Here is a 115343-nt window from a genome sequence, read left to right on the forward strand (position 1 = left end):
ATCCGTTAGAAAGTAATATGATTGAATTTGGAGGAAAATCATCATGGTTCAAAGAAAAACTTTTTGTAACGGTTGCCCTTTTCAAAATTCAGCAGAAAAACACGCTTTATCCAGCAAACGATACTGCAAACCCAGACTTAATGCGCGCAATTGGAGAAGAAGAATCGAAAGGTATTGAAATTGATTTGAATGGAAATATCACACGAAACTGGAGTATTTCTGCTGCTTATTCGTATAATGAGGCTGCAATTACTGAAAGTCCGATTGAATCTGAAATTGGAAGACAAAAACCAAACACGCCACGCCAGCAAGGTAATTTATGGACACGTTACAATTTTACAGACGGAGATTTGAAAGATTTTGGTCTTGCATTTGGAACTAATTTTGCCACTACACGTACATTAAGCCAGACCGACACTCAAACCTTGCCAGGCTATACTTTATTTAATGCGGCATTATATTATAACATTAATAAATTTAAGATTCAGGTAAATGCCAATAATATACTGAACAAAACGTATTGGGTTGGTGGTTACGATTTTATCCGTTTGTTCCCTGGTGCGCCGTCGAACTGGCTTTTAACATTGGGGTACTCTTTTTAAAAGCTTTAATTATATTTGGAAAATATTTCCTTCCTCCTACATGAATAAAACATTTAAAAAAAATATTGGATTTTTACATTTATGGCTCGGACTTGCGTCCGGGCTTATTGTATTTATAGTCGCACTTACAGGAAGCATTTTAGTTTTTGAAAAAGAGATTGATACTTTTGTCAATCCCGAATTTTATGAAGTTTCTAGTATTGGAACAAAGAAATTGCCCGTTGACCTTTATGTCAATGCCATCAGGAAAAAATATGCGCTCACAGAATTAGAGCGTATTCAGACTTATCAAGATCCCAAAAGAACTGTAATTATTTCTGGAACCGATGCCGATAAAAATGAACAGATTTTCTCTGTAGATCCATACACTGGAAAAGTTTTGGGCCAAACTACGGAAAAAAGCAGGTTTTTTTCTGTGGTATTGGACTTACATCGTCATTTAATTTTAGGTGAAGCCGGAAAATTTATTACAGGCTGCAGTTGTCTTATTTTTGTTTTTCTACTCATTTCGGGTCTTATTTTATGGTGGCCGAAAAAAATGAAAAATCTAAAGCAAAGACTGACTGTAAAATGGAGCTCTTCTTTTAAAAGAGTCAATTGGGATTTTCATTCCACATTTGGATTCTACAGCTTTTTGTTTCTTCTTACAATATCGCTTACTGGATTAACATGGTCTTTTAAATGGTTTGAAAGCGGTATTTATTTATTCGCAGATGGAACCACAAAAAAACCTTCTGCTAAAGTTGAAAACCCAACAAAAGTTGATCCTAAATTGGATAAAACCTATTTCTATCAAAATATATTCTCAAAAACTGACAGTATTTATAAATATACTGGAGATACTCAAATCAGAATTCCTTCTGACACGATAAATAGTATCATGGTCATTAAACTAAATATTGAAAAATCGATACCGAATATTTCGAGTATGGCTTATTTTGATAAATATACAGGCGAACTTTTAAAAATCAAACCTTATGAATCGTTTAGTAATGGCGATAAAGTAAGGCGTCTTATTTATCCCATACATACAGGAAGTATCTATGGTTATCCAACCAAAATTCTAGCTTTTTTGGTTTGTCTTTTTGCGGCGACACTGCCTATTACAGGTTTACTGATATGGCTGGGAAAGAAGAAGAAAAAGTAACCCTTTTTTTAACTGCTCACTTTTTTAACGCAAAGAACGCTAAGGTTTTTTTTTAAATAAGGTATGATTAAAAAGTTCGCAAAGGTTTGTATTGAACAATGCTTTGCGAACTTTTTAATTATATAAAACCTTGCGAACTTTACGAAAAACCTTTGCGCTCTTTGCGGTAAAAAACCACGCATTTTAATAGTAACTTATTTTTTCTGAAAGTACAGATAATCAGTTGTAGTGCCTACATCTCTTAATCGGATCTGAGAATTATTAAACTCAAATAATTTCCAGTTAAAATTCAATTTTCCAAGTAATTCGCTCGTAAATTGAAGCTTCAGTTCTCGTACTCCATATTGAACAGTACTTTCCCATTGACCAGTTTCGTAAACTCCTCCTTTAGCTGCTACTACAGATTTATCACTTTTAAAAACAAAGGAGTAGCCAGTGTAGTTTAAGGTTTTTACGGTATCATCAAAATAATACGGGATTTCCCAGTAACCGTTTGTTAGGGTTTGTTCAAAATCTAATGTTACAATATTATTTTCCGGACAATAATCGATGGCATATTTAATAGCATTTTCGAACTCTAAGTTATTGGTAATCGATTTTGTCTGTCCGTTATAATCTGCTATCGTAATAGGATATTTTAAAGAAATATACTGACTCTCGTTTAAATTTTTAATAAAATTAAAAAATGCCTGATCGCTTATAATTGATTGTGAACTTGCTATTTGACTAGCGCTGTTATAAATATTAATTGTTATAGGATAATTGATTTTTAATCCATTAATTTTAGATAAAAGATCTGGATAAAGATTCCAGTAATCAATCAAAGAATCAAAATCAGCCTGATTGGGAATCAATTTTTCAATGTAATTATAGTATACCATAGTTACAGGAAAATCAATTTTCACAATATCATCATCATAATTACTGGCATTGATATTATCTACAACCTTCTGATAATCGGAAGTAGTATTAACTGCAATCTGCTGGTTGTTTACAGTAACCGTATAAGGGAGTTTTATAGTACAGTAGCTAGATCCGTCGATAACATTATCCTGAACGGTCTGTACCATTGCAACTCTCTGCAGATATGTAGTCAGCGGGGAAACATTTGTAATTGTTCCCTGTGCATTATTATTTTCTTCATCTGTTTCACTTTGACAGGAAAACAGCAGGAAAAGGAAAACTGCGATTGATAAATATTTTTTCAAAAGGAACATATTTATGTTTTTACAAAGGTAACAAATTTTAAGAAACTGTTTTTTTAACAAAGTAACAACAAGAATTTCAGTATGTGCTACTATACTAAATTATCAAAAGCCGATACCATTTTATTCTTCTATTAAACAATCGGCTTTGCTTTTACCCTACTTCAATTAAAAACAAATACTTTTGCGTCGTACAAACTGAGAACCTACATGCCAGATAAAAACCAATCCAATACTTGTGATGAAATAATTTTTTCGTCTTTCTTCAAAAGTCATATCAAAGCGCTTCGGAATTTTCTTTTATACAAATTTGGCAATGCAGAGCAAGCAGAAGATGCAGCTCAGGAAGCATTCGTAAAACTTTGGCAGAACTGTGCTTCGGTACCGTTAGAAAAAGCCAAATCATACATTTACACGATTGCAAACAACACTACTCTAAACCAAATTGCACACCAGAAAGTTGTTTTGAAATATGAAAAAAACTTTACGGGTTTAGACAAAACAAATCAAAGTCCGGAATATCTTCTGGAAGAAAAACAGTTTCAAGCCAAACTTTTAAAAGCCATAGAAAACCTAAACGAAAAACAGCGTACTGCTTTTTTGATGCATCGAATAGACGGCAAAAAATACAGTGAAATTGCCATAGAACTCAATATCAGTGTAAAGGCAGTAGAAAAACGCATTCATTTGGCCCTTTTAAGTTTACGTAAAGAAATTGATATCTAAAAAAGTAGGGTAAATTTAGTTCTAATTGTTTTAATTAAATAGTACGATAAAATGAAAAAAGATCGCTTATTAGCAAAATGGCTCAACGATGATTTATCTCCAGATGAATTGGCAGAATTTGAGGCGAGCCCTGATTTTGAAAAATACCAGAAGATAAAGAAATATACAGCTCATCTAGAGACAGATGACTTTGATGAAAATGCTATGCTGTCTAACATTTTAAGCCAGAAAAAACCAGCTCCAAAAGTTGTTCCGTTATACAGAAAATGGATGTTTCGCGCAGCGGCCATATTTGTCCTCGCACTTGGAGTTACATTTGCGATGAAAGTTTTTATGTCTGAAACGGAAACCGCAGACTTTGGAAAAAAGACCACTTTTTCACTACCGGATAATTCTGAAGTAGTGTTAAACTCCGGTTCTGAAATAAACTATAAAAAATGGAACTGGGACAATAATAGACATCTTGAGTTAAAAGGAGAAGCGTATTTCAGGGTTGCAAAAGGAAGACGTTTTGAAGTGCAAACAAGCCTTGGAAAAGTAACCGTTTTAGGAACACAGTTTAATGTTAAAACCAGAAAAAACAGGTTTGATGTAGTATGTTATGAAGGACGTGTAAAAGTAAATTATGCTTCGACCGAAATTCTACTAACCCACGGTCAAAGCGTGAGTTTTGAAAACGGAAAGCAGGTCAAACTGACTGTAAATTCGTCGAAACCAGAATGGATGAACAATCAAATATGCTTTTATCAGGAAAACATACAAAGCCTTTTAGAAGAGGTTGAAAGACAATACAATATTAAGATCGAGTTAAACGCCAAAGACACGATCTCATTATTTACAGGAAAGTTACCTGCTAAAGACTTAAATACAGCTTTGCAGATTATCAGCACAACGTATCATCTAAAAGCCAAAAAAGTTTCAGAAAACAAAATAATTTTTGACGAAAAATAAATGCTCCGCCCCAGACAATTTCATTTTTTGTTTGTTCTAATGCTTCTTGCCCTGAATCTTTCTGCTCAGGACAAGGGCAAGTTAATGCCTTTCAAAAAAATAATACTTGATATTGAAAAACAACACGATGTCAATTTTAATTACACGGAGGATAACATTGCTGGACTGGAAATCAATCCTCCAAAAAGATCCCTTTCTTTAGAACAAAAACTGGAATATCTGGGTAAAAAAACGCATTTATCTTTTGAAAATATTGGAAATAAATTCATTAATATCTACAAAAAAGATAATGCCACAGAAATGATCTGCGGCTATGTCATTTCAGCAGCAGATAAAAAACCTATTGAAAACGCAAATATCAGTTTGCCTAACAAAACTCAGTTTGCAACCGACTCAGAAGGTTATTTTGAATTTATAAAAGAAGACAAAACTACTTTTACAATTAGTCACGTAGGATTTATATCCAAAAGAATTTCAGCTGGAAATTTAGTTTCTAAAAATTGTCCCCAGATATTGCTGGAACCTGAAATTACAGAACTGCACGAAATAAAAGCCAATGCAATTTTAGCATCAGGAATTTCGAAAAACAATGACGGTTCGTTTGAAATTAAACCTAAAAAATTTGGTATACTTCCTGGACTTATCGAACCTGATGCCTTACAGACTATGCAGCAGATTCCTGGTGTAAATAGTCTTGACGAAAGTGTTTCCAGTATTAATGTTAGAGGAGGTACACACGACCAGAATTTATTTTTATGGAATGGAATCCGAATGTTTCAAACGGGACATTTTTTTGGTTTAATATCTGTTTTCAATCCAAATTTAGCCCATACAATTTCTATCTATAAAAACGGAAGTTCTGCGTTTTATGGCGAAAGTGTATCAAGTGTTGTGGCTATTTCATCTACTGCTGAGACAGCAGAAAAAAACTCGTTTAGTGCAGGAATTAACATGATTAATGCCGATGTTTATGCAAAATACAATCTTTCTAAAAAAAGTTATATTGAAATTTCTGCCCGTAAATCGATTACTGATTTTGTTGAAACTCCTACTTACAAAGAATATTTCAATAAGGTTTTTCAAAACACTACCATCACAGATTTCTCTCAGAATCAAAACGTAAATTATCAAAGCGACAAAAAATTTGGTTTCTACGATGCCACACTCAAATATGCCCAAAAAATAGGAACTAAAGATCAAATAATACTCGATTTAATTACTATAAAAGATAATCTGGAGGTTTTTCAAAGTGCCACCGTTTATAACACCAATAAATCAGAAGAGAATGTGCTGCGCCAGCAGAATTATGGTGGAAATTTGTCATGGAGAAGAAACTGGAACAGCTTCAATACTACAAAAATTAATTTCTACAATTCTTCTTATGAACTTCTAGCCAATCAGAAAACGACTTTAGGAGATCAAGTTGTCATTCAGGAAAATACAGTTAACAATAACGGAATTAACTTAGAAAACAATCATATCATTAATTCTAATTTTAGTCTTAATGAGGGGTATCAGTTTAATGAAATGGGTATCACTAATTTGGAACAGGTAACAAATCCAGACTTTTACCGTAAGGTAAAAGACGTGCTTCGAACTCATGCTTTAATTGCAGAAGGAAAATATAACGATACAATTTCCAAAATCTATTTTAAAGCTGGAATGCGGCTTAATTATATTGAAAAATTTAAAAAGTATATTGCAGAACCTAGAATACAATTTGCGTACGGCATCAATAAAAATGTAAATCTGGAACTTTTGGGCGAGATCAAAAGTCAAAACTCCCAGCAGATTATTGATTTACAAAAAGATTATTTTGGGATTGAAAAAAGACGCTGGATCATTTCAAATAATACTACAATTCCCATTCAAAAAAGCAGACAGTTATCTTTAAATTTATTCTATAAAAAGAATGACTGGCTTCTTGACATTGAAAATTTTTATAAAAAAGTAATAGGAATCACCACTTCCAGTCAGGGTTTTCAGAACCAGTTAGAATTTGTTCGAACTACTGGAGACTATGAAGTTTGGGGAACAGAAATGCTTATTCAAAAAAAAATAAATCAATTTCTAACTTGGTTTAGTTATACGTACAATGAAAACAATTATCATTTTCCCAATTACGAATATCCAGCTTTTCCAAATAACTTTGAGCTGACCCATACTTTATCATGGGCGGGGATTTATGAGAAAAACAATTTCAAAATTGCTTTGGGGACAAAATGGTCTTCTGGCCGGCCAAAAACCTCTCCCGATTTTGCCCAAATAGATCCTTCAGATCCTGTTTTGTTTTATAACAAACCTAATAATACCAATCTGCATATTTTCTCGCAGGTTAATATTTCTTCAACTTACAAATGGGAAACATCAAATGGAATTCAGTACAAAATAGGAATTTCAATATTAAATATTCTCAACCGTAAAAACGAAATCAGCGAATATTATAGAATAAGTTCCCTAACAAATTCTATAGAAGAAGTTGATACTTTTTCGCTGCAACGAACTCCAAACGTGAGTTTTAGAGTTTCTTTTTAATTCTATCTCTACAAGGGTTTTAAAAAACTCTTTTTCTTCTTTTTTATTTTTTTTCAAAAAACACAATTCTTTGGTAGGGTAATCTTTATCAAGGCTGTTTTACTATTAAATCTTATCAAAATAATAAAAAATGAAAAGAAGAAAAACAGCAATAGTAACTGCTATATTACTGATTATCATCTCAGCCGGTATTTACTTTTACTACGGATTCCTATTTAAAGAAGCACGGAATATCGAATCAGAAACGCCTGATTTCAGTATAACTGCCACAAAACTACTGGAAGATTATAACACGAATCCTAAGACAGCAGATTCTTTATATCTCAATAAGACTATTGAAATTACAGGAATGGTAACCAAAGAAACAGATTCTGTGATCACTCTAGAAAATACTGTTTTCTGTCTCTTCACTCAAAAATTAAAAAATAAATCTGCTAATACTATAACAAGAGTTAAAGGTAAATGCATTGGATATGATGAACTTTTTCAAGAAGTCAAATTAGATCAATGCACATTATTAAACAAACAAATCAATTAATCAATTTATGAAGAAATTTTTAGTTCCAATCTGCTTCTTTCTGACGGCCGTGGCATATTCACAAGATGACTTGCTGCAGGGTCTTGATTCTACTCAGGTAGAAGAAAATTACTCAACCGCAACTTTTAAAGCTTTACAGCTGGTAACACTGCAGACCACAAAAATGCCAGCAAAAAAAGAGTTTTATTTTGTAGTATCACATCGATTTGGCAGCGTTAAAGATGGTTTCGACAGTTTTTTTGGTCTTGATAATGCCACTACAAAACTAGGCGGTATTTATGGCGTAACCGACTGGTTATCGGTAAGTCTTTCCAGACATACCTTAAACAAAATGTATGAAACAGGATTAAAATACAGAGTTGCCAGACAAAACGATAATTTTCCTTTGGACATTGTTGGTTACAGCGTTGCAGATATTAACACTTTCTTAGAGAAAGATCAATATCCTGGTTTAGAATTTAAGCATCGTCTTACGTATGTACAGCAGGTTTTAATATCGAGAAAGATCAGCGAAAAACTGTCACTGGAATTAGTACCGTCATTTATCCACAAAAACCTTTACAATCCTGATATCGAAAGAGATAATCAGTTTTCTTTTGGCGGCGGCGGACGCTATAAAATCACTAAAAGACTATCTGTTAATTTAGAATACATGCACAATTTTGATAAGCCCGACTTTTATAAAAATCCATTATCTGTAGGACTTGACGTAGAAACAGGCGGGCATGTATTTCAGTTAATCTTTACCAATTCACAATCTATGAGCGAGAGCGGATACCTTACGAATGCATCTGGTGACTGGGGTAAAGGTGATTTCTTCTTCGGCTTTAACTTATACAGAGTATTTTAATAACTATAAATCAATAAATCATGAAAAAAACAATCTTACTTACAATTTTATTAGCTGCATTGGCAAGCTGTAGTGACTCAGATACAGTTCAGGATATCGAAACACCAACAACGCCGACGAATCCAACAACTTCAATTACTTATAGTAAAAATGTAAAATCTATTATTGATGCCAACTGTATCAGCTGTCATTCAAGCGGAAGATCTGCAGCGTTTAGACCTCTAACTACTTTTGCAGAAGTTAAAGCGGCTGTTGAAAATTCTGGTTTATTAAACCGAATTCAATTGCAAAACGGCCAGCAGGGGCTTATGCCTCAAGGCGGAAGAATGTCGCAGGCTAATATTGACTTAATCGTAAAATGGAATACGGACGGATTAAAAGAAAATTAATCATTATGAAAAAATCATTGCTAAATTTCTTCTTTTTGCTGTTAATTATTACTGTAGGTACAAATGCTTCTGCACAAAAATTAATTACAAAAACAGGAAATATAAAATTTCAGGCTTCGATGCCTTCTTATGAGGAAGTTGCAGCCGAAAACAAATCTGTATCTGCAGTTCTTGATCAGTTAACTGGTGATTTTGCTTCTTTGGTTTTAATAAAAGGATTCCGATTCAAAGTTGCATTAATGGAAGAGCATTTTAATGAAAATTACATGGAATCTGAAAAATTCTCGAAAGCAACTTTAAAAGGCAAAATAGAAGATTTTGATATTTCTAAGATTATCAATACTCCTAAAAATTTTACCTTAAAAGGCGATCTTACCATTCACGGCAAAACAAAACCTTTAACAGTAATCATAAAAATTTCTAAAGCTGCGAACGGAGTTAATGCAATTGGTTCTTTTGAAGTAAAACCAGAAGATTTTGATATTGAAATACCAAGTCTTGTTAGAAAGAAAGTTGCTGATAAAATAAAAATCAATTACAATTTTTTATTAGTTAAGTAATCTTTTAAAAGGTGCTTTTTAGCAAAGAAACCACTCTTCAAAGATCTGGATCGAATTATTGATTTAGAACCTCATTAAACATGACTAATGTTCTGGGGTCAGTTTTTATATAAGCTGGCCTCTTTTTTTTAACCTCAATCAAAATTAGATGATCTGCAAAAACTACGTAGTTACTGGAGAAGATGTGAATGATTTTATGGTTATGGAAAGTGCCGCATACATTTCATACTCAGTCAGATTATTGTATCACTTTTTATTTTATAATGGTTTTTCAAAAGAGAAACTGAACACTCTGAATCTCGATCTGCATGAAGGAAATCATGAACTGATTTGTTATAAAGATTTAATGTTTACCCAGCATTTTTTTGTTGAGCTTAAACATTTTTATATCGATGACAAAATCAGGATTAAAAGCTCTTTTTTCAATTCAAAAAATAATGCTGTGCAGAGGTAACGAAAGAAGTCGAATGGTTTGACCCAATTCGCAGACAAGTTGTAGAAACTCCAAAACAAATCCTTTTACATTTTTATCCCAATTTGTAACTTAAAACAAAACGGAAATAATCTAGTTTTTGAAATGGAAACCTTTTTTACCACAAAAGTTAAGACGGTATCTTTTACATTAAGTAAAAAATAAATGTTTCTTGCATTTCATTTTTACAATTTAATAACGAGAAATTCGATTATAGTATCGGCCTAGCTCCATTTGACTATCTGTTTACATCATTTTTATTATATTGCAAAGAATAAGAGTAAAACGAATATATAAGATGATAAAAAACTTGCTGTTTACGTTTGCATTGGGTCTTCTGGTCCATGCACAGACCAAAGCTCAAAATATTACACTTAGTCCTTATAAGGTAATTTGCTCACAGGTTACTGTAGAGCAGGTTGATTACAAAGGTAAAAAAGCATTACAGGTTCAGGGACTATCCAATGATGAAAAAACACTTGCGATCCTGAAGGATATTGATTTTCACAACGGAACAATTGAAGCGTCTATTTCTGGACAAACGCTTGCCAGTGCTGGAGAAACCGCACGCGGATTTGTTGGTATTGCTTTTCGCGTGAGTAATGATGCCTCTAAAATGGAAGTATTTTATTTGCGTCCTACAAACGGCCGGGCAAATGATCAGGTTCGTAGAAACCACTCCACACAATATATCTCAGTTCCTGGATATCCATGGGAAAAACTAAGGAAAGAAACTCCTGAAAAATATGAAGCTTATGCTGACATGCAGCCTGAAGAGTGGATCAAAATAAAGATTGAGATAAAGGACGAAACCGCAAAACTTTACGTCAACGGAGCTTCACAGCCAACACTCATTGTCAGCGATCTGAAACAGGGTAAAAATCTGCGGGGAAGTATTGGCCTTTGGGTTGGTCCTGGAACATTGGCCCATTTCACCGATCTTAAAATTACTAAAGAAAACGGATAAAATTAATCTAAGAACTCTAGTACTTTTAATACAAAGAGTTTTGAGCGGTTATTATTTATTCGTATTGCCACAATTTCTGTAGGCGACTGACAAATTATTTTTTGAAAGCAAATGAGAAATACGACAAGTTTCAAAACTAGTTTCTTAGAAAACATCAATAGGTTTTGTTGTTTTCCTGTCAGCCAGTGATTGGCAAGCCCCGGCAACTAAGTGTAAATTTTTTAAAACAAGAAGTATCTGTTTAAGAAAAAACTAATTGAGGGCAATTTTAAATTAGACCGCTGATAATGATTTTAGATTTCTCTATCATTTCATTAGACTTGAACATCTGACTCTCTATTAGAGAGCTCTCAAAAAGCATATATATATGATCCGATAAAACTTCATCCTTAATAAAATTTGAAAAAAATTTCCTTAGATCTTTCTTATGATCCTGAATTACGTTCAGTATTTTACGATTATCACTAGGGATTTCAGATAAAATATTTAAGAAGCTACACCCTCTGAAATTTTCCTTAGAGTTCATGTAAATTAAATAATCAAACGATGACAAAATCTTTGATTTAGTATCTTTTTTGTCGGTTATAAAATTATTGAGTTCATTGAACCAATATGTATGTCTTGCGTTTAAGAATGCTACGCATAGATCTTCTTTGGACTTAAAATGTTGGTAAAAGCTAGCCTTGGCAACTTTTGCTTCAGAAATAATCTGATTAATACCGGTCGAATTGTAACCCTGGTTAGCAAAGAGGCCAAAGGTTACATCCATAATTCTTTCTTTTGGAGATATCATGAGCTGATTTATTTTGGAACAAATATACAACTAAAAAAAAAAANTCAAATCTAGCTAAAAAATGTCTTTTGGACTTTGATTTATAAAAAAAACAGAACTAGCTGCAGTAAAATTTTGCTAATCCTGTTTCTAATACATTTTTCCGCTATTAAAACTTTCGTTGTTCTTCTGTGATTGGCAAATCATTGATACTGGCATATCTCTTGGCCATCAACCCATTCTCATCAAATTCCCAATTTTCATTACCATACGCCCTAAACCAATCACCTTTTTCATCCATATACTCATATTCAAACCTTACAGCAATGCGGTTATCGGTATGCGACCAGTACTCCTTCTTCAGTTTATAATTTTGCTCTTTTTTCCATTTATCGGCAAGAAACTTGACAATTTCTTCCCTGCCGTTTACGAATTTATCTCTATTTCTCCACTCGCTGTCAATAGTGTATGCTTTAGAAATTTTTTCAGGGTCTTGGGAATTCCATGCATCTTCAGCAAATTGAATTTTCTGTAGTGCTGATTCAAATGTAAACGGTGGTAGTGGATGTTTCTGTTCCATTTTTTAATAAATTAAATTGTTAATACTTTCTTAGTCCTTTATTTCGATTATACATCTAGTAATAATTAGACAGGACAAATTTAAAACAAAAAAACAAAACAGACAAACTTGTCTGTCTATTTTTTGTTTATTTTTTTACTTTTAATTTTTTAATCAAAAAACAGAGACTATTGTCCTTTTGTAATCCTTTAGATTTTTCTGGTTTGAAAAACAAAAGCCTGATGCCAAAAGGCATCAGGCTTACTTTCGTAGATAAATATTAATACTTCGCTTAAGCTTAAAATCAAATTTTAACTTTTCCCAGCAGATTTTCAATTCTTGAAGGTGAAATTTCTGGATTTGCTCCTGGAGCTTCGGCTACTAGAGCTCCTACCGCACAGGCAAAATCAATGGCATTCTGAGGTGCTTTATCGGTAAGCAGTGATGTGATTAAAGCCGCTAAAAAGGAATCCCCTGCTCCAACTGTATCAGATACCTTAATAGGATATCCTCCATTTTGATAAAGCTCTCCTTCCCACATTAATAAGGCTCCGTGTTTTCCCTTAGTGACACACATAGCCCTTACTTTTGTTTTCTCTGCAATAAAATGCATATTGTCTTCCAGACTTGTAAAAGGAGATTCAATAGCTGTTGCTATCTCTAGCAATTCCTCATCATTGAACTTAATAAAATCAGCTGAGTTCATTAATTCCTGCAAAATTTCATAGGAATAATGCGGTTTTCTTAAATTGACATCAAAGACCTTGTAAGCCACTGAATTCAACAGTTCTTTTAAAGTTTTTCTTGAAACAGCATCTCGACAGACTAAGCTGCCATAAATAAGTACATCTGCTTGCTTCACTATTTTTTCAGCCTGCTCATTCAATACAATTTTATCCCATGCTGACGGGTAGCTGATTTCATAACTTGCCGAACCTCGTTCGTTTAAAGTGACATTTACCAGACCAGTTGGAAAATCTTCTGAGGTAACTATTGTATCGGTTTTAAGTCCCAGACTCTTTATCTCTTCCTTAATCACTCTGCCATCTTGATCGTTTCCTACACAGCTAATCATAGCCACCTCGCAGCCAAAAGTTTTCATGCGCAGGGCGACATTAAGCGGTGCCCCTCCAATCTTTTTCTCATTGGCAAAAACATCCCAAAGTACCTCTCCGTACGCCACCGCCTTAAGGTTTTTTCCGTTATTCATTCTAAAATATTTTATTATTAATTTCTATTCTGGCTGAGTTATCTGAAGATTTGAGATTGTGCTTGTCTGTCCTTCAGCGATTAATCCCCATTTGTTTTTGTCTCTTCCGTAAATGCGGTTGGTGAGCGCTGCTTTTCCATTAATATAGAGCACAACAACACTTCCCTCGGTAATTATTTCAATATCATATTTTACATTTGTCTGAAAGGCAAAAGGCAAACGAGTAACTTCCTGCGAAGCCGAATTATAACCGCTTATTTTTCCATTAGCAATATCAAAAACAATTTTATAGTAACTTCCTGTATCATTGGTATGAAAAACAAATCCAGCTGTTCCTGAAGATTTCGTTAAAGTGACTTCTGCTTTTATTTTAACTTTCTTTCCAATACTTTTAAAAGTAACCGTTGCTTTTTCTGTTTCTCCCGATAAAGAATAGGTTCCATTATTGGCTGTTACATTTGCTGAAATGGCATCTACTTCAGCAGTAGCGTTCTTTTTAGAAAATAAATCCTTTACTGACTTCGGAGATTGAGTCCCTAAAGTTCCATCTGAATTCTGAATCAATTCATGAATAACCATATTCCCCGCCCAATCTTTATTTCCTAAATCATTTTCAGGTGTTTTTCTGGCATTCCATCCAAAAACATATCTTTTATTTCCGTCAGAAGCCGTTTTTCCTGCATAGAAATATTCTCCGTCAATTCTGTCATTCTGAGGTTTTGTCCAGGGACCATTGATAGATGATGCAATTCTGTAATGTGTACCTTTGCTTCCGCTCCAATTCTCAGAAAACATTAAATACCAGTTACTTCCCATCTTGAAAATATCCGCACATTCCATCATTAGATAATTATCCTCGAGAGTTGTAGTATAAAGCGGAGCTTCAACATCCCATTTTCCTGATGCAGGATCAGCACTTGTAAAATGCAGCAGAACTGCTTTCCTTCCCGGTTCTGTCTGTGTGCTTACCAGCATTGAATATTTTTTCAGTTCATCATTGTAAAATACATGAGGATCTCTAAAATCATAGTTATAATATCCTGTCGGTGCAGTTATTTTAAAAGACGGAACTTTTGTCCAGTTTTTCAAGTCGCTGCTAATTGCGCATAATACGCTTTCTCTTGCATTGGATTGAACAAAAGCTGGAGTTTCGTTATGTCCAGTATAATAGAAATAATAAAGACTGCCCGCTTTGATAACTGACCCAGTGCCAATCGCAAAATCAGGTTCAAGGTTTGAACCATACGGAATGGTTTGGCCTTCATAAGTAAAATGCGCCAGATCTATGCTCTGATATTCATGAATATCATGAAATCCTTTTCCAGCTGGTTTATTCTGTGCATCATGCAAGAAGTAGATATGAAATTTTCCGTTATCAAAAAAAGGCATTATATCTCCAGTATAACCCGCGCTATAGTACGGATCGTCTGCGCCCATCCATTGCGCTGGCGGAACAGGAAAAACACTTGTTATTTCAGAATTGCCTCCTGAAATCGAACCTCCAATATAAGTTTCATCTTGACTGCACGAAGCAAACCAAAAGAAAGCGAGAGCAATTGTAATTATATTTCTGTATTTCATTGTATTAAATTCAAGTGATTTATTTTCCCGCTAGGTAATTGATACTGTTTTGTGTCAGCAGTCTGATGTTTGCAATAAACTCATTAGACTGGCTTGGCACGCCGCTGCTGTTGGTTTCATTGTACCAGTCGTAAGCCCCCATTGAAATAACAATTACATTTTTATTTGTACTTGTATTTGGAAATTCTGCAATGGTAACCCTTCCGTTCAGTTCATTATCCCAAGCTTCACTTGCCAGATTAGTTCCTCCCGTTTGGTTTCTCCAACCTTCTCCATTATTGTATCCGCCCCATTCCGGTAAAAACCACCATGCGGTATGATTTAATCTGAAAGTGCCGCTTTGCAGCAAATTAGCTTTTCCAGCTTCAAAAGTGGTTAAACCCTGAAATATTGGATGGGCTTCATGACCAACAAATGACATTCCCCATGAATTTCCGTCTACAAATCCATTTGGAGGAAAATCACCAAAAACATTATTTGGTCCTTTTCCTGATGGAACAATTCCTAAAGCATCAACGTATTGTGAAGCGAAAGAAGTCAAAAGCAGGTTTCCGCCATTTGCCCTAAAATTTTTAAGTGCAGTGGTAACGGCAGGATTATAAGCAATAGAAGGTAAATTTGCAGCCGAATCAAAATGCCACCAAATCACATCGACATCACTTAAATCTGCGCCGTTCTGAAGACTTTCAAAGGAAATATATTTAGCTCCCGGGAAATTATCAAATAACCAGTTTGAAGCTGTAACTTCATCCATGTTTGTGATTCCTGATCTTGTAGCTGCAGTTCCTAAAAATGCAACTGTTAATCCTGTAACTGGAACTCCGACATTTGCAGTATAATTAACGCTTTTGCCATTTGATGTTATTACAAAAATGACTGCATTTGTAAAATCAACTGTTGCTCCTGAAACTGGTGAAATTGTAACGCCTGTTGTAACTTCGATCACTGGTTTAAGCGCTGTTAAGTCAGTATTTTCAGGTAAGGTCAAATTAATTGTTCTGCTGATGTCGTTTACAATTGCTGCTGCACCATTGATCGTGAAACTTTTAATTGGACTTAAAACGGTTGTTGTTACTGTGTAATCTTTGTATAAATTACCGTTAACCACTCTGAATTTTACTGGATTTGTAAAATTAATAGCTGAATTTAATTCCAGATTTGACGTTGCTCCTTCTTCAAAAACAACTTCTGGTTTTATGGCTGTTATATCTGATCCGTAAGGCATTACAACAGTAATTTTCCCTGTTGTCTGATTAATGCTTCCTGAAACTCCGTTTAATTTAAATGAAAGTACATTTGAAGGCGAATTCACATCAAATCCGCCAGTTTCAAAACTGTTTTCGCAGGCAGTAACCATAAAAATCATTGCCAAAACTATAGACATTTTAGTCCAATATTTATTTAAAGCTTTTTTCATTTTGCTGATTCTTTAAGGATTAATAACCTGGATTCTGTTTATACAATCCCTGACTGAAATTAATTTGCTTCAACGGAATTGGGCAGTATTCTTCTTTGTGTGCATCAAAAAAAGCATCCTGATAATAGGTACGTTTTGTTTTTTCTTTTGCATAAAAGTCATTCATAACCTGATCTGTAATTCCCCAGCGAACAAGATCGAAGAATCGGCTTCCTTCCATAGCCAATTCTAAACGACGTTCCCAGCGCAAAGCTTTACGGGCAAAATCCTGTGTCCAGTTGCAATTGCTTCCGTCCACATATGTATTGATTTTAAAATTGTTTACGTAAGGCAGTCTTCCTGTACTCTGTGCAGCTCTTTCTCTTATTTCATTAATTAAAGGCAAAGCTTCAGATTGTCTTCCTAATTCAATCAAAGCTTCGGCACGCATCAGAACCACATCAGCATAGCGAATCTGGATTCTGTTTTTTGAATTTCCATAAAACGGATCAATATTTACCACACAGCTGCAGCTTGGTGCAACATTTTCCTTTAGAGAAGCAAAATAACCATACGTTCCTGGAGATCTAACCCAGGCTTCAACATATAGAAATTCAGGATCATATTTATAAGGCAGACCTGGCATTGCAACGGTATGATATAATCTCGGATCAACTGTATTAGCATCTATGTTTTTATAATCAAAATCCTGATCATTATAAGTATCAAATTCCGGCAGACCATTTACGCCTGTTTTAAAGGCATTCACTAGATTCTGGCTTGGCTTATGAAAATCGCAGCATCCTAAACCTTGGGGAGTAGAAAGCACATCTGAAAAATTCAGCCTTCCATAAAGTGTTCCGTCATTATCAGAAAACTGGATTGAGAAAATAGATTCTGGTCCGTTCTCGTAAGTTCCGGGAAGAAAGTTGTTTGCAAAATCAGGTTCTAAAGAAGCTTTTCCAATTACGTTATCTGTTGCCGCAATTACTTCCTGCAGATGCTGCTGATTTATGCCTGTAACTTTAAATGTTTCATCCTGCGTATAGGCCTGATACAATCTTGTTTTTGCCAGATAAGCATAAGCCGCTTTTTTAGTGGCGCGACCTACCTGTGGCTGTGTCTCGGGTAGATTATCTGCAGCAGCTTGAAAATCTTCTGCAATTTTATTCCAAAGTTCTTCGTTTGAAAGCGCTTTGTTTGAAATTGTTTTATAATCTTCTACTGGAATATCTTCTGTTATGTAAGGAACATCTCTAAACATAATTTTCAGCATAAAATAAAAATGTCCTCTTAAAAAACGCATTTCAGCCATTCGTGTTTTTTTCAGTGGATAATCCGCTTCTGAGAGCTGCTCTAATGCTTTTAAGGCTTTATTGGCTCTTGAAACTCCTACATAGCTGATATACCAGAAAGAATCCAACTCTCCAAAATCAGGTCTGATATTATTGGATACTTCAAAAAAGTGAAAATCCTGAATATCATTTGTACCGCTTCCTCCTTTGTAAGCATCATCTGAGCGGACATTTCCGAATGGCCACAGACTATACGGAGAATCATAATGATCGTTTCCTAACTGTGCATAAGCTGCATTCATAAATCCTTCAACGGACTGAGGTGTAACAATATCTTCTTCTGACAACACCCCACGCGGATCATTTTCTAAAAAATCGGAACAGGAAGCCAAAAAACCCATCACTGCAAATCCTGCTATATATAGTATTTTTTTCATTTTTTCAATCTTTTATTATAAAGTAAAATTAAGACCGGCAGTAAAGGTTGTCGGCTGAGGATATCCAAAACCTGCATTTTCCGGATCAACTCCTGTGAAGCTTTTGGCATCAATAATCAATAAATTCTGTCCGCTTATGTAAAGTCTAAAACTCTCCATATTTAGTTTCTTCAGTAATTCTTTAGGAAAACTATATCCAAACTGCAAAACTCTAAGTTTAAGATAATTTCCATTTTCTACATAATAAGTTGAAAATCTCGACTCTGCATTTCTGTCAACAGTTGTCAATGCTGGGATTGTAGAATTTGGATTGTCTAAAGACCATGCATTAAGCAGGCGGGTTCCTTTGTTTGATCCCACATCATCAACACTCCAGAAATCAGTCTGATATTTGGTATTATTGATAACATCTACATCGCTTGCTCCTTCCCAAAAGGTTGTAAAATCAAAGTTTTTATAAGACAAGTTTAAATTAATGCCGTATAGCAGTCCAGGATTTGGATTTCCAATCCACGTGCGGTCTTTATCTGTAATTGCCCCGTCTCCATTTAAATCTCTGTAACGGATTCTTCCAAGACCCTTCCCTTCCTGAATTGCCGAATTATCCACCTGATCCTGACTTGTAAACAATCCGTCAGTAACATATCCGTACATCGAATTGATTGGTCGCCCTAAAATATTATCATCCAGTCCGTCGCCGCCGTAGTTATTTTTTACTTCATCTGGCAATTGTGTAATTTTATTTTTGTTTGACGAAATATTTCCGGAAATATCATATTTCAGTCCAAATGAAGTTTCATCGTGATAGCCTAAAGAAAACTCCCAACCTCTATTTTCCATAGAAGCTCCATTAACCCAACGGTTTCCGCCTTCTCCAATAACTCCTAAATAAGGTGGCAATACTAGAATATCATCTGTTTTTTTGATATAATAATCTACAGATCCGCTTAATTTTTGTTTGAATAAACCAAAGTCCAAACCAATGTTCGTTTGTGTAGTTGTCTCCCATTTCAAATCATCATTTCCAGACTGAGTCGCAATAAAACCAGACGGAAGTAATCCGTTTCCGTTTCCTGCAATATCGTAAGCTGTTCCAAAAGAAGTTGCCCATGTTGGACTTCCACCCGCATAACTTGCCAGATAAAGCGAATAAACCGCTGTATTGCTGATTTCCTGATTACCAGTCTGTCCCCAGCCTGCTCTTAATTTTAAATCTGAAAAAACAGAAGCATTGTTTTTTATAAAATTTTCGTTGCTGATTCTCCATCCTGCTGAAACTGCTGGAAAAGTTCCAAACTGATTGTTTTTTCCAAAACGGGAAGAACCATCACGACGAATTGTAGCCGAAACCAGATATCGATTATCAAACTCATAATCTGCTTTTCCGAAATAAGAAAGTAAAGAATATACAGTAGAAGTTCCGCTGGTAAAAGATTCTCCTGTTCCTGCATCGGGATACATATAATCTGGAGTTTCAATCAAAAAGTCGTTCTTACGCAGCGTATTTGTATCATAAGTATCTTTGTACATCTCTGTTCCTGCCATCAGATTCAGATTGCTTTTTCCAAAATTCAGGCTATAAATTGCAGTATTTGTCCATGTCCATTTGTCACTGATAGACTGATCGATGGTAACAGAAGTCTGATCGTTTTGCAGATAACCAGATTTGTAGCTTCTCTGCAGTGTACGTTTTTTGTAAAAGCCGTAATCCATTCCGAAACTGGTCTTGATGTGCAGGTTTTTAATGATTTCTAAATCCGCGTAAGCGTTACCAAAAAGACGCAGATAATCGTATTTATTATCTTTATTGTATTCTAAAAGACGAACTGGATTCTGTCTGTCATTCATCCCTCCGACTGGTCCTCCCCAGCCAATTCCGTCTACAGTGTGCACCGGAATAATTGGTAAAGCTCTAAGTGCGGGGTCTAGAACACCAGGATCTGTCACTTCATTAGTTCTGTTTAAACTGAAATTCTCGCCAATAACCAGCTTTCCGTCAAAATATTTATACGACCCATTCATGCGGGCAGAGATTCTTTCAAAATCTGTTGTTTTAACCACGCCTTCGTTCCCGTAATATCCTAATGAAAAAACGTAGCTCCCTTTATCTGAAGCATTCGAAACAGACAAATCATAAGAATTGGCAACTCCAGTTTGAGAAATCGCATCGTACCAGTCAGTATTTGAAGCTTTTATGGTTTGCTCGGCATCTAAATATTCTGGAACCAGAACTTTATTCAATTGCGGTTTATTATTATTTACCGACCAGTCAAACTGATAACGAAGGTTATTATTATTTGGATTTAAACCATCGTTTATATTGGCCTGCCAAAGTGCCTGACCAAACTGGTTCGCATTGAGAACATCTAACTTTCTTGAATAATCAGAAAAGGAAGCATATGTGCTGAAATTGATTCTCATTTTACCTTCTTTTCCTTTTTTGGTTGTAATGATAATCACACCATTTGAAGCTCGGGAGCCATAAATACTGGCTGAAGAAGCATCTTTCAGCACCTGAATGGTTTCAATATCGTTAGGATTTAATTCATGCATTCCAGATTTTGTCGGCATTCCGTCAATTACGTAGAGCGGATCTGTATTGTTCAGCGTCCCGACACCGCGGATCACTACTTTTGTATTTCCTCCGCTTGGCGAACCATCTGAAGACACTTTTACTCCGGCAACTCTTCCCTGCAAAGCTTTGATCGGGTTTGGCTCTGGCTGTTTCATGACTTCTTTCATGTTCACAACTGCGACTGCTCCTGTAATATCCGTTTTCTTTTGTTTGGAATAACCGGTTACTACAACTTCATTCAATTGATTGTTGTCAACTTTCAGCGTTACATTGATCGTTTTCTGCCCGTTAACAGAAATAGATTGCGGCGCATATCCGATAAACGAAATTACAAGTACGGCATCTGAAGCAACATTTTGAAAGGAAAAATTTCCATCAAAATCTGTTGCTGTACTGGTATTTGTACCCGAAATAATTACGGTTGCTCCTGGAAGCGGCATTCCGTCATCTGCCGAAATTACCGTTCCCTTTACTCCGTTTTCCTGAGCTGTCATCATCAGCATGGGAAAGAAGAAAAATAGAAAATAAATAATTTTACTTTTCATGAGGTTAGTGGTTTTTAGTTAGTTTTTATTTAATTGGTTAATTACGAGGTTGTTTAATTCTATTGTCTGTTTTGAAGACACCGAAAGAGATGTAAATGGCTGCTGCGGGAAAAAGATTTCGGTTATAACTTTTTCGCCATTATTGTAAAATATTTCAATAGATGTTTTATCCAGAATAATTTTAAAAGCACCCTCTTTTTGACTACCGCCTAAAGATGCTTTGGTAATCGTTGCAGCAAATTTTTCTGAGAAATCATTTTTTCCAGACTTTGAACGGTCCACAAATAAATAATGAGCTGCATTATTGATTCCGAATGTCAAAGACTCGCCTTTATCATTTGAAAGCATAAAAGTGTAGGTGTCCTGTTTTATGTTTTTTAGCTTAAAATCAATAATTGCCTTAGTTAAATCAACTTTTGCAGCTTCTGGAATAGAAAGATTACCTTTACCTTTTAAGCTTTTGCCTTTGATTGTTTTAGAAATATATTTATTGATTTCTTTTACAGGAATGCTAACCAGACTGAACTCATTTCCTTTTTTTATTAGCTGAATTTCTCTAGCGATCGTAGTGCTGCTTCTCCAGACATTTGTCGGTACATCTTGGGCATAATCCCAATTGGACATCCAGCCGATAAATAATCTTCGCCCGTCCGAGTTTGGAATATTATTCCAGGTTACACCGGCATAATTATCTTTTCCGTAATCTATCCAGACGGCTTTTTCCTGTTCTATTCTTTTGGCAAAATTTGGGTCTAATGTAAAAGCAGTTCCATCAAAATCTCCAATAAAATATTGCGTTCCAGAACCTCCATTTGCACCTCCTGGATTTAAGCTCTGAATTAAAACCCATTTGGTTTCATTTGTACCCTGCACTTTTATTTCAAAAAAATCTGGACATTCCCAAACACCTCCATGTGCCCCAATATTTTTCCCGAAATCAGATAAATATTGCCAGCTTTTTAAGTCTTTGGATTTATAAAATTGGGAACGGTCCTGCGCTGCTAAAACCATTATCCATTGTTTATGGGTTTCATCCCAAGTCACTTTTGGGTCACGAAAATCACGAATTCCCGGGTTTTTCACGACAGGATTTCCTTCCTCAAATTTCTGCCATGTAAAACCATTGTCATTCGAGAAAGCAATATCCTGCTGCTCAACATCAATTTTATTTTCTTTTTCCTTTGTCATATCATGCAGCGTATAAACCGCTACAATTGGCGCCGTATTTCCGATACCTAAACCTGATGTATTATTTATATCTACAACAGCACTTCCTGAGAAAATATATTTATCCTTATCCGGGTAAATTGCGATAGGCAATTCTTCCCATTGAATCAGATCTTTACTGACCGCATGCCCCCAATGCATTGGTCCCCATTTATTTCCATCAGGAAAATGCTGGTAGAATAAATGATATTTCCCATCTGCATAGAACATTCCGTTAGGATCATTCATCCAGCCTTTTTTGGGTGTAAAATGAAAATTAGGGCGGTACATTTGTTCCTCAGCCGAGGCTGATACTGAAACAGCAGTTGTTTGTGCAACAGCCGAGTACGGTATAAATCCCCCTGCTGAAAGGAGTATCGCACTATAGAATGCCAGCGGCAGATGTTTCTTTGATTTCATTTTTTTTGATATTTTTTTTGGTTAGATTTTCGCTTAATACTTCTAAAGAGATTCCTTTAGTTTCCGGCATCATAAAAATTACGAACAGGAGCTGTAATACCATCATTAGTGTAAAAATTAAGAATACGGCATCTGGTCCTATTTCTGAAAATAACATTGGAATTAAAGACGGAATAATCGCTGCCAGAACCCAATGCACTGAACTTCCAAATGCCTGTCCCGATGCACGGATATGATTTGGAAAAATTTCTGAGATGAAAACCCAGATAACTGCTCCCTGACCGATGGCGTGTGAAGCGATAAACAGGAAAAGAAAAATGGGTACTGATAATCCTCCCCAATTGTAATAAAATGAAGCAGAAACTAATCCTAAAGAAATGATATATCCAATAGAACCAATATACATTAACAACTTCCTTCCTAATCTGTCAATTAATGCTACTCCAATTAAAGTAAATATAAGATTGGTGATCCCAATGCCGATACTGCTTAATAAAGCCGTGTTCTGTCCTAAACCTGCTTCTTCAAAAATTCTGGGTGCATAATATAAAAAAGCATTGATTCCTGAAAACTGATTGAAAAAAGCAATTAAAAAAGCTAGGATTAAAGGGAAACGGTATTTCTTCATGAATATATTTTCATGTTTCGTCACTCCATTTTCTCTGGAATCATCCATAATGGAAGAAAGAGAGGCCGAGGGATCGATTTTAAGGAGTACTTTACGCGCTTCTTCATCACGGTTTCTGGACAGGAGCCATCTTGGACTTTCTGGAATTGTTATGATAAAAAGAATATAAACAACAGACGGAATAGCCTGAACCCCAACCATCCAGCGCCAAGCATTTTCTCCAATGTCTTTTAAAAAATAATTAGATATAAACGCGATTAAAATACCCAGAACAATATTAAACTGATACAAAGCAACCAATCTCCCTCGTTTTTCAGCTGGAGCAATTTCTGAAACGTACGCCGGAGCAGCAATGGTTGAAGCGCCAACACCCAAACCTCCAATAAACCTAAAAGCAGCAAAAACATAAGGATCATTGGCAAAAGCAGCACCAACTGCAGAAATGAAATATAAAATTCCGATCCAAAACAGTGTTTTTTTACGTCCTATTTTATTGGTTGGGATTCCTCCAAAAATAGCACCTACGACTGTTCCCCACAGTGCCATTGCCATAACAACAGATCCATGAAAAGCATCAGATGAATGCCAGAGAAGCTGTAGTTGTTTATCAGCTCCAGAAATAACTACGGTATCAAAACCGAATAGAAAACCTGCCAGTGCAGCAGTAACAGACCAAATCAATATCTTGTTCATTGTAGATGTATTAAAAACTTGTTGCTAAGATATCCGCAATAAAAACAACTTATTTTTAATGATGTTACAATTTTATTCTATAATTATTGATAGTTTGATATTTTTAAACTAAAAGCTTTATTTGCAAGGCTTTACATAATTTAAAACTTATTTACGAAAACCGTGTAGTTTCGATTTTGTTACATTAGGTTTAAAATTGATACCTGATTTGTATCAATTTTAAACCAATATTAATTTGAGGATTTGTATTCCTTTGGTGAAATTCCAAATTTATTCTTAAAAGCTGTAGAAAAATAATTGGGAGAAGAGAATCCCAGCGAGTAAGCAATTTCAGAAATATTCATATTATTTAACTTTAAAAGCTCTGCCGCCTTCTCTAATTTTACATTATTAATATGGTCGCTGATATTAATTCCGATAATTGCTTTTACTTTTCGATACAGCTGAACTCTGGAAACTCCAAGTTTATCGGCTAAATCTTCAACAGAGAATTTAGGATTTTCGACATTCTTTTTAATAATATCATTCATTTTGGTAATAAAGGATTGTTCCTGATTGCCAAATTTCGATTCAGGCTCAACACGATAAATATTATTAGTATAATAATAACGAAGTTTCTCTCTATTAAAAAGCAAACTTGATATAGATTGTTTCAAAATAGATAGGCTGAAAGGCTTCGTAAGATACTGGTCTACTCCGCTTTGCAATCCTTTCAAAACAGATTCTTTATTACTCTGCGCAGTTAAAATAATAATTGGAATATGAGAAGAACGAAGATCTTTCTTCAATTCTTTACTAATCTCGTAACCATCTTTATCTACTAAATTAATATCACAGATTATAATATCCGGAATAATTTCTAATGCTTTTTGAATCGCATCGCTTCCATCAGAATTATACACTACATATTCATTGGACAGTTTTGCTTTTAAAAAGTTAACCAAATCTACATTGTCTTCTATAATAAGTAGAGTGTGTTTCTCAGCATCAGAAATGGTGTTTGATTCTTTTAAATCGGGTTCTATATTTAAATTATCAGTAATTAAGTTTGGAATACTGGTTAGGTTCTCGGCTTTTTGAATAATTTCACCAGGCTGTAAATGACTGCTTCCTTTTAATAATGTAATGACAAATTCACTGCCCTGCTTGGATTTCAGTTCGATAATTCCTTGATGCAAAAGCACAAACTCTTTTGACAAATGCAATCCAATGCCTGAACTGTTTTTATTATTATTTGAGGCCCTGAAAAATGGATCAAAAACATTTGAAAGTTCATCATCAGGGATTCCAATTCCGGAATCTTTAAAATGGATCTGTACTGTATTATCCTGATTTTCGACAATTGAAATACTAATTTTACCATTATCGGGCGTAAATTTAAAAGCATTTGACAGCAAATTGAAATATACTTTGTCCATTAAACCGCGATCAATAAAGAGTTCCAGATTTTTGTTTTTACAGCTTAATTGAAAATCAATATTTCTTCTGGCAGCTTCGCCTTTAAAATTAGCCATCACCTCATTTGTGAAATCGTAAATTTTTGTACTGGAAGCCCTAAGGGTAAATTTTTGCTCTTCAATTTTCCTGAAATCCAATAACTGATTGATCAAACGCAATAATCTGTTTGAGTTTTTATGAATTAGTTTTACTTCATCGATAAGGGCAGTTCCCTTAATTTTTTCATTTTCAATCAGCGACTCTACATAACTCATAATCAAAGTTATCGGAGTTTTAAATTCATGTGAAAGTCCTGTGAAGAAATTGAGTTTTGCTTCATTGCTTTTAGCCGCAAGCTGAGCCATTTCCTGAATTTCATTATTCTGGTCAATAACAGTCTGATTAATTTTTTCAAGCTGTTTTTTCTTCTTTGAAATAGAAATAGTTGAATAAATGCTGTAAATAGTCAGACTCAAAATAATCACTAAGAAAAAACTCAGTAATCGAACCAGATTGTTTTGCGAAGCATATTCTCTTTCCTGAACTTTTATTGCTCCCTGCTGAGACTCAATAACTGTCTGCTGCTGATCGACTTTATCCATTTGATTTTCGATAATTTCAGCATTATTCTTATCTATTACGATCGTATTGAGAATGTTATTTTTTGCAACTGCTTCTTTATAATACATTTTTAAAGCCAGTTTCAATGCTTCATTTCCTCCTGTCGGATACAGCACTGTTCCGTCTAAAACTCCGTTTTTAACCAATTCTATTCCCCCATTCACTGTGTTGAGTCCGTCAACACCAATAAATTTAATTTTCTTTTCCAGTCCGGCAGTTTTGGCAGTTTCCCAGGCACTTAAAGCCATACGGTCATTATGGGCAAAAATATATTCGATATCAGGATTTTGCAAAAGAATCGCTTTTAGGGGCGCTTTAACTGACTCTTTTTCCCAATCACCAAATATGATTTTTTCAATTTTGAAACGTTTATTTTCTTTAATAATCTGATCAAACCCTAAACTACGCTCATACGCTGGTGAAGAACCGTTTGCTCCTGTTATTTCTATAATCTTACCTGAACCTTTACCGTGCGAAATAATATATCGCGCTGCAATTCTGCCAATTTCAATATTATCAGCTCCAAGATAAGCAGTATAGTTTTCTCCTTCAATTTTCCGGTCTACAATAAGAACAGGAATTCCGGCTTTTATTGATTTTTCTACAACTGCCGTCAAAGGTTTAGACTGGATTGGGGATACAATAATGACATCTACTTTATTAGATATGAATCCTTCAATATCTTCTATTTGCTTCTCGATGCTGTTATTAGCATCTTTTATAGTCAGATCGACTTCAGGCCGCAATGAGGCTTCAATTTTCATTGAGCTGTTCATCTGCTTACGCCAGTCATCAGTAGTCATGGCCTGAGAAAATCCAACTTTTATTTTATCACTCAGTTTTTGTTTACAGGAGATTAGACCTAATGACACTATAAAAAGTATCAAAGTATATTTTAAAAATTTATACATCGAAATTATGGGTTTATGTAAATAAAAAAATAAGTTCTTACAATACTTTATTGAGCCAGCTGCTTGTGAAAAAAATTAGGAAGGAATATTTTTACTATAACAAGCGGTAAGAAAATCTAATAATTAAAAAAGTAAAATTAAACTTTTATTTCATGTACACAAATGAGCGAATAATATATCTGATGTAAAATAATAATCATGCTTATATTTTACTCTATAAGATTTAAAAGTATAATAGTAAAAAGTCTAAATAAGGAGGGACATCCCGGTAAGTTTAGGATACTTACAAGTATAATTCGAGAATGTCATTTAGAAAAGGAGCGCCTGTTCGCATATAGTTAGGAATTATATTGATTGCAACTCCCAAATTAGTTTCACGTACTAACCAATCAAGTTCTTCCGGATTTTTAGGTTCTAATCTTTATAATTATTAATCTGGCACTTTCGATTCAAAAAAGCATTTTTTATACTGCAAATCAGTTAAACAGTATTTTCCAATTTAAACAATATTTGATTATCGTTTATAAATTACCTGCTAGGGCCACAATGAATAATGAAAAAGAAAAATATTCATAACTATCAGGTGAAATAAATGCTAATTTGAAACTGAAAAGTGCCGATTAAAATCTTAGAAAAAGTTTTTACATCACAAATATGAATGCATAAAAACCTTTGCTTTCGGGTAAAAATGTTATTTTATTTTAATGACAACTTTTCCTTTAGCCCTTCCGCTTTCTACATAAGACAACGCATCGTTTGTTTTTTCGAAAGGAAAAATTTTATCAACAATAGGTTTGATTACGCCAGACTCGATAAGTTTAGTAATTTCACTTAACTGCTCCCCATCTGCTTTCATAAACAAAAAAGAATAGTCTACGTTTTTATGTTTTGCTTTTTTACGGATACTAGAACTTAGTAATGACAGGAGAATTTTTACAAACCAAGGAGCTTTGATTTCTTTTGCAAAAACAGGTGTCGGCGGTCCGGAAATAGAAATTAGTTTGCCACCTGGTTTTAATATTCGCAGTGATTTTTCGAGTGTTTTCTGATCCTGACTATTTAAGACTGCATCATAATCACTCAAGATTTTTTCGAAATCACTGTTTTTGTAATCAATAACAATATCAGCTCCAAGTTTTTTTAATAAGCCGGTACTTTGAGCACCTGCCGTAGTAGCAACTACAGCACCCAAATGTTTGGCCAGCTGAATAGCAAAAGTTCCAACTCCACCAGATCCCGCCTGTATAAACACTTTTTGACCTGATTTTACTCCAGCTCTTTCAACCAAAACCTGCCACGATGTAAGCCCTACCAGCGGAATAGATGCAGCTTCTTCCATCGAAAGATTTGTAGGTTTCAGGGCGGCATCTTTTTCGTCAATGGCAATAAACTGGGCAAACGTACCTATTCGGTAATCTGAGACTCTCGCATAGATCTGGTCCCCAGTTTTAAACTTTTTTACATTCTTTCCTGTTTTTACAACTATTCCTGCCACATCATGACCTAAAATGAGCGGCAGTTTATAGGGTAGAATGAGTTTAAATTCTCCTGTTTTTATTTTAGAGTCTAAAAGATTGACACCTGCCGCATGGATTTCGACCAATATATCATTTTCTTTTACATCTGGTAAAGAAAGTTCTACACGCTGCAGACTTTGCTTTTTACTGTATTTATTAATTACAAATGCTTTCATTTTAGATGTTTTAAAGTTTAATTACTGCTTAAGGCAGCGTAGTTTTTTTAGAATTTACCAGATTGAAAGCCAGTTTTGGAAAAAACCTGCTAACAATAATAATTTAGAATTACCAACACGAATAGTAAATTGCTCTTTTTGATTCCAGAAATAAGAGCTTTTACTAACTGCTTTGGGTTTAGTTTTTTGTTTGCAATTGCGAATCTTATTCGGTCACTTCCGCCGCTTATAAATATTGTATTTGCTGTTTTTTTATTTCATAATTATTTAAAGTAATTTTATGTTTTTGGTTCTCTGATCAACAGATTGTTTTGTTTAAAATAAACTAAAAAGTCTATTTTAAATTATACTTTTTAGTTTATTTCATACTAAAAAAAATTAGATGACGTATTGTTCTAATTCAGACTTTAGACTTTTTACCAAACCCTGCATTGGTTTTGCAGTCTGCATAACTCTGCACATTACGATTCCCCCTTCAACAGAAGCTACCAATTTAAAAGCAAAAACAACGGGATCTAGTTTAGCAGAAAATTCTCCGTTATTAATTCCTTCTTGAAGCAGAGCGGTTAATTCCTGTTGACCTTTTTTAAATACTTTAGCCACTTTTTCTCTTATAAAGGGATAATTATCATCTGCCTCTACTGCAGTATTAAATATCGGGCATCCGCCTGAAATATAGGTATCAATAGGGTTTTTATAAAAATCTAAAAAGGCATGTATTTTGCCCTTCATTGTCTTTGAGCCGTAAACAGCAGCTCTTATTCTATCAGAAACCATCTTAAGAGATAAGTCAATTACTTGGTCCGACAAATCTTCTTTATTTTCAAAATGACCATATAAACATCCTTTGGTAAGCTTGGTCGCCTCAAGAACATCATCAATGTTAACTCCCGAAATGCCCTTTTCATTATAAAGAGGAACCGCGGTTTCTAATATGAATTGTTTTGTTTTTTCGGCCTTAGTCATCATTTTGAAATTAATTAGACAGCAAATATACTAAAAAGTATATTTCATACACGAAATTATAATAATTTATTCTTTTGAATTTTAGCCTAACTATGAATCACCTCTATGAAAAAATACCATATAACTAATCTATATTTTTATGACACATTATTAAAGTGAATTCATAACACTGTTTGGCAAAAAGCTAAGACTGTCTGTTTTTACCTTAAATAAATTATCCAAGACGATTTAAGAAAAAAGCTTCGATGGCAAATATGATATGATAAAACAATACCGGACAGTTATTCCATTTCAACAATCATTTCTGCTTCAATTACCATGTTTTGCGGAAGTGTATATACACCCACAGAAGTACGCGCATGCCTGCCCTTCTCGCCAAACACTTCAATTAATAAATCAGAAAAACCATTCATTACTTTTGATTGGTCAGTAAAAGACTCCGCGGTATTTACATAACCATTTACTTTTACTATGCGTTTTATTTTGTTCAGACTTCCAAAAGCACGTTTAAGTACCGCCAGCTGATTTATGGCTGTCAGCCTGGCGGCCTGATAACCTTCTTCGGTGGTGAGACTGCTCCCGACTTTTCCAGCAATGTATTTCCCGTCTGCTTTAAGCGGTCCTCTTCCCGACAGGAAAACCACGTTTCCAACTTTTACCATATCCACATAACTTCCTAATGATTCTGGTATTTGCGGCAATTGAATTCCTAATTGACTTATCTTTTGCTCTGGAGTTTGTGCTAACAAATTAAAACTCAATAGTACTAATGCAAGTGTTACTATATTTTTCATTATTTCCTTCTTATAATTATCTAAAAAAGAAAGTCATCTTTAAAAGACGACTTTCCTAATTTTTGTTTTTATTTATCTTATTATTTTATGAATTTGATCAATTCAGCATTAAATTTTGGAAGCTCTTCGATAAACAAGGCATGACCGCTTTTCTCGAATGGAACCAAAGTTGAATTGGCAATTGATTTGTGCATTTGTTCAGCTAATTCGTAAGAACAAATTTTGTCCTGTGTTCCGTGAAGTATAAGAGTTGGTATTTTTATTTTTTTCAAATCTTCTCTTAAATCTGTATCACGAAGTGCTTTCATAGATTCTCCCATTGCATATGGAGATGCCTGTGCCTGAATAGTTCCTAACCATGCACCTTGTCCTGCAGATACGCTTGTTTCATTGGCTGGGAATATTTTTCCGAAATTCTCAAACAATTGTGGTCTGTTAGTATTATTAAGGGCAATAAGACCGTTTACATCTTCTTTTGTCCAGAAACCGTAGTTAAAATCTGCTCTTTTTGTCCATAATGGAGCCGCTGCACCAAACAAAGCCAGTTTTGAAACGTGGGCTGCATTGTATTTGGCTACATAATGAATCACTGTTGCGCCTCCCATAGAGAATCCGCCGATTGTTGCTCCTTCAATTTTAAGTTTGTCTAGGATTACTTTGATATCATCTGCATAAACATCATAGTTGTACGCACCCCCCGGTTTGTCTGATAATCCAAAACCTCTTAAAGTAATTCCGATAACGCGATATCCTTTCTGGATAAGTTCTGCATATTGGTATTCATACATAGCATCACTTAATGGCCATCCGTGAATCAGTACTACTGGTTTTCCTTCTCCTAAATCCGTTACATGCAGTTTTACATTTTTCTCTACTTCAATATATTCTTCTCTTCCTAAACTTGCCGGTTTTCTTTGACTTTGAGCAAATACTGTTGATACAGCTAATAAAAAAATGGCGAAGCTTGTTGTTACGATTGTTTTTAAATTGGTTTTCATTTCTTTTAGGTTTTAATTTATTTAAAATTTTTATTTATCTCTGTCATTTCTTATTGACAGGACAAAATTGATAATTCTATGATTATAAAACAAATTAATAATTTTTAGTATGTATAAATTTTATTTATAATCTTGTTTAATCAGAACTTCAATTCATTTAGAGTTTCCATATGATTCAATCTTTTTTAAGCAGGAATGAATCACTAATTTATCTTATAATAGATTTTCAGTATAGTTTACTTTTTCAATACCAAGACAGGTTTTCCTTTTTCCACTATATATGTTGCCAGTTCCGAAGCTTTTGCATGACTGTTATTTCTTGCAGAGTGAACTACGCCAGCAGGGATAAAAAGTACTTCTCCGGCCTTTAAAGTAACAGGAGACTGACCTTCGACTTCATATTCCAATACGCCATCAAGAACATAAATAACTTCCTCTCCGGGGTGAGAATGCTTTCCAAAAGCAGTATGAGCATCAAAATCGATGCGTGCCTGAACTGTTTCATATCCTGGTACACTAAGATCGTAACGCTGCAAATCAGTACGTTTTATTCCTGATTGCTGGGCAGAAACAGTATTGGCAATAATCAATGCTAAAAGGCTAAGGGCAGAAACTGTAGTTGATGCAAAATTTAAAGTTTTCATGTTTAATCGTTTTAATTAATTTGTTGTTTTTGTTAATATTCTTGTCAAAAGTACCAAGGCTTTACTGGCATTGAAATGATAATATACCCCAAATGGACAAAGTGAGAAATGAAGTGGACAAAAGTGGAGTTATAATTATTATGGATTATAAAATTTTGTCGATTTAGCTGTGATAAGACTCACCTTCCTTCCATATTCCCACTATAGATAGAGAATCAGAAATATTAATAGTAGGATCACCTTTAACTAAAAGCAAATCTGCTCTCAATCCCTCAGCAATTGATCCTCTGTCTAATAAATTAAATCTTTTAGATGGTACTGATGTGGCTGCTCTTAATGCCTCAATGGGGCTTAATCCCGCTTCTACTAACAGCTGCATTTCATGATGAACACTCACACCATGTGCAAGTCCGCCCAAATGGGGCATCGGTACAGATACATCTGTTCCAACAAGTATATCTACTCCTGCGTCTCGTAAATCCCTCACGTTGTCAAAGTTATCTTTCATATTGCCTTCGGGAAAAGTATTGAAACAAGAACACATGGTCATTTTCCAGTCTTCATTTAATTTTTTCTCAACTCTTTCATCATGCGCAACATGACAGGCAGAATTACCTATAATCGATGAATTTAATACCAGACAAGGTGTTACGAAAATTCCCTTGGCCGCAATAGCTTCAATGAGTTCTTTGGTCCAATCTGGTCTGTCAATAAATAGATGTGCCAAGCCGTCGACACCAATTTCGACCGCTGTTTTGGCCGCTTCTGCCGTTAAAACGTGGGCTATTGCAATCTTATCTAATTTATGAGCTTCATCAACTGCTGCTTTTAATACCGGAGTTTCAATGACAGGTAAACCCGGTGCATTCATTACAGTTCCTTCCTCAATCATTATTTTAAAATAATCTGCACCATTATTTACCTGACGATGAACAAAATCTATTGCTCCGCTAATTGAGGTAACATCGGCACCTATTTCTTCTTCTTCCTTTTGAGCTTGGTGAGCAGCTAAAAAAATGGCCTTTTCTTCTTCACTCATTTTCTCCATTTCTTTTAACACGAATTCCGGAATACCATCACCTTTAGGAATAAGCTCGTCTGGATGACCGCCGGGAGCTGTTAGACCCATACCGGCAGAACGCACATCGGCAGCACCTGTAACTCCTTTTAGTTGGGTTTCACGTCCTTTACTGGTAAATCCTCCCATCATTTCTAATTCGGTAGTGATACCGAATTTTAATGCATCTTTTAAGAATTCTACGGAGGTATGCACATGGGCATCTATTAAACCAGGCAGCAGAGTACAGCCTGATCCGTCAATAACCTCACTTATGTCTTCTGGTAAGTCATTTAGAATGGAAGTAATTACACCGTCACTAAAGACAACTGTTTTTATACCAATTACATTTTTGCCATCAAACACATTTACATTGCTGATGGCTTTAGTTTTAATATTAGTCATTTTGAATTATTTAAATTAATTTTTAGGCAAAGTTATCTAGTCAATAAGGATTAAAATAACTACATTTGACACAATAATAGCTCTAAAAGGTCATTCTAATGAAATTACACTTAAAGGAAGAATTCGGTTTTTTAGCGGGTTTTGCGGATTTATTAGGTACAGAGGTAAAAAATGGAATATTAGTAATACCCGAAAATAAAGGGAAAGGCTATCTAAGAGGATTTAGATTAGACAATTCCATAAATATGCTTGTAACTTTTTATGAGTTTAATGACAATGTGGTTGCGAAAAGACTAGGAGGTCAAAATACACTGAATAGAATACTATTTTCTTTTAATAATATTTTTCCAGATACCGATTCAAAAAACAAATATTCAGGAAATCTTCCTTCAATTCAGATTTTTAAGGGAAAACTTAATATTGAAACATTCTATCCGGGTAGAACTAAATTCAACTCTATTTTTATTGGAATTGATTCCGATAAATTAGCCAAAACTCTAGGAGTGAATATTGACAATGAAATTTTCAGAAATATTATTACCAGCGAACAGTCGATCTTATTTGAAGAGCTGCTTTCGCCAAAAATTGAGCAGGTGGCTATGGAAATTATTCAGGCTGACATTCCAGCTTCCCTCAATGATTTCTTTTTTAAAATTAAAGCCGAGGAATTAATCTGTCTGACTTTAAAAGAACTTTTTAAAAGAGAAAATCCAACTACACATGCACTAAATCAAATAGATGTTCAAAAAATTTATAAAGTGCGAGATACAATCTTGAACAACATTGCTGCGCCTCCCGTTATAAAACAACTGGCATCAGAAGTAGGAATGAGCGAATCAAAGTTTAAAAGACTATTTAAACAAATTTTTGGGGACAGTTTGTTTAGCTATTACCAAAAATTCCGAATGAAAGAAGCAGCACGATTGCTAAAAGAAAATAAAATGACTGTGTCAGAGGTTGGCTTTAAGATGGGGTTTTCTAATTTAAGTCACTTTGCCAAGGTTTTTGAGGACCATATTGGAACCAAGCCAAAATCGTTCCAAAAAATCAAACAAAATTAAAGAGCAATGATGACTATTTCGATCAAATTGTAAAGCTTTAAATAAAATTAGCCTCTAAATTGTCTATTTAAACATCGAAATTGTCCACTTCAATTACTTATGATTATCTAATGAGAGCGTTCTGATGCAAATTTGCCCTGTTTAACAGCTTAAAATTTTAAAATCATGAATGCAAAAACAACAAAAATTATTTACTGGACAGGTGTTATCTTAACTTCTTTATGGTTTGGAGCCAGCGGTTTTTTCGAACTTACTACAAATCCTATTGTTTGGGGAATTACACAGCAATTGGGATATCCAGAACATTTCATCTACCTGCTTGGTGTGTTTAAAGCCGCAGGAGTTATCGTATTATTAATTCCAAATAAGTTACTGCGGTTGAAAGAATGGGTCTTTGCGGGTATTTTCTTTGATATAACTTTTGCGTTTTTTTCAAAACTCGCAGTACTAGGCTTTTCTGCAGTAACTGACGCTGTTATTGCTTTTATAATGGTAAGCATAACTTATTTAATGTTTAGAAAATTATACACTGTTCACTACATTACCCATAAAACTGAATAGATTTAGTATTTATTGGAATAGTAAAGCCTGAGATTATCTCAGGCTTTTTCGTTATAGAATTATGAGCTTTCTAACAAATAAATTTGAGCTTTTTAACAAAATACTCATCCCTGCTTCTGCCGTAATTTTGTACTGAACATTTAAATACAATTACAATGAATAAAACATGGTTTATTACAGGAAGCTCAAGAGGATTAGGACGTAATCTTACAGAAGCAGTTTTAAAAAGCGGTGATAAAGTTGTGGCAACGGCCCGCGATATCGATCAGTTAAATGATTTGAAAGCTCTTTACAAAGATCAAATCTTTCCGGTAGCCTTAGATGTTACTAACTATGAACAAGTGTATAGTGCGGTTAAAACGGCTGCAGAACATTTTGGAAGAATTGACGTCTTGGTAAACAATGCAGGATTCGGAATTATCGGGGCTGCCGAAGCTTATACCAGTGAGCAGGTCCGCAGTCAGTTAGAAACTATTTATATGCCCCAATTGAGATTACGCGTGCCGTCCTTCCTTATATGCGCAAACAGGGTTCAGGAAGGATTTTACAAATCAGTTCTATTGGCGGACGCGTTGGTAATCCAGGCCTAACGATGTATCAGGCGGCAAAATTTGGTCTAAGCGGCTTTACCGAAGCTTTGGCCAAAGAAGTTTCTTCGTTAGGAATATTGTTAACTAGTGTCGAACCAGGCGGTTTCCGTACTGATTGGGCTGGCGCTTCTATGTCTTACGCAACTGAAATAGAAGGCTACGAAATGGTAAAACAACGTACTGATTTTTTCAAAGGAGGACAATTTGTTGCTGTTGGTGATCCCGAAAAAGCAGCCAAAGTGATGGTGGATTTAGCGTCTCATCCAAACCCTCCTGTACACTTGGTACTAGGTAGTGAAGCAATTGGTATATTAAAAAATGCTGACCAAAAGCGAACAGAAGAAATGGAAAATTGGATGAATGTTAGTATATCAACAGATCATGATGAAGCAGGAAGCTTTTTTGATACCGCACAAGGAAAATGGTATACCAATAATACTAAAAAAGAATAATTTAAATACATTCTGTAATGGTCAGTACTAAATATTGCTGACCATTTTTTATAAATTTGTAATATGAACGATTCAAAAATAAATCAGAAAACACCAGCAATTGCTTATTCGTGCTATTATACCCAAAATCGCGAAGGTGAACAATTTGCTGCAGAACATGTTTTAAGTTTTCAGATTTCAGGAATACTTACTTTAAACAACGGCATCAGAGAATATATTTTCAAACCGGGTGATTTTCGATTTATCAAAAGGAATCAGCTTATAAAATTCAATAAACAGCCTGATCCTAATGCTGCATTTCAATCCATTTCAATTTATTTGAATCAGGAAGCATTGCGTGATTTCTCAATAAAACACAATCAAAAGACCAGTTTAATTAAAAGTCCTGAAACAGAAACTGTTTTTCAATTAGAAGAAACTCCACTGCTTAAAAGTTTAATGGGATCTTTGATTCCCTATATCAACGAAGATCAATTAATTACAGAAGAACTTCAAACTTTAAAAGTAAATGAAGCTATTACCATTTTATTGCAATGTAAACCCGAACTCAAAGATATTTTATTTGATTTTAATGAGCCAGGAAAAATTGATTTGGAAGCTTTCATGAAAAAGAATTTTCATTTTAATGTACAGTTAGACCGTTTTGCCTACCTAACTGGTAGAAGCTTGGCCACTTTTAAACGTGACTTTCAGCGTATTTTTGAAGTTTCTCCAAGCCGTTGGTTATTACAAAAAAGATTACAGCAGGCTTATTATCTGATAAAAGAAAAAGGAAAAACCCCAACTGAAGTCTATCTTGAAGTAGGTTTTGAAGACCTGTCCCATTTTTCATTTGCCTTTAAGAAACAATATGGATTATCTCCTTCGAAGGTCTTTTAATTTTTTTTGTTTTGGGTTTCAGGTTTCACGTTTTATGTCTAAAGTTCTGGTTTACAAGACATGTCGTCCGGATATCTATATAATCTTTCTTTTTGCCCGTTTGGCAACCTGAGCCAGAGGTTTCGGGACTGAAACTTGAAACTTAATCCGGAGTTTCAAAACATGAAACATGAAACAAAAAAACTAATCTTTACCTATTTTCCAGCCAGTTCAAAAAGGCGGTTGCTTTCTCTTTTCCTACCAACAATTTTTCTTCTGTTGGAATGGTTAATTTGATAATTAACTTACGAGAGAAATAATGTTCTGCCTCTCTAATTGCTGCAAAATTCACCAAATACTGCCTGTTGATCCTGAAGAATTGTATGGGCGATAACAGCTTATGAACCTCATCTAATGATTGTGTAATTTGATATTCAGTTTTATCAAAACACATGATGGTTGGAGTTTCATTTTTAATATAAAACAAAGCAATATTCTCGGTTAAAACTGTTTGGTATTTATTATTTTTAAAAACCAAAAAACTGCTTTTCCCTTTATTCTCGCCAGTTCGTGTCAATAAATACTCGAAATCTGGTATCATCTTTTTATTTCTTTGGAAGAAATTCTTCAGTTCTGCTGCTTTCTTAATAGCCTGTGCAATACTTTCTCTTGAAAATGGTTTCAATACGTAGTCAATTCCGTTTGACTTAAATGCCTCAATTGCATAGTCATCAAATGCGGTGCAGAATATTACTGGTGATACAACCTCTACATTTTTGAAAATTTCAAAACACAGACCATCTGCCAGCTGAATATCCATGAAAATAAGATCTGGCTGATCATTTTCTGACAGATAGCTCACGGCACCGTCTATGCTCTGTATATACGACAAAATTTGAGTATCAGGTCTGATGCTCAGAATAAGCTGCCCAAGCGCTTTGGCTGTTTTTACCTCATCTTCAATTATTATGATAGTCATAGATCATTGGTATTTTTACTTTAAATATAGTTTCGGTTTTATCAATTTGAATTTCCTTATGAATTAAATGCATAAGTCGATTATTGATGTTATCCAGACCAACACCTGTTGACAAAACACCTCTTTTGAGCTGTATTGGATTTTCAATAACTAAAAAATCGTTCTCTGAGTATAACCTGATTCGCAATGGTTTTTCAAGGGAAACCACGTTATGTTTGATGCAGTTTTCTATTAATAACTGAACAGTAAAAGGGGGAACTACAGACTCGTATTGTTTTTGATCCACTTCATTTATCAGAACAAATCCATCTTCAAAACGCGCTTTGAGCAGAAACACATAAGAATCTAAAATTTGAAGTTCTTCTTTTAAGGGTATTAAATCTAACTTTCGGCTTTCGAGTGTAAAACGGTAAAAATCAGATAATTTTAAAATAAAGTCAGCACTCTGCGGATCCTGAATTTCTACCATAGATTTCAGCGTATTGAGGCTATTAAATAAAAAATGGGGATTTACCTGCTGTTTCAGTAATTCGTACTGCGCTCCTAGATTAACAGCATGCGTGCGTTCTAATTCCAGTCCCATCTTCTGGGTCTGATAGTTTTGAAAAAGCAGATGCAGAAACATATAAACAATCAGATTAATTAATACGCCCCGCAATTCAAACATGATTGGAGCATCCATTTTAGAAATCTGAAAAAGTTCCTGATGCCCAATTACCAGGATGACCATAATTAGAATCCCCAATATCACACTTAGTAAAAGTTTCCAGTTAAACAAACTTTTATTGGTACGCTGCGACGAGAATTTTGGAAGGCTGTAAATATTATAATACCAAATAAATATAGAGAACATTAAGGTAATCGAAGAATTGATGACAATATCTCCAGGAGTTGATCCAGCGTCAAATAACTTTGGTATCGAAGCAAGAACCGCCAATGCTATAGAACTTCCCCAAATCACCTTTCGGGAAACGTGAAAGTTTTTTACTTTTTCCATATATTTTTTATGTGTTTTTAGATCTCGCTTTGTCAAAGATAGGATATTTTGAAAGTATTTTTTAATCCCTAAAAAAATCGGAACAAAATATTTCTGTTCCGATTTTATCTTTAGTAAGTTCAAATTTCAAAGCCAAAGTGCCTTATTCTCCTGCATTAACAACATGATATTTTCTTTTATAATAAGATCACTTTTATTACGCTTAAAACTTTTGGTACGTTTTTCTTCCGGCATTTTACTGCAACAGGATAAGCTTAAAAAAACTGTTTTCATAAAATCGGAGATTGTTGTAACACAGCTCGTGATGCTCCCATAACACTTCCTGTATTATTGTCCTGAATAAAACCAATCACTTCAAAATCTTTTGTATTAATTTTTTTTGGCAGATGAATCCATACTATTCCTTCTTTATCTTTTAAAGCTGACGACTGTAAATGACGAACAATTTGATAATGCGATAGAATGCGGTTAGCATTCTCCCCTCTTTTTACATTGCTTTTAGCTGTTTTCTGAACAATTGCAAGTAATAAGCTGCTATTTTTAAAAACGCCTTCTATATTGTAATTTACTTTAAGATTATTATTGGCCTGGGTACCTTCGAGAAATAATTTGACAGCAGCAGGTTTTGAAAGTGCAGACTTGATTCCGTTTCTAACAATAGTTTCCTGCGAAGCAATATAATCAGTTTTTCCGTTTACAACCAGCTGTGGTGTATAAATTGGTTCTTTTCCCAGAAATTTTGCATAATCGTACTGCCTTTTGGTATAAGCTGAATTGCTAAAGACATCTTTCCATCCTTGCCTGTCCCAATAATCGACATGATAAGCCAAAATATAAACCTCATGGTTTCTATATTCACTTTGGATTCTTCCCATCAGTTCATCTGCGGGCGGACAGCTTGAGCAGCCTTCAGAAGTGTATAATTCTAATAAAGCAAAACCTTTCTCTGCTCTTTTATCTGGATTTTGCCCTAACACAGCCATTCCTATTAAAAGCATCAATGTGATGAAAACTGGTAATAATTGTATCTTTTTCATGATGTAAATTGACTATAATAAGCCTCATTCGAAGAGACTTTGATTTTAAATGTTTAAAGGATATTAATTTCAACATTAATATTTCCTCTTACTGCTTTAGAGTAAGGACAGGTCTGATGTGCTTCATCCGCTACTTTTCTTGCTGTGTGAGGATCTAGACCTGGCAGACTAATATTCAATCTTGCCTGAAGAGAATACGCGCCTTCTGCCACGCACAAGTCTACTTCAGCATCTACCGAAGTATCCGACGGAAGTTTAATATTTAACTTTGAGGCGGCAATTCCCATTGCACCAATAAAACATGCTGACCAGCCTGCCGCCAAAAGTTGTTCCGGATTTGTCCCAGAACGTGAAGAACCTGGAGAACTAAGTTTAATATTCAATTGTTCATCTGAACTTTGTGATGCTCCTTCGCGGCCGCCGGTCGTGTGTGTCCTGCCTGTGTATAAAATTTTTGTTTCCATAATTTTTTAATTGTGTGTTGTGAAATGTTAATTGTATGTTCTGCTTGCTTTTTACTTTATTTATTTTTTACTTAAATTATCGACGTCTATAATTGCTTTTGCAAATGCCTGTGGATCTTCTTGAGGAACATTATGTCCGATGCCTTTGAGGATTCTGTGTTCATATTTTCCTTTGAATTTGTCTGCGTACGCTTTTCCATCGGCGAAAGCACCGTCAAAATCGCTTCCTATTGTAATAGTAGGTACTTTAATTGCAGGTCTTGCGGCCAAACGTTTTTCTAAACTATCGTATTTAGATTCTCCCGCTTCAAGTGATTGTCTCCATCTGTAATTATGAATAACGATTGCTACGTGGTCCGGATTATCAAAAGACTGCGCCGTTTGATCGTAAGTCGCTTTATCGAACTTCCATAATGGCGAGGCTATCTGCCAGATTTGTTTATTAAACTCGTAGGTATTTTGAGTGTATCCTAATTTTCCTCTTTCTGTTGCAAAGTAATATTGATACCACCATCCTAATTCTGCTTTTGGAGGCAGCGGTTTTAAATTAGCTTCAAGATTTACAACCAAATAACCGCTGACAGAAACTAATCCTTGTAAACGTTCAGGCCAAAGTGCCGCCATAACAACCGCTGTCCTAGCTCCCCAATCAAAACCTCCAATAATGGCTTTATCAATTTTAAGCGCATCCATCAAAGCAATAATATCAGTTGCTAATGCCGCTTGCTGTCCGTTTCTAAAAGTATCTTTCGAAAGGAATGTCGTAGTTCCAGATCCCCTTAAATATGGAGTGATTACTCTATAGCCTTTTGCTGCTAAAATAGGAACCACTTCCTTATAACTGTGAATATCATAAGGCCAGCCGTGGAGCAGTATTACAGTAGTTCCGTTGGAAGGCCCAGCTTCAGTATAGCCTACGTTTAATAAACCAGCATTAACTTGTTTTAATGTTCCCAAAGCAGGACTTATTGTTACTGCATTTGGTTTCTGGTTTTCTGATTGTGCATTGACAGCATTAAAGCTTAAAAAAAGAGCAGTAATTAAAAATACCTTAGAAGTTAAAGCTGTTATACGGTTGGTGATTTTTGATATTGTTTTCATAATCCTGATGTTTTAATCATTTACCTATTAGTTAATTTATTAGCCAAAAGTATGGCTGCAGTTCCGCTTTTAAAATCAGAAAATATCCCAAACGGACAAACTAGGGCGTGAAATGGACAGGCTTAAATTTGAAAATTCTATATAAAAAAATAACCTGCAGGTGCAGGCTGATTTAAGAAAAAAACTAAATGATTAAAAAGGAAAAAGAAAGCTCTAAAAAAGCATTGCCATAAGGATATGCAACGCAATAAGCATCAAGAAGAAAACAAAAGTTATTGAAATCAGTTATGAGTACAAAACTGACTTATTGATTCTGTCTCGAAAAAATCACATCGTTAATAGTAATGATTTGTGAAATTTATAATCCATATCTGCCAAGATTTGAATGGCGGTATGTGTTTTTTCACATAGATAATGAAGTCACGTACAATTAAAAAGCACACCTGTACAATGCTATAAACAAATTAGTTATAACAAAAGAACTTCACCAGAGAACTGCCTATAATATTTCATCAAGGACTGATTTTAGTTCCTCAAATGTATCAGGCTTTGAAATATATTTTACGATCGTATCGTTTTTTAAAAGCCAGGGAATCATAATATGCTCATCTGGTGTTGAAAACATTACCACTTCAATATTTGCCAGCCTGTCATAACTGCGTAGACGGCGTATAAATTCCAGCCCATTTATAAAAGGCATATTATAATCCAGTAATATCAAATCAGGAAGTTTATCAGTAGAATTGAGTTCTGAAAGCGCTTTTATAGGATTGCCCGCAGTGCGGCAGTTCACTTCTTTATTCAGAGAGCTGATGGCATCCATAAAATTGGTAATATCGTCATCATCATCATCCACAAGAAATATCTCTTTTCTTAACATATAATCTAATTTAATAATCTATAATCTTGACAACAGTTAATAATAACCTTAAATATAAGATTATTTTTAATTAAAAGACAAAGAAGACACAAAAAACTCCCTTTTGATACAAGAATAAAAAAAATACTCAGGTTTTTGTCTAATCCTTGTACTAAACAATCAACCTGAGCTATTTTTCCGTACTTCACTGTTCAAAATAAGATAAAAACACTTAAAAGAAATATTATATACTATTAATGATAATGAATATGAGAACCCCAGCACTGAGCTGAAAAATTCGATTTACTTAAATAAAAGCGGTGCTAATTTATGGAAGCTTCTGCGCCAAGTCAAAAATTCGTGTCCTGTATTTTCTGAAACATAAGAGACCGCATTGAATCCCGCCTCTTTCAAAGTTTTTACAGCAGTTTCTACATTCTCTGGTCTTTCTCGACTTCCACAGCTTATAAAAACCAGCTTTACTTTTGATTTATCTTTAATCTCTTCTGGCTTATAAATACCTCCACTTAGAAGTGCATATTGAGAAAAAACTTCAGGCCTATTAAGGGTAATAGAATGTGTTTCCATTCCACCCATCGACAAACCAGCCATGGCACGATTGGCCTGATTAGGAACTGTACTGAAATTTGAGTCAATATAAGGAATTAACTCTTCTACAAGAACAGTCTGAAACGGTTCTATCTTGAAACTAGCCAGACCTCCGTATTTAACATCATTTGTCATGCCATATGCCATGACGATAATAAATGGCTTTATTTTACCTTCAGCAATCAAATTATCCATAATTAAATTTACACGTCCCTGATTGCTCCAAGCCGTTTCGTCTTCTCCCCATCCGTGCTGTAAATACAAAACAGGATATTTGATGTTTTTATCTTTATTATACCCAGGTGGTGTGTAAACAAAAGCTCTACGTGAGGTATTGGTGCTTTTTGAAGGGAAAAGAATCTGCTGTACATTTCCGTGAGGAACATCTTTCAATGCATAAAAATCCTCATCATGCGCTGGTATTTCTATACCACTTTCCCAACGGGTAGATCCAAAAAAGTTAAGTGCACCTGGATCATTAAAAATTCCACCGTCAACAGTTACATGATAATAATGAAACCCTTCATCCATTGCACCTGCCGTGGTGCCTCTCCAGTAACCATCCTGATCTTTTGTTAGAACCGTTCCTCCTTTTGCTCCTCCTAACCCAAGGCTTACTACAACTGATTTAGCCTCGGGAGCTAAAATTTGAAATCGTGCATAACCTTGAGAATTGACTTTTGGGTATTCCTGCCCAGGCTGATTTATTGTTGATGGTTTAAAATCTTCGATAACAGAAGCTGGGTTTGTCTGTGCAAAACCTGCAGCGCCTATCAAAACAAATATCCATATTATAACACCTGCTAATTGTTTCATATCTTTACTTTTAAGTTTAAATTCTAATTAACTCTTTGAAGTTATAATCTGGTAGTTCCCGCTAAGATGCATTAAACTGAAGAGATACATTAATCCATCATAATAGGGATCAAAATAACCGTCTTCATAAGGTTCAAGTTTGGCATTCCAGACAGCATGAACAAAATCCATACTTGCTTTATCTTTATTTACTAATGATGCTGCAGCGGCGGTTCCTACTAAACCAATTGAATGTCTGAGTTTTTTAACAGGGCCGGCTTGAAGAATAAAATCGGGAGTAGAACCATCAAGATTAAACTGATCTTCATACTTGTCTAATCCTTTAGATCTAAGAAAATTTTGAAAACGCTTCGCATAGTCTTCCTGCCATTCTTTATCTTTTCCGTACCAAGTATAATCCATGGCAATGTTCATAGGAACTCGCCAAGAATCATAACGGAATCCAGGAGGCATCCAAGGTGTCGGATGCGGTTCTCCATTAAATTCTGTATAATCTGAATTTAGCCCCGTCACAGGATGACAGGCTTTATGTAAAAAATTACGCGAAACATCGGCGCATTCTTTATAAAACTGCTCATGACCGTCTTTAGCATACAATGCCCATATTTCATAAAATGCAGGAACATGATAAGAAGGATCTGTCCAGTTGTAACCTCCTCCTTCTGGCACAAAGGAAATTTGTTTGTGCTCAATATTTATAATATTATGAACATTCGCTGTACCATCTTTTTTCCACATGGCATCTAAAATTCTTCTGGCTTCTTTATAGTAATTTATTCCTGTATAGTTACCCCATTTATTAGAAGCAAAAAGCAGACTGGTTATAAAATACAATTCCCCGTCTGAGGCAGAGCCGGGAGAATTTTGTTTTTTGGTCTTTGGATCTACACTCCAAGCAAAATATCCTTCTCTTGGTCCTTCTTGATGCTGCATGTATTTTACAGACCACCTCCATAAACGATCAAAAACATCTTTTTTATTGAGCTGAACGGCAACCATCATTCCGTATGACATTCCTTCTGTACGGGCATCTTTATTTTTAACATCAGAAACATATCCTAAAGTTTCTCCTTCTTCAAAATATGCTTTGTTTGGCCCTTCGAATATATCATAATAGGCTTTGGCTACTTTCTTGTCTATTTCGTCTTGGCTGTAACCTGCTTCCTTAAAGAGATTTCTATATTGCGGTCTTTCGGATTGTGTTTTTTCCGTCTTCTTTTTTTCCTGTGCAGTAACTCGAATGGGTGTTGTCATGATGACGATCATCAAAAAAAACGAAATTTTAATTACAGACCTGCTTGAGTTTTTTTTATATACAACCATATTTATTTTTTTAAATATATTCCTAATCAGAAAACCGTAAACAATAAACAGCGCAGTAAATGCGCTGTTTATACAAAACTAACTTAACTTAAACTAACCAAAATTTAAAACCTTAATAACCAGGATTATTATCACTTGGTTTTATTTTAGGATTAGACGAGGTTTCTCTGTTTGGTATTGGCCATAACTCGCTTTTACCAGCAGTAAAACCTGTTCCTTGTAATACAGTACTTGCTATACCCCATCTTATAATATCATCAAAACGAGATTGCTCTCCGGCAAATTCTACCTGACGTTCGTGCACAATTGCTGCAAAAACAGCGTCTTTTGTTGGTGCAATATTAGTTGTCAGATTTGCTCTATCGCGCACTTCTTTAATGTATGCTATTGCAGCTGTCTGAGAACCTCCGTTTCTTTGGTTTTCGCATTCGGCTTTCATCAGCAGTACATCTGCATAACGCATTACTTTAAAGTTAATGCTTGATCGGGTTGCTTCATCTTCTCTATTGTAATAGTTTTGGTATTTTTTCCAGCCGGCTCTTCTAATACCTGCAGAGGTAGTAAAGTTACCTGCTACCATTACCTTTGTTCCTTTTAAATAAGAGGAACCTGGCACATAAAAAGTATCGCCAAAACGATTATCACCTGCTTCATATGAATCTAAAAGATTATCTGACGGATAAACATTGTACCAGCTAAGATTTCCATATTCCTGACCTCTAAGCGTTGACTCATCAAAGCCTGTTCCTCCGCTATCACCAACAGCTCCCCATTGATCACCTGTTCCATTTTTTTCGTCAAACTCAATTTCAAAAATAGATTCTTTACCATGTTCTGTTTCTTCCATAAAGTTGTTGTAAAAATTGCCTTTATCTTCGAGGCTGTAACTGGTCACATTATTAAAGGCTGCTAAGGCTTCATCGTATTTTTTTTGATATAACAATACTTTACCCAAATGTGCATAAGCCACTTCTCTATTAGCCCTTCCTGCTGATTCTGATGCTTTGGGTAAAAGATTTTGCGATGCAAATACAAGATCTTCTTCAATCAAGGCATACACTTCTGCTTTAGGACTTCTTGCGTTTCCAATAATAGTACCTGATTTATAAATTGGTAAATCTCCAAAACGTCTTACTAATAGAAAATAATAGTATGCTCTTAAAAAATGAGCTTCTCCTAAATATTTATTCTTTTTTTCCTGAGATAAAACAGAATTTGGAAGAGCATTGATTTTTTCTTCGTTATCCAGTACAAAATTAGCTCTGGATATTCCTATATAACAAGATTCCCAGTAATATTGAATAATATCGTTTCCTCCGTTAAAAGAAAAATCCTGAAAAGGTTTTTTGTTACCTTCTAACTGTGGGTTTCCTAAAGCATCATGCCCCATAAGATCCATCGCGAAGAAAAGATTTCTGCCATAGAGTCCTCTTGTCTGAAGATTTGCATACGAAGCATTTACTGCAGACTGCACTTGTGCTTCGGTTTTAAAGAAAGTTTCAGGCGATAAAGTATTGGGATTATTCAATTCTAATTCGCTAGTGTCACATGAAGTTATGGTTAAAACCCCAGACAGTACTATAAGTATATATTTTATTTTTCTCATCATCTTTAAATATTAAAATGTAACATCAATTCCAAAAATTACAGATTTTGGCTGTGGATACCTTCCTAAATCAATTCCTGCTGAATTTGCATTACCATCTGCACGTGCAATCTCTGGGTCTAAACCTGAGTAATTTGTGATAGTAATAAGGTTCTGTCCGCTTACGTAGAATCTTGCTTTTGAGAAATAACTCTTAAATGAATCTCCTGATAGTGTATATCCTAAGGCTATATTCTTTAATCTTGTAAAAGAACCATCTTCGATGTAGCGCTGGTTGGCTGAAGACCAGTTTATATCAGCTCCCTGTGCTCTTGGTAATGTAGCTGAAGGATTTGTTACAACGCCATTTACAACAACTGCTCTATCTAAAACATCTGTGCTTGCGTTAAACAAACGGTTCATTCCTTTTAGATCAAAGGTGTTTGCATTGTAAATATCATTACCTGCAACTCCAGTTATGAAACAATTGAAATCAAAGTTTTTATATGCGGCACTAAGGTTTAAACCATAAGTGAAATCAGGATATGGATTTCCAATGTTTGTTTTGTCATCTGCGTTTATTACTTTATTGCCATCGCGGTCAACAATTTTTAGATCACCTGGTTTAATTGTAGTCTGTCCTGGTCCAAAAACCGCATCAACTTCTGCTTGGTTTTGATAAATTCCATTGGTCTGATATCCATAAAAGTAAAATAACGGCTGACCTACTTCTAGTCTTGAAAAATTCTCTAAACCTGCTCTTGCCGAAGGTCCGCCTAATACACTAGTTACTCCTGGCGCTAAACTTACTACCTCATTTTTACTTGTCCCTAAATTTGCCACTGCAGACCATGTAAAATCCCCTTTTCTGTCATTGAAACCAATTGAAACTTCATAACCGCTTACTTTTACGTCTGCAATATTTTGAATCTGAGTCCCGCCGCCTGCAGAACCAACAGAAGCTGCAAGAGGAACTGCAAACAGAATATCACTACTCTTATTGTTAAAATATTCGAATGAACCCGTTAGTTTTTCATCAAAAAAACCAAAATCTAAACCGATATTTCTATCTAATTTTGACTCCCATTTTAAGTTAGGATTAGCGGCAACTCCCAAAGAAACACCAGGTGCGTTTGCTCCTCCAATAGGGTAATTATAGTTTGCCAATAAAGTGGCACTGTATTGATAATTATCTATTCTGTCGTTTCCTGTTGTTCCAGTACTAGCTCTAAGTTTTAATGTGCTGAAAATAGAATTTTGCATAAAATTTTCTTTAGCTATATTCCAACCAACTGCAACAGAATAAAAATTCCCCCAGCGGTTATTAGCTCCAAAACGAGAAGATGCATCTCTACGTCCTGAAACAGCAAGAAGATATTTATCATCGTAGTCGTAGTTGATACGGGCAATGTATCCTATGTTTTTTTCTTCGTAATTAGCAGATCCTAAACTTCCTTCATTATAACGAAGCTGATCAATTTCATCTGAAATATAATAACGGCTTCCGGCTGCTAGATTTTGAGATTTTCCATCAATTTTAGTAATAACTCCTAACACTTCAAGATTGTGCTTTTGAGCAATAGTCGTTTTATAGGTTAAGCTATTGTCAAAAACGATAGTCTGCCCTTGTGAATTTGTTTCGTTTGTTGAAGAAAATGCCTGTTTGTGATAAGAACCATCCTGAAAGCTTGGAATAAAAGTATGGTCTTTACTTGTATAGTAATCTAAAGAAACTTGTGATCTGAATTTCAATCCTTTGTAAATTTCTAATTCAGCAAAAATATTACCAATTATAGACAAGTTATTAATTTTCTGATATCCTAAATTAGCGACACGAACAGGATTTTCTGCATCATTCCCATCAATAGCACTTGGTCCTTGATAGCCTCCTAAGCTATTTTCATTGTAAATTGGCAAGTACGGCGCCATTTTAATAGCATGCTCTAATAATGTTCTTCCTCCTGACGTACGTTCTGGATTAATGGTGCTGAAAGAAACTCCAATGTTGCTTCCTATTTTTAATTTACCAATATCCTGCGTGTTATTAGCTCTAAAAGAATAACGTTCGAAACCTGTATTTACAATAGCGCCATCCTGCTTCATATATTCTGCAGAATAACGGCTTGTAGAATTCTCTGTACCATTTGAAAAACTCAAATTGTAATCCTGCATAATTCCCGTTTGAAAAATCTGATCCTGCCAATTTGTATTTATGTTTCCAAATTCAGCTGCTCTTGCTGTTAAATCACTTCCTAAATCTTTCGCATATTGAAGATACTGCTGAGTGTTTAAAACACTATATCTTTTAGTTACTTCCTGCCCGCCCACATAAGTGCTAAAAGTTAACTGCCCTGGTCCTTTTTTACCTTTTTTAGTAGTAACTACAATTACACCATTAAAAGCTTTAGAACCGTATAAAGCTGTGGTCGATGCATCTTTTAATACAGAAATACTCTCAATATCATTAGGACTTAAACCTGAAAGATTACCTGTTAATACTCCGTCTATGACATATAAGGGTGCACTGTTTCCCATTGTAGCCAGCCCACGAATATTAACTGTAGGATTAGAACCTGGCGCACCATTTACAACTGTAACCCCAGCAGCACGTCCCTGTAATGCTGATTCAGCATTCGTAATAGGCACTGCCGCAATATCTTTTGAGCTTACTGTCGAAACTGCTCCCGTAATCTTTGTTCTTTTTTGAGTACCGTAGGCTATTACAACTTCATTTAAATTTTGTGTCGATTGCACAAGGGCAACATTTATTGAATTTCTTTCTCCAACCGTAATTGTTTGTGAAATTAAACCAACAAAGGAATAAGTTATTTTATCAGTAGGATTAACTCCTTTTAAAGTGTATTTACCATCAAAATCTGTTGATGTGCTATTCTGACTACCTTCTACATTAATACTGGCACCTGGTAATGGAAATCCTGAAGGGTCTGTAATAACGCCATTAATGGTCTTTGACTGCGCCATTATACTATGACTGCTCGCGATCAGCAGTCCGATTAGTGCAATTTTGAGTTTTAACTTCATAATTATTGTTTTAGTTTGGTTAAATAGTTTAGTGGTTTGTTTTTGTTTTAATTGAATTAGTGGTTCATAATTTCTTTTTAATTAATCTTTGAGTACTTTAATGTGAATCAATCTAATACACTAAATATATCAGTAACAAATATAAAAAAACAATTTAAAAAACAATCGGTTGTCTTTTGATATTTTTAAATTATATATAAAAAAACACCAATATAAAAACATAAAGAATAATATTTTTATTTAAATAATAATAATTATTCATTTCAAAATTAATTTCAAAATAAAAAACAATGGATTTAACAGCCAAATGACAGATTTGCTACAAAAAACATAATATTAAAAAAACAATAAAAAATTGATTAAAAGGGCGATTATATAGGTAAAAAACTATTAAAAAGGCTTTTATAAAAAGTTTTATAAAATTTACCTTATACTTAAAAGAAAAAAAATAGATTATACAGATCAAAACAACAATCGGTTGCTAAAAAATATTTCTTTTTCATATAATAAATATTGTAACAAAAAAGCCTGGTGGTAATTAATAATTAATTTCCACCAAGCTCAAAATTTTTCAATGAAACTCATTTATGTACTATTCAGAATACCAATTACTGCTGCATAAATTTTGCTATTATATTTTTTTATTTAATTTTAGTGTTGACATCAACTTTCTTACGCTTTTAATTTGTTATTAATATTCCTCCGTTGTGAGGTATGCTTATTTCAACTTCTTTGTTTTTACTTATTGTCAGTTTACTCACTTTTCCGTTTAACTGGTCATCGTCTGCATAGTAATTTACTGCCGTACCAGAATTAAGCATTTCTAGTTTTATCTTTGTCTTTAAATGTTTATTTTCAGCATTAATTCCAGCGATATACCATTTTGCATCCTTTCTTCTGGCCATTACAACATACCTTCCTGGGTATCCTTCTAAAAAACGAACTTCATCCCATACTGTTGGTACTTCTTTCATAAATTGTATAGCCCAGTCTGGAGCATCATATAAATTATTTGGTGCTAAGGCAAAATGCTGCACGCCGCTTTGAAAAAGCACCGAAGTCGCTAACGCAAATACATCAGAGGTCATTCTTTTGGAGCCTTTATTGGCAATGTTATCACTATTATAGAATTTATTTAAAGCGCTTCCTCCAAAATCCATACTTCCTACAGTGTTTCTAATAAAAGTATGTGTTGCTGCACTTACAGCTTCATTATCACAGCTTTGCTGTCCAAAATGCAGATTTTCACTAGCCAAAACTGCTTCACTAGAGGCATAATTTGGATACATGCGTTCCCAGCCTCGAGGTAAAGTACAGCCATGAAAAATTACCATTATTCCAAATTCATTAGCATCTGTCAAAATATCTTCATACAATTTCATGGTTACCTGTTTATCGCCTCCAAAAAAGTCAACTTTAATGCCTTTAATTCCGATGCTTTTCATCCATGCCATTTCTTTTCGACGGAGTGCTGTATTATCCATTAGTCCTTTGGGGCCTTGAGGAGCATCATTCCAGTATCCATTTGAATTGTACCATAAATAGAGTCCTACTCCTTTTTGTTTACCGTATGCTGCTAATTCTGCTATTTTATCGCGACCAATCTGCGTATCCCAAAGTGCATCAATTAAAATGGTTTCATATCCCATTGAAGCACTAAAATCAATATACTGCTTTTGTACAGGAAACGTGGTATTGTTATCCATTTTCATGATCCAGCTCCAAGTTCCTTTTGTATACTGATACTCTTTAGAGGCTTCATATTTTGGCTTAACCAAATCAAACGGAATAGTGGTCTCAACTATCGGAGCAAGTGTTTCCCCAATTGTAATGGTACGCCATGGCGTTTCTCCTGTAAGCGGTATTCCTGGTCCTGTTGTCCCGTTTCCGTTATTTTCTCCCGGCATCGGAAATCCAATAGAATATAATCCGTTCTCATTTCCTATTAATCTGCTTGCACAATATCCGCTGTCTACACCTGTTTCAGAAATTAAAAGCCATCCGCTGTTATTTACTTTAAACAGACATGGAAACGTATATCCATTTCCCAAGCCATTCTTTCCGAGAACATTATCTAATATATAGGAAGTTTCATAACTAGGAGCTGTTCTGGCAAATCCAGTCATTGGATTACTTTGCGGGCAAAGAAATGTCGTGGTTCCTTTTGGCAGTAAAAATCCTGAAACTTCTTCTTGAACTATACAGGAAAGTGTTTCTTTCTGCGGATATAATTTATACTTAAATGCCAGATTGTTGTTGCTTACTCTAAAGATTACATCTAAAGCTAATCTGCCATCTTTTGTGAATGAAAAAACGGCTTCGTTAGCACTGTAATGTACACTGCTTTGTTTTATGTTTCGGAGCTTATAGGATTCATCGATTTTATTTTGGCTGCTATTTTTTTCTAAAGTTAATCCAGAGCTATAATCTCCCGCATTTGTTTTTAAGCCTAATGGAGATTTTTCTATAAATGTTTTTTCATTGTATGTTACACTATACTGAGGCATTCCGTTATTTACAGAAATCGACACCGCAAGTTTTCCGTCTGGACTTTTTACTGCTGGCTGGGCGTTTAGTTTAAGGAAACCCGCTAAACATACGAATATTAAATTTTTAAGATTCATGACCTTTTAAGATTTATCTTTTTGTTAATGATTGAACTCCTTTTCATTGCAAGAAATAGTATTGTTAATTAAAAATGTCATTTAGAAAACATCCAGTAATCAAAATACATGATTTTATCAGAAGCATTACCCTTGTATACAAAATAAAGATCATGCACTCCAGAAACTTTTTTAATATCTGTTGTAACAACAGCCCATCTGTCATTTCCTCCTGTCATAGGAACTTTTACTGTTCCTAGTAATTCCCCATCCAGACTATCAAGTCTAATTTCCATTGACACATTTCCATTGTGGGTGGTACCTACACGAGCAGTAAATTTTGCAGCACCCGATTCGCGAAAATCAACATCTTTTATTTTAGTGAATGCATTGTTTTTCATGGCAGTAATGAAGACGCCTACTTCTTTATTCTGCATTGACTTTACGTCTTTTGACCAAGCTATCGTTTCTGCTTCTGACTTAGCATAAGGATTTAGAGTACTGATTCCTTTTTTGATACCCTCTGTCATATTCATTTCTTTGACTTTTCCATCAGAATTAAACAACAATTCTTCAACTGCTACAGATCTGGTAAAACCGCTGCCACCTGGTAAAGCTCCATTATGATAAAAGAAATACGTTTTTCCTTTAAAATCTACAACTCCTGGATGATTTGTAAAACTCTCTCCCTGTGTTGGCATTACAACTCCTTGATATTTCCATGGTCCAAGCGGACTTTTGCTTGTTGAATATCCTATATGCTCAGAAATAGGTCCTGCGGCAAAAAACAGATAGTACAATTTATTCCTCTTATACAGCCATGGTCCTTCTTCATAAGTGGTAGGTCTGCGGGTATCTTCTTTTCCAATACGTTTTCCAAATGATTCAATTGTGTTTGGAAAGATCTTTAACTCATCGTTGTAAGAGATCATGTCTTCATTTAATTTAACATAATGGCAAACAGGGTTACCCCATAATAAATAGGCTTGTCCATCATCGTCGATAAAAACGGTTGGATCAATATCGGCGTTGCTGTTTTGTATCAAAGGTTTTCCTAATGGATCTCTAAATGGTCCATACGGACTGTCTGATACTGCTACACCAATGCCATTTCGTCCTTGATTATCTGTAATTGGGGCATACAAATAAAATTTGCCTTTTCTTTCTATGCATTGAATTGCCCATGCATTCATTTTAGCCCAGCTAAAATCTTTATACGATAATACAGAACCATGATCTGTCCAGTTTACCATATCTTCTGTAGTATACAATTTCCAATCATTCATGGTAAACCATGTAGAATTGTCTTCGTCATGCGAAGTATATAAATACAGTTTATTATTGTAAACCATCGGTGCTGGATCTGCTGTGTAGCTTGTCTGTACAATTGGGTTTTGAGCAAAACTAAATACAGGAATAATAAATGCTGTTAAAAATCTTTTTTTTATAAAATACATTATCTGATTGTTAATTAATTTAGGTTAAAAAACATTTACTTATTTAATACTAATGACGCTGCAAAACCACCCATATTTAATACTTTCACATCCAGCGAAGTTGTTTTATCTACCAGTAAATATTGCGTAGAAAAAGCTTTATCATGATTTCCATCGGCAATTAATGTGAGCTTAAAAGTCTGTCCTGCTGGTAAAAAATCAAATTTTAAATTTTGGATTCTTTCTTTTCTTCCTGAATTAATACCTCCAATAAACCAATCTGTTCCTTTTCTTCTTGCTATAACCGTATATTTTCCAGGAAAGCCGTCAAGCAGGATGGTATCATCCCAAGAGGCAGGAACCTGTTTTAAAAATGTTTTGGCTGCATCTGGCAATTCGTAATAACCTTCCGGTCTGTCTGCCATATGCTGTATTCCCGATTCAAAAACTACACTTAATGCAAGTTCATGACCATAAGAAGTAATATGAGGAAATTGTGAATTTGTAAAAGTTACCGGAGTGTAATCCATTGATCCTACGACATTACGGGTAAAAGCCAGTATATTATTGTGTTCTGCCGCCGTTGCGGTTAATTCTGGTCCATTGTTGTACCATTCTGCTCCGCGGACAGCTTCATAAGTCATAAGATGCGGATAAGTCCGCTGCCAGCCTCTCGGTACTAAACATCCGTGAAAATAAACCATGATTTTATACTTCGCTGCATCTTCTAAAATGTCTAAGTAATAATTTATGATTTCTTGTTTTTCACTTAAAAAGAAATCAACTTTGATCCCGTAAACGCCAAGCTTATTTAGCTTCTCAAATTCTTTAACTCGGTTTTCGTGAGTCAGCATTCGGTCAACAGGTGTGGAAGTGATCCATTTAAACTTACCTGAATTGTACCACATTAAGGGCTTAATACCAATCGAATGAATATATTTTATGGCATCTTCCAAGTTGCCGCCATTGCCCATCTGATCCCACTCCCAATCTAAAAGCGTATAAGGCCAATCCATAGCAACGGCTAAATCTGCAAACTGGGTTACGGTTTTAAAATCTTTTGTTCCGTGATTATTCGACCAGTAATTCCACGACGCTATACCGGGCTGAATCCAATCTGTATCAGTTAAAACAGACGGTTTCGATATATCATCAACCAATGTAGATTTTACAATATCTCCAAGCTCTCCTGCAATTATAACTCTCCAAGGAGATTTCCAAGGCAGTGCTATTTTGGTAAAAGGCTCTCCTATGCCCTCTTCTGCTCCAGGCAGCGTAACTTTATACCGTTCTTTGTTTTGGGTATTAGTCAGTTTTGAAGCTGCATAATTTCTGTCTAAATCGGCTTCATGAATCAGATACCAGCTAGGGCCATACTTTGTCTTAAACAATGCAGGATAGCACCAATCTTGCTGTATATCTCCATTTTTCATGCTATTGTACAGGCCTTCATTAGACAAATCAAACTTCTCCAGCCATCTTTCTGTACCTTCGGGAATAGAATAAGCTGTTAGTTCATCTGAAATGGTATAAGTTCCTTTTTTTTCTGGAAATTCATAACGAAATGCCACACCGTCGTTGTAAACTCTCAGAATTACATTTAAGAGAGATTTCGATTCGTTTTCAAAATAGAAAACCAATTCATTTGCTGTGTTAGAACAGTCCGATTTCTTTCCATGCAATACTTTGTACTGCTCTTTAATAAGTACTAGCTTGCCGATCTTTTTTAGTTTTAAGCCTTTTGAAAATGATTGGTCGTTTCGTACAATTCCCAAATCTATTTTTGGAATTATTTCGTCATGTTTATCTTTATTAGCATAATTAACCTGCAAATACCAATTTCCAGAATTATTCTGACTGTCAAATAATGCAACAGTTATTTTTTTATTGGGAGAGATTAAAACTGCTTTTTGCCCGTACGACCAGACGATAGTAAACAGAACCAAAACAACACTTAATGTAGATTTCATATTACTATTTTAAATCGTTTTTACTGTACCAATACTTTAAGCATTTTGAGATCTTTTGCCGCTGAACTAGTGCCGTAATACAATTCATATTCGCCAGAAGTTACTTTAACAGCCATAGATGCTGCATCGAAAAATTCAAATGACGAAGCGGGTAAATCTATCAGCACGTTTTCTTTATCTCCAGCATTGACAGCAACGCGCTTAAAGGCTTTTAATGTTTTTAAAGGACCATCAGTATCATTTACTTTTTTAACATATACCTGAATAATCTCTGTCCCATCACGCTTACTGGTATTTTGCACAGGAATAGTCAATTGAATATTTTCATTTGATTTTATTTTACTCTTGTTCAATTTACCTGAACCAACAGTAAACTTAGAATAACTCAATCCAAAACCAAAAGGAAACAATACATCTGTAGTATACCTGTAGGTACGTCCTTTCATGGAATAATCTTCAAAATCTCTTAATATTTCCGAGTTTTTGTAAAATGAAACAGGAAGTTTTCCAGCAGGATTATAATCCCCAAAAAGTACATCGGCAACAGCTTGGCCTCCGGATTCTCCTGGATACCAGGCCTGTAAAATAGCATCACAGCTGGTGGTTTCGGGCGTTAAAGCTATAGCTGAGCCAGAACAGTTTACAAAAATTACTTTTTTTCCTGCCTCTTTTAATTCTTTTAAACATTTTCTCTGTACCGCTGGCAATTCTATATTGGTTCTATCTCCTCCCTTGAAACCCGGATAAGAAACCGGCATTTCTTCTCCTTCCAATAAAGTAGAAAGACCGCCAACAAAAACTACAGTATCAATACCATTTAACTTTTGGATTAAAGACGCAAAATTGATGTCAAATTCTTTTCCAAAATCAAATTCAAGATTAGCCTGCCAGTTGTTTGACTGGGCAAAATGAATTTCAATTTTATAAGTTTTACCTGCTTCAACTGGAAATGAAATATTTCCTGGAACAGTTCTCCAGTTGGTATATTTTGCAATAGATTTTCCATTAACAATTAATTCAAAAAATCCTGTCGCACCGGTTTTAAATACAAGGTTATCAGTTGCTTTTGCGGTAAATTCAGTTTCATATTTTGCAGAAAAGCCTTCGAGCTTAACTCCAGAAGCAAACTCATGCTGTCCAGCAGTAGTCATTTTTATCGGATTGGTAATTTGCGTTGAAATAAAACTATTTCCTTCTCTGTTTGGATTATTCCAATAAGTGGCTCTCATTCCTTTTTTACCTTCAAACGAAATCTGATCGAAATAACTTTGATTTACTTTATCTTCTACCAAATCACAGGCTTTATCATAAAAGATTTTATCTGATCCAGTCTTGGATTCTATTCCTTCTTTGATTGTAATTGTTTTGACTGGCGTTCCGTTATAATTACCCCATAACATAGGTTCATTTGCTGCGTTAGGTCCAATAACTGCGATTTTTTTTGATGTTTTAGCCAATGGCAGAATGTTGTTTTTATTTTGCAGTAATGTCATAGATTTCTGCGCCATTTCTAATGCCAGCTGTTGATGTTCTTTACTGTTAAGAACTGAAGCTGGAATCTGCGTCCATGGCACTATCGCATCGTCATCCATTTCTCCAAGTTCAAAACGGCCTTCTAAGACACGCTGTAAACTTTTATTGATATCGGTTTCTTTAATTAAATCTTTTTCAACCGCTTCAGGCAGATTTTTAAAAGGATATTTCTCCCAAACACATTCTACATCTGTTCCTGCCAGTACAGCTTTGGATGCAGCATGCACAGCATCTGAAGAAACTTTATGTGTGGTATAAAAATCTGTTACAGCCCCACAATCTGAAACTACCATATATTTATATCCCCATTCATCTCGGAGAATACGCTGCAACAATCGGGTATTGCTGCAGCAAGGTTCATCATCTAGACGCTGATAAGCGCACATTACTTCACGAACATCTGCTTCCTGCACCAATGCCTTAAAAGCTGGCAGATAAGTTTCGTAAAGTTCGCGCGGATTTACATTATTTAAATTCAGTTCGTGCCTGCTCCATTCGGGACCTGAATGTACGGCAAAGTGTTTGGCACAAGCTAGAAGTTTACGATATTTAGCGTCCGTGGGCCCTTGCAGTCCTTTTACAACAGAAACTCCCATTCTTGATGTAAGGTAAGGATCTTCACCGTAAGTTTCCTGCCCGCGCCCCCATCGCGGATCCCTAAAAATATTGACATTTGGAGTCCATACTGACAGACTTAAGAAACGTTTGTTTTCGTTTCCATCTTTAATCCATTGGTTATATTTGGCTCTTGCTTCATCTGAAACAGCATTAAAAACGCGATAAAGTAATTGATCGTCAAATGAGGCTGCCATTCCTATAGGTTCAGGAAAAACGGTCACATTATCGTTATTTGCATAGCCATGTAAAGCTTCGCTCCACCAGTTAAATTTTTTAATTCCAAGTCTTGGAACAGCATCAGACTGATCGCACATTAACGATGCTTTTTCTTCTAGCGTTAATCTTGAAATTAAATCTTTTGCCCTATCGGAAGAGCTTAAAGAAGGATTTTTATATGGCAACAGCTGTGCATGACTGCTAACTGCTGAAAACAAACTTATGACAAACCAATATTTTATTTTCATTGTTTCTATTTTTAGATTGTACTTTAAACCTTTTATAAAGATTAATTGTTTTTTGAAATCTTATCGTCAATACGGAAATAATCAAAATCAGCGAAACCGCCAGCAGTTTTAGAAGCGTAATTAAACAGCCCAAATCGGTAACCCATAAAATGCGGAATTGTGTATGGCATCTTGATAGATTTTCCTATACTGATCCATTTTTTTCCATCTAAACTGTAATAAAATCTTCCCTGATCTGCTTGATTCCTAAAATCACATTCGGCTTTTAAATATATTTTGTCCTGATTTAATGGAACACTTTCTACTTCCTTTGGATTTCCTTTGTCAGCATCTATCATGACAATCCTTTTTGTTCCATGATCCACTTTTACTCCAACCCAGCCAAAATCCTTTTGCAGCAATGAAAGCCCTGCAAAATCTCCTTCCTTCATTTTTGAAATCTCGATCGCTGTAGTTCCAGAACATACAGGCCCAAAAGTTCTTTGTGTCAAAATATTTTTTACCTGCGTAAAACTGCTGTCTATTCTGGATGTTTTTAATCTTAAATAACCTTTTCTTTCTTTAACAGACCAGTTCGCATTATCTGGATTATGATTCCACTGCCAAACCAAAGGCAGGTCATTTTCTCCACTTTTACGATTAAATTCGTCTGAGTTTACAATTCCGGGAATTAAGCTTTTATTGGCTGGAAGATCTAGCATTTGAGGTACTTTACCATTTTCTCCTAGTATTGGCCAGCCGTTTTCCCATTTTACAGGAACCAGGTAAGGAATGCGGCCAACACCACCTGCATCTCTAAATAAATAAGAAAACCATCTGTCGTCGGGAGTATCAATAATCCCGCCCTGTGCAACGCCCAAGTCCTGAAGTCCTATTTTTCCTTCCCAAGGCCCCATAATATTATCTGCTCTGTGTATGATTACGGTACGCATCCCATTTTTGGGCCAGCAGATATTAAATAGATAATATTTTCCTTTAATTTTAAAAAGCTGTGATCCTTCTGCCGGCAGCATAATATCACTCTTCGCGGGAGTATTGGCATTTTCTATTAAAACTTTCTTAGTTTCTTCTTTTACTGCTGATAAATCTTCTTTTAATTCTACAATTTGAAGTTTTCCTCCACCCCAAACAAGGTAGACTTTACCATTATCGTCAAAGAAAAGGGAATGGTCATGATAGGAATTGTTTAAAACAGTCCTCTTCCATGGTCCTTTTTCAATATCTTTTGTAGAAAAAATATAGGTTTTACCCGTCGTGCCTGAAAAAGTGCTCACATAATATACACCATTGTGATAACGCAGACTGCTCGCCCATGAACCCCTGCCGTAGTCATTTTTGCCATGATTTAAATTCAGTCTGTCATCGTTATCTTCTAAAGTTTGATAGGCATAATTAACAAGATGCCAATTCACCAAGTCATTAGATTTCATAATTGGCACCCCAGGATTCATGTGCATTGTGGTACTGCTCATATAGTAAGTGTCGTTAACCCTGATTATAGACAAATCAGGGACATCTGCGAAAATAATGGGATTCTGCGCCTGTCCTTTTTGCGCCTGACTCGTCAAAACGATCGATGTAATTGCCAAAACAGCATATATAAAATCTTTTGTTTTCATTGTAGTTTTATTTTCGGAATTTCTGAAAAATGTACAACCGAGATATTATTCGTTAATTCGTAACAATTCTAAGCTGATAGAGTTTCGGACTGATTTTTCCGTCTTTAGCTAGAATTTTAATATTCAGCACATCCCTGCTGTCTATTTTTATTTTGATCATTTTTTTATCGGCTGAAGTTATTACAGCCGGCTTTTCATTAATCAAAATACTAATGTTGTCAATATTCAATTCATCTAAAACGCTTATATGCAAAGACCGCCCGCTGCTGTTTTTGTTGAGCATCTGATAAGAAATATAAGAGCTTGTATTTCGCCAGAACTTTCCGTCCTCGTAGCCAGAACTGCTTTTTTCTCCTTTATACAAATGATCAACTTCTGGCTGCTGCTCTCCGCAATTTATTTTATCTATTGTTTTCTCTTCAAGCGCCATAGCCTCGATTTCCTGCTGTTTCAGCAACTTCTGCTTTTCCTTATATTCTTCTTTGGAGTACGTTTGAAAATACATTTGATAACGAGCGTCATGCACCTCGAAAAAAGGTTCTAATTCTAATGAGTCTAAACGAAATCTTAAGTTTCCTAAATCCTGAAGTTTTGAAATATAAGCTGCTTTATTCCCAACCAGTGCATAGGCTTTATCAAGCGGAATAAATTTTCCTCTGGCAGCATGTCCCATTCGGCTGTCATCTGCAAATAAACCGTCTAATCCCTCAGTTGAAGTTTTTGCAGCCAGCACAATTGGTCCTTTTACAAATGCACTCCAATTAGAGCCGTCAGGAAGATTTTCTAAATGTACCGACATTTTAAATCTGACGGTTACTTTATCTCCCGATTTCCATTTTCGTGAAATCGCAGCATATTCAGATGGTTGAGATGCTATTTTCTGCTCTTTTCCGTTAACGAGTATTTCAAAATTTTCAGCCCATTTTGGATAACGGATATTCAAGGTAAAATTTTTTGATTTTTTAAGTTTTAAGACTAACTCTGTCTGATTCTCATAAGGGAATTTTGTGGTTTGTTCTATCTCTATTCCATTTTCTTCCCACTTTAAAACCGACGGAATAAAAAGGTTTACAAAAAGATCATTTTGGGAACGGCTGTAAATTAATTCTCCGTACTTGGCATGATTTTCAAGCCCCGTACCCACACAGCACCACATGCTTGTCTGGGGCTGAGAATAAACACGGTAATGATTTGGACGAATAGGCGTAAAATAAACAAAACCACCTTTTTCTGGATGCTGGCTGGAAAGAATATGATTGTAAAGCGTACGTTCATAAAAATCCAGATAATGCACATCATTTTTATCGAGAAACAAAGCCTTTGCAAGACGTTCCATGTTGTACGAATTGCAGGTTTCCGGACCTTCATTCGATTTGACCATTCCGCTGAAATCGTTTACGGGATTAAAATGTTCTGAAACGCTGTTTCCTCCAAATGCAACTGTTCTTTTTTGTGTAACATTATCCCAAAAAAACACTGCCCCATCTAACCATTCTTTATGATCAGAAAGAACAGCAATCTTTTCAAAACCAACAACTTTTGGTATTTGTGTATTGGCATGCAGACCAGTGAGTTTGTCCTCTTTCTGCAATAACGGATTCAGGAAAGCTTTTTGAGATAATTGTTCAGCCGTTTCAAGATATTTTTTGTTTTTTGTAATGATATACAGATCGGCAAAAGATTCATTTATGCCTCCGTGCTCTGTAGCTAAAACTTTCTGGATCTGCTCATCAGAAAGCGGACGGATTAATTCTATAAACCAATCTCCTAATTTTATTACTATTTCTTTCGCTTTCTTGCTTCCAGTATACTGATAAGCATCAATTAGACCAGCAAAAAGTTTATGAATGTTATAGATCGGGACCCAGGTATTGTTTAATCCAAAACTGCTTCCGTCAATATCTCCTTTATGAATCCTGTCCCAAAACACTTTACCCTGCGGAATACCGCCAACATAACCATTGCCATTTTTATCCTGACAGCGTGCCAATTCTGAAAGCATATAGTCTAATCTGTCTTTAAGTACTTTATTTCCAGTAGATGCGTACATTAAAGATAAAGCAGAAAGATAATGTCCGCCGATATGTCCGTCAAGTCCTATACTTTCCCAGTTACCGTAGCGATCTGCTTTTGGCGGAAGCCCAGATTCTAATAAATAAGGCGCTAAAAGTTTATCGGGATCTAATGCTAAAATATATTTCAGATCTACATCCTGCGCATTTTTAAATGGTCCTTCTTTTAGTTTTACTGCGCTTAAATCAAATAACTGCATTTGAGCCGATACATTGGCTTTTAGATCTGATGGCGCTTGAGCTAATGTAGAAAACCCAAAGAAAAACAGCAGATTAAATAAATGCTTTTTCATGTTTTTTTTAATCATTTTAATATTTTTTTATCTACCAAAAGTCTCCTAAAACTTATTCAGCTACTCTATCACTTTCTGGAGCTCCCAAATAAGAAGGCTTCAAACCGCCTGTATCGATCAAAATTTTTTGAAGCACAATTCCTGGATCTAAAACCCTGAAACGAAGTATATGTTTTCCTGATTTCAGAATGTTATCTTTAGTGACAGAATGAATCATGTGTTCTGCCTGCCATTTTCCTAATTCTCCTTTATAATGACCATTAAAATTTACGAGTTGTGGTTTTTCTCCATCAAAAGATATTTCATATCGAAGTCCTTTATTACTGTTAAAATTCAGCGTTGGAGCAAGTAAAAGTTCTACCGTAAATTCTCCCGCTGAAGTAAAATTAATTTCGTACTCCACAAAAACATTATCTGCTTCCATTGAGTAACTATTTTGCGGAAATGTTGTAATACCACTCAATGTTTTTCCAAAATCTGGAATTACTTCCCAATGTATTTTTTTAGAATTATTCATTTTAGAAAAATGAGCTGCATTAATCGATACATAGCCATCTTTTTCTATAAAAACTTTCGGATCAACAATTTCCTTATCAGAAAGATATTTTACGTCTGGAAGAATATTTTTAGGACCATCATGCCAAGCTTTATAGCCTATACGCATCTGATCCATCATATGAGTCCATTTGCCGCCAGAAATCTCATTATTGTATTTATTTTGAAGAATAGAATCTCGCTCAAATTTAACTTTAACCTGATCTGCATAATAATTGGCCAGCCTATTTTTTTCGGCTGCCAGTTTCATATTTTTTGCCTGTGCAAAATACATTTCATAAAGATTACAGCAGGCATCTATTGGATATAAAACAAGTTGAAAATAAGCATCTTTATACTCTTTAGGAAGTTCATTGTAGACTCTATAAGCATCAAGGGCTAAGTTTTTATACTCATTAACAACTGTTTCAAATTCATTATAATTTTCTAAAGAATAGGTTTTGCTGTCCAGCATTTCTGGAGTAACGCGACGATTAAATTTCGGATAGGTATTTAATAGTCTGGCTACTTCTTTAGAATATTTGCTCCCAAACTGCTCTGCTGCCCAGTTTTCTGTATATTGAAAGAGATTCTGAGAATTGAAATTTTTAGGGTTCCAAGCCATGTCCAAAAAGAAGCTGATTGGGAATTCCATTGGCTTTAAGTCACCAACATTAACAATCCAAACTTTATCGACCCCGTTTTCATAGCTAAGATTCATTTGTTCCCAGACCCTTTGTATCGGACTTATGTTAATCCATTTTGAATTTCTTGGACCGCCCACATAATCAAAATGATAATACATTCCGTATCCGCCTTTATGTAGGGGTTTTGAAAGATCTGGAAGTTTGCGGACATTTCCCCAGTTGTCATCACAGAACAAGAGAATTACATCATCAGGAACGCGCATTCCCTGATCGTAATAATCCTGAACCTCTTTATATAAAGCCCAAACCTGAGGTGTTTTATTGGCGCTTTTACCTGTTTCTTTCTCAATGATCTTACGCTGTTCTTTTACAATATTCTCCAGTAAGCTAATATTAGTGCCTTCGCTCATTGCTTCATCGCCATCACCGCGCATTCCAATGGTTACCAGCTTTTCCCAATTTTTGCTTCGCTGAATTCCTGTTTTCCAGAATTCGTCTAAAACTGTCTTATTTTTGGAGTAATCCCATATATTAGGCAGATTATTTTTTTTGATGTATCGACGCCAATCTGTCTGCGCCAAAGCCATTGGCTCATGATGGGAAGTGCCCATTACAATTCCCATTTCATCTGCCAAAGGCCCACTGGCCGCATCATCGTCATAAAATGCATTTCCCCACATTGCAGGCCACATGTAATTGCCCTTTAACCTAAGTACTAATTCAAAAACTTTTTCATAAAATTTGCTGTTGAAACCATCAAAAGTAGCTTTTGCCCAGCCGCTTAATGCAGGTGCTTCATCATTCAGGAAAATCCCTCTGTACTTTACAGCTGGTTCTCCATCTGTATAAATTCCTTTAATAAAATAAATATTTTCTTTATGTTTTACGGGTACATCTGCCCAGTAATACCATGGAGAAACGCCAATTTGTCTGGATAACTCATAAATTCCGTAAATTGTACCGCGTTTATCACTTCCTGCAATTACAAGCACCTCATCTACGCCCTTGAAAGGGTTTTTAACCTGCTGTATAATAAACTTCTCATTTTTGCCTTTGAGTTCTTTTCCTTCGATTTTTTTTTGTTTAATTAAATCATCAATAACAGAATTTGTTCCTATCATTCCAATAATAATGAGTGGTGATGAAGTATTGGGATTTTGATTTAAAATATTAGGACGCTGGCCGGTAACTTTTTCAAAATCTGACTGAAGATTATTTACAGCACGCAAAATACCTGCATCCAAATTTGGATTTACCCAAAGAGAGAGTGATAAAGACTTTTCTTTCAGCACCATAACATTCTGGTTTCTCTCTTCTGTTATAAAGGGCTGAGAAGCCTTTGAAATAGTACTTATTAAAACAATAATTACAGTGCTTATAAATTTCAAATAGTTTTTCATGAGGTGTTTATTATCAAGACATTCCTGGTAGTTTATTTTAAATCAAAATCTTTAAATTCTGTTTTATTCTGTTATTTAAACAGCAACTGTGAGTACAGGAACAAATCATGTCTCCATACTGGCCAGGTGTGTCCGCCAGAATATTCACTGTATTTATATTTAATGCCTGATTGATCCAATTTCTGCATCATGATTTTACAGTTCTCATAGGCTATATCTTCTTTTCCTCCCATAGAAATCCAGAAATCTTTTAGATTAGCATTAATAGACTGTGCGTTGTTTTTTATAAATTCATATTGAGGATCTGATAATTTTGGATTATTTGCCCACCAACCTGAGCTGAATACTCCAAGACTTGAAAACATAGCGGAGTTTTTTATTCCTGCATAAAGCGTCTGAAGCCCTCCCATTGATAAACCTGCTAAAGCTCTATTTTTGCTGTCTGTTGCAACTTTAAAATTATTTTCAACAAAAGGTATTGCTCCATTTTTCAACTCATTTTCAAATGCTTTTAATGTTTCTTCGCTAAAACCTGCAATACCACCTGTGTTTCCCATATTTCCGTCAAGCATTACAATAAGCATTTTCTTTGCTTTGTTTTCTGCAATTAAATTATCTAAAATCAAATTTGCTTTTCCCTGAGTACTCCATCCTCTTTGGTCTTCACCTCCTCCATGCAATAGATACAGCACAGGGAATTTTTCGGATGAAGTTTCATATCCTGGAGGCGTATATACATACATTTCACGCCATGAATTAGTTCCTTTAGAAAAATATTTCATTATTCTTACTTCTCCATGCGGAACGGTTTTCAATTCATAGAAATCGCCATCTCTTTTAGGAATTTCTATTCCGCTGGCCATACGTCCCATTCCAAAAAAAGTTTCGCTTGATGGATCTGCAACTGCCACACCGTCAATTAATAGCGAGTAATAATTAAATCCTCCGTTTATTACATCAGTTGTAACATTCCAAACGCCCTGACCGTCTTTCAGCATATCATACTTTCTTCCAAGATCTATCTGCACTTTTGATGCTTCAGGTGCGTTTACTTTGAATACTACCCTGTTATCCGGCAGAATCTGAGGATATTTTGCGTTACGTATGTTTGTTTGGGCTGTCGTTCCTAAAACGGTATATTTTGCAAAACTTGACTCGTCAACAGATTTGAACAATAACTGAGAGAACATGTATAAGCTGTTTTTCCATACTTTAAAATCATGAACCCCAGGTTCGAGATAATAAATGTGAGGCACATTGTTTTTAAATAAGTAATCGTGAGTTCGTCTGCTGTTTTCCAGCAGCCAGTCATTATCTCCACAAGAAATCCAAAGCAGTTTCAATTTCTTTTTGGTTTCTTCGGGATTAGGCACTAACTCTTCTGTTTTCTTAGTATTTGGAGCAGATGAAAATCCGCCTATCCAAGCAAACTTGTCTAAGTTCCCTAATCCGAAATTCAGAGATTGTCCGCCTCCCATAGATAATCCTGCAATGGCACGGTGCTCTCTATCTTTGTAAACATTATATTTTTTTTCAATAAAAGGAATTAAATCCTTCAATAAATCTTTTTCAAAATCTGCAAACGCCTGCACTTTGTCTGGTGCCATTATATTTCCAGTAGCGCTGTCATCTTTCATGGCTCTGCCGTTTGGCATTACCACAATCATGGGCTGTAATTTTCCTTCTGCATAAAGGTTGTCAAATATAATCTGCGGATTCCCTCCGTTAAGCCATTCTTTTTCATCTCCTCCAATTCCATGTAAAAGGTATAAAACTGGGTATTTTTTGCTTATACTAAATCCAGGCGGTGTATAAACAGCTGCTTTTCTAATTGTCCCAACTGTCTTTGAATCATAGCTTACCATTTCTATTTTTCCCGCTGGAACTGCATTGTCTAACTGGTCAAATCCTACTGGCGCCTGAACTATAAAGGGTTCATTTGTGTTATTTGATTTATACCCTAATAACGAAAGCATTTTTTCTGCATAACGTTTTCCTAAATCTCTATATCCTGCAGCACTAAAATGCAGTAAATCCGAAGCTACTGCACAGCCTTTTGATGAAATTACATAAGAAGTTGGAATGGTTTGAGGCAGTGTTGCAATGATTTTATTCATGCTGGCACATTTTCCTTTTTGTTCTTCATGAACGGTTTCTCCAGAAAGCAGCGGCACCTTTTTAGGATCAAGGTTTAGATCTTTCATCAGGTTGTCGTATACTATTTTTACCTTTTTTGGCCATAGCGTATCACCTGTGTTAGATTCTCCCTGATGCAGTAAAATACCTTTTATAACGCCTTTTTTCTGCGCAATTTTTGCCATCTCTACAAGTCTCGCATACGGACTGCCATTATATTCTTTAATCATTCCCAGCATCCAGTCTGGTGCTGTTTTGACATAATTTTCGAAATTATTTTTATCAAAAAGCTCAATTTTACACCCTCCCACTGCAACATTTACCACTCCTACTTTTATGTTTTTAGGAAGATTGGCAACCATTGTTCTTCCAAAATAATCTGTTGGAGATAATCCGGTTTTGCATCGGCATAAAGGCGGAATTGCTGTATACCATTTACCCATTTCACGATTCAAATCAGGGCAATTTACTGCTTCCAGAACCTGAAAGCGTGGATCTACATTTATTTTGTCTTCAGCTTCTATAGGAGCAGCGCCTTCCATATTGGACTGTCCAAAACTTAAATAAACATGAAAATTTGGATCCTGAGAATATCCATTCTGTCCTGTTAAAAAAAGGAGCGCTATTGCGAAAAATCTAATTATTGATTTCATGGTATCGTGTTAAATCTGTTTATTTAAATAAGTTTACATCTACTACTTCACCCATCCTTTGGTATCCCAGTTCGTTTGGATGTAAAAAATCGCCGTCATGCATATTTGACAAGATAGTTTTAGAATCAGTTGCTGATGCCATTTCTTTGTCAAAATCTATCACAGCATCAAAATTGTTGTTTCGAATCCATGCATTTACGATATCTCTTGCTTCTTGTTTGAAAGGTGCATCATAAAATGATTTTTGAAAAGGCAGAATTGTACATCCATATACTTTTATGCCTCTGGCATGTGCTTTCTCAATCATAATTTTATAAGCATCTATAATTTCCTGCGCTTTTACAGGAGCATCTTCTGCTCGCTTAATTCCGCCTATGTCATTTATGCCTTCTAAAATTACGAGCCATTTTGTACCTGCCTGCGAAAGTACATCACGATCAAAACGGTCTAATGCTGTTGGGCCTAGTCCGCCTTTTACAACGCAATTTCCTCCTATCCCTAAATTCAAAACTCCAACATTTGCAGTCGTTTTATCTTCTCTCAATCTAGCTGCTAAAATATCTGTCCAGCGATTTTGCCTGTTTGTGCCAGATCCGCGTCCATCAGTAATGGAATTTCCTAAACAAACAATATTAGACGCATTTTTTGAAGCCACTACATCTAGTCCCATAATGGAGTACCAATGATCTGTTTTTACGGCATTAGAAAAAACGTCATTATCAAGATTATCACTTGGCAGAATATAGGATGTTGTTCTAGACCCAGGATGTCCAGATGTTTTTTGTGATGCGGCTCCATAATAAATAGTTATAGCAAGCAGCTGACCAGGTTTTAATTGAAAATGCAGCATATCTGAAAACACTTCCTGTCCTGGATTTAGTATTATCTCCTGATTTCCATTAAAACTAAGATTCTTTTGTGTCTTTTTATCAATTGCCGGAGCGTCAATTACATTGGCTACAGTAACTTTCTTTAAAACGGTAACCTGATCGCTGAATATATTTGAAAAACGAAGACGGATTTGCTCTCCTCCTATAGAAACTTTTATAATCTGGCGAAGTGTATTTTCGGCCAAACCTGGGGCTGGAGGCATATTGTTTGGTTCTACAAGCATTTGTGCACAAGCCCACGATCCTACCCAGTTTGCTGAAGCTGACTTTTTAGACGAATTTTCTAGTGCTTGATTGGTCTTGCATCCTGAAATTAAAATAAAAAGCTGCAAAAACAATACATATTTTAAATGTCTTTTTATCATACCTGTTAATTTAAAACATCTTTATTTTTTCCAAAAAGCACAGTGATGAAGTACTTCTCTTTCCGTAAACTCTTCTTTTTATCAATAATGAGAGTTTGAAAATTCTATTTCGGATGCGCGTTATTAAATGAAGTGGCATATAAGCCTACCAAAGCTCCTGTAAATCCGCCAGCTACGTTTGTTGAAAGGATATCCCCTGAAACTGCGCTTCCCAGATTTTGAAAATCCGCACCATTTAATGCGTAACTAAACTGATAACTATCTCCAGCAGCTTTAACTTGAAGGCGTAATGCTCCTTTAATTTCTATTTTTGCACTTGACACAATTGCTGACTGTCCATTTTCTGTTCTTTCCAGCAGTATATAAGTATCTTTTCCTTTTTTAGTTACTCCAAAAACATAATTATAGCGTTCATTCTGCAGACATACAATTCCTGCCAGATCTTTTTCAGATTCTGGTTTAAACTCTAATGTAGTTTCAAAAGAAAAAGTATTGTGCTGCTGTCTGTAAAATAATGTAGAGGTTGGTTTTAATTCTTGGATATTTACAGGAAATGGATTAATCTGTAATCCTTTTTTAACAATAGAAATAAAATGCTCTCTTGGGCCTCGTAATCCTATCCATCTGTAATCTAACTTTTCTGAGGTGAAATTCTCTGTAAATGTAAAATTTCCATTAGGGAAAAAACCATCTTTACCAGTTTTGTTTACTACTCCATTTGGCATTTTTAATTTTGGCCCCATTGGAACCAAGCCATTTTCAAAAACAGGAAAAGTACCTGACCAATCTACCGGAAGCATAAATGTTTCGCGTCCTGCATTTACTCTGTCTTTTTCGTTTGGACGAATTCCTAGAAATACACCGTAATATTTATTATCCGGTCCAAGCACTAAATCAGCATGTCCTGCCCAATCTACTTTGTTTGGTCTGTTTTGAGGGAAATATCTTTGAGTAAGGATTGGATTATTAGATGATGGTTTAAAAGGCCCTTTTGGACTATCACTAATAAAAACTACCTCACTATGATTTCCTCCTGTACCTCCTTCGGCACACATTAAATAATAATGATTGTCTTTTTTGTATAAATGAGGAGCTTCAATCCAGATAGGTTTCTTTGAAAGATCAACTCCGCCATCCACTATAATTTTATCTGTCCCTGGAATTACCTGATCTTTTTCTAAATCATATTCCCAGACTTTAATTACACGATGTCCGCTGTACAATTCTTTTCCTTTATCAGGAGCATCATTGTGTACCACATAACCTTTCCCGTTATCATCAAAGAAAATAGAAGGATCAATTCCGTTAAAAGCTAATTTAATCGGGCTTCCCCATCCTTTTTTAGGATCTTTCGTTTTTACAATAATATTTCCCATATTACCAGTAAAAGCCGTTACAATCATATAGAAAGTATCATTATGAGGGTTATAAGTAATGCCTGGTGCATAAACTCCTGCACTGATACCAGTATCATGAGGATTAAACTCTGAAACTTTATTTAATACCCCACCTAAATCAGTCCAGTTTACCAAATCTTTAGAATGAAAAATCGGCACTCCTGGAAACATCGCAAATGAAGAACATACCATGTAATAGTCGTCACCTTTTCTTGTAATAGCCGGATCAGGATAACATCCTTGTAGAATTGGCGAATAAAATTCATCCTCTTTTAAGGGATTGTTTTTATAAATCTGGTCGTCTCCCATATAATAAACCTTAGAAAAAATAGGCTTTTTACTGTTTTTCATTTTTGAAACTGTGCTTCCCTGAGCATGAATAAAGACAGAGCAAAACAAAGCTGCAACTGATAGGAGAAACTTTTTTTTCTTGATCATTGTATTGTATTTATTAAAATATATTCGAAAAATATTAAAAAGCCGAGATGGATACTCCCGGCTTTTTATTAAAACTAACTTAAATAAACCATAAGACTTTATCTCTATCTGTATACAATTAGTTTATAAGATAGAACTTAATACCCTGGATTCTGATATGCAGCTTTTTCATCAGCTGACATTTCCATTCCATCAATCTGCGCCTGTGGAATAGGTCTTAGATAATGATGTGGTTCAATTGTTCTGGTCACTACTTCTGGTGTGTGTTGTCCATAGTTAGAACCTCCTATAGAGTATTTTCCAGCAATTTCATTCCACTTCTGTGTTCTCACTAAGTCATACCAACGGTATCCTTCTCCAAAAAACTCGCGTGAGCGTTCGGCAAGAATGTAGTTAATATCAATTACAGCTGGAGTTGCACTTGTCATAGCCGCGCTGTTATCCTGTATTTTTGTGGTATTTCCATTATTGTTCCATCTCCATTTTCCGGCTCTGGCTCTCAATACATTTACAAGTGACCTAGCGCTTAAAGATCCTGTTGCTCCTTTCACTGCAGCTTCGGCGGCAACAAGATATAATTCTGAAAATTTTGCTACAGGAAATGGTCTTGTACTTCCAGCATTAGGCTGTCCTAGTCCTCCTGCATTATCTGTTCTGTAAGGACCTAATTTCCAAAAACCTGGGTATACTATTCTGCTTATTCCTTTTGGAGAAATCACATAATCAGCTCTACCTGGAAGAACTCCCGCTCCAACTCCGCTGTCTCCTTGTCCTGAAGGATAAGTTATTGGAGTTAGTGGTTCGTCATCAAGGAAAGTTAAAACAGCATCACCTGGCTTAATGGTCAAACCATTTGCATTGGTTAGCGTTGCCACGCCTGTAAGACCTGTTCCCTGAAGATTCCAATTGCCTCTGAAAACTGTCGCAAATGTTCCGTCATATCTAGAATCATTAATCTTGTCTGCGAAGGTATTGGTAAAAACTTCAATAGGCGGAGCCATTCTTGTCCATGGGCGTCCTAAAAATTGATTTGCTTCTCTTTGTACTGATGAAACTGCTGCTGTTCCGTTTTTGCTTCGAATAGCAGTATAATTCCACGTAACCATCCACCCAGAAAAGTTATCTGGGGCACCACCGCTTCCATAAGTAAGACTTGCTCCATTGTAATATTCACTGCTCTCTGTATGATCAGCATACAGCATTACTTCTTTATTTCTGTCATTTGATCCCACATTAACATCATAATAAGAGTCAAGCAATCCATAAGAACCTGGATTATTTATTCCGTCAACAGCAATGTTATAAGCCTCCTGAAAGTACCATTGCGCATTATGTCCGTCAGGATCTGTTCTTGGAGTGTCTGGGTAAGTTGGAATATTATTAGGGTTCTCCAGCCACCAGCCATAAGTAAGATACGCCTTTGCCAAAAATAGTCGTGCAACAGTTTTGGTTACTGTACCTGTGAGCCTTGGAGCATCAGGAAGATCATTAACTGCAGCAAGTAAATCTGGGAAAATAGCTTTTGTATACACTTCTGGAACCGTGTTACGTTTTGAATATCTTGAAGGCTTACTGTTAAACTTTAATTCTCCAGCTCCTAAATCCAATGGCACACCTCCAAAAGTCTGAACCAGCAAAAAGTAATCAAAACCTCTAAAAAATTTAGATTCTGCAATTAAGCTGCTGGCAACTCCTACGGCAGCTCCATTCTCAATAATACCACTAGCGGTATTGATATCATAATACGAATTATTCCACAAAACATCTGAACGGCTTGACGTTGGATTAATAATACCTACTCCTGATAAATCATGATCTTTAAAATTTCCGTCAGCGCTCTGAGCATATGTTGCCTCGTCTGTTCCTGTCTGACTGGAATTGTAAAAATAAGCCTGACCATAAATCCAGCGTAAATGTGCATAATGAGAGGTTAATCCCTGCTTAACTCCCTGCTCTGTTTTAAAGTAACCCGGTTCGTAAAAATCATGAGGTTTTTCCTCTAATATATCTGAACAGCCAGCTAATGAAAGTAATACTGTTGACCCTATAATTAAATTTTTAAAAATATATCGTTTCATATCTGTATCTGATTAAAATGTTAAATTAAGTCCAAATAAATAATTTCTGGTTGTAGGTGTATTGGTACCAATAACAGAGAATCTTCTTTGATACGATGCCACTGCCTGGTTTTCATCACCTAGTGAATTAGTTTCAGGATCCATTCCAGATTTATCATGATATGGAGAAAATAAAACAAACGGATTCTGTGCTGTAAAATACAGTCTTAATTTATCTATACCCAGATTTCTTGTAAAAGTCTGATCGATAGTATATCCAAGAGTAATTGCTCTGATTTTTACATAGGATGCATCAAAATATCCCATTGTTGACATGTACTTAGGATTGTCTCCACTTCGGATACCTCTTGGGTTAGGGAATTCTGCATCTCTGTTATCTGGAGTCCAGTAATCTACATCAACGTTGCTTCTTCGTCCGTTTAATAAGTTCAAATAACTTGCTCCACCATACAGCGTACTGATTAAGACTCCTCCGCTTTTAAATGCCCCCACTGCATTAAAATCGAATCCTTTATAGGTTACATTGGTATTGAAACCTCCTTGAAAATCTGGATCTGTTTCAATAATCTGGCGATCGCTTGCATTTATCGCACGAGCTGGTGAACCGTCTGGATTATACTCTCCAGTATATTTAACTTTAATAGATCCTACAACTGTTCCCTGCTGATTAATTCCTGTTGGGCCTGGCTCTAAAATTGACATATACGGATCGCCTTCCTGCCAGATTCCAGTCTTTTCATAATCAAAAATGGAATTAATATTATATCCAACAAACCAATTGTTTGCTTCGTCACGGCTTGCCCCTGAGGCTAAAGCAACAAGCTTATTTTCATTTTTATAAAAATTAACTCCAACAGACCATGTAACACCATTAGGATTATCAAGTATAACTCCATTCAACGAGATTTCATAACCTTTGTTCTCTGTTTCTCCCACATTTGCCACATAGCTGCTCACACCAGATGTTGCAGGCAGTCCCACTCGCTGTAATAGATTTTTGGTATTTGTTTTATAATATTCGACTGTACCGGATAAACGGTTATTAAAAAATCCGAAATCTAAACCGTAGTTCCATGTAGTTGAAAACTCCCATCCCAAATTAGGATTTGGAAGCTCAGTAACATATACTCCAGTTGAATTATTACTTCCGAAATTGTATGGTCTTGTGCTTAAAGCTCCAAGAGTTGCGTACGGAGATACTGCCTGATTGGAAGTTTCACCATACCCTGCTCTCAATTTCAATAGGCTAATGCTTTTAACATCTTTAAGGAATGACTCATTTGAAAGTGTCCATCCAGCAGAAACCGCAGGATAAGTCACCCATTTGTTTCCAGGAGATAATCTTGATGAACCATCGGAACGTACTGTTCCAGATATAAAGTAACGATTGTCATAAGAGTACATTAACCTTGCCATATACGATGTTAATCCCCATTGGGTATAATCTTGATCTGCAGGGTTAATTACAGCTTCTTCCTCGCTTTGTCCTAAATTATAAAACTGGAAGGCATCAGAGGTAATTCCGTTTCGAGTCACTCTAGAACTCTGTCCTGTATACTGCTCGTTTGAATACAATCCTACAAAATTCACGGTATGTTTCTGTGCAAAAGTTTTATCATAAGTGATTAAATTTTCCAGCAGCCATTGCGTAGACCAGCCATTTGTTATTGCAGCATTAGAAAGTGTCGTAGGGTTAACGTCAAAAACTCCCTGACCTTCATAATATCCTGCATTTGATGTTCTTAAATTTAAACCAGTATTAAGTCTGTATTTCAGTCCGTCAATACCAGGAATTTTAACTTCTGCAAAAATGTTATTATAAGAACTGAAAGCTCTATTTAGATTAACATAAGAATCTCCTAAGCTTTTAATGGATTGTCTGGTGTAAACCCATTGATCATCAGCCGCCATGCTGACTGTTCTTTTCAGAGAACCATCTGCATTGTATGGATTAGCCAGCGGTGAAGTCCCTAGAATAGTTCCTGTTCCGATATTATCTCCATTTGTAATGCTGTAATTGCTATTGGTATTAAAACCTATGCGGATAGATCGGTTAATCTGCTGGTCTAAACCTGCTCTAAGACTGAAACGCTCATATTTTTGACCAGGAAGAACTGATTCTTCTTTGTAATACCCAAAACCTGCATTGTAAGCTCCCGTTTCACTTCCTCCCGAAACACTTACATCGTGACTAATCATTTCTCCAGAACCGTATAATAAATCTTGCCAGTCTGTATTTACATTTCTTTTTTCGTCAACACCATCTACATACAAGCCTGTATAATCACGAAGTGCAGCGAACTTAGAGGCATCCATCATAGGATATCTTGAAAAAACCTGTTTTATTCCGCTAAAACCGTTATATGAAAATGTTGCTTTTTGATTTTTTTTCCCTTTTAAGGTAGTCACTAAAATTACACCATTAGCTCCACGCGAACCATAGATAGCAGTTGCAGAAGCATCTTTTAGAATATCAACCGACTTAATATCTGCAGGATTAATATCTCCTATGGAACCTGCAAACGGAACTCCATCGAGTACAACCAACGGATCATTACTACCTGTAAGGGATCTTGTTCCTCGTATTCTGATCTGCATGGCTGCCCCAGGCTTAGAAGAAGTTTGTGTCATCTCAACCCCAGTCAGTCTTCCTTGCAAGGCTTGAGTAATATTAGCCGCAGGCACTTCATTTAATTCCTTCCCTCCCAATGAAGCAACCGATCCTGTAACAGCTTCCTTAATTTGGGTACCATATCCAATAACGACCACTTCTTTTAAGTTATTTGAGTCTTCCTCTAAAAGTACATTGATTTTAGTTTGTCCATTTACATTAATTTCTTTGCTTTTGAAGCCTATAAAACTAAAAACGAGTACACCATTTGAAGGAGCACTTATAAGATAGTTTCCATCGAAACCAGTGCTTACCCCGTTTTTTGTTCCTTTTAAAGTAACATTCACTCCAGGAATTGGACCACTTGCGTCCGAAACTGTGCCTGTAACTGTTGTTTGTGCCTTCATTTGAAATGAGGCCAAAAACAACAGGATCAAAAAACCAAAGCCTTTGCAATGCTTCGATTTACTTGTAATAAAAAAATTATTCATAAAAATGGATTTAATTATTAAAATTGGTTTTTGTTAGTAAGTTTTCTTTAACACTTTTAAGGTTAAAATGTAGTACTACTTATAAGTGTATTTATTACAAATGTAAAAAAATATATTTCAAACACAATCGGTTGTGTAATTATTTTTTACACACTATAAAAAAAATAACGTCTAAAAAAATAATTATCTCATAATTAATCCCAAAATATTAATAATATATCAAAAACAACTACAACGTTGTAGCAAAATTTAATAAAAATAAGACACTACTGCTTTATTCTTAAAGAAAATATAAAAAGATAAATTTTGGTTTTTATTTAAAAAAAATTAAGATTTACTACTTCTAGTAGTTTCAGACCATTAAAAATTACCAGTAAAATAGTACATTACAAATATTGTTCTATAATAGAGGTCAATAAAAAGATTAAATGCAACCTAAAACAATCGATTGTTTTTCAAAAAAGAAAACCTTTCGCAGTACACGAAAGGTTTTTACAATTAAATTTTATAGAAGAGAAAGAAGATTTATTCAAAAAATAAAAAATCAATTTTCGTAGATGTCGGAATATAATTAACTTTTAAATGCTTTCGAAATCAGAAACCGTTTTAAACATATTGTAACGCTCTCTGATTATGATAATTTAAATAGTAAAGAATAGTTTTCTTTGAGTATAAAAAATTATAATCTTTTTGAAGATTCGCGAATAAGAACCTCTGTATTAAGAAAAGTTATTTCTTTGGCTTCTTCTTCCTTGAGTGATTTAATATTATCTATAATAATATTTGCAGCTGCTTTTCCCATTTTTTCAGCAGGGTGCGTAATAGTTGAAATATTGGGCTCGATTATTTCTGAAATAGGATCATTATTAAAGCCAATTACAGCTAAATCCTGAGGCACTTTAATACCTCTCTTTTTAGCTGTCTGCACAGCACTTACAGCAAGAATATCTCCTGGTGCAAAAAGCCCATCTGGCGGTGGTTTTAAACTGAACAGCTTATTGCAAGCCTTTACACCATCATCATAGGTCATTGCCTTTAGATTTATAATTAATTCCTCTTTCAATGGCAGACCATGTTCTGTTAATGCATCAATATAACCTCTTTTTCTTTCATTGTAAAGATTACCAAATTCTCCGCCTGCAGTCATATGGGCTATTCTTTTACAGCCTTGTTCAATAAGATGTTTTGTTGCCTTATAACCAGCGGTATAATTATCAATTACAACCCTAAAAGTATTATAACCTTTGGGAACTCGGTCGACAAATACAAGAGGTATGTTATTATTTGAAAACTGCTGAAAATGAGAAGTATCTTTTGTCTCCATTGCCAGCGAACAAATAACACCGCTTACTCTGCTGCTATAAAGTGATTTTGCCATATTAACTTCCTCATCATATGAATCGTGCGACTGCATAATAATAACTGAAAAATCAGATTTTCTAGCTGTAATTTCAATCCCGCTAATTAGTGATGATAAGAAAGGCTGAGTGATAGTTGGAATTAAAACACCAATCGTTTTAGACTTGTTACCTCTTAATCCCGCAGCCAAAGTATTAGGAACAAAGCCCATTTCTTCTGCTGTTTTTTTTACTTTTTTAATAGTCTTATCACTTATAGTATGATGGTCTTTCAAGGCTCTTGAAATAGTCGATGTGGCCAGATTAAGTCTCGCTGCAATATCGTAAATAGTTACATGTCTATGCTCTTCCATTACTATACAAGTATTAGTAAATGTAAATATAGATATAATTTTAAAACGAAAGGACTGGTCCTACATAATTGGAAAATGTGATTTTGTTGTATCTTATTTCTACTTAACCCCCTTAAACCAACTCCTTAAAAAAAAGTTATAATTTTCATTTTTATGCTTAAATGAATATTAATTCATTTAACTTTACTGTATGAGACCTTTAGACCCTTTTAAAAGAGAGAAAATTTTAAAATCTGTTTATGCACTTACAGGCAGACAGGGATTAGCAAGCGTTAATATTTCAGGTATAAGTAAAATAGCTGGAGTTGCTGTAGGAACCCTTTATATCTATTTCAAAAATAAAGAAGAGGTCGTACAGTCGGCCTATGCAGCGGTAGAAGACAAAATGACACAGGCAATGTACCAGGACTTTGATATTAATCTACCTGTAAAGGAATCACTTAAGAAGATTTATATCAATATGCTGAACTATAGGTTAAAAAATTATGACGAAACTATATTTATCGATCAGTATCAACAGTCTGGATACATACAGCTGAATTTCTCCAAACAACTTGCAGAATATGAAATGCAGAATAAACCACTGTATGATCTTTTAGAAAAAGGACAGCAGGAAGGAATTATAAAAGAACTGGATGCTATTATGCTTATCAGCTTTTTTGATGGGGCGGTACGCTCCTGCTCCACAGGGATTATCCAAAAGTTGTTCCCATTAAGCCAAAAACTCGTGGATGACTACTTTGATATGATATGGAGGGGCATGAACAAACAATTTTAAACTTTAAATCACAAATTTTTCATTAATACATTTAATACTATATATCATGAGCATTTTTAAAGACAAAACAATCATAATTACAGGTGCAGCTATGGGGCTGGGACTTGCAGCAAGTAAAGCCGTAGCATTAAAAGGAGCCAACCTTTCTATAGTAGATTACAACGCCGAAGCACTCGAAAAAGCAAAAGCAGAAATCCAGTCAGCCGCACCAGCTGCAAAAATCATAACTATAGTCGCTGACGTTTCAGATGAACAGGCGGTCAAAAATTATGTAGACAAAACAGTTGAAGAGTTTGGCCGTATTGATGGATTCTACAACAATGCAGGTATTGAAGGGAAACAGGCACCACTAGTTGACTACGATATCAATATTTTTAAAAAAGTAATTGACATTAACCTTATGGGTGTCTATTACGGTCTGAAATACGTGATTCCTGTAATGCAGAAACAAGGTGGAGGAAAAATTGTAAACGTAGCTTCAGTAGGCGGAATTAGAGGTGTTATTAATCAAATGCCATATGTAGCAAGTAAACATGCCGTTTCTGGTATGACAAAAAATGCAGCAATTGAATATGGTAAAGATGGAATATTTACCAATGCAATCGCACCTGGTGCTATCCTAACCCCGATGGTAGCTGAAGCTTTTAAACAGGTAAACCCAGCCGACCCTAAAGCAGCTGAAACAACATACGCACAAAGAAACCCTACAAGAAAATTAGGTAAACCTGAAGATGTGGGTAACCTCGTGGCCTTTCTTCTTAGCGATGAGTGTCAGTATGTAAACGGTCAGACAATTGCAATTGACGGAGGTGAATCAAACCTATATGGTAATTCATAAATTAATAAACTTTATCTTAAAAACGGATCATAGGTTAAGCTATGATCCGTTTTTTTATGTAATGCTGTTATATACTTTTTAACGATATTGTTTTATAGCATATAAATTCTATTGCGCATCCCAAGAAGCGCTAGGATAGTAAATAGAACTTGTTACAGGAGCTGTCCAGTAATTTTGACTTCCGCCACGGAAGGTGTGCAGACTTACTGCATTCACATTTCGCTTCGCATCGTTTGTCACCCATCGAATTGTCTGATTCAATATCTCGGTACCGTTAACATAGTATTTCACATATCCGTTAGTATTTGATCCAGTATTTAACTTAACAGATATTTGACAATTATAGGTCACTCCCTCTTGTATGTAGTATTTCTTTCCAAAATCATTACCAAATTGGCCCGGCTGATCTTTGTAATAAACATAAGGCTGCAAATAAGCACCGCTTCCTTTTGCAGTGTTTGACCCACTTGGGCAATACCACATAAATCTGGCACTGCCTCCATTGCCATCCCATCCTGGGTCACCGCCGGTATTTTGATCACCAATTAGAATTCCATATCCACATTTACCACCTCTGCTCCAATAAAATCCAGAATTAAATCTCATCTGGAACCAAACGGTGTAAACCCCTGTTGACCAAACACCATAAGAGGTGCACAAACCACTAGGACATGACAATGTATTTGTCTGCAATGTAATCGTTCTTGATCCAGCAGTACCTTTTGCAGTAGTACTGCCTGCTGGAGCATCATTACCCGCTACGCTGCCGTTTTCAACAACCTGCAATTCATCCTTTTGAACGCTTTGCGGCTCATTCAAATCTTGCTCCTTTTCACAGGAACTAAACACTAATGCCATAATAACCAGCAAACTTGAAAATTTTAAGGCTCTTTTCATTTTAAAAAAATTAATAGTTAGTAAATAATTAATCTTATCACAGCATTTGAAACTGAACAGAAGCTTACCCTAATCCTTAAAATGGGCATCCATGGTTACGCAAACAAAAACAAGGTTTTTATTTTGATACGATCATAAAAATGATCCTGAACTTGAAAAATTTGTTTGAATTTTTATTGTTCAGTACGATAAGCATCTATGGCGTTAGACCTGTTGTAATAGATACTGTAAAGTTGAATAATTACTATTAATTTCAGGAGTAAGAAAGTACGTATTTAGATACAAAAAAATCCAGTAAATCTGTTTTTGTATTTATTTTGCAAAAGAATGCACAAGTAGATTTTATCCAATAAGTATTAATCCAAACACTTGCGGCTAAAAGTTAATAAAAACATAATTAAAAATTTTAAAGGCACTTTCCAATATTTAATACGTTACATTTGAACAAATTAAATATTTAATATGCAAGAAGGTACAGTAAAATTCTTCAATGAAGAAAAAGGTTTCGGATTTATAACACCTAATAATGGCGGAAACGAAGTTTTTGTTCATGTATCTGGTTTATCAGAAAACATTCGTGAAAACGATTCAGTTCGATACGACATAGAAGAAGGCCGTAGAGGTCCAAACGCAGTAAACGTAGTGATAGCATAACATACTATAGAACAAGTTTATAAAAAGCACCTGCCTAAAACAGGTGCTTTTTCATTTTAACCAGTTCAACAAATCATTCGTACTTAACTAAATTAATTTTTTAAGCATGCCGTCAAAAATAAAACCGTGAAACGGCAGAACGGAATACCAGTATATTTTTCCCATAAGACCTTCCGGCCTAAAAGTTGCAGCTTGGTATAAAGTATTATTGATTATTTTAAATTCAAGCCAGGCTTCACCAGGAAGTTTCATCTCGGCGTATAAAATCAATTTTCCTTCAGATTTATTGGCATATACAACCCGCCAGAAATCCAGTGCATCTCCTGCATGTATTTCATTTTTATTTGTCCTTCCTCTTCGAGTACCGACACCTCCAAAAATTTTATCGATGAATCCACGTAACTCCCAGAGCCAATCGGCATAATACCATCCGGTTTCGCCGCCTATAGACCAAATTCGTGCAATTGTATATTCCCTATTTATTATGGTTCTTTTCCTTCTATCAATATAACAGTCCTTTTTTGGAACTTTAAGATATTGAGAAACAGCACCCTTAAACCGTCCGCTAACCTGCGAATCTTTCCAGCTCGAAATGATGTCATCTTCACTAATCTTTTTCAAAGCTCTTTCTAATGCCTGGCGGTAAGTAATAGGTTTAACTCCCAGTATACTATTAATATTATTATCGCGGCAGATTACCTCTACTTTCATACTGCTAACCAGCGCAGAGGCGAGTTTAAAAGAAGTTGAGGTTACAAAATAAAGCCAGTACGAAGATAATTTTGGAGTCATGACCGGTACCGTAAAAATATACCTCTTTAGTTTTTCTGCTTTGGCAAACTCCAAGAGCATCTCTTTATAAGTCAATACATCAGGTCCGCCAATGTCAAAACTTTGATTATAAGTTAATGGATTTAAGAGTGACCGAATTAAGAATTCTAAAACATCGCTGATTGCAATTGGCTGGCATTTAGTATTGAGCCATTTTGGAGTAATCATAATCGGCAGTTTATCGACCAGATCCCGTATTATTTCAAAAGATGCACTTCCTGATCCTACTATAATTCCCGCTCTGAGCACAGTCGATGGAACTGAAGCGGTTTTTAAAATTTCTTCAACTGCCTTTCTTGATGATAAATGCTTGGATAATGATTGGTCATTTACAATTCCACTAAGGTAAATGATCTGTTTTGCATTTGTCTGGTTTATTTTTTCAATGAAATAATTTGCCGAAATACTTTCGAGTTCATCATAATTAGAAGCACCGGACATGGAATGTATGAGGTAATAAGCCGCATCAATATCATCGGGAATATTTTTAATGCTTTCAGGATCCAGAAAATCAACTTCGACAACCTCTATTTTATTTATAAAGTTTTCAGGAAAATGAAACCTGCTTTTATCTCTTACACAGCAAACTACCTCATTTCCATGACTTAATAACAAGGGCAAAAGCCTCTTGCCAATATAACCTGTAGCGCCTGTTAAAAGAATTTTCATTTCTTAAGTTATCTTTATAATTTAAAGCTTACCAATCCATAGTCCATCGGGAAAATCTGTCCGGAAATTGAAGCTGCATCTTCAGATATCAGATAATCTGCCATACGAGCAACTTCCTGTGGTTTTAGGTAATTTTTCATAGGATGCCGTTCCATCATATTTTCCTTCATGCGATCGTTTCTTAAAATAGAAGCAGATAACGAAGTCTCCGTGATTGTGGGAGCAATAGCATTGATCCGAACCAAAGGAGCAAGTTCCGCACCTAGTGATTTAGTAAGTCCCTCTACTCCTGATTTTGATGCCGCGATACTGGAATGAAAAGGCATTCCGAGTTTTGCCGCAACGGTACTAAATAAAACAATAGAAGGATTTTTCCCTTTCTTTAATGCAGGCAGAAAATGCTGAATCACTTTAACGGCACCTATCACATTAATTTCAAAATCGTTTCTAAAATCGTCAATGCTTAAACTCAAAATAGGTTTGAGATTTATTGATCCTGGACAGTATATTAAAGCATCAATAATTTCAATATCAGGCAATTCATCCTGCAGCACATCAACTGAAAAATGAATCAAATTAGGATGGGAAAAATCTGGAATAGTCCGACTGATATTATATACTAAATGTTTTTCAAGCTGCTGCTGCAAAATAGCATTGCCAATTCCTCTGCTTCCCCCGATGATGACAATTTTTTTCATTTTTCTTATTTAGCTACTTATTTTTTAATGTAAAAACAATTTATTCTTGTTTTATTAATTGTGATAACGTTCGATATCCATGTTAAAGATAAGAATTTGTTTAATTATTTTCGAAAAATATTAAACAAAATAACATTTGTGACATTAAATTAGAATGGATTGATTTTCAAAGTCAGCCAATAAGTTAAAAGCTATTTTCTTTTTATTTACTAAGTGCTAAAAACAAATCATATGAATTTACGCCTTTTCTAAATTCATCACAGCAATCTTTTTCTTTAATAAATTATTAAAAAGTGAGAGTGAAGCTTTGCGGTAAATTCCCGAAGGAAATATTAAAGTTGCCTCACGGCTCATGTTTTTACCTTCAATTGGAACTGCAACAAGTTCAGAGAAATCAAATAAGGAAGAATTCATTAATACAGTAAACCATTTTTTTGTATTAACCAGTTCCAATAGACTATGAATATCATTGATCTCTATTTTTGCCTTCAATTTTATGTTATTTTTTAGAAGCGTTTCATCCAGAAAATTTCTGATACTATAAGTTGGAGATGGCAGCACTAAGTTTAATTCAGTAATTTTTTGAAGCCCTATCTTTTTAAGTTTACTCCACGGATGCGATTTATGAAGAATCAAAGAGAGATTGGCAGAGAATAATGGCATTATATCAAGCTGTTGATCCTGACAGGAAGGCATAAAAGACAGCATACAATCAATTTCATACAAGCGTATTTTTTGAAGCAATTCTGAAGTAGAGCCCAGCACTAGCTGAATCTGGATATCCGGAAATTCCTCATTAAACTCCGTAATCGTTTGAAGAAGTAAATTTACTAGTCCGTAAGTGGAACCAATAGTTATTTTACCGGTTTTTAAATTATTCAAATCCATTAAAACCTGTTTTCCTTCTTCTGCCTGACGAATCGTTTTCCGGGCGTAATCCAGCATAATTTCACCCGCTTCCGTAAGTTTAACCCTCTTTCCTACTCTGTCAAAGAGAAGAACCGTTAATGAATTTTCTAATTCTTTTATTTGATGAGATAATGTACTTTGAGTAATGTATAAATCATCTGCAGCCTGTGTGAAATTTAAAAGTTCTGCCGCGCGGACAAAGTATTTCAATTGACGAAGTTCCATTTTCTTTAATTTTTTTATAAAAGTACAACTCTAAATCGAAAATTTCGATCGATTACATCTAAAAATTTCATTTCCACGATTGGTTTATATTGCAGAACTTTGACATAAGTTAATTTAAAAAACAGAAAAGATGGAAATTTTACAAACACCCGAAAACGCATTATCAGCATCAATTGTTTCAGCAATAATTAATGCTCCAATTGAAAAAATTAATATTGCCGACTGGCTGCTTAACCTGCCGGATGCAGAATATCAACGTTGTTCTGTTAACCATATTGCTGCTGGAATAACTTCTAATTTTGAAGGTATACCGATGTCTATTAATGTAGAATATGTGGGAACAGCACTTGTTGTACAGCATTATATTTTTGATGAATATCGTGCTGATTATTGCCGAATGCTTTCAATTTCTGATACTATTACTGCAGGCGGAAGATCTAAAGTACAGGTTCTTTGGGAGTTGAAAGCAGATAAAATAGATGATACAACAACAAAATTTACTAATACCATTCATGCAACCGCGACTCCTGAATTTTTAGATTTCATCAAACAACACGGAATTTCTCTAGCCGATGCTGCAAAAGCAAGACAGGATGCTTCTGACGCTCATAATCATGAAGAAACACCGCTGTTTGCAAAAAGTATTGAGAACAAAGCGCTATTTGGAAAATATAATCTACCTTTTTAAAAAAATTAGATTATGAAAGCTATTACCATCTCAAAATTTGGAGGGCCTGAAGTTTTGCAATTGGTCGAGGTTCCTGATTTAATTCGATCGCAAAATGAAGTTTTAATTCAGGTAAAAGCTTCAGGCATTAACAGAAGTGACATTTTGCAGCGCCAGGGAAAATATGCTGCTCCAAGCAGTACTTCTACTGAAATTCCAGGTCTCGAAGTATCTGGAATTATCGTAGACTGTGGTCCAGAAGTTACGCAATGGAAAAAAGGCGATCACGTTTGTGCCTTGCTTTCTGGGGGAGGTTATGCAGCATATGTTACTGTAAAAGAAGGTCAGTGTTTACCCATTCCTAAAGGCTTAAATTTTATAGAAGCAGCCAGTCTGCCTGAAACGGTATTTACAGTCTGGTCTAATATTTTTGAACGAGGAAAATTAAAACCAGACGAAACTTTATTAGTTCACGGAGGCAGCAGCGGTATAGGAATTACAGCGATTCAGATCGCTCATGCTTTTGGTTCAAAGGTCATTACGACAGTTGGTTCAGATGAAAAAGCACAATATTGTTATGAATTAGGTGCTGATCTTTCTATAAATTATAAAAAAGAAGACTTCGAAGAAATTTTAAAAACCAAAGGTGTAGATGTTATTCTTGATATGATAGCTGGAACCTATTTTCAAAAGAATCTTTCTATTTTAAACGATGAAGGAAGACTTATTCATATCAATGCAGAAAATGGTAAAAACGTAGAGCTTGATATTTGGCAGTTAATGCTAAAAAGAATTACGATCTCAGGAAGTACACTGCGTGCACGAAATTACGAATACAAAAAACGATTAGCCGCAGAAGTATTTAAAAATGTCTGGCCATTAATTGAAAATGGTAAATTCAGGCCTGTTATCTACAAAACGTTTTCCCATCGCGATGCTGTAAGTGCTCATGAATGTATGGAACACGGAAGCCATATTGGTAAAATAATAATCGACTGGGAATTATAATTTATATTTTCATTGAATTTAACCACTAAAAAGTCCTAATAAAAATTAGGCCTTTTTAGTTAGTCATTAGAAATCTTCAATTTATATATACTTTTAGCTTTACTGTTTATTTTTTATTTGAGAGCAGTATTTTTAAACACAGTTTTTCCTTCTTTAATCGTTTCAACCACTTGAATATCTTTAATGTTTAAAGGATTTATCTTTATTGGATTTTTATCAAGGATAACCAAGTCTGCCAATTTTCCTTTCTTTAGAGATCCTTTATTATTTTCTTCAAAATATTGATAAGCCGCCCAAATCGTTATGGATCTTAAAGCGTCATAAGCGCTGATTCTTTCCTCAGGCCCAATCACATCACCACTTCTGCTTATTCTGTTTACCACAGAATACAAAATCATTATACTGTTAGGAAGAGCAACAGGCGCGTCATGATGCTGTGTAAAAATCATTCCTTTTTTAAGAGATGTTCCAGCAGGTGAAATACGATAAGCCCTTTCTTTTCCTAATGTTTCATCTCTATGCCAATCTCCCCAATAATAGGTATGCATTCCAAAAAAAGAAGGCATAATTCCAAGAGATTTCATTGTATCTAACTGGTCTAAGCGGGCAGTTTGTGAATGTATAGCAATTGTACGCCTGTCTTTTTTTCCATATAGTCTGGTGGCATGCTTTACCGCTTTTATATACTCATCAATTGCTGCATCTCCGTTACAGTGGGCTAAAATCTGCCAGTTATTTGCATATGCTGAATCTACAAGCGCGACAGCATCGCTCTCTTTTGGAAATGCAGGATAGCCGGAATAAGTTTTCGGCTGGCCTGGCGGCGGAATAATATATGGTTTTGTAAGCCATGCAGTTTTACCCTGTGGCGAACCATCCAATGAGAGTTTCACGCCTGCAATCCTAAAATGATTTTTATATTCTTTTTGAATGCCATTTTTTTTCATATAGGCCATTTGGCTCTGTATGTCAGGATAAGCGGCAACATCGATAGTTAATTTATTTTTAGCCGCAAGTTTTAACCATGTAGTACACGCATCACTTGTTGCTCTTCCCTCCTGTGCCGTTGTAAAACCAAATCTTATATAAGATTTTAAACCTGCTTCAGCAATTTTTTCATTGGCTTCCTCGTCCAGTGTTCCCATAATTTTAAAAAGCGGGGTAAACATAGCCATCTCTTCCAGCACTCCATTAGGTTCATTAGATCCATTTTTTCTTCTAATTAAGCCACCTGCAGGATTTTTTGATGCCGCATTATAACCAGACATTTCTAATGCTTTATGATTCATTACTGCTAAATGCCCAGACTGGTGTATAATAATAACGGGGATTGTTGCAGATACCTTATCTAAATCATCTGCCGTTGGAGGAAGCTTTTCTTTCAATTGTGCATCATCATATCCAAACCCCACTATCCAGCCATATTTTCCGATAGCATTTTTGTTAGATGCTTTCCATTTATTAAGCAATGAAATAATACTTGCAATATCATTACCAGTGCCGTCAGGAGCCGGAAGTAAATTAGCTGCGACCGCTTGAAATCCGGCGTTCCAAACATGACCATGCGCATCTATGAATCCAGGAAGCATTGTTTTGCCTTTTATATCCTTCATTTCTGTTTCACCTCCTTGAAAATTTTCAGCTTCAGCTATTGAGCCTGCAAAAATAATTTTCCCGTTTTTTACCCCAACGGCTTCCACATACTGCGGCTGGCTGCCTTCCATTGTTATGATATCTCCTCCATAATAAATGGTATCTGCAGAATCTTTCACTTCTTTTTTACAACTTGTTAATGTAATTAATAACATGAATGTCCATAGTATATTTTTCATTTCAAAATTATTTAGTTGTTTTACATCTCATAAATATAGAAATAACATACTGTTTTTTAATTATTTAATAGACAGTATATTTAATTTTTAAATTAATACAAGTTAATTCGATCGCGCGGATTTGTAATCCGCGCCCGCAAAGTATAGCTCAACATATTAAAAAAAATCCAGTTTTTAACTATAGGAACGAGCATGGAAAAAATTTCGAGTGATCGCTACACATTAGAGCGATCGGGATTCAATCAACAACAACTGAGAATTTTACTTTCATTTTAGTATTGGGAACCCTATAATTACAAACCAATACTTTTGCCTTAATAAAATCCATTTCCACACAGTTTTTCGTATATATAAGTAAAAGCTGTTGTCATGGAAACATTACCCATTTTTCTTGTAAAAATTCTACAGACGCTTGCCGACAGATACGGTATGAGCTGTACTTTAGAAGAACTGACAAGTCTCTTAACTCCTGTTTTTAATACTTACACATTATTGCAAGACAGTATCGCTGATGAAAAGAAAAAACAAGCGAGGGTACTAGATGCTTTAATACTTTTGAATAAAGAGGGATATATCTTTTTAAGTTCAAGTTCTGATGAAAGTACAATAAGTATAAAAGGTCTAATTTTAGTAAATAATAAAGTTATTTGCAATTAGGTTATATCGTCCCAACAAATCACATTAACAAATCAACAACAACCTATATTGCCCTTCATTTTCTATTGGTGCTCTATGAATACAAGGCTGTACTTGTTGTTTTGGATGATCTACAGCCAATCGCCAAAGATGCCCTAATCCTAAATTAATAGGTTCAGCATCGGGATGCGGCTGATAATGCAAATCAAAATAATTTTCTTTTAAAAAGTTTTCGAATTCTTCCTCTGGCCCATCGTAAAGCTCTTTTAGCTTTGCTCGAATTTCTGGAATTTGGATTTTTTGCTCTGCCTGCGAATTAGAAATTATATCACTCGAAGCGCCGTGATAGGTACATAAAAAAGTGTCTGTTGCAATGGGCGAACGATCAACATGAAACGAATACACATCCGTAGATATGAAATCAAATTCATCGTCACGGTCATAACATTTCAGTAAATTTAGAGAAGGCGAAGCGCCAAAATCAGTTAATAATTGCAAATCATTTAAGATTATTTCTCGAGCTTTATTTCCCTTTTCTGATAGTTGCAGCGCTTGTAAATCTTCTGGATAAACTTCTGTTATATTTTCTTTTAAATGCAATTGGGCTACAATTTCGTTAAAATCGCCATCCAAATTTCTGTACCAGCACAGCGCATTCATTTCTCCTTTGAAATCGGTATGTACAAGCTCAGCGAAAGTAGACACCACTCCTATTTGGCTGTTGTCAGAAAATATATTGCTCATAGTGTAATAGTAAAAAGCTGGTTACTTCATGCATTGCAAAATTATGTAATAGTAGTCAGCTGCGGTATTTTATCGCTATAAACTTTTAGAGAGATTGCCCTTTTCTGCAAAAAAGTAATCTCTCTGTTCCTATCAATAGCTAAGAAATTTGAGGTTACTCTAGTATTTCCATATCATAGCGTTCATCACGAAATGTCGCCCCCCATTGATTTACTTCTTGAGAATTAGTCAGCTTAAAGCCTGCGGTTTTATACATATCTAAGGCACGTTCCTGTTTATCGGTAGTAAGCAGAAAAACATTTTTATACCTTTTTTCGCGGCAGAAAGCTATGGCATCATTCAAAAGCTTTTTTCCTATCCCCAGTCCCCTGAAAGAGGGATCGGACAAAAACCATCTAAGCTGGGCTTCTTGCTCATTTTGATGAACAATGGCTATACAGCCAATAATCTGGTTGTTATATTCAGCCATCCACAAACGGTCTTTTTCTGGAGAATACTGTTCTAGGAAATGATAAAAAGTTTTCACTACATAAAATTCAAATTCATTTGAAAAACTTGATTCCTGATCATAAATTTTACTGTGCAAATAAATTATATAACCAATGTCTCCCGGTCTTAAATCATAACGATAACTAATATCACTAGCAGATATTTTCGAGCTATTTTTGCTGTCTAACAGTTTCTTAATATCCCCCATTGCATTCACAAGTTTTTCCTGTTCTGCTGTGCTCAAGTTTTTCACTTTTAATTCTGACTGCTGATCTGCAATAGCATTTAATTTTTGTAAAAGTTTGTTTCCTGAAGATGTCAATTTAATATTAAAAGCACGTTTGTCTGTTACAGAAGGAACTTTCTCAATTACTCCATCTTTTGTGAGCCGTTTTAATACTCTGCTCAAATATCCCTTGTCTAAGTTGAGCGTTTCGCAGATTTCCTGTGCTGTAATATCTTGTTTTTCATTTATTTCATAGATAATACGGACTTCTGTTAATGAATAATTACTATCAAGATAATTTTGATTTAAGATATCTAAATGTGCTGTATAAAACCTATTGAACGATCTAATTTCTGAACTTATATTTTTCATTTTTCTACTATTATGTTTTGCAAATATACAAAATAGTTGCTTTTGTCAACTTTTTTTAAAAAAAGACATTAAATATGCTCAATTTTTTCTTTCTTAATCTAGATTAATCGACAAACTTTTATAGCTGTAGTAAGTTTGTAAAAGATTTAACAATATCTGTTATTTCTAATACTAAGAACACTAAGTAACAAGGATTTAAAATTGCTGATTTCTAATAATATATTATCTTTAAGAATGCATTTTATCCTTTTTATTTCTGTTATAAATAGAATTAAAAATCAAAAAAATAGAAACTCAAAAAACATGGAAACAATAAAACTAGAATTAGACGAGAAAAAACACGGCGCTTTTAATCTTTATTTAGAGGATAAAAAACTTGGCGAAATGACAGTAAGTCTTAAAGATGATTTGCTAACCGTTTATCATACAGGAGTTGAACCAGAAGCGGAAGGAAAAGGTTATGCAAAAAAACTACTTGAAGAAATGGTGTCATACGTGCGTGCCAATAATTTAATGGTTTTACCGCTTTGTCCTTATGTTCACGCACAATTTAAAAGACATCCAGATGAATATCAGGACATTTGGAAAAAATAACAGCCACTTAATAATTAAAAAATAAACTCATGAATTTAGAAATTATAACAGACGGAGTTCCTCTAAATGATGCTAAAAAAGCCTTGATTCTGATTCACGGCCGTGGTGCTGGTGCTCATGATATCCTTTCGATTGCAAAACATCTTAAAGTCAGCGATTTTGCATTGGTTGCACCTGAGGCAGAAAACAGAACTTGGTATCCGTATTCATTTTTAGTTCCGATTGAAGAAAACGAACCTTCTTTTTCAAAATCGTTAGAAGCCATTCATCAGGTTGTTGTTGCAATTCAGCAAAACGGAATCGAAAAAGAGAATATTTATTTCCTTGGATTTTCTCAAGGTGCCTGTCTTGCTTTGGAATTCACAGCCAGAAATGCCGCTAAATATGGCGGTGTCGTAGCTTTTACAGGAGGACTTATTGGCGATAAAGTATATGAAAATCATTATGCAGGAAATTTCGAAAATACTCCGATTTTCATCGGAACTAGCGATCCAGATTTTCATGTTCCTGTGGAAAGAGTAAATGAATCTGAAGCGCTTCTTCAAAAATTAGGCGCATCGGTAACAAAAAAAATCTACCCAAATATGGGGCACAGCATAAGTCAGGACGAAATAGACTTGGCTAACGAACTTATTTTTACAAAAAAATAATGATACAAATAACCCGTGTTTACAGCGACGCAAATGGCGAAAGTCATTTTGAAGACTTTGAAGTTCCGTTGAAAAACAATGGCGATATCGGATTTTTATCTGATGATGAACCCGTAAAATCAATTGTTTTTAGAGAAGTCAGTCCGTCTTACGATTATGATTTTCATAATGCTCCAGATCGGCAATATATTGTTTTACTGGAAGGCGGTGTAGAAATAGAAACTTCATTGGGAGAAAAAAGAACGTTTGAAACTGGTTCAATTTTATTGGTTGAAGACACAACAGGAAAAGGTCATAAAACAAAAAATATAGAACCAAAACTTCGGAAATCTATATTTATAAAACTCTAATTTAAATAGTCGAAATAAAAATTTAACTGCAAAGTTCGCAAAGCCTTAACTGATTTAGCTTTGCGAACTTTCTAATTATAACGTATTACACTATCAGATAAAAAGCTTTGCGAACTTTGCGGTTAAAAAAATTTTCTCAACAAAATTATGGCTTTGTATTTCTTAATCTAGGTTAATCGATCCAGAAGCATAACTGAAGTAAATTTGTATAAGAAAATCAATAACAATTTAATACATAAGATACCATGGAAAATAAAATTTTAGGCTTACACCATATTACTGCAATTGCAGGTGACGCCAAACGTAATTTCAACTTTTATTCTAACATATTAGGATTAAGATTCATTAAAAAAACAGTGAATTTTGACGATCCAGGAACATACCATTTTTACTTTGGTGACGAAGTAGGAAGCGCAGGAACAATCTTAACTTTTTTCCCTTGGGGAGAAGGAATTCAGCAAGGAAGAAAAGGTTCTGGAATGGCAACTGAAATTGGTTATTCTGTTCCAAAAGGAAGCCTTGATTTCTGGCAGGAACGTTTTGAAAAATACAATGTAATTTACAATAAACCAGCTGAAAAATTTGGCGAAAAGTATCTTACTTTCTTAGATCCAGATGGTTTAAAATTAGAATTAATCGAATCTAAAACAGAAGACAACAGAAAGCCTTGGGAAACTGATGAAGTAAAAGCAGATGTGGCCACAAGAGGTTTCCACAACATTACTTTGACTTTAAACAGCATAAAAGCAACCGCTGCAATTTTAACCGAAATATTTGGTTATAAATTGATTGAGCAAAATGTAAACCGTTACCGTTATGCAACAGATGCGGTAGAAAACGCAGCAATTGTTGATTTGGTAGAGTTAGAAGAAGAAAAACGCGGTCATGTAGCAAACGGATCTGTGCATCACGTAGCTTTTCGTGTTCCAAATGACGAAGTTTTAATGCACTTCCGTGAAAAAATAGAAGACTACGGATTGTCTATTACACCACAGATTGACAGAAATTATTTCCACTCTCTTTATTTCAGAGAACCAGGCGGAGTTTTGTTTGAAATCGCTACAGATAACCCTGGTTTTACTGTAGATGAAAGCTTAGAAGAATTAGGAAAAAACCTAAAACTTCCTGCACAATACGAATCTGATAGAGCGGCTATTGAAGCGCATTTGGTTCCAATTAATTAAATTAAAATCTCATATATTTTAAAAACCTGCAAATCTTTGACTTGCAGGTTTTTTGTTGGAGAATACTTTTAGTATATAATTTAAAACTCTTTCTATGGAAATGATTACTTCTTAAAGTTAAGACAACTGAATTTGAACACATAAATCCTCAATCTGAACACTTTTTAAATCCATAACTTCCTGAATTTTGCTTTATAATTAAAATCTAAAAAACATGAGCACTCAAAAAGTATGGTTTATTACCGGCGCATCAAAAGGAATGGGACTTGAAACGGTAAATGCTGTTTTAAAAAACGGTGGCAAAGTTGCTGCCACTTCCAGAAATCTACAAGAATTGATTGATAATATCGGAAATCAAACTGAAAATTTCCTGCCGCTTCAGGTTGATATTACCAATGATAAAGAAGTAAAAAATGCTATTCAAAGCACAATTGATACTTTCGGAAGGATTGATGTTGTGTTAAACAATGCTGGATATTATCTGGTGGGAAGTGTTGAAGAAATCAGCGATGAAGAATTTCGCAAAACGATAGATGTCAACCTATTGGGAACCGTAAACGTAATTCGTAACGCAATGCCTTTTCTGCGTCAGCAAGAATCAGGACATATTTTAAATATCGCATCCAATATGGGCTATATCGGATATGCAAATACTGGAAGTTATAACGCCGCAAAATTTGCCGTAATCGGACTTTCAGAAGCATTGGCTCAGGAAGTAAAACCTTTCCATATAAAAGTCACTGCAATCGCTCCAGGAATGTTCCGTACCAGTTTTATGAGCGACAGCACTTTGGCAGAAGCCAAAAATAAAATAGCCGTTTACAATGTAGAACAACATGTAAATATGCTGAAAAGTTTTGACGGAAACCAGCCCGGAGATCCAAAGAAACTTGCCAAAGTTCTGCTTGCTGTTACTGAATTGCCAAATCCGCCTGTACATCTTCCATTAGGAAATGATAGTTATGATTCGATTGTAGCTCATCGAAAAAATGAAGCGCAGGAGATGGAAACATGGAAACATCTTTCGTACTCAACTAATTTCGATTAATTCGTAAATTTGCTTCAATGAAAAAATCAGTTCCACATAAAATTAAAAGCATTTCAGAGCTGCATCAGTTATTTGCGCTTCCTAAACCAGATCATCCTCTGGTTAGTGTAATTGATTTTGCTTTACTGAGTTACAAACACAGCGATATCTGGAAACACTTTACGAATGATTTTTACTGCATTACCTTGAAAAAAGGCATCAACGGAAAATTTAAATACGGTCAGCGGGATTATGATTTTGATGAAGGAATGATGACATTGACAAAACCCGATCAGGTATTTTCGGTAACGCATACTAATGATAATCCAGTTACAGGTTTTATGCTAGTTTTTAAACCCGATCTAATCCGAAATTACCCTTTAGGAAAAACAATACACAATTATGGATTTTTTTCTTATTCAATTGCCGAAGCATTACATCTTTCTGACAAGGAAGATGTAATTATTTCTGGTCTTTTAAAACAAATGCAGGACGAACTGAAAAACAATATTGATCATTACAGTCAGGATTTAATTGTTTCGCATCTCGATTTACTGCTCAATTATATTAATAGATTTTACGGCCGCCAATTTATTACCAGAAAAACTTCAAATCCTGATTTATTGAGCAGAATAGATCAAACTTTACTGAACTATTTTGAAAATGAGAATGGAGTTTTAAAGGGAGTTCCAACAGTTCAGTATTTATCGCAGGAATTAAATATTTCATCTAATTATTTAAGTGACTTACTCCGAAGTATTACTGGCTTAAATACTCAGCAATACATTCAGAATCACATTATTGAAAAATCAAAACAGCTGCTGGCAGGATCAAATTTAAGTGTAAATGAGATTGCTTATTCATTGGGTTTCGAGTATCCGCAGTCTTTTAGTAAACTCTTCAAAAAGAAAACCAATATAACTCCCCTGCAATTCAGACAGTCATTTAATTAAAAAGAGAAAAATTGCTTTAAAATTTGGAATACACTTATTTTTATTTAATTTTGTACCGATCATTACAAAATTAAAACAATGAGAGGAAGACCAACTATTTACGAAGACGAAAATATTGTCAAGAAAGCACAAGAAATATTTTGGCAGAAAGGATATAGCGCAACCTCATTGAGTGATCTGCAAAAAGCAACTGGAGCCGGCGCAGGAAGTTTTTACAATACTTTTAAGGGAGGTAAAAAAGAGGTTTTTCAAAAAGCCATAGAAGAAAGACGACTAGCTTTTGATGCTTTTAAAACTGAACTAGACAAAAGCGAATCTCCATTAGAATTAATTAAAGACTTTTTTAGAAGTATCGCTTCCGCGGAAGAAAATGAGCATCTTAAAGGCTGTATTATTGCCAATACGGTTGTAGAAATGACTTTTATTGATGAAAATCTGGAAGCAAATGCGGTACAGATTTTAAAAGAGGTCGAACAAATGTTTACTCAGGCAATTAAAGAGGAAAAATTAAAAGGAAACTTAAAAACACAAACAGATCCCGAAATTCTGGGCAGGTATCTAATAACATTTTGGTGCGGACTTAATACACTTAGAAGAATGTACCCGGACAAAAATGTCTTAAAAAATCAAATCGAAATGCAATTAGCTGTTATCAGCTAATTTTTTTGACTATTTATGTATCGATCATTACAAAAATAAAATAAATAAAAATGAATTTAAAATTAGAAGGAAAAAGAGCTTTTATAAGCGGTTCAACACAAGGAATTGGTTTTGCAATAGCCAAACAATTATTAAATGAAAAAGCCGAAGTTATTATTAATGGAAGGCATGAAGAAAAAACAAATCTGGCAGTACAAAAATTAAAAAATGAATTTCCAGATGCTATAGTTTCAGGAATTGTCTGTGATTTTGAGAAAAAAGAGGAAATAACTGCTTTATTAAATAAATTAAACAATATTGATATTTTAATTAATAACGTTGGTATTTTCGAATTGAAAGATTTTGAAAATCTGGAAGATGAGGATTGGTATAGAATGTTTGATATTAATGTCATGAGCAGTATCAGGCTTTCTAAAAAACTTTTACCGCAAATGCTTCAGAAAAAATCAGGAAGAATCATTTTCATCAGCAGCGAATCTGGCGTGAATATTCCTGGAAATATGATTCATTACGGAATGACAAAAGCAGCAATGACCGCAGTAAGTAATGGTTTATCTAAACTAACTGCAGGTACAGAAGTAACCGTAAACACAATTTTAGGCGGCCCAACTTATTCTGATGGAGTTGCTTCAACAATTGAACATATCGCTTCTTTACAGAATATCGAGATTGAACAAATGAAAAATGCCATCGTACAACAGACCAATCCGCATTCTTTATTGCAGCGTTTTATTGATCCTTCTGAAATTGCTTCGCTGGCAGTTTATCTTTCAAGTCCGATTTCAATTGCAACAAACGGGGCATCGCTACGAGCAGATGGAGGTGTTTTAAAAACTATATGATCATTTAAAGATAATATTTTCCTAATAGCAATTAAGAAGCCGGAAAAAATTCCGGCTTCTTAAAATTGATCATTTTAAAATTATTTTTTTTCATCTACAAAAACGTACAGCTTTTGCACTTTTCCGTTTTCAATAACAAACAAATCCATTCCAGTTCCTGCTGCGGGTTTGTTTTTTGTACCAAATTGCCAATAAACACGCACTATATTATGATGTGTTTCAAATGACTTAACGGTGAATGTGAAATCTTTATTTTTTTGCTGCAGCTCTGTTACAAATTTATTGATCTCACCTGTTCCTTCTGATATAAAGTGGCGGTCTATCATTTCTATATCTGCTGCATATACTTTATTCAATAATGCAGCTCGTTTAGATTCGTTTCTTTCATTCCAGATTTCAAAATGTCCCTCAATTATCGCTTTCTTTTTTTCAAGATCAAAATCATCTGCAGCAGGTTTTTTCACTGTTGTTTTTGGTGACCATAATACTGTTTTAGGATTTGATTTTTCATACCCCTTGCCATTTGGGTACGAAACAAGTTCCATTTTAGAACCCCACGGAGTTTCAAAATAAACCCATGTTTCACCAGCCGTGTCTCCTGATGGTGTCAGGAATGGTTCGCCCAATACTTTAACACCTTTGCTTTTTAAATATTTTACTGCTGCATTGATATCTGAAGTATAAAAAGCAATATGTGAAGCTCCAATATCATCAGAATTAGGATGTGTTTTGCTTCCTTTATTATCGGCATAATAAAACACTTCGATACTGGCTCCCGTTCCGGCGTTTATCATTTTTATGGTGACGGCTCCAGTAGCCGGATTAATATGGTTGGCTTCTTTCCATCCCGCATCAAGCGGAATTGGTCCGAGTTGTGTAACTGGAGTGAACCCAAGTACATCTTGAAAAAAGGTTACTGCTTGTTTTAAGTCGGGAACGTTAATTCCAACGTGATCTATTCCTAAAATTCCTGAGTTGTTTTGCGCTGCCGCTTTTTCTGAAGTTGAGAAGAAAAAAACTAAATTTAGTAATGCAATGGCGGGAGTATGTATTTTATGAGTTGTTTTCATGATTGTATAAAGTATTTGAATTATTATTAAAATGTGATTATTCGAAAAATTAATTGCTGTATGCAGCTAACCATTTTGCTTTTATGGCAGCACGTGCTTCTATAAATTCTTTGTCGGTTCCCTGAGCGATAGCATCTAGTGGAAAACGAAGCGGATGCTCCCCTTTTTTCATATTAACCAATTCCAGAATTCCGTCGGCAATAGTTTGCGGGTTCATATCAAACTGAGCCATTTTACCAAATAATGCACCGCCCAAAGCATTGAATTTTTCTGTTGCAGCGTCTCCATATTGTTCTATGATTTCTTGTTTGTCGGCATGTATTCCTGCTTTTGAGCCGTTATTCATTTCGGTTGGATAAACTCCTGGCTGAATACTTACGTTTTCAATTCCGTAATCGGCAAGTTCATCTTGCAGTCCTTCTGTAAAACTTTCGACAACTAATTTTGAAGCGATGTACGGAATCATAAAAGGAAGTGTATGTCCGCTTGCTCCAGTTGTGATATTAATTATAAGTCCGTTTTTTTCTTTTCTCATTGAAGGAAGAACGGCCTGATAAGTACGAAGTACACTGTAAACGTTTACGTCAAACATTTTACGCATTTGATCGATTGAATATCCTTCCAGCAAACCAAAACCGCTTACTGCAGCATTATTAATAAGAACATCGATTTTTCCGTATTTGATAAGTACTTTTTCAAAAGCGCTGTTTACAGAAGCATCATCTGTAATATCGATATCTACTACTTCAATGTTTGAAAGTGCTGAAAGTTCTTTTGCAGCAGCTGCATTTTTGTCTTTTGTGTTGCGCATTCCTGCAATTACGGAATGACCTGCATTTGCTAAAGTGATAGCTGTAAGTTTACCAAATCCTGAACTTGTACCTGTAATGAAAATTGTTTTTGACATGATTTCTATTTTTAAATGTTTATAATGTTTGTTTCTTTTGAACATTACAAAGTTGCGTAGAATGCAAAACCTGGACATTGATTAGAAATAAGTAAAAACTTGATCTAGATCAAGAGTTTGGTAATTGGCATAAAAAAAGGAGCTTAAAAGCTCCTGATCCTATTCTATTGTATTATTTTTTTGCCGTTTGTTTTCGTATTCGGCTTAAGGTTTCTGGTGTCATGCCCAGATAAGAGGCAATCATGGTTTGAGGAATTCGTGATGCAAATCCCGGGTATTTCGTTATAAAATTTAGATACTTTTCTTCTGCCGTAAAACTAAGTGATGCCTGAATTCTGTTTTGTGCGGCTATAAAGCTTTTTTGTAATATGGCATTTACCATATTATTAAAGGCTGGAATTTCCCTGCAAAGCATTTCAAAATTTTCATGGGTAAACAATACGAGTTCACTGTCTTCAATGGCATCTATATTGAAACGGGACGGCTGTTGGAACATTAAACTTTCTCTATCGCCTGTCCACCAGTTCTCAATGCTGAAACTATTAATATGTTCACTTCCTTTTTCATCAACAGAATAAGTACGAAGGCAGCCTTGTGTTATAAAAGCATCATATTTCCAGATATCTCCTTCTTGAAGCAGATATTGTCTTTTACGAAGTTTTTTAATAATGGCAAAGGATTGTATATAATCTGATTCTGATTGGGTCAGTGTGGTTTTATCGTCCAGATATTTTTGGAATATTTCGTACATAGACTGTAAATTTATATAAATAGCAGATTATGCACAAAAATCTAAAGTAAAAAAATTATAAATCACGAGTCATACATAGCATCAAAGCATTAAATATATTAAATCACTTGTCACAATAAAAATAAGTTCAAAAAAAAGCCCTCTAATAATAAATTAGAGGGCTTCAAATTATTTTGTAAAGATTTAACGCCAGCCGAGCGCTGGTGCAATATGTTCTAGTATAGAAGACAATATATGTATGTTGTAATCAACGCCTAATGTATTAGGTATCGTCAGCAACAAGGTATCGGCTTCTTGAATAGCTTCGTCTTGAGCTAATTCGGCAATAAGTTTATCTGGTTCTGCAGCATAACTCTTTCCGAAGATTGCTCGCTTATCACTTTCGATATAACCAAAACTGTCTGCCGCTTTACCTTGATCTCCAAAGTAATATTTGTCCTGATCGTTGACCAATGCAAAAATAGAACGGCTTACGGAAACTCTTGGTTCGCGTTGATGTCCAGCTTTTTTCCAAGCTTCCTTATACAACCTGATTTGTTCTGCCTGCTGAATGTGAAAAGGTTTTCCATTCTCATCATACTTCAAGGTAGAACTTTGCAGGTGCATTCCATTTTCAGCCGCCCAAACAGCAGTTGCATTGGAGGCTGCTCCCCACCAGATACGCTCTCGTAATCCTTCAGAATGCGGTTCTAGACGTAATAATCCTGGCGGATTTGGAAACATTGGAGTTGGATTCGGATCTGCAAATCCTTCTCCGTTAAGTCTTTCTAAAAATTCCAAAGCTTTTTGGCGTCCCATATCGGCATCTGTTTCACCTGCTAAAGGTTCATAACCAAAAGCGCGCCATCCGTCAATAACTTGTTCTGGTGATCCTCTGCTTATTCCTAATTGTAAACGTCCTTCTGAAATCAAGTCTGCAGCACCGGCATCTTCCACCATATATAGTGGATTCTCATAGCGCATGTCTATCACTCCTGTCCCAATCTCTATCTTGCTAGTTTTAGCTCCAATGGCTGCAAGTAATGGAAAAGGTGATGCTAATTGTCGTGCAAAATGATGTACCCGAAAATAAGCGCCATCTAAACCGATTTCTTCTGCAGCAACGGCCAGATCAATAGACTGAAGTAATGTATCGCTTGCCGTACGAGCTTGATAGGAAGGATGATTGGCCCAATGACCAAACGATAAAAATCCTATTTTCTTCATAGATATCTTTACTATTAATTATAATTCCAAATATACGCATCATTATTGGAGTCGCCATTATTAAAGCCAAATAAACCAATCAAAGAATTTAGCGTTTCAATTCTAAAAATGATGCAATGCAGTTATTACTGCTGTTCATTTTTTATTTGTTGAATGCCTTGTTCATAAGTCGTAACTTGAAAATCTGGGAAACGCTTTTTAAATTTAGAATCATCAAATAAATTGTCATATTTATACCTTGGAAGCAATTCCTGTAGTTCTTTCAGTCTTTTATTGAATATCGCCCCAATCTTAAAAACAAATTCTGGTATAACTGAATATTTTAATTCCTTTCCGTAGATTTTTGAAGCCAGTGCAATAAATTGCTTATAGTTTACCTTATTGTCATCAATCGGTAAATGCCAGGTCTGTCCATAAGCATCTGGAGTATTGCCAATTAAAGCTGCTGCACGGCTTGCATCGGGTGTCCAGATTAAACTTCTTAATGTATTGTCCCTCAAAAGGACTTTCAATTTTTTATTTTGTTTGATATTATCAAAAATTAAAGTATTGGTTATGCTCTGTGTTTTTGCAGGTCCGTAAAATTCAGGTGCGCGGCAAATAACGGCGGTCAATTCGCCTGATTTTATTTCATTTAAAATCATTTCGGCCATTTCTTTTCTTACTTTTCCTTTTCTTCCAACGGGATCAAAAACAGTCTCCTCAGTTAGCAGACGATCATCTTGTGGATACATGTAAGTATTATCAAAAAAGACCAATTTTGTCTGGTTGATTTTACAAGCATCAATAACGTTTCTTACAATAAGCGAAAATTGCTTTTCCCATAAATCAGAATTCATTGGAAGACCCAAAGTAAAATAAGCTATCTCAGTATCTTTTAAAGCTTCAACTGCCTTTTCTTTGATAGTTAAATCTGCAGAAAACACTGTATCTGTGTCATTTACTTTTTTCGCATCTCGGCTAACAATTCGAATATCTGAAGTAAAATTTCTTTTTAATTCTCTTGCCAGCTCTTCTCCTATTTGTCCGCTGGCTCCTAATATGGTCTGCATAATTTTTCCTTATTAATTTAACCGTTAATTGCTTTTGCTTGTATTGCTTCCATTCAATTCCTGCATAACCACTTTTGCCATTTTTTTGGAACTAAAAGGATTTTGACCTGTAATTAAATTGCCATCAACAACTACCTTTGAAGTCATAGGAATAAAGGCTTTTGTATAATTGGAACCTCTTTCTTTTAAAGCTGCTTCAAGATTAAAGGGAACTTTCTTTTTTCGTCCCGCAAGACTTTCTTCAAACCAGTTAAATCCAGTTATCTTTTTACCTTTTATCAAATAATCTCCATTAGAAAGTTTAACATTCAAAAATCCGCTCACGCCATGACAAATCCCTGCCACTTTTTTATTGTTTTCATAATGGTTCAGAATGATGTTCTGCAAAGTGATATCGTTAGGAAAATCATACATCGTTCCGTGACCGCCGGCTAAATAAACACAATCAAACTGTTGATTGGCTATTTCGCTTAAGCTTTTGGTATGTTTTAATTTTTCCCTGAAAAGTGTATCTGACCAATATTTTTTTGAAATTTCATCTAAAACCAATGGTTTCAGACTTTCGGGATCTATTGGAGTATCTCCTCCTTTTGGACTTGCAATAGTAATGTCCAGACCCTGTTCTTTCGCCTGATCATAAATATGGGTAAGTTCACTGAGCCATAATCCAGTCGGCAGATTGCCTCCTTCGTACTTATTGGTCCCAGTTACAATAATTAATAACTTTAAAGTATTCATATAATATCGTTTTAAGTCATATAAAGTTCAGACATACCTTAAATTGATTGTAACTCAATCAATTTAATTTGTAACATAATCTCCTACTGGCAAAATTTAAGTTTATTATTGAAATCAATAAAATCAATTATAAGCTTCTCCGTCTGTTTTGCTCAATCTAGAGAATGTTATACTAGATAATATCGTAAAAATAGCCAAGGTTATAAAGGTATATTGAAAAGCATGAGTTGAATCCATTTCGAACATACCAGATTGAAACAAGGACAACACAAGACTTGCCACCGATACCCCAAAACTAACTGATAATTGCTGCATAATAACCAGCATGGTATTACCACCGCTGGCAGTGTCCTGATCCAGATCGGCAAGGGTTATGGTATTCATTGCAGACATTTGTATAGAGGTAAAAACGCCGTAAAAAACCATTAGAATAATATAATATCCAATAGGAGTATCTTTTTCTACAAAGCCCAGTACGATTAATATAATTCCGAGCATAATTGTATTACTGATTAATACAGTTCTATATCCCATAAATTTTATAATGCGAACCATAAAAGGTTTGATTGCGACATTAGCCAAAGCTGATGGTAAAAGCAAAAGACCAGATACAGAGGCTGAATACCCAAAACTTGTCTGCAACATTAAAGGCAGTAAAAGAGGCAGTCCTCCTATTCCTAATCGTGTTATCAAACTCCCTGTTAAACCTATTTTTAGCGTTCTTATATTTAGAAGACGCAGATCAATAATTGGTTTTTCTGTTCTTTTGTAATGAATGAAATAAAATACAGAAAGCAATCCTGCAAGAAATAACAAGCCCATAATAAGCATAATGTGTATGCGTCCTCTTCCTAGGAGTTCTAAAACCATAGTGACTAATATCAATGCAAGACTAAAGTAAATTAATCCTCTAAAATCAAACCTGCCCACTGCATGCTTAAAATTGGGCATAATTCGATAAGCCATTGAGATTCCGATGAGTCCGATTGGCACATTTACCAGAAATATCCAATGCCAGGAAAAATTATCAGACAGAAATCCGCCCAGACTCGGCCCCACTACCATACCGAGCAGTCCAAATATGGTGATAAAGTTCATCGTTTTTAAAAGTTCTTTCTTTGGATATTGATATAAAATGGCAAGTCGGGCTACAGGAACCATCATTGATGCGCCAATAGCCTGAACAACTCTTGAAAGATTGAAAGTCGTTAAATCAACTGATAATGCACAAAGCAGCGAACCTGTAATAAATAACCCCACAGCAATCATAAACATAGTTCGTGTTCCAAATTTATCAGCAAGCCAACCGGATAAAGGAATAAACATCGCCAGTGTAAGTGTGTAAGTTACTATCACAGAATGCATTTGTGCGGGAGAATATGCCATATCGCGTGCAATAGAAGGAAGTGATGTATTTAAAATTGTACCGTCAAGGGACTGAATAAACATTGCAACAGCTGTAACCCATGGCAGAAGATGCACAGCATTCTTCTCTTTTTGCTCTGTTTTATTTATCATATCGTAAAGGAAATCCGAATTTGAATTACACTCTGTAAGTGCAGTTTTAAGTTTTATTACAATCAAATATAAGGATAACGGTTAATTTTTATCTTTCATTTATATCATTAAATATTACAGAATTTTTAAAATTTATTTTTTCAAGTTTTGAGGCCCTGCATGTTAATTTGATAACAAATCAAATTTTTCTTGTAAATAAAATTTATAGTTATGATCTAATTTTAGAATATTAAAAATTTAAAAATTAGACAGTTATGGAAACTACAAAAAATACCAACAGCGAAGATCTTCAAAAATGTCCTTACCATGCAATGTTAAATAGTCAATGTAATGATAAAAATCCAGAAGAACATGTAAATACTGGTGATTGGGAAGACGGGCGTGATGAAGATGGCACAGATCCAAATCGTTACGAAGAAGAAGGCGGAAATAACAATTCTGGCGGAGCAGGAAGTACAGGAAGTGCCGCAACAAACAGTTAATAGATTTTAAACTTAAAAAAACAATATTATGATCACAGATGACAACAGAAATTATGATCAGAACAATCGTAATTTCACTTGGAATAATGAAAATACCACTGATCCATACCAACAAGAACGAATTGGTGATGAAGACTCACACCAAGAGCAGTTTTTAGAGGCTAATCAATCTGACAATGATTATTTGGATAATGAATTCTCGAATGCACTAGAAAGAGATGATCAAGATGATCTTGACGAAGATTTCGATGACAGCGAATTAGAGGAAGATGATTTGGAAGAAGATGATTTAGACGATGAAGACGATGATCTTGATCCTGATGATTTGGACGATGATCTTGTAGAAGATTATGACGAAAATGATCGTGAGCCTGAGCCTGAAACTTTTGCCGATGATAGTCTTAAAGTAGACTAGCAATTTAAACTTTATTAGAGTTAAAACATGCAAAACCTCACCATTTTCATAAAAACTTAAAAGCCCTTTTTTACATAAAGGGCTTTTTTTTATAAGCTATACTAATTCATACTCAAACAAATTGTATAAGAAAATTCGGGAATGCTATAAGAAAAAACGAGCATCCGAAGCTTACTTTTATTACACTGAAAATTTAAAAATTTAAAATATGGAAACTAACGCATTAACACATAAAAAAGGAAGCTCATCAAAAGGAAATGCCAATGTATCAACAATTGAGCGTATTCTTATGATTACAAGCGGATCATATCTTTTATATAAAGGTCTTTCGCAGGAAAAGAAAAGTATTGCGCAAATTACTTCGGGCGGCGCCATGCTGGCTCGTGGAATTAGCGGGTACTGCCCAATTTACAGCGCTATTGATCATATAAAAAATGACAAAGGCTCTAATGTAAACATCAGAACAGAGGTAACGATCAATAAACCGATCAGCGAAGTTTATGCTTTTTGGCGTAATTTAGAAAATCTGCCAAAATTTATGAAGCACCTAGAATCTGTTAAAACTATTAACAGCACCCAGTCTGAGTGGACAGCAAAAGGACCTGCTGGTATTGGTTCGCTGACTTGGAAAGCCGAAATCATTAAAGATCAAAAGCAAAAACTTCTAAGCTGGCAGTCTATTGAGGGCGCACCTGTAAAAAACTTTGGAAAAGTACTTTTTAAAGCTGTGGGAGACGCTACTCAAATTGAAATTACGATTTCTTACCGCGCTCCACTAGGCATTGCTGGACAAGGAGCTGCAAAACTTTTAAATCCAATATTTGAGAAACTGGTACATGATGATATCAGTGGTCTTAAAGCATATCTTGAATCATAGCATAGAGCATGAAAAAAATTAAAAAATTATTGACTGCCGGTCTATTTTGTTTTACCTGCATTGCTGAAGCACAGCAAATACAAACAGACAGGCCTAATGAAACCGAAAGTCCGGCAGTCATTACAACGCGTCATATTCAGATTGAAAGCGGATTTTCTTTTGAAAAAGAAGATGATGACAAAACATTTGAAGTTCCAAATGCTGTTTTTCGATACGGAGTTTTTAAAAATGCTGAAATCAGAATTGAAAGTGCTTTTAAAATAGACCATAAAGAGCAAGAACAGCACTCCGGAATAGAACCATTAATTGTGGGCGCAAAATATCACATCACTAATCATAAAGGATTAATTCCTGATCTTGCTTTACTAGCACGAGTAAGTATTCCGTGGCTGGCTGATAATGCCTTTCAGGAACCCAAATATAGTCCTGAAATCCGTATGCTGGCGCAGCATGAACTATCTAAATCTTCACATCTTGGTTACAATATGGGAGTAAAATGGCTGGCCGAAACTGCTCATCCAGAATACATATATACCTTATCTGCAGATCACGCGCTGACTAAAAAGATAAAACTAGTAGCAGAAGCTTATGGTTATGCAGAATCTCACCATCATGCTCAAAATACTGCCGATATTGCGGTATTATATGTCCTTCAGAAAAACATGCAGCTGGATATTATGGCTGGCTCTAACATTATGCATTCACCTCAACAAAAATTCGTAGAAATTGGATTGTCTTATAAATTATAAATCTAAAGGTTATGACAAATTTAAATAATAAAAACAACAGTTCTAGTTCCAGAACTTCTGACAAAAAATCAGCAGTAAAACCGGTATCCTTTCGTACTAATGAAAAGTTTAGCAGTGAGATCAAAAAATCTGTATTACCAGGAAATATCTCTTGGTAATTCTTTATTTATTTTACAGCTTTTGCTAAAGATTCTGCCATTGACTTCGCATCTTTTGCATAATTACGGTGATAATAATTAAGAAGCTGTGTTTTGGTCTTCTTTGTACCTTTTGCATGTCCTTCCCATATTACACCGAGAGATGAATACGGTGGAAGTGTTACACCAATGCTGCAGAAAAAATTAGCAATATTTCCCGTTACATGTTCTACTCCGTCAGAATCTCCAGTTATAACAACTCCTCCAATTTTACCATCGAGTGGTGAATCTTCTCCAGCAAGTATTTTATCATACACCTCATCTAAACGTTCTATACATCTTTGTAATTCCGAAGAATGACTATTCCACCACAGCGGAGTTGCAAAAAGTAAAATCTGTGCTTCAGTTATTTTTTGATATATTGACGGCCAGTCATCTTTTACATCCATATGAGTGTAAGTGCCCGGAACGATATGATGATCGGCAAGTTTAATTACTTCATACTCTATATTTTGTTTCTCAAGATAAGTGCCGAGAAATTCTACAAGAGTTTCGGTATTTGATCTTCCTTTCTTTTTAAGTGTACCTAAGAGTATAATCGCTTTCATATAATCGCTTTTTTTAATTAAAGTTCTAATTAGCATATAACTAAAAATTTGTCTCTGCTGAACTTAATTAAAATTACTCATCGTTTATTTTAGACCGTTACATAATATCTGGCAACATTTACAGCATTTATTGATTTAATTTTTATGAATCAAATCATCATAACTAATAGTAAACCAGTCACTAACGTATTATATATCTACAATATAATCTTAAAATTCTATAAGAGTATCCTTTCTACATTTTCTAATTTTAATTGGAATTTTAAATAAAAAGTAAATTTTTAAATCTAAATATTATGGATGTTAAAAACACAATGTCGCGCCGTTCAGCCCTAACAGGTATGGGGGCGGTACTTGCCACGGCAGCAATTAACCCTGTACTTGCCAGCAGTCTCAATGACGCTGGCGTACACATAGTAAACGGACCGGAAAATCCTACTACAAAATATCCGAGACCGCCATTTAAAGAACAATCGCAACCATGGCCGGGACTTGTCAGTAAAATGGATCCAAGACCCGATCACGGCGAGAAAAGTTATAAAGGAACTGGCCGTTTAAAAGGCCGTAAAGCACTAATAACTGGAGGTGATTCTGGAATGGGAAGAGCTGCTGCAATAGCGTATGCAAGAGAAGGTGCTGATGTAGCTATAAATTATTTTCCAACTGAAGAAGAAGACGCCAGAGAAGTAATCCAGCTGATTAAGGCTGAAGGAAGAAAAGCCGTTGCAATACCTGGAGATTTACGCGATGAAGCATTTTGCAAATCACTCGTAGAAAAAGCTGTAAAAGAACTCGGCGGACTTGACATTGTAGTAAACAATGCTGCTCGTCAGCAGACAAATGCTTCAATTCTAGATATTTCTACAGAAGAATTTGACTGGACAATGAAAACTAACATTTATGCTCCTTTTTGGATTATTAAAGCTGCTCTGCCTCATTTACAAGCAGGTGCTTCTATAATAGGGACAAGTTCAGTTCAGGCTTATGCGCCTAGTGAAGATTTATACGATTATGCTCAGACAAAAGCAGCTACTACCAACTATATCAAATCGCTGGCCAAACAACTTGGTCCAAAAGGCATAAGAGTTAATGGAGTTGCACCCGGACCAATATGGACACCGCTTCAAGTGAGTGGCGGCGCAACAATGGAAAAACTTAAAGAATTTGGATCACAAACTCCTATGGGAAGACCTGGACAGCCAGTTGAACTTGCTTCCATTTATGTACAGCTTGCTGCTAATGATGCTAGTTATGCAACTGGACAGATTTATGGTGCAAGCGGCGGAGAAGGAAATCCGTAAATAAAAATGACGCACTAATCTTTTCAAAATGTACAGCAATAGAAAACAGATTGATTTAAAACCTCTGTAATTACCATTACGGAGGTTTCGTTTATTTGGAAAGTGACAATTATCTACAACCATTAATTACTAAGAATATGGAAAAAGTTTTTTTTAAAGATTGGATCAGTATAGGACATGTTATAATTGCCACTATAATTGCATTCATTACTTTATTTTTCTTCCTGAGAATTTCAGGAAAACGAACCTTAGCAAAACTCAATGCCTTTGATTTTGTCGTTACTGTTGCTTTGGGTTCTACTCTATCGTATATGATGCTGGCAATGGTTCCGCTGGTTGAAGGAGCTCTTGTATTATTTTTGATTATCATCTTACAATATATTTTTGCACGAACTGCTCGTTCCTCAAAAAAAATGGAAAGGCTTATAAATGCCGTACCCAGCTTAATATTTTATGATGGAAAATTTATAGAAAAAACTATGGCGAAAGAAGCCATAACAAAAGCGGAAATATTCTCTACAATTAGAAATTCAGGAATTGACCAGATCGAAGAAGTTAAAGCAATTGTAATGGAACTTAACGGACAGATTACTGTTGTAAGAAAATCAAATGGTAATGGAAACAGTTCGTTAGATGATATTATGCCTTAGTGGTTTTACATTTCATCATTTAGATATTTTTCATTTACTATATGAGAATTTGACAATGGTTTGCGCAAATTATATAAAACCTTCAGCATTTAAAAATCTTACTTTTAATAATAGTTAATTGGAAAATTAGCGAATAAGTAAGCTATTAATTTAAACTGATATATATGAAATCCGAGAATTACTTTTATGCGTCTGATGACTTTGCAGGCGATATGACATCTTATGAAGAACAATTGTTGTTAAATTATGATGATTATCTTGAAGGAGGTTTTGCAAATAACTTGACAGCCAGCGGCCATTATAATTTAGTGCTTGGAGATTTGGAAGAAGATCTTGAAGAAGATTTCGATTCAGAATACGACGAAAATGACTGGGAAGAAGAAGAACCAAATGAAGAAGAGAGCGATAAAGATCCTGGAACTTTTATAATGAAAAGCTAAGACTCGATTACGATTAACCCATAAAAAAAATAGTAACAGATCTAATTTTGTTGCTATTTTTTTTATGAATTTATTTAAAATTATAAATATTTGCTTTTAAAAACAGTCAGTTTTTCTCTTGTCATATCATCAATAGTATAAGAGATCCCTCCCATTCCTAAACCAGAAGCATCTCTTCCGCCAAAAGGCATCCAATCTACTCTAAAAGCTGTATTGTCATTTACCATAACGGCAGTTGCATTTAATTTTTTAGCGGCATCCAAAGCAATGTCTAAGTTTTTGGTAAAAACAGCAGCTTGAAAATGTACGTCTAAAGCATTTGCTTTTTTTATCGCCTCTTCCCTATTGGTAAAAGGATATATACATACCACTGGACCAAAGATTTCATTTGTTGAAACCTTAGAATCTTCTGATGGGTTAAATAATACTGTAGGCTCAAAACAAGTATCAGAAATACGTTTTCCTCCTGCAATTAATTTTGCGCCTTCTCCAATCGCTTCGTTAACCCATTCTTCAACACGACTAAGTTCTTTTGATGTAATAAGTGAGCCAACATCTGTCTTTTCATCAAACGGGTTTCCAACAACTAATTTATTGGCAGCTTCAGCAAACTGTTCCACAAAACGATCGCAAATCTCCTGATTGACATATATTTTCTGAACCGATACACAAACTTGACCAGCATGGTAAAATCCCCCTTTTACCAAATCTGGAATCATTGTGCTAAAATCGGCATCACTTTCTACAATTACAGGCGCAGCTCCGCCATGCTCTAAGGCACATCTTGTTCCAGGCGGTAATTTGCTTTTAAGATGCCAGCCTACTTTTGCTGAACCAATAAAGGTTAGAAAATGAACTCTGGAATCTGTAACTAACAATTCTGCTGTTTCATTATCACATAATACTACTTGAACCCATCCTTCTGGTAAACCGGCTTCTCTTAAAATATCAGCCAAGGCAAGACCCGACAAAGGTGTATTGCTTGACGGTTTAAAAATAACCGGGCACCCAGCGGCAACAGCAGTCGCAATTTGATGTACCGCCAAATTTAATGGATGATTAAAAGCACTTACAGCAGCCACAACTCCAATTGGTTCTTTAGAAGTAAAAGCAATCCTGTTTACAGAAGCTTCAGTAAGTCCCATTGGGATTTGTTCTCCTTTTATCTGCGATATGTGTTCAGCTGCTAATTTTACTCCTTTAATGGCTCTAAGTATTTCTGCTTTTGAATCTTTATAGGGTTTTCCGCCTTCGCTAATTGCCAAATGAATTAGTTCTTCGCTTCTTTCATTCATTATCGAAGCGGCTTTTTCTAATATTTCAATTCTTTTAAAAGCTGGAATCCAATTAGATTGATCATTGAATAAATTTTGAGCGGTATTCAATATCTTTTCAATATCATTTTTATTAATGAGCGGCAGTTCTTTAATGAGACTTTGATCGTAGGGAAATATAATTTTTGTGGTGTTTTCCATAATGCTTTTTTTAAATAGGTAATCTTAAAAAATCATGCTTTTATTCTAAGTCATTCTTCATGATTTGTTCCTTTAAATTTAGTCAAATTATCAGGGATTACAATACCTTTTGTTCACAATATTATAAATTAATATTGCAAAGGTGTTGCCAAAAGAATTTCTCTAGTATCTAATAAAGGCACAATTTTACCCAAAACGAAGTCTTTAAAATGAGCTGAATTTCTATGTTCAGCAACTGCAGCTTCATTAGTATATCCTTCAAATAATACAATTGTATTAGCATCTGAATTGCTTTGATGAATTTTATAGAACAAATTGCCGTCTTCTTTTATACTTTCAGCATGTACCGTTTTTAGTAATTCTAAAACATTTTCAAGCTGACCTTCTTTAACTTTCCATGTAGCAAAAACATGAACTGGATTTTGATTTTCCATTTTGATATATTTTTATAATTATTTTAAAATTTTAAAAGTGAAATTATACTGACCTTCCACATTTTGAAGAAGGTCAATACAATTAAGCAATTACTTTTTAGAATTTTCTAAAATAGTAATCATTTTTTCTGCTACGCCTTTCGCGGAAGCAGGATTTTGACCAGTAACCAAATTACCATCTGCAATACTGTGAGCTGACCATACTGCTGCGGCATGGAATTTTGCTCCTTGTTTTGTTAATGCTGTTTCTAATAAAAACGGTACATCTGCAATAGCGTAACCTTTTTCTTCTTCATCTGTAAAAGAAGTGATATTTTTTCCATTTACGAGATAAGAGCCATTGCTAAGTTTTACATTTAGTAAAGATACGGGACCATGACATACTGCTCCTACAACTGCATTGCGTTCGTAGGTTTCTTTAATCACCTTTTTTAGCAATTCGTTTTCCGGCATATCCACCATTGGAGCTAATCCGCCAGGAAGAAAAACAGCATCATATTTACTCACCTCTACAGTAGAAAGTTTAACCGCCTTCTGCATCGTCTCCCATCCTTTTCCTGTTAGAAAAGCAAGATTATCAGGATCATTTGCCAAATTAAGAGCATCTAAATACGGAGTCTCTCCAGTTAAGCTTGCAAAATCAATTTGATAATTTGCTTTTTCAAATTCGGCATAAGGATGTGCTACTTCTGGAAGAAATGTTCCAGTTCTTCTGTTATTTGGTCCAATTGCATTGGCATTAGACACAATAATTAAAATTTTCTTGTTCATTTTTGTTTCGTTTTTAAGAGTTGTTTTTTGATTTTGTGCATAAGAAGAAAAAAAGGCAAGTGCCATTGTTACGATCATAAGTCTTTTCATTTCTATATTTTTTTAGGTTGTTAATGAATTATTTATAGGGCAAATTTATGCCAGCTCTCCTCCTCAATACGAGGAGAAAAGTCACAAAAAAAGTGTGATCGAAATCACACTTTGAGGATTAAACAGCTGTTATTTGTTATTGGAGTAAAGCCTGCTGAGGGTTTCGCGGCTGACCCCGAGATATTCTGCAATATATTTTTTTGGAATTTTTTGAATGAGATTTGGATAAAGAGCCGCAAATTCTGTATATCGCTGCTGCGGATTATTAGAAAGCAATGAAATAACTCTTTGCTGTAGTGCAATATATCCTTTGGTAAGTTTTACTCTAAAAAAATGTTCCATTTTATGAAGTATGACAGAAAGTTGTTCCCTGCCATCAAGCGTAAGACATAAAACTTCTCCCGGCTCCATACAAACCACATACATGTTGGCCTGCTTTTGGTTGAAGTATGCAATATAATCAGACATCCACCAGTTTTCTGTTGCAAATTGCACGATGTGCTCCTTTCCATCTTCATCGAGGTAAAAAACCCTGAAAATACCGCTCATGATAATATATTCATATTTTGCCTCATCTCCCTGCTGAATCAAATATTGATTTTTTAATACTCTCCTGATCGTAAAAAAAGGTTTGATTGATTCAAACTCCTCATCAGTAATCGGAATAATTTCCTCAATATGTTTTCTCAGTTTTTCCATAGTTTGTTTTTACCTTTTCAAAGATAGAAGAAATATTTTGGTGGAAAAGAGCCACGACCTTCAAAACGGCAAAGTGTTTAGCTAGTGCTCTTTGGTAGCATATAATTTTGTAAATTTGAGATAAACCAATTTAAAAGAAAAATACTGCTGCCAAATATTTTTGCCTTTTTCTAATTTTCTATTCGATTTAGCGGCACATTACTTGAATAATAATTTTGTCAATTATTCTAATTATCAATTTATTAATCTTATTTATTATGAAAGTAACTTACTACGGACATTCTTGTTTTTCTGTATTCACCAATGGAAAGCATATTCTTTTTGATCCTTTTATCACACCCAATGAACTTGCTAAAGATGTAGATGTAAATGCCATAAAAGCAGATTATATATTTATTTCTCATGCACATTATGACCATATTCAAGATGTTGAACTTATTGCCAAAAATACTGGAGCCAAAGTGCTTGGTAATTTTGAAATATATAACTGGCTTTTAAAAAAAGGAATTGAAAATTCGCATCCAATTAATCCCGGAGGACAATATGATTTTGATTTTGGAACTGTAAAATGCGTAATTGCACAACACTCCAGCAGTTTTAGTGACGGCTCTTACGGCGGTATTGCCAGCGGTTTTGTATTGACTACTTCTGAAGGGAATTTTTACTATAGTGGAGATACTGCCCTGACTCTCGACATGCAGCTGATCCCTAAATTTACACCTCTTGATTTTGCTGTTTTTCCCATTGGCGATGGTTTGACTATGGGTATAGAAGAAGCTGTTGAGGCTTCAAAATTAGTTGGCGTCACTAAAATTTTAGGTGTTCATTACGATACTTTCGGCTTTATTGTAATGGATCATCAAAAGGCATTTGACAAATTTAAAAATGCTGGATTACAACTTTATCTTCCAGAAATAGGCAGCACAATCGAGTTATAATTATCTATTTTCTGTGAGTCCATTTTTTATATTTCGCAAAAAACAGATTTTTTTTAGCGAAATTTAGGAAACGATTTAATAAAGCATAGACCATAGACTGTTTGGAAATAAATAATTAAATTTAATAACTGAACAAATTAAACAAAACACATTAAGACTAAGTCCAATACTTACTAATTTAAATAACATTGAGTATGCAGAACGACATTTATAATATTAAAAGGCAGTTAAAAACTCAAAGCGGTGAATTTTCATATTACAGTCTAACTGAAATGCAGCAACAAGGATTTAATATCGAAAAAATGCCTTTTTCAATTCGGATTCTTTTAGAAAATGTACTGCGAAATTTTGATGATTTTGCCATTACCAAAGAAAATATTGAAACCATTCTAAACTGGAAACCTGAAGCTTCAGACAAAGATATTCCTTTTAAACCTGCCAGAGTTTTGATGCAGGATTTTACGGGAGTGCCTGCTGTTGTTGATCTTGCATCGCTTCGTGCTGAAGCTTCTAGAAAAGGAAAAAATTCTGAGGCTATAAATCCGTTGATTCCTGTTGATCTTGTAATCGATCACTCTGTGCAGGTCGATTATTTTGGAACAGAATATTCCTATCAGCGCAATATGGATGAGGAATACAAGCGTAACAGCGAACGTTATGAGTTTTTAAAATGGGCACAGCAGTCTTTTACAAATTTTAATGTGGTTCCTCCAGGAATGGGTATCTGCCATCAGGTTAACTTGGAATATCTTTCAAAAGGTGTAATCGAACGCGATGGAGAAGTTTTTCCTGATACGCTCGTGGGAACTGACAGCCATACCCCTATGGTTAATGGAATTGGGGTTATTGCTTGGGGCGTCGGCGGTATTGAAGCTGAAGCGGCAATTCTAGGGCAGCCTGTATATTTTATTATGCCAGAAGTTATCGGACTTAAGCTTAGTGGCAAAATTCCGTTGGGATCAACTTCTACAGATATGGTTTTAACCATTGCGGAACTTCTTAGAAAATATGGCGTAGTAGGAAAATTTGTTGAGGTATTTGGACCAGGTCTTGACAGTTTGAGCGTACCAGATCGCGCAACTATCGGAAATATGTCGCCAGAATTTGGATGTACGGTTTCTTATTTTCCAATTGATCAGAAGACTTTAGAATATATGCGACTCAGTAACCGTTCAGAAGAACAGATAAGTTTAGTAGAAGACTATTGCAAAGCAAACATGCTTT

Annotated in this window: 98 protein-coding genes (2 of these 98 only partly in view); 39 read left to right on the forward strand and 59 right to left on the reverse strand. The window is 35.1% G+C overall.

Annotated features, from left to right (window positions below; all coding sequences use genetic code 11):
• On the forward strand, positions 1-602 hold the 3' portion of the coding sequence (locus ASE40_RS16025; RefSeq protein ID WP_057118097.1) for a TonB-dependent receptor. 1843 nt of this gene lie to the left of the window's left edge; the window shows 602 of its 2445 coding nt (coding positions 1844-2445); its start codon lies beyond the left edge, outside the window; the stop codon is at positions 600-602.
• A gap of 40 nt (positions 603-642) precedes the next feature.
• On the forward strand, positions 643-1749 hold the full coding sequence (locus tag ASE40_RS16030; RefSeq protein ID WP_057118098.1) for a PepSY-associated TM helix domain-containing protein: 1107 nt from the start codon (positions 643-645) through the stop codon (positions 1747-1749).
• Between the two features lie 194 nt (positions 1750-1943).
• Here ASE40_RS16030 and ASE40_RS16035 read toward each other — a convergent pair whose 3' ends face one another.
• On the reverse strand, positions 1944-2966 hold the full coding sequence (locus tag ASE40_RS16035; RefSeq protein WP_057118099.1) for a hypothetical protein: 1023 nt from the start codon (positions 2964-2966) through the stop codon (positions 1944-1946).
• A 198-nt stretch (positions 2967-3164) separates the two neighbouring features.
• Here ASE40_RS16035 and ASE40_RS16040 point away from each other — a divergent pair, with 198 nt between their 5' ends.
• The 9 genes from ASE40_RS16040 to ASE40_RS16080 all read left to right on the forward strand — a co-directional run bounded on the left by ASE40_RS16040 (position 3165) and on the right by ASE40_RS16080 (position 10942).
• On the forward strand, positions 3165-3680 hold the full coding sequence (locus tag ASE40_RS16040) for an RNA polymerase sigma factor (RefSeq protein WP_057118100.1): 516 nt from the start codon (positions 3165-3167) through the stop codon (positions 3678-3680).
• Positions 3681-3731: 51 nt separating this feature from the next.
• Positions 3732-4631, forward strand: coding sequence for a FecR family protein (locus ASE40_RS16045; RefSeq protein ID WP_057118101.1), 900 nt, complete (start codon positions 3732-3734; stop codon positions 4629-4631).
• An 84-nt stretch (positions 4632-4715) separates the two neighbouring features.
• A complete protein-coding gene (locus ASE40_RS16050) occupies positions 4716-7166 on the forward strand; it encodes a TonB-dependent receptor (RefSeq protein ID WP_241774382.1) in 2451 nt (816 codons plus the stop codon).
• Between the two features lie 130 nt (positions 7167-7296).
• Positions 7297-7704 carry an OB-fold protein gene (locus ASE40_RS16055; RefSeq protein ID WP_057118103.1) on the forward strand — a complete coding sequence of 136 codons (408 nt, stop codon included), beginning with the start codon at positions 7297-7299 and terminating at the stop codon, positions 7702-7704.
• 7 nt (positions 7705-7711) lie between these two features.
• Positions 7712-8554: a DUF5777 family beta-barrel protein gene (locus ASE40_RS16060; RefSeq protein ID WP_057118104.1), complete on the forward strand. Its 843-nt coding sequence runs from the start codon at positions 7712-7714 to the stop codon at positions 8552-8554.
• Between the two features lie 20 nt (positions 8555-8574).
• On the forward strand, positions 8575-8943 hold the full coding sequence (locus ASE40_RS16065) for a c-type cytochrome (protein WP_057118105.1): 369 nt from the start codon (positions 8575-8577) through the stop codon (positions 8941-8943).
• 5 nt (positions 8944-8948) lie between these two features.
• Positions 8949-9503 carry a YceI family protein gene (locus tag ASE40_RS16070; protein WP_057119787.1) on the forward strand — a complete coding sequence of 185 codons (555 nt, stop codon included), beginning with the start codon at positions 8949-8951 and terminating at the stop codon, positions 9501-9503.
• A gap of 148 nt (positions 9504-9651) precedes the next feature.
• Complete coding sequence (locus ASE40_RS16075; protein ID WP_241774383.1) at positions 9652-9957, forward strand: hypothetical protein; 306 nt, start codon at positions 9652-9654, stop codon at positions 9955-9957.
• A 346-nt stretch (positions 9958-10303) separates the two neighbouring features.
• Positions 10304-10942 carry a hypothetical protein gene (locus ASE40_RS16080; protein ID WP_128414985.1) on the forward strand — a complete coding sequence of 213 codons (639 nt, stop codon included), beginning with the start codon at positions 10304-10306 and terminating at the stop codon, positions 10940-10942.
• Between the two features lie 268 nt (positions 10943-11210).
• Here the strand turns inward: ASE40_RS16080 and ASE40_RS16085 are convergent, their stop codons facing one another.
• The 16 genes from ASE40_RS16085 to ASE40_RS16160 all read right to left on the reverse strand — a co-directional run bounded on the left by ASE40_RS16085 (position 11211) and on the right by ASE40_RS16160 (position 33785).
• A complete protein-coding gene (locus ASE40_RS16085) occupies positions 11211-11735 on the reverse strand; it encodes a TetR/AcrR family transcriptional regulator (protein ID WP_057118107.1) in 525 nt (174 codons plus the stop codon).
• Between the two features lie 148 nt (positions 11736-11883).
• Positions 11884-12294: a nuclear transport factor 2 family protein gene (locus ASE40_RS16090; RefSeq protein ID WP_057118108.1), complete on the reverse strand. Its 411-nt coding sequence runs from the start codon at positions 12292-12294 to the stop codon at positions 11884-11886.
• 283 nt (positions 12295-12577) lie between these two features.
• Positions 12578-13483, reverse strand: coding sequence for a carbohydrate kinase family protein (locus ASE40_RS16095; protein WP_057118109.1), 906 nt, complete (start codon positions 13481-13483; stop codon positions 12578-12580).
• Between the two features lie 24 nt (positions 13484-13507).
• Positions 13508-15064, reverse strand: coding sequence for a glycoside hydrolase family 32 protein (locus ASE40_RS16100; protein WP_057118110.1), 1557 nt, complete (start codon positions 15062-15064; stop codon positions 13508-13510).
• Between the two features lie 19 nt (positions 15065-15083).
• A complete protein-coding gene (locus tag ASE40_RS16105) occupies positions 15084-16481 on the reverse strand; it encodes a DUF4960 domain-containing protein (RefSeq protein WP_057118111.1) in 1398 nt (465 codons plus the stop codon).
• A gap of 19 nt (positions 16482-16500) precedes the next feature.
• On the reverse strand, positions 16501-18192 hold the full coding sequence (locus tag ASE40_RS16110) for a RagB/SusD family nutrient uptake outer membrane protein (protein WP_057118112.1): 1692 nt from the start codon (positions 18190-18192) through the stop codon (positions 16501-16503).
• A 15-nt stretch (positions 18193-18207) separates the two neighbouring features.
• A complete protein-coding gene (locus tag ASE40_RS16115) occupies positions 18208-21312 on the reverse strand; it encodes a SusC/RagA family TonB-linked outer membrane protein (RefSeq protein WP_057118113.1) in 3105 nt (1034 codons plus the stop codon).
• An 18-nt stretch (positions 21313-21330) separates the two neighbouring features.
• Positions 21331-22938: a glycoside hydrolase family 32 protein gene (locus ASE40_RS16120; protein WP_057118114.1), complete on the reverse strand. Its 1608-nt coding sequence runs from the start codon at positions 22936-22938 to the stop codon at positions 21331-21333.
• Positions 22901-24259 (reverse strand): sugar porter family MFS transporter, encoded by a 1359-nt coding sequence (locus ASE40_RS16125; protein ID WP_057118115.1) that lies wholly within the window; start codon positions 24257-24259, stop codon positions 22901-22903. The genes ASE40_RS16120 and ASE40_RS16125 overlap by 38 nt, the downstream gene beginning before the upstream one ends.
• A 230-nt stretch (positions 24260-24489) precedes the next feature.
• Positions 24490-27228 carry a substrate-binding domain-containing protein gene (locus ASE40_RS16130; protein WP_057118116.1) on the reverse strand — a complete coding sequence of 913 codons (2739 nt, stop codon included), beginning with the start codon at positions 27226-27228 and terminating at the stop codon, positions 24490-24492.
• Between the two features lie 691 nt (positions 27229-27919).
• A complete protein-coding gene (locus ASE40_RS16135; protein WP_057118117.1) occupies positions 27920-28921 on the reverse strand; it encodes an NADP-dependent oxidoreductase in 1002 nt (333 codons plus the stop codon).
• A 378-nt stretch (positions 28922-29299) separates the two neighbouring features.
• A complete protein-coding gene (locus ASE40_RS16140) occupies positions 29300-29890 on the reverse strand; it encodes a TetR/AcrR family transcriptional regulator (RefSeq protein WP_057118118.1) in 591 nt (196 codons plus the stop codon).
• 278 nt (positions 29891-30168) lie between these two features.
• The gene (locus tag ASE40_RS16145; RefSeq protein ID WP_057118119.1) at positions 30169-30681 is read right to left on the reverse strand and encodes a RidA family protein; all 513 of its coding nucleotides are present in this window, start codon (positions 30679-30681) and stop codon (positions 30169-30171) included.
• An 80-nt stretch (positions 30682-30761) separates the two neighbouring features.
• Positions 30762-31679: an alpha/beta fold hydrolase gene (locus ASE40_RS16150; RefSeq protein WP_057118121.1), complete on the reverse strand. Its 918-nt coding sequence runs from the start codon at positions 31677-31679 to the stop codon at positions 30762-30764.
• 236 nt (positions 31680-31915) lie between these two features.
• Positions 31916-32323: a cupin domain-containing protein gene (locus ASE40_RS16155; RefSeq protein WP_057118122.1), complete on the reverse strand. Its 408-nt coding sequence runs from the start codon at positions 32321-32323 to the stop codon at positions 31916-31918.
• 163 nt (positions 32324-32486) lie between these two features.
• Positions 32487-33785, reverse strand: coding sequence for an amidohydrolase family protein (locus ASE40_RS16160; protein ID WP_057118124.1), 1299 nt, complete (start codon positions 33783-33785; stop codon positions 32487-32489).
• A 98-nt stretch (positions 33786-33883) separates the two neighbouring features.
• Between ASE40_RS16160 and ASE40_RS16165 the strand changes: the two genes are divergently transcribed.
• From ASE40_RS16165 to ASE40_RS16180, 5 genes are all read left to right on the forward strand, one after another.
• Positions 33884-34846, forward strand: a complete 963-nt coding sequence (locus ASE40_RS16165) for an AraC family transcriptional regulator (protein WP_057118126.1) — start codon at positions 33884-33886, stop codon at positions 34844-34846.
• A gap of 165 nt (positions 34847-35011) precedes the next feature.
• The gene (locus ASE40_RS16170) at positions 35012-35407 is read left to right on the forward strand and encodes a DoxX family protein (protein WP_057118127.1); all 396 of its coding nucleotides are present in this window, start codon (positions 35012-35014) and stop codon (positions 35405-35407) included.
• A 155-nt stretch (positions 35408-35562) separates the two neighbouring features.
• A complete protein-coding gene (locus ASE40_RS22510) occupies positions 35563-35997 on the forward strand; it encodes an SDR family NAD(P)-dependent oxidoreductase (protein WP_262487381.1) in 435 nt (144 codons plus the stop codon).
• Entirely contained in the window at positions 35925-36449 is a 525-nt protein-coding gene (locus ASE40_RS22515; protein ID WP_262487382.1) for an SDR family NAD(P)-dependent oxidoreductase, read from the forward strand. Before ASE40_RS22510 ends, ASE40_RS22515 begins: the two co-directional genes overlap by 73 nt.
• A 63-nt stretch (positions 36450-36512) precedes the next feature.
• Positions 36513-37328, forward strand: a complete 816-nt coding sequence (locus ASE40_RS16180; RefSeq protein WP_057118129.1) for a helix-turn-helix domain-containing protein — start codon at positions 36513-36515, stop codon at positions 37326-37328.
• A gap of 190 nt (positions 37329-37518) precedes the next feature.
• Here ASE40_RS16180 and ASE40_RS16185 read toward each other — a convergent pair whose 3' ends face one another.
• The 23 genes from ASE40_RS16185 to ASE40_RS16295 form a co-directional block, all read right to left on the reverse strand.
• Positions 37519-38286, reverse strand: coding sequence for a LytR/AlgR family response regulator transcription factor (locus ASE40_RS16185; protein ID WP_057118131.1), 768 nt, complete (start codon positions 38284-38286; stop codon positions 37519-37521).
• The gene (locus ASE40_RS16190) at positions 38267-39283 is read right to left on the reverse strand and encodes a sensor histidine kinase (RefSeq protein ID WP_057119789.1); all 1017 of its coding nucleotides are present in this window, start codon (positions 39281-39283) and stop codon (positions 38267-38269) included. The genes ASE40_RS16185 and ASE40_RS16190 overlap by 20 nt, the downstream gene beginning before the upstream one ends.
• 269 nt (positions 39284-39552) lie before the next feature.
• Positions 39553-40320 (reverse strand): DUF1223 domain-containing protein, encoded by a 768-nt coding sequence (locus ASE40_RS16195; protein ID WP_057118133.1) that lies wholly within the window; start codon positions 40318-40320, stop codon positions 39553-39555.
• Between the two features lie 53 nt (positions 40321-40373).
• The gene (locus ASE40_RS16200) at positions 40374-40784 is read right to left on the reverse strand and encodes an organic hydroperoxide resistance protein (protein ID WP_057118135.1); all 411 of its coding nucleotides are present in this window, start codon (positions 40782-40784) and stop codon (positions 40374-40376) included.
• 60 nt (positions 40785-40844) lie between these two features.
• Positions 40845-41885 (reverse strand): alpha/beta fold hydrolase, encoded by a 1041-nt coding sequence (locus ASE40_RS16205; RefSeq protein ID WP_057118136.1) that lies wholly within the window; start codon positions 41883-41885, stop codon positions 40845-40847.
• A 499-nt stretch (positions 41886-42384) separates the two neighbouring features.
• On the reverse strand, positions 42385-42765 hold the full coding sequence (locus ASE40_RS16210) for a PleD family two-component system response regulator (RefSeq protein ID WP_057118138.1): 381 nt from the start codon (positions 42763-42765) through the stop codon (positions 42385-42387).
• 282 nt (positions 42766-43047) lie between these two features.
• On the reverse strand, positions 43048-44169 hold the full coding sequence (locus tag ASE40_RS16215) for an alpha/beta hydrolase-fold protein (RefSeq protein WP_057118140.1): 1122 nt from the start codon (positions 44167-44169) through the stop codon (positions 43048-43050).
• A gap of 27 nt (positions 44170-44196) precedes the next feature.
• Positions 44197-45423: a glycosyl hydrolase family 8 gene (locus ASE40_RS16220; RefSeq protein WP_241774384.1), complete on the reverse strand. Its 1227-nt coding sequence runs from the start codon at positions 45421-45423 to the stop codon at positions 44197-44199.
• Positions 45424-45604: 181 nt separating this feature from the next.
• A complete protein-coding gene (locus ASE40_RS16225) occupies positions 45605-47098 on the reverse strand; it encodes a RagB/SusD family nutrient uptake outer membrane protein (RefSeq protein WP_082586821.1) in 1494 nt (497 codons plus the stop codon).
• Between the two features lie 12 nt (positions 47099-47110).
• Positions 47111-50119, reverse strand: coding sequence for a SusC/RagA family TonB-linked outer membrane protein (locus ASE40_RS16230; RefSeq protein WP_057118144.1), 3009 nt, complete (start codon positions 50117-50119; stop codon positions 47111-47113).
• Positions 50120-50799: 680 nt separating this feature from the next.
• Positions 50800-52743: a glycoside hydrolase family 97 protein gene (locus ASE40_RS16235; protein WP_057118146.1), complete on the reverse strand. Its 1944-nt coding sequence runs from the start codon at positions 52741-52743 to the stop codon at positions 50800-50802.
• Positions 52744-52820: 77 nt separating this feature from the next.
• Positions 52821-54179 (reverse strand): glycoside hydrolase family 43 protein, encoded by a 1359-nt coding sequence (locus ASE40_RS16240; protein ID WP_057118148.1) that lies wholly within the window; start codon positions 54177-54179, stop codon positions 52821-52823.
• A gap of 35 nt (positions 54180-54214) precedes the next feature.
• Positions 54215-56128, reverse strand: coding sequence for a glycoside hydrolase family 97 protein (locus ASE40_RS16245; RefSeq protein ID WP_057118150.1), 1914 nt, complete (start codon positions 56126-56128; stop codon positions 54215-54217).
• Positions 56129-56148: 20 nt separating this feature from the next.
• Positions 56149-58743: a xylan 1,4-beta-xylosidase gene (gene xyl3A, locus ASE40_RS16250; protein WP_057118152.1), complete on the reverse strand. Its 2595-nt coding sequence runs from the start codon at positions 58741-58743 to the stop codon at positions 56149-56151.
• Between the two features lie 41 nt (positions 58744-58784).
• Positions 58785-60362: a glycoside hydrolase 43 family protein gene (locus tag ASE40_RS16255; RefSeq protein ID WP_057118154.1), complete on the reverse strand. Its 1578-nt coding sequence runs from the start codon at positions 60360-60362 to the stop codon at positions 58785-58787.
• A 52-nt stretch (positions 60363-60414) separates the two neighbouring features.
• Positions 60415-62727, reverse strand: a complete 2313-nt coding sequence (locus tag ASE40_RS16260; RefSeq protein WP_057119791.1) for a glycoside hydrolase family 127 protein — start codon at positions 62725-62727, stop codon at positions 60415-60417.
• Between the two features lie 52 nt (positions 62728-62779).
• Positions 62780-65308, reverse strand: a complete 2529-nt coding sequence (locus ASE40_RS16265) for a glycosyl hydrolase 115 family protein (RefSeq protein ID WP_057118156.1) — start codon at positions 65306-65308, stop codon at positions 62780-62782.
• 71 nt (positions 65309-65379) lie between these two features.
• Positions 65380-68097 (reverse strand): alpha/beta hydrolase-fold protein, encoded by a 2718-nt coding sequence (locus ASE40_RS16270; protein WP_082586822.1) that lies wholly within the window; start codon positions 68095-68097, stop codon positions 65380-65382.
• Positions 68098-68116: 19 nt separating this feature from the next.
• Positions 68117-69352, reverse strand: coding sequence for an SGNH/GDSL hydrolase family protein (locus tag ASE40_RS16275; protein ID WP_057118157.1), 1236 nt, complete (start codon positions 69350-69352; stop codon positions 68117-68119).
• A 104-nt stretch (positions 69353-69456) separates the two neighbouring features.
• Positions 69457-71187 carry a glycoside hydrolase family 43 protein gene (locus ASE40_RS16280; RefSeq protein WP_057118159.1) on the reverse strand — a complete coding sequence of 577 codons (1731 nt, stop codon included), beginning with the start codon at positions 71185-71187 and terminating at the stop codon, positions 69457-69459.
• A gap of 137 nt (positions 71188-71324) precedes the next feature.
• Positions 71325-73265, reverse strand: coding sequence for a RagB/SusD family nutrient uptake outer membrane protein (locus ASE40_RS16285; protein ID WP_057118161.1), 1941 nt, complete (start codon positions 73263-73265; stop codon positions 71325-71327).
• Between the two features lie 12 nt (positions 73266-73277).
• Positions 73278-76367 (reverse strand): SusC/RagA family TonB-linked outer membrane protein, encoded by a 3090-nt coding sequence (locus ASE40_RS16290; RefSeq protein WP_057118163.1) that lies wholly within the window; start codon positions 76365-76367, stop codon positions 73278-73280.
• 679 nt (positions 76368-77046) lie between these two features.
• Positions 77047-78078, reverse strand: coding sequence for a LacI family DNA-binding transcriptional regulator (locus ASE40_RS16295; protein WP_057118165.1), 1032 nt, complete (start codon positions 78076-78078; stop codon positions 77047-77049).
• Positions 78079-78268: 190 nt separating this feature from the next.
• On the opposite strand from ASE40_RS16295, the gene ASE40_RS16300 reads away from it, so the two are divergent.
• Both ASE40_RS16300 and ASE40_RS16305 read left to right on the forward strand, forming a co-directional pair.
• The gene (locus ASE40_RS16300; RefSeq protein WP_057118168.1) at positions 78269-78856 is read left to right on the forward strand and encodes a TetR/AcrR family transcriptional regulator; all 588 of its coding nucleotides are present in this window, start codon (positions 78269-78271) and stop codon (positions 78854-78856) included.
• Positions 78857-78902: 46 nt separating this feature from the next.
• Positions 78903-79694 carry a glucose 1-dehydrogenase gene (locus ASE40_RS16305; protein WP_057118170.1) on the forward strand — a complete coding sequence of 264 codons (792 nt, stop codon included), beginning with the start codon at positions 78903-78905 and terminating at the stop codon, positions 79692-79694.
• Positions 79695-79802: 108 nt separating this feature from the next.
• Here the strand turns inward: ASE40_RS16305 and ASE40_RS16310 are convergent, their stop codons facing one another.
• Entirely contained in the window at positions 79803-80591 is a 789-nt protein-coding gene (locus ASE40_RS16310) for a polysaccharide lyase (protein ID WP_057118172.1), read from the reverse strand.
• 462 nt (positions 80592-81053) lie between these two features.
• On the opposite strand from ASE40_RS16310, the gene ASE40_RS16315 reads away from it, so the two are divergent.
• Positions 81054-81245 (forward strand): cold-shock protein, encoded by a 192-nt coding sequence (locus ASE40_RS16315; protein ID WP_057118174.1) that lies wholly within the window; start codon positions 81054-81056, stop codon positions 81243-81245.
• An 87-nt stretch (positions 81246-81332) separates the two neighbouring features.
• Here ASE40_RS16315 and ASE40_RS16320 read toward each other — a convergent pair whose 3' ends face one another.
• The 3 genes from ASE40_RS16320 to ASE40_RS16330 form a co-directional block, all read right to left on the reverse strand.
• Positions 81333-82745: an SDR family oxidoreductase gene (locus ASE40_RS16320; protein ID WP_057118176.1), complete on the reverse strand. Its 1413-nt coding sequence runs from the start codon at positions 82743-82745 to the stop codon at positions 81333-81335.
• Between the two features lie 14 nt (positions 82746-82759).
• Positions 82760-83443 carry an SDR family NAD(P)-dependent oxidoreductase gene (locus ASE40_RS16325; RefSeq protein ID WP_057118178.1) on the reverse strand — a complete coding sequence of 228 codons (684 nt, stop codon included), beginning with the start codon at positions 83441-83443 and terminating at the stop codon, positions 82760-82762.
• Positions 83444-83680: 237 nt separating this feature from the next.
• Positions 83681-84577, reverse strand: coding sequence for a LysR family transcriptional regulator (locus ASE40_RS16330; protein ID WP_057118180.1), 897 nt, complete (start codon positions 84575-84577; stop codon positions 83681-83683).
• Between the two features lie 130 nt (positions 84578-84707).
• Here ASE40_RS16330 and ASE40_RS16335 point away from each other — a divergent pair, with 130 nt between their 5' ends.
• Together ASE40_RS16335 and ASE40_RS16340 are read left to right on the forward strand one after the other, a co-directional pair.
• Complete coding sequence (locus ASE40_RS16335) at positions 84708-85265, forward strand: hypothetical protein (protein ID WP_057118182.1); 558 nt, start codon at positions 84708-84710, stop codon at positions 85263-85265.
• Positions 85266-85277: 12 nt separating this feature from the next.
• Positions 85278-86252 carry an NAD(P)H-quinone oxidoreductase gene (locus tag ASE40_RS16340; protein ID WP_057118184.1) on the forward strand — a complete coding sequence of 325 codons (975 nt, stop codon included), beginning with the start codon at positions 85278-85280 and terminating at the stop codon, positions 86250-86252.
• Between the two features lie 113 nt (positions 86253-86365).
• Here ASE40_RS16340 and ASE40_RS16345 read toward each other — a convergent pair whose 3' ends face one another.
• The gene (locus ASE40_RS16345) at positions 86366-88084 is read right to left on the reverse strand and encodes an amidohydrolase (RefSeq protein WP_057118186.1); all 1719 of its coding nucleotides are present in this window, start codon (positions 88082-88084) and stop codon (positions 86366-86368) included.
• 369 nt (positions 88085-88453) lie between these two features.
• On the opposite strand from ASE40_RS16345, the gene ASE40_RS16350 reads away from it, so the two are divergent.
• On the forward strand, positions 88454-88741 hold the full coding sequence (locus tag ASE40_RS16350) for a hypothetical protein (RefSeq protein WP_057118188.1): 288 nt from the start codon (positions 88454-88456) through the stop codon (positions 88739-88741).
• Between the two features lie 24 nt (positions 88742-88765).
• Here the strand turns inward: ASE40_RS16350 and ASE40_RS16355 are convergent, their stop codons facing one another.
• A complete protein-coding gene (locus tag ASE40_RS16355; protein ID WP_057118190.1) occupies positions 88766-89464 on the reverse strand; it encodes a hypothetical protein in 699 nt (232 codons plus the stop codon).
• Between the two features lie 154 nt (positions 89465-89618).
• Positions 89619-90551, reverse strand: coding sequence for a bifunctional helix-turn-helix transcriptional regulator/GNAT family N-acetyltransferase (locus tag ASE40_RS16360; protein ID WP_057118192.1), 933 nt, complete (start codon positions 90549-90551; stop codon positions 89619-89621).
• A 303-nt stretch (positions 90552-90854) separates the two neighbouring features.
• On the opposite strand from ASE40_RS16360, the gene ASE40_RS16365 reads away from it, so the two are divergent.
• From ASE40_RS16365 to ASE40_RS16400, 8 genes are all read left to right on the forward strand, one after another.
• The gene (locus tag ASE40_RS16365; RefSeq protein WP_057119795.1) at positions 90855-91145 is read left to right on the forward strand and encodes a GNAT family N-acetyltransferase; all 291 of its coding nucleotides are present in this window, start codon (positions 90855-90857) and stop codon (positions 91143-91145) included.
• A 29-nt stretch (positions 91146-91174) separates the two neighbouring features.
• Entirely contained in the window at positions 91175-91795 is a 621-nt protein-coding gene (locus ASE40_RS16370; protein WP_057118194.1) for an alpha/beta hydrolase, read from the forward strand.
• On the forward strand, positions 91795-92145 hold the full coding sequence (locus ASE40_RS16375; RefSeq protein WP_057118196.1) for a hypothetical protein: 351 nt from the start codon (positions 91795-91797) through the stop codon (positions 92143-92145). The genes ASE40_RS16370 and ASE40_RS16375 overlap by 1 nt, the downstream gene beginning before the upstream one ends.
• A gap of 245 nt (positions 92146-92390) precedes the next feature.
• Positions 92391-93329 carry a ring-cleaving dioxygenase gene (locus ASE40_RS16380; RefSeq protein WP_057118198.1) on the forward strand — a complete coding sequence of 313 codons (939 nt, stop codon included), beginning with the start codon at positions 92391-92393 and terminating at the stop codon, positions 93327-93329.
• A gap of 214 nt (positions 93330-93543) precedes the next feature.
• Positions 93544-94377, forward strand: coding sequence for an SDR family NAD(P)-dependent oxidoreductase (locus ASE40_RS16385; protein WP_057118199.1), 834 nt, complete (start codon positions 93544-93546; stop codon positions 94375-94377).
• Between the two features lie 17 nt (positions 94378-94394).
• Positions 94395-95309, forward strand: coding sequence for a helix-turn-helix domain-containing protein (locus tag ASE40_RS16390; RefSeq protein ID WP_057118200.1), 915 nt, complete (start codon positions 94395-94397; stop codon positions 95307-95309).
• 78 nt (positions 95310-95387) lie between these two features.
• Positions 95388-95969 (forward strand): TetR/AcrR family transcriptional regulator, encoded by a 582-nt coding sequence (locus ASE40_RS16395; protein WP_057118201.1) that lies wholly within the window; start codon positions 95388-95390, stop codon positions 95967-95969.
• Between the two features lie 50 nt (positions 95970-96019).
• The gene (locus ASE40_RS16400; RefSeq protein WP_057118202.1) at positions 96020-96811 is read left to right on the forward strand and encodes an SDR family NAD(P)-dependent oxidoreductase; all 792 of its coding nucleotides are present in this window, start codon (positions 96020-96022) and stop codon (positions 96809-96811) included.
• Positions 96812-96891: 80 nt separating this feature from the next.
• Here ASE40_RS16400 and ASE40_RS16405 read toward each other — a convergent pair whose 3' ends face one another.
• The 7 genes from ASE40_RS16405 to ASE40_RS16435 all read right to left on the reverse strand — a co-directional run bounded on the left by ASE40_RS16405 (position 96892) and on the right by ASE40_RS16435 (position 104017).
• Positions 96892-97881, reverse strand: a complete 990-nt coding sequence (locus tag ASE40_RS16405; protein ID WP_057118203.1) for a VOC family protein — start codon at positions 97879-97881, stop codon at positions 96892-96894.
• 49 nt (positions 97882-97930) lie between these two features.
• Positions 97931-98788 (reverse strand): SDR family oxidoreductase, encoded by an 858-nt coding sequence (locus ASE40_RS16410; protein WP_057119797.1) that lies wholly within the window; start codon positions 98786-98788, stop codon positions 97931-97933.
• A 172-nt stretch (positions 98789-98960) separates the two neighbouring features.
• Entirely contained in the window at positions 98961-99539 is a 579-nt protein-coding gene (locus ASE40_RS16415) for a Crp/Fnr family transcriptional regulator (protein ID WP_057118204.1), read from the reverse strand.
• 183 nt (positions 99540-99722) lie between these two features.
• A complete protein-coding gene (locus tag ASE40_RS16420) occupies positions 99723-100745 on the reverse strand; it encodes an LLM class flavin-dependent oxidoreductase (protein ID WP_057118205.1) in 1023 nt (340 codons plus the stop codon).
• Positions 100746-100870: 125 nt separating this feature from the next.
• Positions 100871-101797, reverse strand: a complete 927-nt coding sequence (locus tag ASE40_RS16425) for an NAD-dependent epimerase/dehydratase family protein (RefSeq protein ID WP_057118206.1) — start codon at positions 101795-101797, stop codon at positions 100871-100873.
• 24 nt (positions 101798-101821) lie between these two features.
• Positions 101822-102535, reverse strand: coding sequence for a type 1 glutamine amidotransferase domain-containing protein (locus ASE40_RS16430; RefSeq protein ID WP_057118207.1), 714 nt, complete (start codon positions 102533-102535; stop codon positions 101822-101824).
• A gap of 123 nt (positions 102536-102658) precedes the next feature.
• Positions 102659-104017 (reverse strand): MFS transporter, encoded by a 1359-nt coding sequence (locus tag ASE40_RS16435; RefSeq protein ID WP_241774386.1) that lies wholly within the window; start codon positions 104015-104017, stop codon positions 102659-102661.
• A gap of 290 nt (positions 104018-104307) precedes the next feature.
• Between ASE40_RS16435 and ASE40_RS16440 the strand changes: the two genes are divergently transcribed.
• From ASE40_RS16440 to ASE40_RS16455, 4 genes are all read left to right on the forward strand, one after another.
• Positions 104308-104535: a hypothetical protein gene (locus ASE40_RS16440; RefSeq protein WP_057118209.1), complete on the forward strand. Its 228-nt coding sequence runs from the start codon at positions 104308-104310 to the stop codon at positions 104533-104535.
• Between the two features lie 28 nt (positions 104536-104563).
• Entirely contained in the window at positions 104564-104950 is a 387-nt protein-coding gene (locus ASE40_RS22060; RefSeq protein WP_057118210.1) for a hypothetical protein, read from the forward strand.
• A 208-nt stretch (positions 104951-105158) separates the two neighbouring features.
• Positions 105159-105827 carry an SRPBCC family protein gene (locus tag ASE40_RS16450; protein ID WP_057118211.1) on the forward strand — a complete coding sequence of 223 codons (669 nt, stop codon included), beginning with the start codon at positions 105159-105161 and terminating at the stop codon, positions 105825-105827.
• Positions 105828-105835: 8 nt separating this feature from the next.
• Positions 105836-106576, forward strand: coding sequence for a transporter (locus ASE40_RS16455; RefSeq protein WP_057118212.1), 741 nt, complete (start codon positions 105836-105838; stop codon positions 106574-106576).
• Between the two features lie 166 nt (positions 106577-106742).
• Here ASE40_RS16455 and ASE40_RS16460 read toward each other — a convergent pair whose 3' ends face one another.
• Positions 106743-107321: a flavodoxin family protein gene (locus ASE40_RS16460; protein WP_057119799.1), complete on the reverse strand. Its 579-nt coding sequence runs from the start codon at positions 107319-107321 to the stop codon at positions 106743-106745.
• A gap of 296 nt (positions 107322-107617) precedes the next feature.
• Here ASE40_RS16460 and ASE40_RS16465 point away from each other — a divergent pair, with 296 nt between their 5' ends.
• From ASE40_RS16465 to ASE40_RS16475, 3 genes are all read left to right on the forward strand, one after another.
• Positions 107618-108622 carry an SDR family oxidoreductase gene (locus tag ASE40_RS16465; protein ID WP_057118213.1) on the forward strand — a complete coding sequence of 335 codons (1005 nt, stop codon included), beginning with the start codon at positions 107618-107620 and terminating at the stop codon, positions 108620-108622.
• Positions 108623-108759: 137 nt separating this feature from the next.
• The gene (locus ASE40_RS16470) at positions 108760-109272 is read left to right on the forward strand and encodes a DUF421 domain-containing protein (protein ID WP_057118214.1); all 513 of its coding nucleotides are present in this window, start codon (positions 108760-108762) and stop codon (positions 109270-109272) included.
• Positions 109273-109436: 164 nt separating this feature from the next.
• The gene (locus ASE40_RS16475; RefSeq protein ID WP_057118215.1) at positions 109437-109712 is read left to right on the forward strand and encodes a hypothetical protein; all 276 of its coding nucleotides are present in this window, start codon (positions 109437-109439) and stop codon (positions 109710-109712) included.
• Between the two features lie 80 nt (positions 109713-109792).
• Here ASE40_RS16475 and ASE40_RS16480 read toward each other — a convergent pair whose 3' ends face one another.
• The 4 genes from ASE40_RS16480 to ASE40_RS16495 form a co-directional block, all read right to left on the reverse strand.
• Positions 109793-111187 carry an aldehyde dehydrogenase family protein gene (locus ASE40_RS16480; protein ID WP_057118216.1) on the reverse strand — a complete coding sequence of 465 codons (1395 nt, stop codon included), beginning with the start codon at positions 111185-111187 and terminating at the stop codon, positions 109793-109795.
• Positions 111188-111315: 128 nt separating this feature from the next.
• Positions 111316-111621 carry a putative quinol monooxygenase gene (locus tag ASE40_RS16485; protein ID WP_057118217.1) on the reverse strand — a complete coding sequence of 102 codons (306 nt, stop codon included), beginning with the start codon at positions 111619-111621 and terminating at the stop codon, positions 111316-111318.
• 90 nt (positions 111622-111711) lie between these two features.
• Positions 111712-112482: a type 1 glutamine amidotransferase domain-containing protein gene (locus ASE40_RS16490; RefSeq protein WP_198530127.1), complete on the reverse strand. Its 771-nt coding sequence runs from the start codon at positions 112480-112482 to the stop codon at positions 111712-111714.
• 129 nt (positions 112483-112611) lie between these two features.
• Complete coding sequence (locus tag ASE40_RS16495; protein ID WP_057118219.1) at positions 112612-113181, reverse strand: Crp/Fnr family transcriptional regulator; 570 nt, start codon at positions 113179-113181, stop codon at positions 112612-112614.
• A 257-nt stretch (positions 113182-113438) separates the two neighbouring features.
• Here ASE40_RS16495 and ASE40_RS16500 point away from each other — a divergent pair, with 257 nt between their 5' ends.
• Together ASE40_RS16500 and acnA are read left to right on the forward strand one after the other, a co-directional pair.
• Positions 113439-114119, forward strand: coding sequence for a metal-dependent hydrolase (locus ASE40_RS16500; protein WP_057118221.1), 681 nt, complete (start codon positions 113439-113441; stop codon positions 114117-114119).
• A gap of 194 nt (positions 114120-114313) precedes the next feature.
• Positions 114314-115343, forward strand: partial view of an aconitate hydratase AcnA gene (gene acnA, locus ASE40_RS16505; protein ID WP_057118223.1) — the 5' portion only. It continues 1748 nt past the right edge of the window; the window shows 1030 of its 2778 coding nt (coding positions 1-1030); it begins with the start codon at positions 114314-114316; its stop codon lies off the right edge, out of view.

This window comes from Flavobacterium sp. Root935 (assembly GCF_001429295.1).
GTDB lineage: Bacteria > Bacteroidota > Bacteroidia > Flavobacteriales > Flavobacteriaceae > Flavobacterium.

What these genes read in the sequence shown, in the direction of transcription:
- ASE40_RS16190 (WP_057119789.1), bottom strand. Translation starts at nt 39,283, where the DNA reads ATGGAAAAAGTAAAAAACTTTCACGTTTCCCGAAAGGTGATTTGGGGA.
- ASE40_RS16140 (WP_057118118.1), bottom strand. Translation starts at nt 29,890, where the DNA reads ATGATGACTAAGGCCGAAAAAACAAAACAATTCATATTAGAAACCGCG.
- ASE40_RS16315 (WP_057118174.1), top strand. Translation starts at nt 81,054, where the DNA reads ATGCAAGAAGGTACAGTAAAATTCTTCAATGAAGAAAAAGGTTTCGGA.
- ASE40_RS16095 (WP_057118109.1), bottom strand. Translation starts at nt 13,483, where the DNA reads ATGAATAACGGAAAAAACCTTAAGGCGGTGGCGTACGGAGAGGTACTT.
- ASE40_RS16105 (WP_057118111.1), bottom strand. Translation starts at nt 16,481, where the DNA reads ATGAAAAAAGCTTTAAATAAATATTGGACTAAAATGTCTATAGTTTTG.
- ASE40_RS16085 (WP_057118107.1), bottom strand. Translation starts at nt 11,735, where the DNA reads ATGATATCTCCAAAAGAAAGAATTATGGATGTAACCTTTGGCCTCTTT.
- ASE40_RS16065 (WP_057118105.1), top strand. Translation starts at nt 8,575, where the DNA reads ATGAAAAAAACAATCTTACTTACAATTTTATTAGCTGCATTGGCAAGC.
- ASE40_RS16245 (WP_057118150.1), bottom strand. Translation starts at nt 56,128, where the DNA reads ATGAAATCTACATTAAGTGTTGTTTTGGTTCTGTTTACTATCGTCTGG.
- ASE40_RS16460 (WP_057119799.1), bottom strand. Translation starts at nt 107,321, where the DNA reads ATGAAAGCGATTATACTCTTAGGTACACTTAAAAAGAAAGGAAGATCA.
- ASE40_RS16280 (WP_057118159.1), bottom strand. Translation starts at nt 71,187, where the DNA reads ATGATCAAGAAAAAAAAGTTTCTCCTATCAGTTGCAGCTTTGTTTTGC.
- ASE40_RS16465 (WP_057118213.1), top strand. Translation starts at nt 107,618, where the DNA reads ATGGATGTTAAAAACACAATGTCGCGCCGTTCAGCCCTAACAGGTATG.
- ASE40_RS16390 (WP_057118200.1), top strand. Translation starts at nt 94,395, where the DNA reads ATGAAAAAATCAGTTCCACATAAAATTAAAAGCATTTCAGAGCTGCAT.
- ASE40_RS16030 (WP_057118098.1), top strand. Translation starts at nt 643, where the DNA reads ATGAATAAAACATTTAAAAAAAATATTGGATTTTTACATTTATGGCTC.
- ASE40_RS16305 (WP_057118170.1), top strand. Translation starts at nt 78,903, where the DNA reads ATGAGCATTTTTAAAGACAAAACAATCATAATTACAGGTGCAGCTATG.
- ASE40_RS16470 (WP_057118214.1), top strand. Translation starts at nt 108,760, where the DNA reads ATGGAAAAAGTTTTTTTTAAAGATTGGATCAGTATAGGACATGTTATA.
- ASE40_RS16415 (WP_057118204.1), bottom strand. Translation starts at nt 99,539, where the DNA reads ATGTACGAAATATTCCAAAAATATCTGGACGATAAAACCACACTGACC.
- ASE40_RS16385 (WP_057118199.1), top strand. Translation starts at nt 93,544, where the DNA reads ATGAGCACTCAAAAAGTATGGTTTATTACCGGCGCATCAAAAGGAATG.
- ASE40_RS16155 (WP_057118122.1), bottom strand. Translation starts at nt 32,323, where the DNA reads ATGAAAACTTTAAATTTTGCATCAACTACAGTTTCTGCCCTTAGCCTT.
- ASE40_RS16045 (WP_057118101.1), top strand. Translation starts at nt 3,732, where the DNA reads ATGAAAAAAGATCGCTTATTAGCAAAATGGCTCAACGATGATTTATCT.
- ASE40_RS16480 (WP_057118216.1), bottom strand. Translation starts at nt 111,187, where the DNA reads ATGGAAAACACCACAAAAATTATATTTCCCTACGATCAAAGTCTCATT.
- ASE40_RS16380 (WP_057118198.1), top strand. Translation starts at nt 92,391, where the DNA reads ATGGAAAATAAAATTTTAGGCTTACACCATATTACTGCAATTGCAGGT.
- ASE40_RS16120 (WP_057118114.1), bottom strand. Translation starts at nt 22,938, where the DNA reads ATGAAATCAAAGAAACATCTGCCGCTGGCATTCTATAGTGCGATACTC.
- ASE40_RS16130 (WP_057118116.1), bottom strand. Translation starts at nt 27,228, where the DNA reads ATGTATAAATTTTTAAAATATACTTTGATACTTTTTATAGTGTCATTA.
- ASE40_RS16060 (WP_057118104.1), top strand. Translation starts at nt 7,712, where the DNA reads ATGAAGAAATTTTTAGTTCCAATCTGCTTCTTTCTGACGGCCGTGGCA.
- ASE40_RS16365 (WP_057119795.1), top strand. Translation starts at nt 90,855, where the DNA reads ATGGAAACAATAAAACTAGAATTAGACGAGAAAAAACACGGCGCTTTT.
- ASE40_RS16150 (WP_057118121.1), bottom strand. Translation starts at nt 31,679, where the DNA reads ATGAAAACCAATTTAAAAACAATCGTAACAACAAGCTTCGCCATTTTT.
- ASE40_RS16145 (WP_057118119.1), bottom strand. Translation starts at nt 30,681, where the DNA reads ATGAAAAATATAGTAACACTTGCATTAGTACTATTGAGTTTTAATTTG.
- ASE40_RS22060 (WP_057118210.1), top strand. Translation starts at nt 104,564, where the DNA reads ATGATCACAGATGACAACAGAAATTATGATCAGAACAATCGTAATTTC.
- ASE40_RS16345 (WP_057118186.1), bottom strand. Translation starts at nt 88,084, where the DNA reads ATGAAAAATATACTATGGACATTCATGTTATTAATTACATTAACAAGT.
- ASE40_RS16235 (WP_057118146.1), bottom strand. Translation starts at nt 52,743, where the DNA reads ATGAATCTTAAAAATTTAATATTCGTATGTTTAGCGGGTTTCCTTAAA.
- ASE40_RS16035 (WP_057118099.1), bottom strand. Translation starts at nt 2,966, where the DNA reads ATGTTCCTTTTGAAAAAATATTTATCAATCGCAGTTTTCCTTTTCCTG.
- ASE40_RS16215 (WP_057118140.1), bottom strand. Translation starts at nt 44,169, where the DNA reads ATGAAACAATTAGCAGGTGTTATAATATGGATATTTGTTTTGATAGGC.
- ASE40_RS16355 (WP_057118190.1), bottom strand. Translation starts at nt 89,464, where the DNA reads ATGAGCAATATATTTTCTGACAACAGCCAAATAGGAGTGGTGTCTACT.
- ASE40_RS16220 (WP_241774384.1), bottom strand. Translation starts at nt 45,423, where the DNA reads ATGACAACACCCATTCGAGTTACTGCACAGGAAAAAAAGAAGACGGAA.
- ASE40_RS16500 (WP_057118221.1), top strand. Translation starts at nt 113,439, where the DNA reads ATGAAAGTAACTTACTACGGACATTCTTGTTTTTCTGTATTCACCAAT.
- ASE40_RS16300 (WP_057118168.1), top strand. Translation starts at nt 78,269, where the DNA reads ATGAGACCTTTAGACCCTTTTAAAAGAGAGAAAATTTTAAAATCTGTT.
- ASE40_RS16335 (WP_057118182.1), top strand. Translation starts at nt 84,708, where the DNA reads ATGGAAATTTTACAAACACCCGAAAACGCATTATCAGCATCAATTGTT.
- ASE40_RS16195 (WP_057118133.1), bottom strand. Translation starts at nt 40,320, where the DNA reads ATGAAAAAGATACAATTATTACCAGTTTTCATCACATTGATGCTTTTA.
- ASE40_RS16180 (WP_057118129.1), top strand. Translation starts at nt 36,513, where the DNA reads ATGAACGATTCAAAAATAAATCAGAAAACACCAGCAATTGCTTATTCG.
- ASE40_RS16070 (WP_057119787.1), top strand. Translation starts at nt 8,949, where the DNA reads ATGAAAAAATCATTGCTAAATTTCTTCTTTTTGCTGTTAATTATTACT.
- ASE40_RS16050 (WP_241774382.1), top strand. Translation starts at nt 4,716, where the DNA reads ATGCCTTTCAAAAAAATAATACTTGATATTGAAAAACAACACGATGTC.
- ASE40_RS16330 (WP_057118180.1), bottom strand. Translation starts at nt 84,577, where the DNA reads ATGGAACTTCGTCAATTGAAATACTTTGTCCGCGCGGCAGAACTTTTA.
- ASE40_RS16420 (WP_057118205.1), bottom strand. Translation starts at nt 100,745, where the DNA reads ATGAAGAAAATAGGATTTTTATCGTTTGGTCATTGGGCCAATCATCCT.
- ASE40_RS16040 (WP_057118100.1), top strand. Translation starts at nt 3,165, where the DNA reads ATGCCAGATAAAAACCAATCCAATACTTGTGATGAAATAATTTTTTCG.
- ASE40_RS16400 (WP_057118202.1), top strand. Translation starts at nt 96,020, where the DNA reads ATGAATTTAAAATTAGAAGGAAAAAGAGCTTTTATAAGCGGTTCAACA.
- ASE40_RS16455 (WP_057118212.1), top strand. Translation starts at nt 105,836, where the DNA reads ATGAAAAAAATTAAAAAATTATTGACTGCCGGTCTATTTTGTTTTACC.
- ASE40_RS16225 (WP_082586821.1), bottom strand. Translation starts at nt 47,098, where the DNA reads ATGAGAAAAATAAAATATATACTTATAGTACTGTCTGGGGTTTTAACC.
- ASE40_RS16290 (WP_057118163.1), bottom strand. Translation starts at nt 76,367, where the DNA reads ATGAATAATTTTTTTATTACAAGTAAATCGAAGCATTGCAAAGGCTTT.
- ASE40_RS16200 (WP_057118135.1), bottom strand. Translation starts at nt 40,784, where the DNA reads ATGGAAACAAAAATTTTATACACAGGCAGGACACACACGACCGGCGGC.
- ASE40_RS16110 (WP_057118112.1), bottom strand. Translation starts at nt 18,192, where the DNA reads ATGAAAAAAATACTATATATAGCAGGATTTGCAGTGATGGGTTTTTTG.
- ASE40_RS16295 (WP_057118165.1), bottom strand. Translation starts at nt 78,078, where the DNA reads ATGGAAGAGCATAGACATGTAACTATTTACGATATTGCAGCGAGACTT.
- ASE40_RS16100 (WP_057118110.1), bottom strand. Translation starts at nt 15,064, where the DNA reads ATGAAATACAGAAATATAATTACAATTGCTCTCGCTTTCTTTTGGTTT.
- ASE40_RS16185 (WP_057118131.1), bottom strand. Translation starts at nt 38,286, where the DNA reads ATGACTATCATAATAATTGAAGATGAGGTAAAAACAGCCAAAGCGCTT.
- ASE40_RS16450 (WP_057118211.1), top strand. Translation starts at nt 105,159, where the DNA reads ATGGAAACTAACGCATTAACACATAAAAAAGGAAGCTCATCAAAAGGA.
- ASE40_RS16320 (WP_057118176.1), bottom strand. Translation starts at nt 82,745, where the DNA reads ATGAAAATTCTTTTAACAGGCGCTACAGGTTATATTGGCAAGAGGCTT.
- ASE40_RS16260 (WP_057119791.1), bottom strand. Translation starts at nt 62,727, where the DNA reads ATGAAAAAGCATTTATTTAATCTGCTGTTTTTCTTTGGGTTTTCTACA.
- ASE40_RS16350 (WP_057118188.1), top strand. Translation starts at nt 88,454, where the DNA reads ATGGAAACATTACCCATTTTTCTTGTAAAAATTCTACAGACGCTTGCC.
- ASE40_RS16340 (WP_057118184.1), top strand. Translation starts at nt 85,278, where the DNA reads ATGAAAGCTATTACCATCTCAAAATTTGGAGGGCCTGAAGTTTTGCAA.
- ASE40_RS16405 (WP_057118203.1), bottom strand. Translation starts at nt 97,881, where the DNA reads ATGAAAACAACTCATAAAATACATACTCCCGCCATTGCATTACTAAAT.
- ASE40_RS22515 (WP_262487382.1), top strand. Translation starts at nt 35,925, where the DNA reads ATGCGCAAACAGGGTTCAGGAAGGATTTTACAAATCAGTTCTATTGGC.
- ASE40_RS16160 (WP_057118124.1), bottom strand. Translation starts at nt 33,785, where the DNA reads ATGACTAATATTAAAACTAAAGCCATCAGCAATGTAAATGTGTTTGAT.
- ASE40_RS16240 (WP_057118148.1), bottom strand. Translation starts at nt 54,179, where the DNA reads ATGTATTTTATAAAAAAAAGATTTTTAACAGCATTTATTATTCCTGTA.
- ASE40_RS16210 (WP_057118138.1), bottom strand. Translation starts at nt 42,765, where the DNA reads ATGTTAAGAAAAGAGATATTTCTTGTGGATGATGATGATGACGATATT.
- ASE40_RS16425 (WP_057118206.1), bottom strand. Translation starts at nt 101,797, where the DNA reads ATGCAGACCATATTAGGAGCCAGCGGACAAATAGGAGAAGAGCTGGCA.
- ASE40_RS16490 (WP_198530127.1), bottom strand. Translation starts at nt 112,482, where the DNA reads ATGAAAAGACTTATGATCGTAACAATGGCACTTGCCTTTTTTTCTTCT.
- ASE40_RS16360 (WP_057118192.1), bottom strand. Translation starts at nt 90,551, where the DNA reads ATGAAAAATATAAGTTCAGAAATTAGATCGTTCAATAGGTTTTATACA.
- ASE40_RS16430 (WP_057118207.1), bottom strand. Translation starts at nt 102,535, where the DNA reads ATGAATACTTTAAAGTTATTAATTATTGTAACTGGGACCAATAAGTAC.
- ASE40_RS16205 (WP_057118136.1), bottom strand. Translation starts at nt 41,885, where the DNA reads ATGAAAACAATATCAAAAATCACCAACCGTATAACAGCTTTAACTTCT.
- xyl3A (WP_057118152.1), bottom strand. Translation starts at nt 58,743, where the DNA reads ATGAAAATAAAATATTGGTTTGTCATAAGTTTGTTTTCAGCAGTTAGC.
- ASE40_RS16440 (WP_057118209.1), top strand. Translation starts at nt 104,308, where the DNA reads ATGGAAACTACAAAAAATACCAACAGCGAAGATCTTCAAAAATGTCCT.
- ASE40_RS16270 (WP_082586822.1), bottom strand. Translation starts at nt 68,097, where the DNA reads ATGAAATCAATAATTAGATTTTTCGCAATAGCGCTCCTTTTTTTAACA.
- ASE40_RS16395 (WP_057118201.1), top strand. Translation starts at nt 95,388, where the DNA reads ATGAGAGGAAGACCAACTATTTACGAAGACGAAAATATTGTCAAGAAA.
- ASE40_RS22510 (WP_262487381.1), top strand. Translation starts at nt 35,563, where the DNA reads ATGAATAAAACATGGTTTATTACAGGAAGCTCAAGAGGATTAGGACGT.
- ASE40_RS16310 (WP_057118172.1), bottom strand. Translation starts at nt 80,591, where the DNA reads ATGAAAAGAGCCTTAAAATTTTCAAGTTTGCTGGTTATTATGGCATTA.
- ASE40_RS16090 (WP_057118108.1), bottom strand. Translation starts at nt 12,294, where the DNA reads ATGGAACAGAAACATCCACTACCACCGTTTACATTTGAATCAGCACTA.
- ASE40_RS16165 (WP_057118126.1), top strand. Translation starts at nt 33,884, where the DNA reads ATGAAATTACACTTAAAGGAAGAATTCGGTTTTTTAGCGGGTTTTGCG.
- ASE40_RS16075 (WP_241774383.1), top strand. Translation starts at nt 9,652, where the DNA reads ATGATCTGCAAAAACTACGTAGTTACTGGAGAAGATGTGAATGATTTT.
- ASE40_RS16495 (WP_057118219.1), bottom strand. Translation starts at nt 113,181, where the DNA reads ATGGAAAAACTGAGAAAACATATTGAGGAAATTATTCCGATTACTGAT.
- ASE40_RS16265 (WP_057118156.1), bottom strand. Translation starts at nt 65,308, where the DNA reads ATGAAAAACTATTTGAAATTTATAAGCACTGTAATTATTGTTTTAATA.
- ASE40_RS16285 (WP_057118161.1), bottom strand. Translation starts at nt 73,265, where the DNA reads ATGAAACGATATATTTTTAAAAATTTAATTATAGGGTCAACAGTATTA.
- ASE40_RS16125 (WP_057118115.1), bottom strand. Translation starts at nt 24,259, where the DNA reads ATGAACAAGATATTGATTTGGTCTGTTACTGCTGCACTGGCAGGTTTT.
- ASE40_RS16170 (WP_057118127.1), top strand. Translation starts at nt 35,012, where the DNA reads ATGAATGCAAAAACAACAAAAATTATTTACTGGACAGGTGTTATCTTA.
- ASE40_RS16370 (WP_057118194.1), top strand. Translation starts at nt 91,175, where the DNA reads ATGAATTTAGAAATTATAACAGACGGAGTTCCTCTAAATGATGCTAAA.
- ASE40_RS16375 (WP_057118196.1), top strand. Translation starts at nt 91,795, where the DNA reads ATGATACAAATAACCCGTGTTTACAGCGACGCAAATGGCGAAAGTCAT.
- ASE40_RS16410 (WP_057119797.1), bottom strand. Translation starts at nt 98,788, where the DNA reads ATGTCAAAAACAATTTTCATTACAGGTACAAGTTCAGGATTTGGTAAA.
- ASE40_RS16275 (WP_057118157.1), bottom strand. Translation starts at nt 69,352, where the DNA reads ATGATAAAAAGACATTTAAAATATGTATTGTTTTTGCAGCTTTTTATT.
- ASE40_RS16055 (WP_057118103.1), top strand. Translation starts at nt 7,297, where the DNA reads ATGAAAAGAAGAAAAACAGCAATAGTAACTGCTATATTACTGATTATC.
- ASE40_RS16485 (WP_057118217.1), bottom strand. Translation starts at nt 111,621, where the DNA reads ATGGAAAATCAAAATCCAGTTCATGTTTTTGCTACATGGAAAGTTAAA.
- ASE40_RS16230 (WP_057118144.1), bottom strand. Translation starts at nt 50,119, where the DNA reads ATGAAGTTAAAACTCAAAATTGCACTAATCGGACTGCTGATCGCGAGC.
- ASE40_RS16115 (WP_057118113.1), bottom strand. Translation starts at nt 21,312, where the DNA reads ATGAAAAGTAAAATTATTTATTTTCTATTTTTCTTCTTTCCCATGCTG.
- ASE40_RS16475 (WP_057118215.1), top strand. Translation starts at nt 109,437, where the DNA reads ATGAAATCCGAGAATTACTTTTATGCGTCTGATGACTTTGCAGGCGAT.
- ASE40_RS16255 (WP_057118154.1), bottom strand. Translation starts at nt 60,362, where the DNA reads ATGAAAACAAAAGATTTTATATATGCTGTTTTGGCAATTACATCGATC.
- ASE40_RS16135 (WP_057118117.1), bottom strand. Translation starts at nt 28,921, where the DNA reads ATGAAAGCATTTGTAATTAATAAATACAGTAAAAAGCAAAGTCTGCAG.
- ASE40_RS16325 (WP_057118178.1), bottom strand. Translation starts at nt 83,443, where the DNA reads ATGAAAAAAATTGTCATCATCGGGGGAAGCAGAGGAATTGGCAATGCT.